General features: G+C 71.0%; 121 protein-coding genes, 2 tRNA genes and 1 pseudogene (1 of these 124 running past the window's edge). 78 read left to right on the top strand and 46 right to left on the bottom strand.

The features are described 5' to 3' along the window. Together IO39_RS19600 and IO39_RS19595 are read left to right on the top strand one after the other, a co-directional pair. A protein-coding gene (locus IO39_RS19600) for a type 1 glutamine amidotransferase (protein WP_043624951.1) crosses the window boundary here: on the top strand, positions 1-408 show its 3' portion. It extends 306 nt beyond the left edge of the window; the window shows 408 of its 714 coding nt (coding positions 307-714); the start codon falls outside the window, past its left edge; its stop codon occupies positions 406-408. Between the two features lie 191 nt (positions 409-599). Continuing rightward, on the top strand, positions 600-1400 hold the full coding sequence (locus tag IO39_RS19595; RefSeq protein WP_043624948.1) for an ArsR/SmtB family transcription factor: 801 nt from the start codon (positions 600-602) through the stop codon (positions 1398-1400). A gap of 44 nt (positions 1401-1444) precedes the next feature. On the opposite strand, the gene IO39_RS19590 is transcribed toward IO39_RS19595, so the two are convergent. Further along, positions 1445-1807: a DsrE family protein gene (locus IO39_RS19590; RefSeq protein WP_043624945.1), complete on the bottom strand. Its 363-nt coding sequence runs from the start codon at positions 1805-1807 to the stop codon at positions 1445-1447. Positions 1808-1892: 85 nt separating this feature from the next. Between IO39_RS19590 and IO39_RS19585 the strand changes: the two genes are divergently transcribed. The 4 genes from IO39_RS19585 to ygfZ all read left to right on the top strand — a co-directional run bounded on the left by IO39_RS19585 (position 1893) and on the right by ygfZ (position 4602). Next, positions 1893-2381, top strand: coding sequence for a heme-binding beta-barrel domain-containing protein (locus tag IO39_RS19585; protein WP_043624942.1), 489 nt, complete (start codon positions 1893-1895; stop codon positions 2379-2381). After that, positions 2381-2677 (top strand): DUF2470 domain-containing protein, encoded by a 297-nt coding sequence (locus tag IO39_RS19580; RefSeq protein ID WP_043624939.1) that lies wholly within the window; start codon positions 2381-2383, stop codon positions 2675-2677. Before IO39_RS19585 ends, IO39_RS19580 begins: the two co-directional genes overlap by 1 nt. A gap of 484 nt (positions 2678-3161) precedes the next feature. Continuing rightward, positions 3162-3575 carry a Fur family transcriptional regulator gene (locus IO39_RS19575; RefSeq protein WP_043624937.1) on the top strand — a complete coding sequence of 138 codons (414 nt, stop codon included), beginning with the start codon at positions 3162-3164 and terminating at the stop codon, positions 3573-3575. An 88-nt stretch (positions 3576-3663) separates the two neighbouring features. Further along, positions 3664-4602, top strand: coding sequence for a CAF17-like 4Fe-4S cluster assembly/insertion protein YgfZ (gene ygfZ, locus IO39_RS19570; RefSeq protein WP_043624934.1), 939 nt, complete (start codon positions 3664-3666; stop codon positions 4600-4602). Between the two features lie 69 nt (positions 4603-4671). On the opposite strand, the gene dtd is transcribed toward ygfZ, so the two are convergent. Then, entirely contained in the window at positions 4672-5097 is a 426-nt protein-coding gene (gene dtd / locus IO39_RS19565; RefSeq protein ID WP_043624930.1) for a D-aminoacyl-tRNA deacylase, read from the bottom strand. Between the two features lie 39 nt (positions 5098-5136). Here dtd and IO39_RS19560 point away from each other — a divergent pair, with 39 nt between their 5' ends. After that, positions 5137-6045, top strand: coding sequence for an asparaginase (locus tag IO39_RS19560; protein WP_043624927.1), 909 nt, complete (start codon positions 5137-5139; stop codon positions 6043-6045). A 43-nt stretch (positions 6046-6088) separates the two neighbouring features. Here the strand turns inward: IO39_RS19560 and IO39_RS19555 are convergent, their stop codons facing one another. Both IO39_RS19555 and IO39_RS19550 read right to left on the bottom strand, forming a co-directional pair. Next, positions 6089-7705 carry a DUF2207 domain-containing protein gene (locus IO39_RS19555; RefSeq protein WP_245642064.1) on the bottom strand — a complete coding sequence of 539 codons (1617 nt, stop codon included), beginning with the start codon at positions 7703-7705 and terminating at the stop codon, positions 6089-6091. A 28-nt stretch (positions 7706-7733) separates the two neighbouring features. After that, positions 7734-8813, bottom strand: coding sequence for an FAD-dependent monooxygenase (locus IO39_RS19550; protein WP_043624924.1), 1080 nt, complete (start codon positions 8811-8813; stop codon positions 7734-7736). A gap of 107 nt (positions 8814-8920) precedes the next feature. Between IO39_RS19550 and IO39_RS19545 the strand changes: the two genes are divergently transcribed. After that, the gene (locus IO39_RS19545) at positions 8921-9820 is read left to right on the top strand and encodes a TetR/AcrR family transcriptional regulator C-terminal domain-containing protein (protein WP_043624923.1); all 900 of its coding nucleotides are present in this window, start codon (positions 8921-8923) and stop codon (positions 9818-9820) included. Here the strand turns inward: IO39_RS19545 and IO39_RS19540 are convergent. Next, complete coding sequence (locus tag IO39_RS19540; RefSeq protein WP_043624922.1) at positions 9817-10551, bottom strand: alanyl-tRNA editing protein; 735 nt, start codon at positions 10549-10551, stop codon at positions 9817-9819. The genes IO39_RS19545 and IO39_RS19540 overlap by 4 nt on opposite strands. Before the next feature lie 28 nt (positions 10552-10579). Here IO39_RS19540 and IO39_RS19535 point away from each other — a divergent pair, with 28 nt between their 5' ends. Further along, on the top strand, positions 10580-11254 hold the full coding sequence (locus IO39_RS19535; protein WP_157548615.1) for an SGNH/GDSL hydrolase family protein: 675 nt from the start codon (positions 10580-10582) through the stop codon (positions 11252-11254). A 7-nt stretch (positions 11255-11261) separates the two neighbouring features. On the opposite strand, the gene IO39_RS19530 is transcribed toward IO39_RS19535, so the two are convergent. From IO39_RS19530 to IO39_RS19510, 5 genes are all read right to left on the bottom strand, one after another. After that, complete coding sequence (locus IO39_RS19530) at positions 11262-11630, bottom strand: DUF2516 family protein (protein WP_043624921.1); 369 nt, start codon at positions 11628-11630, stop codon at positions 11262-11264. A 124-nt stretch (positions 11631-11754) separates the two neighbouring features. After that, positions 11755-12171 carry a hypothetical protein gene (locus IO39_RS19525; RefSeq protein ID WP_043624919.1) on the bottom strand — a complete coding sequence of 139 codons (417 nt, stop codon included), beginning with the start codon at positions 12169-12171 and terminating at the stop codon, positions 11755-11757. A 3-nt stretch (positions 12172-12174) separates the two neighbouring features. Further along, complete coding sequence (locus IO39_RS19520; RefSeq protein WP_043624918.1) at positions 12175-12666, bottom strand: helix-turn-helix domain-containing protein; 492 nt, start codon at positions 12664-12666, stop codon at positions 12175-12177. 60 nt (positions 12667-12726) lie between these two features. Next, positions 12727-13632: a M56 family metallopeptidase gene (locus IO39_RS19515; RefSeq protein WP_043624916.1), complete on the bottom strand. Its 906-nt coding sequence runs from the start codon at positions 13630-13632 to the stop codon at positions 12727-12729. Next, entirely contained in the window at positions 13629-13985 is a 357-nt protein-coding gene (locus tag IO39_RS19510) for a BlaI/MecI/CopY family transcriptional regulator (protein WP_084773123.1), read from the bottom strand. Before IO39_RS19510 ends, IO39_RS19515 begins: the two co-directional genes overlap by 4 nt. A gap of 3052 nt (positions 13986-17037) precedes the next feature. Between IO39_RS19510 and IO39_RS57800 the strand changes: the two genes are divergently transcribed. Both IO39_RS57800 and IO39_RS19485 read left to right on the top strand, forming a co-directional pair. Further along, complete coding sequence (locus IO39_RS57800; protein WP_245642085.1) at positions 17038-17277, top strand: hypothetical protein; 240 nt, start codon at positions 17038-17040, stop codon at positions 17275-17277. A 146-nt stretch (positions 17278-17423) separates the two neighbouring features. Beyond that, positions 17424-17927 (top strand): O-acetyl-ADP-ribose deacetylase, encoded by a 504-nt coding sequence (locus IO39_RS19485; RefSeq protein WP_043624914.1) that lies wholly within the window; start codon positions 17424-17426, stop codon positions 17925-17927. Between the two features lie 70 nt (positions 17928-17997). Here IO39_RS19485 and IO39_RS19480 read toward each other — a convergent pair whose 3' ends face one another. From IO39_RS19480 to IO39_RS19470, 3 genes are all read right to left on the bottom strand, one after another. Further along, entirely contained in the window at positions 17998-20742 is a 2745-nt protein-coding gene (locus tag IO39_RS19480) for a glycoside hydrolase family 2 (protein WP_043624911.1), read from the bottom strand. A gap of 118 nt (positions 20743-20860) precedes the next feature. After that, positions 20861-21652: a class I SAM-dependent methyltransferase gene (locus tag IO39_RS19475; protein ID WP_084773115.1), complete on the bottom strand. Its 792-nt coding sequence runs from the start codon at positions 21650-21652 to the stop codon at positions 20861-20863. Positions 21653-21726: 74 nt separating this feature from the next. Further along, on the bottom strand, positions 21727-22470 hold the full coding sequence (locus tag IO39_RS19470) for an SDR family NAD(P)-dependent oxidoreductase (RefSeq protein WP_043624908.1): 744 nt from the start codon (positions 22468-22470) through the stop codon (positions 21727-21729). Positions 22471-22572: 102 nt separating this feature from the next. Between IO39_RS19470 and mshA the strand changes: the two genes are divergently transcribed. Genes mshA through IO39_RS19455 form a run of 3 tightly spaced genes read left to right on the top strand, consistent with a single transcriptional unit; the run spans position 22573 to position 25154 of the window. Then, a complete protein-coding gene (mshA, locus tag IO39_RS19465; RefSeq protein ID WP_043624906.1) occupies positions 22573-23853 on the top strand; it encodes a D-inositol-3-phosphate glycosyltransferase in 1281 nt (426 codons plus the stop codon). 39 nt (positions 23854-23892) lie between these two features. Further along, entirely contained in the window at positions 23893-24375 is a 483-nt protein-coding gene (locus IO39_RS19460; RefSeq protein WP_043624904.1) for a type III secretion system chaperone family protein, read from the top strand. A gap of 35 nt (positions 24376-24410) precedes the next feature. Beyond that, positions 24411-25154: a phosphoglyceromutase gene (locus tag IO39_RS19455; protein WP_043624901.1), complete on the top strand. Its 744-nt coding sequence runs from the start codon at positions 24411-24413 to the stop codon at positions 25152-25154. A 76-nt stretch (positions 25155-25230) separates the two neighbouring features. Here the strand turns inward: IO39_RS19455 and IO39_RS19450 are convergent, their stop codons facing one another. Together IO39_RS19450 and phoU are read right to left on the bottom strand one after the other, a co-directional pair. Further along, the gene (locus IO39_RS19450) at positions 25231-25512 is read right to left on the bottom strand and encodes a hypothetical protein (RefSeq protein WP_043624899.1); all 282 of its coding nucleotides are present in this window, start codon (positions 25510-25512) and stop codon (positions 25231-25233) included. Positions 25513-25791: 279 nt separating this feature from the next. Beyond that, positions 25792-26436: a phosphate signaling complex protein PhoU gene (gene phoU / locus IO39_RS19445; RefSeq protein ID WP_043624898.1), complete on the bottom strand. Its 645-nt coding sequence runs from the start codon at positions 26434-26436 to the stop codon at positions 25792-25794. A 133-nt stretch (positions 26437-26569) separates the two neighbouring features. Between phoU and IO39_RS19440 the strand changes: the two genes are divergently transcribed. Together IO39_RS19440 and IO39_RS19435 are read left to right on the top strand one after the other, a co-directional pair. Continuing rightward, positions 26570-27742 (top strand): sensor histidine kinase, encoded by a 1173-nt coding sequence (locus IO39_RS19440; protein ID WP_043624896.1) that lies wholly within the window; start codon positions 26570-26572, stop codon positions 27740-27742. Beyond that, entirely contained in the window at positions 27739-28431 is a 693-nt protein-coding gene (locus tag IO39_RS19435) for a response regulator (protein WP_043624894.1), read from the top strand. Before IO39_RS19440 ends, IO39_RS19435 begins: the two co-directional genes overlap by 4 nt. Positions 28432-28594: 163 nt before the next feature. Here IO39_RS19435 and IO39_RS19430 read toward each other — a convergent pair whose 3' ends face one another. Next, on the bottom strand, positions 28595-29176 hold the full coding sequence (locus IO39_RS19430) for a copper chaperone PCu(A)C domain-containing protein (RefSeq protein WP_245642062.1): 582 nt from the start codon (positions 29174-29176) through the stop codon (positions 28595-28597). 251 nt (positions 29177-29427) lie between these two features. On the opposite strand from IO39_RS19430, the gene IO39_RS19425 reads away from it, so the two are divergent. The 4 genes from IO39_RS19425 (at position 29428) to IO39_RS19410 (ending at position 31236) form a co-directional block, all read left to right on the top strand. After that, positions 29428-29910 (top strand): CarD family transcriptional regulator, encoded by a 483-nt coding sequence (locus IO39_RS19425; RefSeq protein WP_043624891.1) that lies wholly within the window; start codon positions 29428-29430, stop codon positions 29908-29910. Between the two features lie 17 nt (positions 29911-29927). Then, the gene (ispF, locus tag IO39_RS19420) at positions 29928-30401 is read left to right on the top strand and encodes a 2-C-methyl-D-erythritol 2,4-cyclodiphosphate synthase (RefSeq protein ID WP_043624889.1); all 474 of its coding nucleotides are present in this window, start codon (positions 29928-29930) and stop codon (positions 30399-30401) included. 178 nt (positions 30402-30579) lie between these two features. Continuing rightward, complete coding sequence (locus IO39_RS19415) at positions 30580-30870, top strand: GlsB/YeaQ/YmgE family stress response membrane protein (protein ID WP_043624887.1); 291 nt, start codon at positions 30580-30582, stop codon at positions 30868-30870. Positions 30871-30966: 96 nt separating this feature from the next. Beyond that, positions 30967-31236: a GlsB/YeaQ/YmgE family stress response membrane protein gene (locus IO39_RS19410; RefSeq protein ID WP_043624885.1), complete on the top strand. Its 270-nt coding sequence runs from the start codon at positions 30967-30969 to the stop codon at positions 31234-31236. A gap of 171 nt (positions 31237-31407) precedes the next feature. On the opposite strand, the gene IO39_RS19405 is transcribed toward IO39_RS19410, so the two are convergent. Continuing rightward, complete coding sequence (locus IO39_RS19405) at positions 31408-32697, bottom strand: DUF2637 domain-containing protein (protein WP_043624883.1); 1290 nt, start codon at positions 32695-32697, stop codon at positions 31408-31410. 55 nt (positions 32698-32752) lie between these two features. Between IO39_RS19405 and IO39_RS19400 the strand changes: the two genes are divergently transcribed. Continuing rightward, a complete protein-coding gene (locus IO39_RS19400; protein WP_043624880.1) occupies positions 32753-33139 on the top strand; it encodes a PPOX class F420-dependent oxidoreductase in 387 nt (128 codons plus the stop codon). Positions 33140-33182: 43 nt separating this feature from the next. Beyond that, a complete protein-coding gene (gene cysS, locus IO39_RS19395; protein WP_043624877.1) occupies positions 33183-34574 on the top strand; it encodes a cysteine--tRNA ligase in 1392 nt (463 codons plus the stop codon). A 103-nt stretch (positions 34575-34677) separates the two neighbouring features. Here cysS and IO39_RS19390 read toward each other — a convergent pair whose 3' ends face one another. After that, complete coding sequence (locus IO39_RS19390; protein WP_043624875.1) at positions 34678-34869, bottom strand: hypothetical protein; 192 nt, start codon at positions 34867-34869, stop codon at positions 34678-34680. A gap of 199 nt (positions 34870-35068) precedes the next feature. On the opposite strand from IO39_RS19390, the gene rlmB reads away from it, so the two are divergent. The 4 genes from rlmB (at position 35069) to IO39_RS54545 (ending at position 37179) form a co-directional block, all read left to right on the top strand. Further along, positions 35069-36034, top strand: coding sequence for a 23S rRNA (guanosine(2251)-2'-O)-methyltransferase RlmB (gene rlmB, locus IO39_RS19385; RefSeq protein ID WP_043624872.1), 966 nt, complete (start codon positions 35069-35071; stop codon positions 36032-36034). A 20-nt stretch (positions 36035-36054) separates the two neighbouring features. Further along, positions 36055-36127, top strand: a tRNA-Thr gene (locus IO39_RS19380). Positions 36128-36482: 355 nt separating this feature from the next. Beyond that, positions 36483-36869, top strand: coding sequence for a hypothetical protein (locus tag IO39_RS54550; RefSeq protein ID WP_157548608.1), 387 nt, complete (start codon positions 36483-36485; stop codon positions 36867-36869). Positions 36870-36984: 115 nt separating this feature from the next. Continuing rightward, positions 36985-37179 (top strand): DUF2283 domain-containing protein, encoded by a 195-nt coding sequence (locus IO39_RS54545; protein ID WP_157548605.1) that lies wholly within the window; start codon positions 36985-36987, stop codon positions 37177-37179. Positions 37180-37366: 187 nt separating this feature from the next. Here IO39_RS54545 and IO39_RS19365 read toward each other — a convergent pair whose 3' ends face one another. The 3 genes from IO39_RS19365 to IO39_RS19355 form a co-directional block, all read right to left on the bottom strand. After that, positions 37367-37960, bottom strand: coding sequence for a hypothetical protein (locus tag IO39_RS19365; RefSeq protein WP_043625323.1), 594 nt, complete (start codon positions 37958-37960; stop codon positions 37367-37369). 194 nt (positions 37961-38154) lie between these two features. Next, positions 38155-38883 carry a Type 1 glutamine amidotransferase-like domain-containing protein gene (locus IO39_RS19360; RefSeq protein ID WP_084773107.1) on the bottom strand — a complete coding sequence of 243 codons (729 nt, stop codon included), beginning with the start codon at positions 38881-38883 and terminating at the stop codon, positions 38155-38157. A 69-nt stretch (positions 38884-38952) separates the two neighbouring features. Beyond that, a complete protein-coding gene (locus IO39_RS19355; protein WP_043624867.1) occupies positions 38953-39321 on the bottom strand; it encodes a nuclear transport factor 2 family protein in 369 nt (122 codons plus the stop codon). Positions 39322-39416: 95 nt separating this feature from the next. Here IO39_RS19355 and IO39_RS19350 point away from each other — a divergent pair, with 95 nt between their 5' ends. Then, positions 39417-40079: a maltokinase N-terminal cap-like domain-containing protein gene (locus IO39_RS19350; protein WP_043624865.1), complete on the top strand. Its 663-nt coding sequence runs from the start codon at positions 39417-39419 to the stop codon at positions 40077-40079. A gap of 94 nt (positions 40080-40173) precedes the next feature. On the opposite strand, the gene IO39_RS19345 is transcribed toward IO39_RS19350, so the two are convergent. Then, the gene (locus IO39_RS19345) at positions 40174-41091 is read right to left on the bottom strand and encodes an SDR family oxidoreductase (RefSeq protein WP_043624862.1); all 918 of its coding nucleotides are present in this window, start codon (positions 41089-41091) and stop codon (positions 40174-40176) included. A 106-nt stretch (positions 41092-41197) separates the two neighbouring features. Here IO39_RS19345 and IO39_RS19340 point away from each other — a divergent pair, with 106 nt between their 5' ends. Further along, positions 41198-42412, top strand: coding sequence for a cytochrome P450 (locus tag IO39_RS19340; RefSeq protein WP_043624860.1), 1215 nt, complete (start codon positions 41198-41200; stop codon positions 42410-42412). A 52-nt stretch (positions 42413-42464) separates the two neighbouring features. On the opposite strand, the gene IO39_RS19335 is transcribed toward IO39_RS19340, so the two are convergent. Next, positions 42465-42929 carry a flavodoxin family protein gene (locus tag IO39_RS19335; RefSeq protein ID WP_043624857.1) on the bottom strand — a complete coding sequence of 155 codons (465 nt, stop codon included), beginning with the start codon at positions 42927-42929 and terminating at the stop codon, positions 42465-42467. Between the two features lie 148 nt (positions 42930-43077). Further along, on the bottom strand, positions 43078-43446 hold the full coding sequence (locus IO39_RS19330; RefSeq protein ID WP_043624855.1) for a winged helix-turn-helix transcriptional regulator: 369 nt from the start codon (positions 43444-43446) through the stop codon (positions 43078-43080). 138 nt (positions 43447-43584) lie between these two features. Between IO39_RS19330 and IO39_RS19325 the strand changes: the two genes are divergently transcribed. After that, the gene (locus IO39_RS19325; RefSeq protein ID WP_043624852.1) at positions 43585-44547 is read left to right on the top strand and encodes an NADP-dependent oxidoreductase; all 963 of its coding nucleotides are present in this window, start codon (positions 43585-43587) and stop codon (positions 44545-44547) included. A gap of 233 nt (positions 44548-44780) precedes the next feature. Here IO39_RS19325 and IO39_RS19320 read toward each other — a convergent pair whose 3' ends face one another. The 3 genes from IO39_RS19320 to IO39_RS19310 all read right to left on the bottom strand — a co-directional run bounded on the left by IO39_RS19320 (position 44781) and on the right by IO39_RS19310 (position 46598). Then, positions 44781-45059, bottom strand: a complete 279-nt coding sequence (locus IO39_RS19320) for a hypothetical protein (protein ID WP_043624849.1) — start codon at positions 45057-45059, stop codon at positions 44781-44783. A 60-nt stretch (positions 45060-45119) separates the two neighbouring features. Then, the gene (locus tag IO39_RS19315) at positions 45120-45599 is read right to left on the bottom strand and encodes a hypothetical protein (protein WP_043624846.1); all 480 of its coding nucleotides are present in this window, start codon (positions 45597-45599) and stop codon (positions 45120-45122) included. A gap of 243 nt (positions 45600-45842) precedes the next feature. Beyond that, on the bottom strand, positions 45843-46598 hold the full coding sequence (locus IO39_RS19310) for a class I SAM-dependent methyltransferase (RefSeq protein ID WP_043624843.1): 756 nt from the start codon (positions 46596-46598) through the stop codon (positions 45843-45845). A gap of 73 nt (positions 46599-46671) precedes the next feature. Here IO39_RS19310 and IO39_RS19305 point away from each other — a divergent pair, with 73 nt between their 5' ends. Then, positions 46672-47244, top strand: a complete 573-nt coding sequence (locus IO39_RS19305; protein WP_043624840.1) for a CGNR zinc finger domain-containing protein — start codon at positions 46672-46674, stop codon at positions 47242-47244. 333 nt (positions 47245-47577) lie between these two features. Here IO39_RS19305 and IO39_RS59880 read toward each other — a convergent pair whose 3' ends face one another. Both IO39_RS59880 and IO39_RS19295 read right to left on the bottom strand, forming a co-directional pair. Then, positions 47578-47943, bottom strand: a complete 366-nt coding sequence (locus IO39_RS59880; RefSeq protein ID WP_043624838.1) for a ClpX C4-type zinc finger protein — start codon at positions 47941-47943, stop codon at positions 47578-47580. Positions 47944-47960: 17 nt separating this feature from the next. Further along, entirely contained in the window at positions 47961-48320 is a 360-nt protein-coding gene (locus IO39_RS19295) for a hypothetical protein (RefSeq protein ID WP_043624835.1), read from the bottom strand. 293 nt (positions 48321-48613) lie between these two features. On the opposite strand from IO39_RS19295, the gene IO39_RS50770 reads away from it, so the two are divergent. The 8 genes from IO39_RS50770 (at position 48614) to IO39_RS19255 (ending at position 56115) form a co-directional block, all read left to right on the top strand. Continuing rightward, complete coding sequence (locus IO39_RS50770; protein ID WP_084773105.1) at positions 48614-50455, top strand: glycosyltransferase family 2 protein; 1842 nt, start codon at positions 48614-48616, stop codon at positions 50453-50455. A 76-nt stretch (positions 50456-50531) separates the two neighbouring features. Then, positions 50532-51743: an energy-coupling factor ABC transporter permease gene (locus IO39_RS19285; protein ID WP_084773103.1), complete on the top strand. Its 1212-nt coding sequence runs from the start codon at positions 50532-50534 to the stop codon at positions 51741-51743. 3 nt (positions 51744-51746) lie between these two features. Then, entirely contained in the window at positions 51747-52502 is a 756-nt protein-coding gene (gene cbiQ, locus IO39_RS19280; protein ID WP_043624833.1) for a cobalt ECF transporter T component CbiQ, read from the top strand. Further along, positions 52496-53233, top strand: coding sequence for an energy-coupling factor ABC transporter ATP-binding protein (locus tag IO39_RS19275; RefSeq protein ID WP_439331478.1), 738 nt, complete (start codon positions 52496-52498; stop codon positions 53231-53233). Before cbiQ ends, IO39_RS19275 begins: the two co-directional genes overlap by 7 nt. A gap of 186 nt (positions 53234-53419) precedes the next feature. Beyond that, positions 53420-53758: an STAS domain-containing protein gene (locus IO39_RS19270; protein ID WP_043624827.1), complete on the top strand. Its 339-nt coding sequence runs from the start codon at positions 53420-53422 to the stop codon at positions 53756-53758. Positions 53759-53806: 48 nt separating this feature from the next. Beyond that, complete coding sequence (locus IO39_RS19265) at positions 53807-54580, top strand: SDR family NAD(P)-dependent oxidoreductase (RefSeq protein WP_043624824.1); 774 nt, start codon at positions 53807-53809, stop codon at positions 54578-54580. A 6-nt stretch (positions 54581-54586) separates the two neighbouring features. Next, positions 54587-55351: a crotonase/enoyl-CoA hydratase family protein gene (locus IO39_RS19260; RefSeq protein ID WP_043624821.1), complete on the top strand. Its 765-nt coding sequence runs from the start codon at positions 54587-54589 to the stop codon at positions 55349-55351. A gap of 125 nt (positions 55352-55476) precedes the next feature. Then, the gene (locus tag IO39_RS19255) at positions 55477-56115 is read left to right on the top strand and encodes a rhomboid family intramembrane serine protease (protein WP_052423075.1); all 639 of its coding nucleotides are present in this window, start codon (positions 55477-55479) and stop codon (positions 56113-56115) included. A gap of 103 nt (positions 56116-56218) precedes the next feature. On the opposite strand, the gene serC is transcribed toward IO39_RS19255, so the two are convergent. Both serC and IO39_RS19245 read right to left on the bottom strand, forming a co-directional pair. Next, complete coding sequence (serC, locus tag IO39_RS19250) at positions 56219-57328, bottom strand: phosphoserine transaminase (RefSeq protein WP_043624818.1); 1110 nt, start codon at positions 57326-57328, stop codon at positions 56219-56221. Between the two features lie 219 nt (positions 57329-57547). After that, on the bottom strand, positions 57548-58654 hold the full coding sequence (locus IO39_RS19245; protein ID WP_043624816.1) for a citrate synthase 2: 1107 nt from the start codon (positions 58652-58654) through the stop codon (positions 57548-57550). 259 nt (positions 58655-58913) lie between these two features. Here IO39_RS19245 and pdxH point away from each other — a divergent pair, with 259 nt between their 5' ends. Together pdxH and IO39_RS19235 are read left to right on the top strand one after the other, a co-directional pair. Further along, positions 58914-59567: a pyridoxamine 5'-phosphate oxidase gene (gene pdxH, locus IO39_RS19240; RefSeq protein WP_084773101.1), complete on the top strand. Its 654-nt coding sequence runs from the start codon at positions 58914-58916 to the stop codon at positions 59565-59567. 10 nt (positions 59568-59577) lie between these two features. After that, positions 59578-60813: an MFS transporter gene (locus IO39_RS19235; RefSeq protein ID WP_043624814.1), complete on the top strand. Its 1236-nt coding sequence runs from the start codon at positions 59578-59580 to the stop codon at positions 60811-60813. Between the two features lie 46 nt (positions 60814-60859). Here the strand turns inward: IO39_RS19235 and IO39_RS19230 are convergent, their stop codons facing one another. After that, complete coding sequence (locus IO39_RS19230) at positions 60860-61477, bottom strand: UdgX family uracil-DNA binding protein (protein ID WP_043624811.1); 618 nt, start codon at positions 61475-61477, stop codon at positions 60860-60862. Between the two features lie 100 nt (positions 61478-61577). Here IO39_RS19230 and IO39_RS19225 point away from each other — a divergent pair, with 100 nt between their 5' ends. From IO39_RS19225 to IO39_RS19210, 4 genes are all read left to right on the top strand, one after another. Further along, positions 61578-62282, top strand: coding sequence for an iron-dependent transcriptional repressor DtxR (locus IO39_RS19225; protein ID WP_043624808.1), 705 nt, complete (start codon positions 61578-61580; stop codon positions 62280-62282). A gap of 123 nt (positions 62283-62405) precedes the next feature. Then, complete coding sequence (locus tag IO39_RS19220; RefSeq protein WP_043624805.1) at positions 62406-64622, top strand: ATP-binding SpoIIE family protein phosphatase; 2217 nt, start codon at positions 62406-62408, stop codon at positions 64620-64622. A 16-nt stretch (positions 64623-64638) separates the two neighbouring features. Next, the gene (locus IO39_RS19215) at positions 64639-65409 is read left to right on the top strand and encodes an alpha/beta fold hydrolase (protein WP_043624802.1); all 771 of its coding nucleotides are present in this window, start codon (positions 64639-64641) and stop codon (positions 65407-65409) included. A gap of 51 nt (positions 65410-65460) precedes the next feature. Continuing rightward, positions 65461-66210, top strand: a complete 750-nt coding sequence (locus IO39_RS19210) for a GNAT family N-acetyltransferase (protein WP_157548602.1) — start codon at positions 65461-65463, stop codon at positions 66208-66210. Positions 66211-66354: 144 nt separating this feature from the next. On the opposite strand, the gene IO39_RS19205 is transcribed toward IO39_RS19210, so the two are convergent. The 6 genes and pseudogenes from IO39_RS19205 to IO39_RS52725 all read right to left on the bottom strand — a co-directional run bounded on the left by IO39_RS19205 (position 66355) and on the right by IO39_RS52725 (position 70359). Continuing rightward, positions 66355-66822 carry an NUDIX domain-containing protein gene (locus IO39_RS19205; protein WP_043624799.1) on the bottom strand — a complete coding sequence of 156 codons (468 nt, stop codon included), beginning with the start codon at positions 66820-66822 and terminating at the stop codon, positions 66355-66357. A 212-nt stretch (positions 66823-67034) separates the two neighbouring features. After that, positions 67035-67244 (bottom strand): annotated as a pseudogene (locus IO39_RS59645) (SdpI family protein); the annotation flags it as partial. 63 nt (positions 67245-67307) lie between these two features. Further along, complete coding sequence (locus tag IO39_RS19200) at positions 67308-68195, bottom strand: hypothetical protein (protein ID WP_157548599.1); 888 nt, start codon at positions 68193-68195, stop codon at positions 67308-67310. Positions 68196-68331: 136 nt separating this feature from the next. Further along, a complete protein-coding gene (locus tag IO39_RS19195) occupies positions 68332-68841 on the bottom strand; it encodes a hypothetical protein (protein ID WP_157548596.1) in 510 nt (169 codons plus the stop codon). Further along, positions 68793-69119 carry a hypothetical protein gene (locus IO39_RS19190; protein WP_157548593.1) on the bottom strand — a complete coding sequence of 109 codons (327 nt, stop codon included), beginning with the start codon at positions 69117-69119 and terminating at the stop codon, positions 68793-68795. Before IO39_RS19190 ends, IO39_RS19195 begins: the two co-directional genes overlap by 49 nt. A 136-nt stretch (positions 69120-69255) precedes the next feature. Next, positions 69256-70359: a helix-turn-helix domain-containing protein gene (locus IO39_RS52725; RefSeq protein ID WP_157548590.1), complete on the bottom strand. Its 1104-nt coding sequence runs from the start codon at positions 70357-70359 to the stop codon at positions 69256-69258. Positions 70360-70639: 280 nt separating this feature from the next. On the opposite strand from IO39_RS52725, the gene IO39_RS19180 reads away from it, so the two are divergent. Beyond that, on the top strand, positions 70640-70942 hold the full coding sequence (locus tag IO39_RS19180) for a hypothetical protein (protein ID WP_157548587.1): 303 nt from the start codon (positions 70640-70642) through the stop codon (positions 70940-70942). After that, on the top strand, positions 70939-71145 hold the full coding sequence (locus IO39_RS19175) for a hypothetical protein (RefSeq protein ID WP_043624786.1): 207 nt from the start codon (positions 70939-70941) through the stop codon (positions 71143-71145). The genes IO39_RS19180 and IO39_RS19175 overlap by 4 nt, the downstream gene beginning before the upstream one ends. A gap of 7 nt (positions 71146-71152) precedes the next feature. Here IO39_RS19175 and IO39_RS56060 read toward each other — a convergent pair whose 3' ends face one another. Both IO39_RS56060 and IO39_RS19170 read right to left on the bottom strand, forming a co-directional pair. Then, complete coding sequence (locus tag IO39_RS56060; protein ID WP_169789082.1) at positions 71153-71314, bottom strand: hypothetical protein; 162 nt, start codon at positions 71312-71314, stop codon at positions 71153-71155. A gap of 48 nt (positions 71315-71362) precedes the next feature. Continuing rightward, positions 71363-72508 carry an acyl-CoA dehydrogenase family protein gene (locus tag IO39_RS19170; RefSeq protein ID WP_043624783.1) on the bottom strand — a complete coding sequence of 382 codons (1146 nt, stop codon included), beginning with the start codon at positions 72506-72508 and terminating at the stop codon, positions 71363-71365. Positions 72509-72718: 210 nt separating this feature from the next. Between IO39_RS19170 and IO39_RS19165 the strand changes: the two genes are divergently transcribed. From IO39_RS19165 to IO39_RS19135, 7 genes are all read left to right on the top strand, one after another. Continuing rightward, complete coding sequence (locus tag IO39_RS19165) at positions 72719-74059, top strand: hypothetical protein (protein ID WP_157548584.1); 1341 nt, start codon at positions 72719-72721, stop codon at positions 74057-74059. Continuing rightward, positions 74059-74841 (top strand): class F sortase, encoded by a 783-nt coding sequence (locus IO39_RS19160; protein WP_052423073.1) that lies wholly within the window; start codon positions 74059-74061, stop codon positions 74839-74841. Before IO39_RS19165 ends, IO39_RS19160 begins: the two co-directional genes overlap by 1 nt. 142 nt (positions 74842-74983) lie before the next feature. Further along, a complete protein-coding gene (locus IO39_RS54540; RefSeq protein WP_157548581.1) occupies positions 74984-76330 on the top strand; it encodes a hypothetical protein in 1347 nt (448 codons plus the stop codon). 5 nt (positions 76331-76335) lie between these two features. Then, a complete protein-coding gene (locus IO39_RS19150) occupies positions 76336-77103 on the top strand; it encodes a class F sortase (RefSeq protein ID WP_043624774.1) in 768 nt (255 codons plus the stop codon). A gap of 24 nt (positions 77104-77127) precedes the next feature. Beyond that, entirely contained in the window at positions 77128-77844 is a 717-nt protein-coding gene (locus tag IO39_RS19145; RefSeq protein ID WP_157548578.1) for a hypothetical protein, read from the top strand. A 57-nt stretch (positions 77845-77901) separates the two neighbouring features. Beyond that, positions 77902-79047 carry an acetyl-CoA C-acetyltransferase gene (locus tag IO39_RS19140; protein ID WP_043624768.1) on the top strand — a complete coding sequence of 382 codons (1146 nt, stop codon included), beginning with the start codon at positions 77902-77904 and terminating at the stop codon, positions 79045-79047. Between the two features lie 450 nt (positions 79048-79497). Continuing rightward, complete coding sequence (locus IO39_RS19135) at positions 79498-79929, top strand: type II toxin-antitoxin system HicB family antitoxin (protein WP_245642061.1); 432 nt, start codon at positions 79498-79500, stop codon at positions 79927-79929. A 418-nt stretch (positions 79930-80347) separates the two neighbouring features. Here IO39_RS19135 and IO39_RS19130 read toward each other — a convergent pair whose 3' ends face one another. After that, positions 80348-80713, bottom strand: a complete 366-nt coding sequence (locus IO39_RS19130) for a MerR family transcriptional regulator (RefSeq protein WP_043624765.1) — start codon at positions 80711-80713, stop codon at positions 80348-80350. A 53-nt stretch (positions 80714-80766) separates the two neighbouring features. On the opposite strand from IO39_RS19130, the gene IO39_RS19125 reads away from it, so the two are divergent. Then, positions 80767-81924 (top strand): MFS transporter, encoded by a 1158-nt coding sequence (locus IO39_RS19125; RefSeq protein ID WP_043624763.1) that lies wholly within the window; start codon positions 80767-80769, stop codon positions 81922-81924. Here the strand turns inward: IO39_RS19125 and IO39_RS19120 are convergent. Together IO39_RS19120 and IO39_RS19115 are read right to left on the bottom strand one after the other, a co-directional pair. Beyond that, positions 81878-83353 (bottom strand): serine hydrolase domain-containing protein, encoded by a 1476-nt coding sequence (locus IO39_RS19120; RefSeq protein ID WP_245642060.1) that lies wholly within the window; start codon positions 83351-83353, stop codon positions 81878-81880. The two genes, IO39_RS19125 and IO39_RS19120, sit on opposite strands and share 47 nt — an antisense overlap. Before the next feature lie 70 nt (positions 83354-83423). Beyond that, positions 83424-83885 (bottom strand): Lrp/AsnC family transcriptional regulator, encoded by a 462-nt coding sequence (locus tag IO39_RS19115; protein ID WP_043624761.1) that lies wholly within the window; start codon positions 83883-83885, stop codon positions 83424-83426. Between the two features lie 81 nt (positions 83886-83966). On the opposite strand from IO39_RS19115, the gene IO39_RS19110 reads away from it, so the two are divergent. From IO39_RS19110 to IO39_RS19090, 5 genes are all read left to right on the top strand, one after another. After that, positions 83967-85193, top strand: a complete 1227-nt coding sequence (locus IO39_RS19110) for an APC family permease (protein ID WP_157548574.1) — start codon at positions 83967-83969, stop codon at positions 85191-85193. A gap of 68 nt (positions 85194-85261) precedes the next feature. After that, the gene (locus IO39_RS19105) at positions 85262-87163 is read left to right on the top strand and encodes an acyl-CoA dehydrogenase family protein (RefSeq protein ID WP_043624759.1); all 1902 of its coding nucleotides are present in this window, start codon (positions 85262-85264) and stop codon (positions 87161-87163) included. Between the two features lie 246 nt (positions 87164-87409). Continuing rightward, positions 87410-88678, top strand: a complete 1269-nt coding sequence (locus tag IO39_RS19100) for an extracellular solute-binding protein (RefSeq protein ID WP_043624757.1) — start codon at positions 87410-87412, stop codon at positions 88676-88678. A 60-nt stretch (positions 88679-88738) separates the two neighbouring features. Then, positions 88739-89623: a carbohydrate ABC transporter permease gene (locus IO39_RS19095; RefSeq protein ID WP_052423072.1), complete on the top strand. Its 885-nt coding sequence runs from the start codon at positions 88739-88741 to the stop codon at positions 89621-89623. After that, complete coding sequence (locus tag IO39_RS19090) at positions 89623-90519, top strand: carbohydrate ABC transporter permease (RefSeq protein WP_245642059.1); 897 nt, start codon at positions 89623-89625, stop codon at positions 90517-90519. The genes IO39_RS19095 and IO39_RS19090 overlap by 1 nt, the downstream gene beginning before the upstream one ends. Before the next feature lie 132 nt (positions 90520-90651). On the opposite strand, the gene IO39_RS19085 is transcribed toward IO39_RS19090, so the two are convergent. Beyond that, on the bottom strand, positions 90652-91392 hold the full coding sequence (locus IO39_RS19085; protein WP_043624752.1) for a class I SAM-dependent methyltransferase: 741 nt from the start codon (positions 91390-91392) through the stop codon (positions 90652-90654). Between the two features lie 125 nt (positions 91393-91517). Between IO39_RS19085 and IO39_RS19080 the strand changes: the two genes are divergently transcribed. Continuing rightward, complete coding sequence (locus IO39_RS19080; RefSeq protein ID WP_043624749.1) at positions 91518-92057, top strand: RNA polymerase sigma factor; 540 nt, start codon at positions 91518-91520, stop codon at positions 92055-92057. Then, positions 92044-92862: a hypothetical protein gene (locus tag IO39_RS19075; RefSeq protein ID WP_052423071.1), complete on the top strand. Its 819-nt coding sequence runs from the start codon at positions 92044-92046 to the stop codon at positions 92860-92862. The genes IO39_RS19080 and IO39_RS19075 overlap by 14 nt, the downstream gene beginning before the upstream one ends. 36 nt (positions 92863-92898) lie before the next feature. On the opposite strand, the gene IO39_RS19070 is transcribed toward IO39_RS19075, so the two are convergent. Next, the gene (locus IO39_RS19070; RefSeq protein WP_043625292.1) at positions 92899-93921 is read right to left on the bottom strand and encodes an adenosine deaminase; all 1023 of its coding nucleotides are present in this window, start codon (positions 93919-93921) and stop codon (positions 92899-92901) included. Between the two features lie 103 nt (positions 93922-94024). Between IO39_RS19070 and IO39_RS19065 the strand changes: the two genes are divergently transcribed. Further along, on the top strand, positions 94025-94675 hold the full coding sequence (locus tag IO39_RS19065; RefSeq protein ID WP_157548571.1) for a hypothetical protein: 651 nt from the start codon (positions 94025-94027) through the stop codon (positions 94673-94675). 31 nt (positions 94676-94706) lie between these two features. Continuing rightward, positions 94707-95252 (top strand): hypothetical protein, encoded by a 546-nt coding sequence (locus IO39_RS19060; RefSeq protein WP_043624743.1) that lies wholly within the window; start codon positions 94707-94709, stop codon positions 95250-95252. Between the two features lie 169 nt (positions 95253-95421). Here the strand turns inward: IO39_RS19060 and IO39_RS19055 are convergent, their stop codons facing one another. Then, positions 95422-96630: a pyridoxal phosphate-dependent aminotransferase gene (locus tag IO39_RS19055; protein ID WP_043624740.1), complete on the bottom strand. Its 1209-nt coding sequence runs from the start codon at positions 96628-96630 to the stop codon at positions 95422-95424. Positions 96631-96799: 169 nt separating this feature from the next. Between IO39_RS19055 and IO39_RS19050 the strand changes: the two genes are divergently transcribed. The 15 genes from IO39_RS19050 to IO39_RS52710 all read left to right on the top strand — a co-directional run. Beyond that, positions 96800-96872: transfer RNA gene (locus tag IO39_RS19050), tRNA-Trp, on the top strand. A 77-nt stretch (positions 96873-96949) separates the two neighbouring features. Beyond that, a complete protein-coding gene (gene secE, locus IO39_RS19045) occupies positions 96950-97195 on the top strand; it encodes a preprotein translocase subunit SecE (protein ID WP_043624737.1) in 246 nt (81 codons plus the stop codon). Positions 97196-97263: 68 nt separating this feature from the next. Next, a complete protein-coding gene (gene nusG / locus IO39_RS19040; RefSeq protein ID WP_043624734.1) occupies positions 97264-98028 on the top strand; it encodes a transcription termination/antitermination protein NusG in 765 nt (254 codons plus the stop codon). A gap of 121 nt (positions 98029-98149) precedes the next feature. After that, entirely contained in the window at positions 98150-98578 is a 429-nt protein-coding gene (rplK, locus tag IO39_RS19035) for a 50S ribosomal protein L11 (RefSeq protein WP_043624731.1), read from the top strand. A 66-nt stretch (positions 98579-98644) separates the two neighbouring features. Beyond that, the gene (gene rplA, locus IO39_RS19030) at positions 98645-99364 is read left to right on the top strand and encodes a 50S ribosomal protein L1 (RefSeq protein ID WP_043624728.1); all 720 of its coding nucleotides are present in this window, start codon (positions 98645-98647) and stop codon (positions 99362-99364) included. A gap of 151 nt (positions 99365-99515) precedes the next feature. Next, positions 99516-100529: an NADP-dependent oxidoreductase gene (locus IO39_RS19025; protein WP_043624725.1), complete on the top strand. Its 1014-nt coding sequence runs from the start codon at positions 99516-99518 to the stop codon at positions 100527-100529. A gap of 13 nt (positions 100530-100542) precedes the next feature. After that, positions 100543-100974, top strand: coding sequence for a pyridoxamine 5'-phosphate oxidase family protein (locus IO39_RS19020; RefSeq protein ID WP_245642058.1), 432 nt, complete (start codon positions 100543-100545; stop codon positions 100972-100974). 10 nt (positions 100975-100984) lie between these two features. Further along, a complete protein-coding gene (locus IO39_RS19015) occupies positions 100985-104077 on the top strand; it encodes an AfsR/SARP family transcriptional regulator (protein WP_043624718.1) in 3093 nt (1030 codons plus the stop codon). A 146-nt stretch (positions 104078-104223) separates the two neighbouring features. Beyond that, positions 104224-105024: an SCO4651 family lipoprotein gene (locus tag IO39_RS19010; RefSeq protein ID WP_245642057.1), complete on the top strand. Its 801-nt coding sequence runs from the start codon at positions 104224-104226 to the stop codon at positions 105022-105024. Between the two features lie 238 nt (positions 105025-105262). Further along, positions 105263-105787, top strand: a complete 525-nt coding sequence (rplJ, locus tag IO39_RS19005; RefSeq protein WP_043624716.1) for a 50S ribosomal protein L10 — start codon at positions 105263-105265, stop codon at positions 105785-105787. 71 nt (positions 105788-105858) lie between these two features. Then, entirely contained in the window at positions 105859-106251 is a 393-nt protein-coding gene (gene rplL / locus IO39_RS19000; RefSeq protein ID WP_043624713.1) for a 50S ribosomal protein L7/L12, read from the top strand. Positions 106252-106497: 246 nt separating this feature from the next. Continuing rightward, positions 106498-107436, top strand: coding sequence for an ABC transporter ATP-binding protein (locus tag IO39_RS18995; protein WP_043624710.1), 939 nt, complete (start codon positions 106498-106500; stop codon positions 107434-107436). Positions 107437-107786: 350 nt separating this feature from the next. Beyond that, complete coding sequence (locus IO39_RS54535) at positions 107787-108287, top strand: Rv1363c family protein (RefSeq protein ID WP_043624707.1); 501 nt, start codon at positions 107787-107789, stop codon at positions 108285-108287. Continuing rightward, a complete protein-coding gene (locus IO39_RS54530) occupies positions 108284-108781 on the top strand; it encodes a hypothetical protein (protein ID WP_245642056.1) in 498 nt (165 codons plus the stop codon). The genes IO39_RS54535 and IO39_RS54530 overlap by 4 nt, the downstream gene beginning before the upstream one ends. A 445-nt stretch (positions 108782-109226) precedes the next feature. Continuing rightward, positions 109227-109436, top strand: a 210-nt coding sequence (locus IO39_RS52710) for a hypothetical protein (protein WP_157548568.1), incomplete at its 3' end; no start/stop codon positions are given.

The raw sequence follows: 109436 nt of genomic DNA, 5'->3' as shown, positions 1-109436 counted from the left end.
AGCACGTTCGGCGGCGAGGAGGGGCAGCCGGTCGACGGCATCGGGCTGCTCGACATCTCCAGCTCGCGCGGGCCCGCGCGAGCGGTGGGCGAGCTGGTCGCCGAGGTGGACGCCGCGCTCAACCTGCCCGCGCTGACCGGCTTCGAGAACCACATGGGCGTCACCCACCTCGGCCCCGGCGTCCGGCCGCTGTCCAAGACGATCAAGGGCGTGGGCAACGGCGACGGCTTCGAGGGCTGCTACGCCGGCCACGTCGTGGGCACCTACCTGCACGGCCCCGCGCTGGCCCGCAACCCCGCGCTGGCGGACCTGCTGCTGTCGTGGCGGGTGGGGCAGCTCGCGCCGCTCGACGACTCCCGCTACGAGGCCCTGCGCAAGGAGCGCCTGGCGACGGTCCTCCAGGGCTGACGGCCTCCCAGCGCTGACGGTCCTCCAGGGCTGACGGCCTTCCAGGGCTGATCCCGCCTCATCCCGTACGGCCCCTCGCCCGGCAACCGGGTCCGGGGCCGTTCGTGTGCGTGCCGAAGTTTGACAGGCAGCCGGTGGGCTGCATATCTTGCAAAAGGCAGCCGGACGGCTGCATGTTGGGATGGCGACAGATGGACGAGGTGTTCAAGGCGCTGGCCGACCCCAGCCGCCGCAGGCTGCTCGACAGCCTCAACGCGCGCAACGGCCAGACCCTGCGCGAGCTGTGCGCCGGGCTCGACATGGCCAGGCAGTCGGTCAGCAAGCACCTGGCCGTGCTGGAGGCGGCCGGCCTGGTCACCACCGTGCGGCGCGGCAGGGAGAAGCTGCACTACCTCAACGCGGTGCCGATCAACGCCATCGCCGAGCGCTGGATCAACCGCTACGACCGCCATCGCGCCAACGCCCTGGCGGACCTCAAGACGGCATTGGAGAGCACGACCATGGAGCAGGACCCGGACTTCGTCTACACCACCTACATCCGCACCACGCCCGAGCGCCTCTGGCAGGCGCTCACCGACCCGGCCTGGACCAGGCGCTACTGGGGGGTCGAGCTCACCTCCGACTGGACCGAGGGCGCGCCGGTGACCTGGGAGTTCGGGGGCGTCACGATGAAGGACGCCGAGCAGGTCGTGCTCGCGAGCGAGCCGTACAGGCGGCTGGCCTACACCTGGCACACGTTCACGCCGGAGTTCGCGGAGCTCGTCGGCCTGGACGCCGCGGGGCTGGCCGAGATGAGCGCGGAGCCGAGATCCACGGTGAGCTTCGAGATCGAGCGGCTCGACCACTTGGTCAAGCTGACCGTCACGCACGGCGGCTTCGGGCCGGACAGCGCCGTGCGCAAGGGGATCAGCGGCGGCTGGCCGGAGATCCTGTCCAGCCTCAAGACGCTGCTGGAGACCGGCGCGCCCCTGGCCGAAGAGGGCGGTCAGTAGCCCGGGGCCCGCACGCCGCGATCGTCACCGAACCGGCCCGGCGGTCAGTAGACCAGGGCCTGGACGCCCTCCGCGGTCACCTCTTCGACGAACGACGGCGCGCCCGCGATGCGGACGCCCTCGATGAGGTCGTCCACGGTGATGTTCCTGCGGGCGGCGCACTGCGTGCAGAGCGTCACGCGCCCGGCGGCCAGCACGACGTCGAGCAGGTCGGCCAGCGGCGTGGCGTGCGGCAGGGTGAAGTCCTTGGCCCGGCCGGGCAGCGCGAACCACGAGGACTCGCCGGTCAGCCACAGGGAGACGGATACGCCGCTCGCGAGCGCGGCTGCCGCGACCGTGAACGCCTGGTTGCAGCGCTCGGGGGCGTCGGCCCCCGCGGTCACCTTGATCACCAGTGAACGTGCCATATCCGTCACCCTAGCCCGGTGCGGCCGGGATGGGGGCGCACCGGCGATGCCGTACGCTCGCGGCGCGCCACTACGCTTGGGGAGCATGGAAGAACCTGAGGTGCACCCCGACCTGGAGCCGATCGCGTTCCTGCTGGGGAGGTGGGAAGGCGCCGGCGTGGGCGGCTACCCCACGATCGAGAGCTTCAACTTCGGCCAGGAGATCGAGTTCGGGCACAACGGCAAGCCGTTCCTCACCTACGTGAGCCGCACATGGCTGCTCGACGACGCCGGCAACCGCGTCAAGCCGCTGGCGACCGAGTCGGGCTACTGGCGGACACAACCGGACCGGCAGATCGAGGTCCTGCTCTCCCACCCGACCGGGATCGTCGAGATCTACATCGGTGAGGTCGTCTTCCACAAGATCGAGCTGCGCACCGACGTGGTGGCACGCACCGCCTCGGCGAAGGAATACACCGCCGGCCACCGGCTCTACGGCCTGGTCAACGGCAACCTGATGTGGGCCTACGAGATGGCCGCGGTCGGCCACCCGCTCACGGACCACATGTCGGCAGAGCTGAAGAAGGTCGCCTGATGAGCAATCCGTTCACCGCCGACGCCATCGAGGCGATCAAGCGTCACATGAACGACGACCACGCCGAGGACGGGCTGATCATCGTGCGCGGCCTCGGCGGGCGGCCCGAGGCGCAGACCGCGCTGACGAGCGACGTCGACGCGGAGGCAATCACGTTCACCATCGACGGCGGGGAGCGGGTGCGCGTGCCGTGGGGAGAGACGCTGACCGAGCGGCCCCAGGTGCGCAAGGCCGTGGTGCGGCTCTACCGGGAGGCTTGCGAGAAGCTCGGCATCCCCGCCCGCGGCGAACACTGATCTCGCGGCGAGCGAACGGTGATCTCGGCGGGCGAACACTGACTCGCGGCGGTCACCGTGCTCGCGGGGAGCCGCTCTCGCGGGGAAATGAAGAAGGGCCCCGGGCAACACTCCGCCTGCCATGGTGCAGGCGGGCCGGATGGACCATGGTCGGGAGCCGTGTCCCGCCCTCCGGCTGCCAGGGGCCCCGGTGGTTGCCTCGTATTCGCTGTGCCGTCACGAGACAACAGTCCGCGAGGTCAGCGGACAACCACCTCGCTAGCCCGACTATGACTATCCATTATTCGGACCACCTCCTTTCCGCGTACCCAAGAAGCTATGCGCTTCTCCGCGAAAGGGGCAAGTGAATATCCTCACGCCCCTCACGAGGGGCTCTGAGCACCTCCCGCAGTGGTGCACCGCAGGCAGCGATTCTCAGCGCCTACGGTGGGCCGCGTTCAGCGGTGCACCGCAGGCAGCGATTCTCAGCGCCTAGACTCGGGGCATGACCGAGACGCAGTGGCATGAGGAACTTCGCGCGAAGGGCTACCGGGTCACCCCGCAGCGTCAGCTCGTACTCGAAGCGGTCAAGGAGCTGGAGCACGCCACCCCCGAGGAGATCTGCGTCAAGGTCCGTGAGACGGCCCGCGGCGTGAACATCTCGACCGTCTACCGCACGCTGGAACTGCTCGAAGAGCTCGGCCTGGTCACCCACACGCACCTCACCCACGGCGCGCCGACCTACCACCTGGCCAGCGAGGCCGACCACGTGCACCTGGTGTGCCGGGGCTGCGACGAGGTGTTCGAGGTGCGGCCGGAGCTGGCCGAGGGGCTGGTCAGGGGGCTGGACGAGGAGATGGGCTTCGTCGCGGACGTGCACCACCTGACCGTCTTCGGCCGCTGCCGCAACTGCCGCTGAGCCGCCACCGAACCACGGCCGAACCACCGCGCCACGCCGCCGCCGGGTCGGTGAAATGCGCGGCCGGGGCGGAGATAGCCTGGATGGCATGCGTAGCCCTCTGCTCGACCTCCCCGGCGCCGTCGCGGCGGACGCCCCGGACTCCGACGTAGCCGCGCACTACGGCGACCTGTTCGCCGAGCAGCGCGCGCTGTCCAAGGGAGAGGCGGTCGTCGACCGCAGCAACCGCGAGGTGGTCCGCATCGCGGGCGCGGACCGGCTGAAATGGCTCAACGACCTGACCTCGCAGAAGCTCGACACGCTGCGGCCGGGCGAGTGGACCCAGACGCTCGACCTCGACCTCCAGGGCCACGTCCTGCACCACCTCACGCTGGTCGACGACGGCGAGAGCATGCTGGCCCACGTCGAGCCGGGCACCGCGCAGAGCCTGGTCGACTACCTCGACCGCATGCGGTTCATGCTGCGCGTGGAGGTCTCGCGGGCCGACGACCTGGCCGTGCTGTCCACGGCCGATGAGGACTTCCTGGTGCCGCGGGCCGAGCTGGCCGACCACCTGGGCCGGCCGCTGGCGGGGTTGTGGGCGTACGAAGCGCTGCGGATCGAGGCGCACCGGCCGCGGCTGGGCTTCGAGACCGACCACAAGACGATCCCCCACGAGGTGGGCTGGATCGGCACGGCCGTGCACCTCAGCAAGGGCTGCTACCGGGGCCAGGAGACGGTGGCCCGGGTGCACAACCTGGGGCATCCGCCGCGCCGCCTGGTCTTCCTGCACCTCGACGGCAGCGTCGACACGCTGCCCCCGCACGGCGCGCCGGTGATCTTCGAGAGCCAGGAGGTCGGCGTGGTCGGCTCGGCCGCCCGGCACCACGAGCTGGGCCCGATCGCGCTGGCGGTGATCAAGCGTACGGTGCCGGTGGACGCGCCGCTGCTGGCCGGCGGGGTGGCCGCCGCCCAGGAGATCGTCGTGCCGCCGGACGCGGGCCGCAACGTCACCATCGACCCGTCGCTCCGCCGCCGCATCCGCTAGCCTCCACCGGCCCCGAGGAAGAGCCGCCCGGTCACTCGTCCGGGCGGCGCGCTCATCGGTCGGGGCGGGTCAGGTCTCCAGGACGAGGGTGATGGGGCCGTCGTTGACCAGCGACACCTTCATGTCGGCCCCGAAGACGCCCGTCTCGACGTGCGCGCCCAGCGCCCTCAGCTCGGCCACCACGGCCTCGACCAGCGGCTCTGCGACCGGGCCAGGGGCGGCGGCCTGCCAGGTGGGCCGGCGGCCCTTGCGCGCGTCGCCGTACAGGGTGAACTGGCTGATCACCAGCAGCGGCGCGGACACGTCGGAGCAGGACTTCTCGCCGTGCAGGATGCGCAGGCCCCACAGCTTCGCGGCGAGCTTGGCGGCCTCGGCGGCCGTGTCGGTGTGGGTGACGCCGACCAGGACGAGCAGGCCGGGCTCGCTGATCGCCCCGACCGTGCGCCCCTCGACCTCGACGGAGGCCGAACTGACTCTCTGTACGACTGCTCGCATGGGACCCCATTCTGGACCAGGAGAAAAGGAGGAAGTGAAATGTCGGTGATTGTGGAAGTCGTCCGGTCCGGGTTCGTGGAGTCCACGCATCACGCGCGCATGCTGACCGTGGACGCCGAAGGACGCCCGGTCGAGACCAGGGGCGCGGTGCACGTGCCGGCCTCGCCACGGTCGTCGATGAAGCCGCTGCAGGCCCTCGGCATGCTCCGCAGCGGCCTGCGGCTGGAGGGTGAGCTGCTCGCGCTGGCCTGCGCCTCGCACTCGGGCGAGCCCTTCCACGTGGACGGCGTCAGGAAGATCCTGGCGGGCGCGGGGCTGGAGGAGTCGGCGCTGCTGTGCCCGGAGGACTATCCGGCCGACCGGGCGGTGACGGAGCGCGGGCGGGTGTTCATGAACTGCTCGGGCAAGCACGCCGCGATGCTGGCCACCTGCGTGGCCAACGACTGGCCGCTGACGACGTACCTGGAGCCGGCGCACCCGCTCCAGCGGGCGATCCGCGAGACGGTGGAGGAGCTGACCGGGGAGCGGGTGGCGGCCTCGGGCGTGGACGGGTGTGGCGCGCCGCTGTTCTTCGTCTCGATGCTCGGGGTGACCAAGGCGTTCCGGGCGTTCCCGCTGTCGTCGGAGGACTCGTACGAACGCAAGATCTTCGACGCCATGCGCGCCCACCCCGAGTGGACGTCGGGCACCGACCGGCCCGAGGCCAAGCTCATGCGGGCGCTGCCGGGGCTGATGGTGAAGGCGGGGGCGGAGGCGTTCGACGCGTTCGTGTTCGAGGACGGGCGCGCCGGCACCGTCAAGATCGAGGACGGCTTCCAGCGCGCCCGCGTGCCCGTCACCGTCGCGGCGCTGCGCTCACTCGGCCTGGACGCGCCCGAGCTGGCCGAGCTGGGCGCCCCCGCGGTGCTGGGCGGCGGCCGGCCCGTCGGCGAGCTGCGGGTGCGCTGAGCCCTCCGGCGGGAGCCCCGGGCCCCACTGTGAAAGGGGCGCGTCAGAGGGAGCGGAACTGACGGGTGGCCGAGATGGCGCCCGAGGTCGTCGTGGTGAACGTGCGCATCGACCCGGCGAACTTGGACAGGTCCCACTCCGCCGGCCCGTGATACCAGTACAGGTTGTCGGCCTGGTGGCCGTTGCCCGTGACCGAGGCCACCACCCGCGACCAGTGCTCCACCCCGTCGAAGATCACCGCGTACGGCAGGTAGCGGGAGAACAGCTCCACCCGCTGCCGCTCGGGCACGTCGCCCAGCTCGCCCGAGAGCAGGTACTGCCGGAAGCCCATCGTGTGCGCCAGCGCCGCCGAGCCCCTGGCGGTCTTGGCCGGCATGTACTGCCCGCCGACGGCCAGCGCGCCGCCCGCGATGACGACGGCCAGGCCGAGCAGCCCGTACGTGGTGAACCAGGCCAGCGCCACCGTGGCCAGCAGCCCCACGCCGATGAGGACGACGCCGATCGTGGTCCACCGGGTGCGCTCGGTGTCGGGCCGGCGGGCGAACCAGCCCTGCCTGACCACGTCGGCGTAGAGCGCGTCGCGCACCTTGCCCAGGTGGGCGGCGAAGGAGCCGGACAGATGTGACAGCAGCACCGCGTCCCGCCCCTCGAAGATGGCGTCGTAGAGCGCCCGCTCGTACGGCAGCAGCGCCTCGACGGGCGCGGCCGGCAGCTTGACCAGCATCCAGTCGGGCGCGTCGTAGGTCTGGCGGGGCTGCTCGTCGATGCGCAGGTAGCCGCGGACCGCGAGGTCCACGATGGTGGCGGTCACGTCCACGACGTCGGCCTGCTCGTCCACGAGCGTGCCGATCTGGCCGGGCCGCACCCCGTCGGGCGGGGAGAAGTGACCGTTGCGCACCGCGTCGACCGGGCCGGACTCGTGGCCGGCGACCCGGGCGTCGCGGCCGCGCGTCCAGTAGAGCAGGGCCACGCCGCCGAGCATCAGCACCAGCAGGCCGGCCAGGGCGCCGCCGGTGACGGCGTCGAGGGTGAACGCGGCCGCCAGCGAGAAGCGCCGGTCCAGGATCGGCGTGCCGGCGCTCGAGCCCTTCGGGTATCCGACGACGACGGTGAGGGCCTGGCCGGGGGCGATGTTCTCCTGCTCGAAGCCGGCCTCGGTGGCGGCGTGGTCCATGGTGGCCGAGGTGCAGCCGATGGCGGAGGTGAGCTCGCCGGCGAAGCAGGACAGGTTCTGCACCTGGCCGGGGCCGGTCACCTTGACCGTGGCCTTGGCCACCTGCTGGTTCCAGCCGTTGACGGCGAACCAGCGCAGCTCCTCGACGCCGCCCGTGGACATGACCGCGCCCTGCACGTCGTACTCGACGGTCTGGCCGGTCACGGTGAGCACGTCACCGGAGAGGGTGCCGCCCTTGACGTTCGAGACGCGGTAGAGCCGGTCGTGGCCGTCGTCGTGCCGCGTCCGGGTGATGAAGGTGCGCTTGAGCTCTCCCGACGCGCCGCTGATCTTCTCGACCACGTGCAGCGTGCCGTCCTTGCCGAGGGTCATCGTCACCTCGTTCGTCGTCCCGGCCTCCGCCGCGAGGGCGGCGGGGGCGGCGGGGGCGGCGGTCAACGCCACAGCGGTGGCCCCCAGGGCGGCCATCGTGGATCTGATACCCATGGCGGAAAATCGTATCGGTTCGTCCCGGTCAGTCCAGTGTGATGGCGGTGGCCGCCCGCTGGACGCTCTCCGGCGAGGCGCCCTGTCCGGGGTTCTCGAAGGCGAGCGCCTGGTTGGCGGCGACGAAGGGGCGCATGCGCCGCTCGTACCGCTCGAAGGGGTCGTCGCCGCCCGCGCCGAGCTCCTCGGCCAGCACGTACGCCCCCACGATCGCCAGGCTCGTGCCCTGCCCGGACAGCGGCGACGCGCAGTAACCCGCGTCGCCCACGAGCGCCACCCGCCCCTTCGACCAGCGCTCCATCCTCACCTGCGCCATGGAGTCGAAGGAGAAGTCGTCGGCCTGCCACATCGCCTCCAGCAGCCTGGGCGCCTCCCAGACGCCGCCGCAACGCTCCTCGACGAGCCGCCGCTGCCGGCCGAGGTCGCGATGGTCGTAGTCGATCACCTCTGACCTGAAGCCGAGGTTGACCCGCATCACGCTGGTGTCGCGGTCGCTGAAGACCGCGCCGCCGGCCTCGCCCTCGTTGAACCAGGTCTGCCAGTGGTCCAGGCCGGCGAAGTTGGGGGCGGTGAAGATGGACACGTAGGTGCCGAGGTGGTGCAGGAACTGCCGCTCGGGCCCGAAGACCAGGCGGCGCACGTTGGAGTGCAGGCCGTCGGCGCCGATGACGTAGTCGTAGCGGCCGTGCCGGCCGCTCTCGAACGTCACCTCGCCGTCCGCGCCGATGGTCGCGATGGAGTCGTCGTAGACGTACTCGGCCTCGCTAGCCGCGATGAGCACGGCGTTGAGGTCGTCGCGCATGATCTCCACGTCCGGGCTGTCGAACCGGCCGCCGCTGAGCGTGGCCTCCTCGTCGCGCATCAGCTCGTTGCCGGCGCTGTCCACCATCGACATGCCGCGCATGGTCGTGCGCAGCTCCCTGATCCGGTCCAGCACGCCCATCCGGGCGGCCACGGTCAGCGCCGCGCCCCTGATGTCGATGGCCTGCCCGCCCTTGCGCGGCGCGGGCGCCCGCTCGACCACCGTGACCTCGAACCCGTGCCGCCGCAGCCAGTGGGCCAGGACCGGGCCGCCGACACTGGCGCCGGAGACGAGAACCTTCTTCATGACATGCTCCCTGTGTGTTGACGTCGTACGCATAACTGAATGTATGGCGTACATACAGCAGGTGGCAACGGTATAGTGGGAGGATCTGTACTAGTACAGGAGGTTTGATGACCGCCCCGCCGCACGCCCGCATCGCCGCCGACATCAAGCGGCGCATCGCCGAGGGCAGGCTCCGCCCGGGAGAGCGGGTGCCCTCCACCAGGCAACTGGCCAGAGACTGGAACGTCGCCCTGGCCACCGCCGCCAAGGCGCTGACGCTGCTGGCCCATGAGGGCGTCGTGGTCGCGGAGCCGCGCGTCGGCACCGTCGTGGCCCAGGGCCGCGCCGCGCGGCGGCCGGGGCCGGCCGGGCCGGGCCACGACCTGGCGCGCGAGCGCATCGTGCGGGCGGCCATCGAGATCGCCGACGCCGAAGGGCTGTCCGAGCTGACCATGCGCGCGGTCGCCGACCGGCTCGGCGTGGCCACCATGTCCCTCTACCGCCACGTGGAGAGCAAGGACAACCTGGTCATGCTCATGGTCGACGCCGCCATCGCCGAGTTCCCGCTGCCCGAGGAGGCGCCACCGGGCTGGCGGGCCAGGCTGGAGACCTCGGCGCGGCTGCAGTGGGCCGCCTACCGCGCCCACCCCTGGATGGCCGGCGTCACCCCGCTGACCCGGCCGCTGCCGTCGGCCGGGCTGCTCGCGCACACCGCGCTCGTCATGGAGGCGCTGCAGGAGACCGGCCTCGACGCCCCGACCAGGATGTACGTCCAGATCCTCGTCTACGCCTACGTGCAGGGCATCGCCGCCCACATCGAGCTGGAGCGGCGGGCCAGGGGCGCCACCGGGGTCACCGACGAGGAGTGGATGGGCCGGCAGGAGGAGCTCTTGCGCGCCGTCACGACCTCCACCCCCGCCCTCGCCGGGCACTTCGCGGAGCTGGGCGAGTTCGACCTGGACCTCGACCGGCTCTTCGAGTTCGGGCTCGGCCCGCTGCTCGACGGCCTGGCCAAGGTGATCGGCTAGTCGGAGATCTGGATGCGCAGGCGGCGGAAGCCGCGCCCCTTGCTCTCGATCTTGGCGACCCTGATGTGGCCGATCTGCTTGGTCGAGGCCACGTGGGTGCCGCCGTCGGCCTGCGTGTCCAGGCCCACGATGTCGACGATGCGCACGTCCTCGACGGTCTCGGGCACCAGGTTCGTGGCCGTGCGCACGATGTCGGGGATCGCGAACGCCTCCGCGCGCGGCAGCACCCGCACGTCGATGCGCCGGTCGGCGGCGATCTCGGCGTTGCACGCGTCTTCCACGGCCTCCTTGAAGCCGGGCGGCACCTCGGGCAGGTTGAAGTCCATGCGGGCGCTGAGCTCGTCCATGTTGCCGCCGGTCACCAGGCAGCCGTAGTCCCTGAACACCACCCCGCACAACACGTGCAGGCCCGAGTGGGTGCGCATGAGGGCCGAGCGCCGCGCGTCGGCCACCGCGCCCCTGACCACCGTGCCCACCGGCGGGATCGGGTCGCCCTCGGCCGGGATCAGGTAGAGGTCGTCACCCTTGCGCACCCCGGCGATGCGGGTCTCCACGCCCTGCCAGATAAGAACTCCGTGATCCGCCGGCTGGCCGCCTCCGCCCGGATAGAATGCCGACCTGCTCAGCACGATCCCCTCGGGGGTGGCGTCCAGGACGACCGCCTCGAAGTCGCGTAGCGTCTGGTCGGACAATTCCAGTCGTTGGGTGCGCCCGTGGAGATCCGTGCTCATATCGGCAGCCTAGTGCTCTGAGGTGGTCATGCGCGGCCTGACGCAGCTGATCGTGCCGGCCGTCGCGCTGCTGGCGCTGCCGGCCTGCGCGGCGCCGCAGAAGACGCCGGAGCAGGCGCCGCCCGCGCGGCCGGCGGCGCCGGTGATGATGTTCGTGGGCGACAGCTTCACGGTCGGGTCGGGGCCGGTGCCGCGCCGGCGGACCTACGCCGCGCAGGCCGCCCGGCTGCTCGGCCGGCAGCCGGTCATCGCCGGCGCGGGCGGCACCGGCTTCTGCAACGAGGGCCGCGCGGGCCGCACGTTCCGGCGCTCGTTCGAGAGGGAGCTGGCCTGGCGGCCGGCCCCCGAGCTGCTGGTCATCTCGGGCGGGCACAACGACCGGCGCTGGAGCGCGCCGCGCGTGCGCCGGGCCGCGGCGCGGCTGCTGGCGCAGGTGCGCGCGCACTGGCCGCGCACCCGGACCGTCATGGTCGGCCCCATCTGGCTGGGCGAGCCGCCCAGGAAGGCGTACGTCGTGCGCGACGCCCTCGCCGCGGCGGCCAGGGCGGGCGAGGTGGCGTTTCTGGACCCGCTACGCGAGAGGTGGCCGGCCGGGACGACCCTGCCCGACGGCGTGCACCCCACGCTCGCCGGGCACGAGAGCATCGCCGCCTGGCTGGCGGAAGAGCTGGATCGCCGCCTGGCCGGCGGAAGAGTCGCCTGAGCCGCGATCACCAGGGGCCGTAGGGGCCGCTGCTGCCCCGGCCGCCGCCCATGCCCTTCACCGCCGGCTTGACGTCGACGATGTAGATCGTGGCCGCGATGACCGCCGCGATCGAGAACAGCCCGAGCCCGATGCCGATGAAGCGGTCGCCGCCGAACACCATGAAAGCCTGGAAGTAGCTCAACGCGCCGGCGGCCGAGAAGAGCGTGGCCAGCCCGAGGATCAGCAGCCACAGGTTCTTCTTCAGCTTGCCCGCCGAGATGAACGCGTTGGGGTGCACCCGCAGCGCGTGCACGAACGCGTAGATCGACATGCCGAGGATGGCGACGGCGACCACCAGGAAGAGGAGGTTGAAAACCCCGTTGATCATGCTCATGTTGTCGTCTCCGCACGATGCCGCGATGCAAACGGCTTCAGCCTAATAGGCGCCCCCGACACGCGGGCACCCCGTGAAAGGGAAAAGGCCCGCCTCCCGCTGGGAGACGGGCCCCGGGTGAGGATCAGGCCTGGGCCTTGGCGGAGCGGGTCTTCTTGACCGGCTCCACGGGCTCGGCGACGGCCGGCTCGGCGGCCTCCGAGACCTCTTCGAGCTCCAGGGCGGCCGTGCCGCTGGCCTTGCTCACGACCTTGCGGCCACGGGTGGCGAAGTCCTCGTAGACCTCGGTGGCCTTGTGGGTGAGCTGGTCGGCGTACTCGCGAGCCTTGTCGGGGAACTCCCTGGCGATGCCCTCGGCCTTGTCGGCGTATTCGCGGGCCTTGGCGGGCAGGTCCTTGGCCAGCTCGTAGCGGCGCGACTGCAGCTTCTGCAGCTGCTCGGGCAGCTCGCGCAGCTTCTCGACGGCGAAGTCGCCGACGCCGGCGACGGCGTAGAACGGCTTGGACTCGGTGAGCTTCTTGACTTCGGTGGCGAGCGTCATGGGTTAACCTTCCTTGGTTTCCTGGGTGACGTTGCCGTTGCCGGAGGACGCCGCATAGGGCTCAAGAGCGGCGAGAAACTCCTCGGGCAGCGGCTCGTCGTCCGAACCGGAGTCATGCCGGGGGCGAGCATTCTGGGAGGTCTGCTCGTCTTCGGCGTGCTTCTCCTTGCGGAACGACTCATAAATGTCGATCAGAACCTGGCGTTGCCGTTCGCTGAGGGCGTCGTCGGCTCTGATCGCGGTGATCACATCGCTCGGCGGCTCGCGGTCCTCGATGAGGCCCGCCTGCACGTAAAGCGCCTGCGAGGAGATGCGCAGACCCTTGGCGATCTGGTTGAGAATCTCCGCGCTGGGCTTGCGCAACCCGCGCTCGATCTGGCTCAGGTAGGGGTTGGAGACCCCCGCCGCCGCGGCGAGCTGGCGCAGCGAGATCTTCGCCTGCTGCCGCTGCTCACGGATGTATTCACCGATCGAGCCGACCTTGGGTAGTGCCATACCCACAGTCTGCCGCGCGTTGCTTGCAATTGCAAACGCGACGGTTAACACCAGCAAGCGTTAGAGCTGGACAACCCACAGGATCGGGGCGCTGGTGAGCAAAGTCACAGAAAGCGCGACGAAGCCATAACGCACGGTGGCGGCCAGCTCGGGGGCCGGCTTGATCAGGCGATCGACCCTGGCCATGACGTTGTGGGCGCCCAGGCCCATCATGCCGTGCGGGGCCGGCATGGCCCCGGCCGTGCCGAACCGCAGCAGCGCCGTGGCCAGCCTGCGCGGCGAGCAGTAGCGGCGGGCCCGGTCGTCGGCGGCCATCTCGATCAGCAGCTCGACCTGCGCCTGCGCGTCGGCCACCACCTTGGACCAGGGCAGCGCCCTGCGCAGCGCGGCGAACGGCAGCAGCACCAGGTCGTGGCGCTCGCGTACGTGGGCGGCCTCGTGCGCCAGCACGGCGTCCAGCTCGCCCTCCGACAGCAGCTTGAGCGCGCCCTCGCTGACCACGACCTGCGAGCGCAGCCCCGGCACGCAGTAGGCGGCGGCGCTGGGATGGGCCAGCACCCGCACGCCCGGCACGCCGGGATCGTCGTGGGAGATCAGCGCCAGCAGCATGCGGTGCCTGCGGCGGGCCCGCAGCGCCTGCACGCCCGCGGTGAGCAGCACCGCGATCAGCACGGCCAGCGCGGTGAGTCCCGCGATCAGGGCCAGGACGTGCAGCGGGTCCCACGCCTGCGCGGGCGTCTCCCCGCGCGCGAACGCGATCAGCCCGTGCAGCACGCCGGAGCCGTAGGGCTGCACGGCGTAGGCGAGCATCGCGCCCGTGGTGGCCAGCCCCCAGGACACGCCGAGGGACTGCCAGAGAATGATGGCCAGCCGGGGGGCGCGTGAGGTCCAGCCGGCTCTAGTGAAACGCCAGGAGCCGACCGCGCACGCCGTGGCGAGCGTTGCCAGCGCCGCTGCCGTGATCACTCTTCCTCCAGCTCCGTAAGGGCTCTGCGCAGGATCTCCGCCTCGGTGCCCGACACGGCCTGGGCGAAACGGGTCAGGGCGGCCGAGCGGTCGCCCGTCAGATCCAAGGCTTCCAGCATAAGCTCCGCGATGTACGCGTCGCGGCTTTCCGCCGGTTCGTACCGCCAGGCGCGCCCGTCACGGGTGCGCTCCAGGAAGCCCTTGCGGGTGAGGCGGTCGAGAACGGTCATGACCGTGGTGGGGGCCAGGTCGCGGTCGGCTATCAACTTGCCGACCTCGCGGGCGGTCAGTGCGGTGTTCTCCGCCCAGAGGATGTCCATGATGCTGCGTTCAAGCTCGCCGAGACCCTTCACGTCCTTCAGGGTAGCTCTACAGAGCGTCGAGCTGGCAAACGGGTGGCGCCACTCCTGACCGTCGCCAGGCCGTCACGGTCCGATTTGTCGATTTCCATGGTTTCTGTGGGTGTTTGCCGGGGCGAGGTAAAGGGGCGATGCGCTCGGCCTTGGTTTAGTGCCGGATTTTCGAGTCTTTCTTGAGTACTTCTTGAAGATGTACGTGGATCTTGTGGGTTGTCCTGCTATTGACCGTTTGTGAACATGGCGGACGTGGAATTCAATGCGCTGACGCGCTTTCTTGTCCTTTCGGCAGGGCTTACGGGCTTTCATTCGACATTGGCGGTCATCACCCCAGAGGCGGCGGCGGCGAGAGCGTCGCGGGCGGCGTCGTTGGGGCGGATATCCGAGGTCTTCCTTGAGGCGTCCGCCGGACGGGTCGTACCGGCCGGGCAGGACGCCGTGGTGCGCCGCCGGCTCTACGACGATCGCCCGGCCTCGGCGAGCCTGGCCGGCTCGGCGGCGGTCGTCGCCGACCCCGCCCCGGCACAACCCGGCAGACCGGGGCCGCAGGGCCCACGGGGACCCGCCGGACCACCGGGGAAGACGGGCCCACGAGGTCCGGCGGGACCGCAGGGCCCGAGAGGCCCGCAAGGCGTACCCGGCCGCGACGGAGCCCAGGGCGAGAGGGGCCCGGCGGGTGCCAGGGGTCCGGCGGGCCCGCGAGGAGAACGGGGCCCCATCGGCCCACGAGGACAGACCGGTGCGACGGGCCCTCGGGGCGCGACCGGTCCCCGGGGCGCGACCGGCCCCAGAGGCGAACGGGGTCTCACCGGCCCCCAGGGCGTCACAGGCCCGCGCGGCGCGACCGGCCCTCGGGGCGCGGCGGGCCCCAGGGGTGAACGAGGCCCGGCGGGTCCCCAGGGAGCGGCGGGTCCGCGCGGTGCGACCGGCCCGCGAGGAGAAAGGGGCCTGACAGGTCCGCAGGGCGTCGCCGGTCCGAGGGGCGCGACGGGCGCCCGGGGAGCGACCGGTCCCCGGGGGGAACGGGGTCTGCCGGGTCCGCAGGGTGTCGCCGGCCCGGCGGGCGCCCGCGGTGCGACCGGTTCCCGGGGTGCGGTGGCGAGGCCGGTCCTGCCGGTCCACGTGGAGAGACCGGGCCGGCGGGTCCGCGTGGAGAGATCGGGCCGGCGGGGCCGCGCGGGGCGACGGGGCCGGCGGGGGCCGGGGGGGGCCCGGGGGGGGGGAAGGTCCCGGGGGAGAGCGGGGTCGGGGGGGCCCGGGTGGGGGGGCGGGTCCCGCCGGTCCGCGTGGAGAGATCGGGCCGGCGGGCCCCCGCGGGGACACCGGTCCCGCGGGTCCGCGCGGTGCGACGGGGCCGGCAGGTCCCGCGGGCCCCACCGGCCGGACCGGTCCCAGGGGAGAGCGTGGTGCGGCGGGTCCTCGTGGCGAGGGCGGCCCTGCCGGTCCGCCTGGAGAGGCCGGTCCTGCCGGTCCCCGTGGCGAGGTGGGGCCGGCTGGTCCCCGTGGCGAGACGGGTCCGGCGGGTGCCCGGGGGGCGACCGGTCCCAGGGGAGAGCGCGGTGCGGCGGGTCCGCGTGGCGAGGCCGGTCCTGCCGGTCCGCGTGGAGAGGCCGGTCCGGCGGGTCCTCGTGGCGAGACGGGCGCGGCGGGTCCCCGTGGCGAGGCGGGGCCCGCGGGCCCGGTGGGCGCCACCGGCCCGGCGGGTCCCCGTGGTGAAGCGGGTCCGGCGGGTCCCCGTGGTGAAGCGGGTCCGGCGGGACCGCGCGGTGAGGCGGGTTCCCGTGGTGAGGTCGGCCCGGCGGGTCCTCGTGGTGAGGCGGGTCCTGCGGGTCCGGTGGGCGCCACCGGTCCGGCGGGGCCGAGAGGCGAGCGGGGCGAGGCGGGGCAGCGTGGTGAGCCGGGTCCTGCGGGTCCGGTGGGCGCCACCGGTCCGGCGGGGTCCCGGGGTGAGAGGGGCGAGGCTGGTCCTCGTGGTGAGGCGGGTCCTGCGGGCCCGATCGGCGCCACCGGTCCGGCGGGGCCGAGAGGCGAGCGGGGCGAGGCGGGGCAGCGTGGTGAGCCGGGTCCTGCGGGCCCGATGGGCGCCACCGGCCCGGCGGGACCCCGTGGTGAGGCCGGCCCGGCGGGTGCCCCGGGTCCGGCGGGCCCGATCGGCGCCACCGGCCCGGCGGGGCCGAGAGGCGAGCGGGGCGAGGCGGGACAGCGTGGTGAGGTCGGCCCGGCGGGTCCGATGGGCGCCACCGGTCCGGCGGGACCCCGGGGTGAGGCCGGCCCCGCGGGCGCCCGGGGGCCGGCGGGTCCCAGGGGCGAGGCCGGCCCGGCGGGACCGATCGGCCCGGCCGGTCAACGGGGCGAGACCGGCCCTGTGGGCCCGCAGGGAGATCCCGGTGCCACGGGTCCGACGGGTGCCACAGGCCCGGCGGGTCCCCGGGGTGAGCGGGGGCCCGCGGGTGCCACCGGTCAACCGGGAGCGCGCGGAGAACGGGGTCCGGCGGGCGCGACCGGTCCGACCGGCCCCCGGGGTGAGACGGGCGCTGCCGGCCCGGCAGGCCCTCGCGGCGAGACCGGGCCGGCGGGCCCCCAAGGGGCAACCGGCCCTCGGGGAGAGCGAGGCCCCGCGGGAGCCACCGGTCCGGCAGGCCCCCGGGGCGACACCGGTCCCGCCGGCGCCACCGGTCCCGCCGGCCCTCGAGGAGAGCGAGGCGCCACAGGCCCCGCCGGACCCCGGGGCCAGACGGGCCGTGCCGGCGCCACCGGTCCGGCGGGCCCCCGAGGCGAGACAGGTCCTGAGGGTCCGGCCGGTCCTCCCGGTGAGACCGGTCCGGCGGGTGCCCGGGGAGCGACGGGTCCTCGGGGTGAGCGGGGTCCTGCGGGTCCTCCCGGCCCTCGGGGTGTCGCCGGGCCGGCCGGGGCTCGGGGTGCCACCGGTCCGAGAGGTGCCACCGGTCCGATGGGGCCCGCAGGGCCACAGGGCAGGCCGGGACCGCAGGGCGCCCAGGGCGATCGGGGGCCGGCAGGCCCGCCGGGACCCGCGGCGACACTGCGGCTCATGCAGATGCGGGGAGCCGCGACGCTGGTTCCCGCCAACGCCTCCGTGCGGGTGACCGGTGGAGCCTGCCCGGCGGGCAGCGTCCCGACCAGCGGCGGTCACGACTGGGTGGGGACGTACGTCAACGCCTCCGTCGTCGAGAGCCAGGCCGTCGGAAGATCCTGGCAGATGGTGTTCCGCAACAACAGCGGCAGGAGCGACAGGGTCAGCGTCATCACCCATTGCGTGACCGGCGGATGATCCTGATGGGCGGTCCCGGCACTTGCGGGGACCGCCCATCGCCGATACTCCAGCTCATCGCCGGCACTCCGGTTCGTCGCTGTCCCCCCGCGCGTCGATCCCCGCGCGTCGCTGAAAGTCCGGCGCGACGCTGACAATCTGGGGGGATGAAGCTCACCCTGGTCCGAGGCGACATCACCGGGCAGCACGCGGACGCCATCGTGAACGCCGCCAACTCCTCCCTGATGGGCGGCGGTGGCGTCGACGGCGCGATCCACCGCAGGGGCGGCCCCGAGATCCTGGAGGAGTGCAGGAAGCTGCGCGCCGGCCACTACGGCAAGGGGTTGCCGACCGGCCAGGCGGTGGCCACCACGGCGGGGCGGCTGCCCGCCAAGTGGGTCATCCACACGGTCGGCCCCGTCTACTCCGCCTCCGAGGACCGCTCGGAGCTGCTGGCCTCCTGCTACCGGGAGTCGTTGCGGGTGGCCGACTCGCTGGGCGCCGCCTCGGTGGCCTTCCCCGCCATCTCGACCGGCATCTACGGCTGGCCGATGGACGACGCCGCCGGCATCGCCCTGGAGACGGTCCGGCAGGCGGACACCGCCGTGGAGGAGGTGCGGTTCGTGCTGTTCGACGCGGCCGCGTACGCCGTCTTCGAGGCCCGGCTCTGACCTGCGTGAGCGCGCACGAGGCGCGCCGTCACAAGCCTCGGGAGCCTGTGAGGCGCGCCTCCGGGTCAGGTCAGGGCGCCCACGGTGGCCCGACCGCCCAGGTGACGTCCTGGTCGTAGCTCACCGGCGAGTCGAAGGCGTGCGACCCGCCCGGCACCGCGATGTGCACCTCCTCGGCGTAGTGCCTGACGGCGTGCCCGGCGATGTTGTACGAGGCCAGCGTCACCCCCGTCCCCCCGGCCCGCGCCGGCTGGGCGCAGAACGTGGCGTCCCGGTCGAACAGGGCGGACCCGTCGCGCGCGTCCTTGCGCACCCGGAAGTCCGCGTGCCGCAGGTAGTGCCCGGGGAAGTTGCGCGACTCGAAGGAGTAACAGCTCCCCTCGGCCAGCCCCCGCCGCACGTAGAACGTGGCGTCCTGCTTGAGCGGCGCCGAGCCGGCGGCGGTGACCACGTCGGTGCGGGCCAGCCCGTCCTGGTGGCGCAGGTACCGGTCGGTGAACCCCGGCGTGGTGACGCGCAGCGACTGGGCCGCTCCCACGGTCAGGTCGGCGCCGCTGCGCCACCACGGCGTGTCCGGCAGCCAGGTGACGTCGGCGGCGAACGACGCGGCGGTGTCCCAGGCGTTGGGGCCGCCGCTGCGGGCGACGTAGACGGCCTCGGCGAAGTGGCGCAGGTAGTGGCCGGGCAGGTTCAGCGACTCCAGCGACACGCCGGTGCCCGCCTGCGGCGGCCGGGCGCAGAAGGTCGCGTCCCGGTCGAATGGGGCCGAGCCGTCGCGGGCGTCGTGGCGTACGCGGAAGCCGGAGTGCCGCAGGTAGTGGCCGGGGAAGTTGCGCGACTCGAAGGAGAAGCAGGCGGGGTCGGCCAGGCCGGGCCGCGCCCGGAAGGTGGCGTCCAGCTTGAGGCCGTCGGCTGCGCCGGCGGTGACCACGTCGGTGCGGGCCGGCCCGTCCCGGTGGCGCAGGAAGCGGTCGGTGAACCCCGGCGTGGTGACGCGCAGCGAGACGAGGCCGTCCGCCGTCAGGCCGGTGGCGGACTGGATCACCGAGCGGTTGACGGCCCGCACCCGCGCGGCGTCCACCTTGAGCACCCGCCGGTCGTACGTCCACAGGCCGTTGACCTCGTTCTCGACGTCGGTGGGCTGGGTGTAGATGGAGGCGGACAGGCCGTTGTCCACGATGAGCGGCTTGAGCTGCTCGTTGACCGAGACGTAGCGGCCGGTCAGCGCCGCCGCGCTCGCGGTCATCTCGTACGCGAAGCCGGTGCCCGGCCACTGGTGACCGGGGCTGAACAGGCCGAGCCCGCCGAACTCGCCCAGCACGGCCACCCTGCTCGCGCTGGGCCGCTGCGGCGTGCCGGGGCCGACATAGATGTGGTCGTCGATGACGTCGCCGTTGCCGCCGTCGAAGCCGCAGCAGTTGGAGCCGGAGTTGTTGTTCACCAGGCGGCTGGGGTCCCAGCTCTTGACCAGGTCGGCGATGCGGGCCGGGTCGTACTCGCCCCAGCCCTCGTTGAACGGCACCCACTGCACGATCGAGGTGATCCCGCGCAGGTGGTCGACCATGCGGCGCAGCTCGCTCTCGAAGTTGGCCCGGTCGGCGGCCGACGGGCTGACGCCGGTGCGCATCGACGGCATGTCCTGCCAGACCATCAGGCCGAGCCGGTCGGCCCAGTAGTACCAGCGGGCGGGCTCGACCTTGACGTGCTTGCGCACGGTGTTGAAGCCGAGCGCCTTCTGCTGCTCCAGGTCGAAGCGGAGGGCGGCGTCGGTGGGGGCGGTGGAGATGCCGTCGGGCCAGTAGCCCTGGTCGAGGGTGCCGAGCTGGTAGACGAACCGGCCGTTCAGCGTCGGGCGGAGCACGCCGCCGACCATGGCCTTGCCCACCGACCTCATCCCGAAGTATCCGGTCACGACGTCGCCCCCGCCGGCGCCGGTGAGCGTGACCCTGAGGTCGTACAGGAAGGGGTCGTCCGGCGTCCACAGCCGGGCGTTCGGCACCGGGACGCGCAGGTGCGCGCCGATCGCGCCGGTCGCGGTGCCGACCACGGTCCCGCCGGTCATGACCTCGGCCCTCACCTGCTGTCCCGAGGCCCCGGCCGCGTGCACGACCAGGTCGAGCTGCCCGGCGGCGACGTCCGGCACGGTGTCCAGGCGGGTGACGCTCGCCGCGTTGACCGGCTCCATCCACACGGTCTGCCAGATGCCGGAGTGCGCGGTGTAGAAGATGCCGCCGGGCGAGCGGCGCTGCTTGCCGATGGGCGCTCCGGTGGCGTCGACCGGGGCGTACACGCCGACGATCAGCTCGTTCTGGCCGGCGCGCAGCGCGCCGGTGACGTCGAAGGAGAAGGGGTCGTAGGCGCCGGTGTGGGCGCCGACCAGGACGCCGTTCACCCAGACGCGGGCCTCCCAGCTCACCGCGCCGAAGTTGAGCCGCACGCGCCGCCCCGACCAGGCGTCCGGGACGGTGAAGGTCCTGCGGTACCACATGCGGTCCTCGTGCCGCTGGACGCGCGACAGTCCCGACTCGATCGGGTACGGCACGAGCACCTGCCCGGCCAGGTCCTGCCCGGTGGGCGGCGTGGTGATGGAGCCGGTCGCGGCGAACTGCCACAGGCCGTTGAGGTTCTGCCACTCGGGACGTACGAGCTGGGGCCGCGGATACTCCGGCAACGCGTTGCCCGGGGTCACCTCGGCGGTCCATGGGGTGGTGAGCGGGGGCGCGGCGAGCGCCTCCTGCACGGGTAAGGCGACGACGGCTCCTGAGAGGACCGCCACCGCGACGAGGCGGCGGGCCCAGCCTGAGAATCTCTTCATCCCGGCTCTCCTTGACGAGGATCGTGCCTGACTTCCCCCGACAGGTTGCGACCGAACTTGAACGAGTTGGACCGCACCGCGACCATATACCGGAGATCTCGTGTGCGAAATAGACCATTTACCGGGGATCGACGGCCTGCCACGGCAGCGTCAGCTCGCCGAGCCGCCACCGGGCCGGACCCCCCAGCGGCGGACGCGCCGGGACCGGCCAGGACGCGGAGAGCACCCGGATCGCGGCCAGCCACCGCTGCCGCCGCCCGTGCGCCCCGTACGGCGCGCTGACCGCCCAGGCCCGGTCGAAGTCGCTCAGGAACGCATGGATCCGCTCACCCGGCACGTTCCGGTGGATGAGCGTCTTGGGAAGCCGGTCGGCCAGGTCGGAAGGCCGTTCGAAGGCGTCGAACCGGGCCGAGAACGTGATCGTCTCCGGCCCCTCCGGCGACAGCCCCACCCAGACCGCCCGCCGCCCGGTCTCCGAGCAGGTGCCCTCGACCAGCACGCCGCCCGGGGCCAGCCGCTCCCTGAGCGCGTCCCAGTACCGCCACGCCTCGTCCTCGCCGTACTGGCGCAGCACGTTGAAGGCCCGCACCAGCGCCGGCGGGCGCGGGACGGGCAGCTCGAAGCCGCCCAGCCGGAAGCTCAGCCCCTCCCGCTCGTACGGCTTCGCCACCGCCACCCTGGCCGGATCGATCTCGATCCCCACCACCTCGACCTCGGGGACCACCCGGCGCAGCCGCGTGAACAGCTCCAGCGTCGTGGTGTGCGAGGCCCCGTAGCCGAGGTCCACGACCAGCGGGCGCGCCGCCGAGCGCAGCAGCGGCCCGTGCACCGCCGCCACCCAGCGGTCGCAGCGCCGCAACCGGTTGTGACCGGTCGTGCCCCGGGTGATCGTCCCGACCGGCCTAGCCACGGCCCGCCCCCCGGCCGGTCGCCGGGGCCGGCGCGTCCACGGGCCGGCCTCCAGAGCCTCCCGGCGCACCGGGCTCAGTCACTGACGCGGTGCACCTTGTGCTGGGCGGCCTGGGCACGGGGGCGGATGACCAGGCGGTCGATGTTCACGTGGGCCGGGCGGGTCACCGACCAGGCGATCGCGTCGGCCACGTCGTCGGAGGTCAGCGGGTCGGGCACGCCCGCGTACACGCGGGCCGCGGCCTCCTCGTCGCCGCCGAACCGGGTGAGCGCGAACCCCTCGGAGCGCACCATGCCGGGCGCGATCTCGACGATCCGCACCGGCTGCCCGACCAGCTCCAGGCGCAGGGTCTCGGCCATGGTCCGCTGGGCGTGCTTGGCCGCGACGTAGCCGCCCCCGCCCTCGTACGCGCCGTGCCCGGCCGTGGAGGTGAGCATCACCAGCACGCCGTCCCCGGAGGCGACGAGTTTGGGGATCAGCGCCTGGGTCATGCGTAGGGAGCCGAGCACGTTCACGTCGTACATGCGCTGCCAGTCATCCAACCGCGCGTCGGCCACCGGATCCAGGCCGAACGCCCCGCCGGCGTTGTTGACCAGCACGTCACAGCGCTCCAGCGAGGCGGCCAGCGCGTCCACCGACTCCTGCGAGGTCACATCGAGCGTCACCGGCCTGATCGAGGGCGACTCCGCGGCCAGCTTGTCCAGCCGGTCGCGGCGCCGGGCCCCCGCCACCACGTCGTATCCCTCGGCGGCGAGCCGCCGCGCGGTCGCCTCTCCGATCCCGCTGCTCGCACCGGTCACCACAGCCGTCTTCCGCATGCTCCCCATCCTAGAGAGCCGACTTGTACTCCTAGTTGTGACCGTCTGTCGGGAATGTCGAAAAATACGGGACGGTTGTACTCCGTCTGGAGGTGGTGTCGAGTGAGGCGACGACGGGTCAGCCGGGTCGCGACCATCAGCATGCACACATCGCCGCTGGACCAGCCCGGGACGGGCGACGCCGGCGGCATGAACGTGTACATCGTCGAGTCGGCCAAGCGGCTGGCGCAGCTCGGCGTGGAGGTGGAGATCTTCACCCGGGCCACCGCCCGCGACCTGCCGCCCGTGGCCGAACTCGCGCCGGGCGTGCTCGTCCGGCACCTCACGGCGGGCCCGTACGAGGAGATGGACCGCGCCGACCTGCCCGCCCAGCTCTGCGCCTTCCTGTCGGAGGTCCTGCGCACCGAGGCCATGTACGACCCCGGCCGCTACGACCTCATCCACTCTCACTACTGGCTGTCCGGCCAGGTCGGCTGGCTGGCCAAGGAACGCTGGGGCGTGCCCCTCGTTCACACCATGCACACCATGGCCAAGGTCAAGAACCTCCTGCTCGCCGCGGGCGACAAGCCCGAGCCCCAGGCCCGCGTGGTCGGCGAGCAGCAGGTCGTCGGCATCGCCGACCGCCTGGTGGCCAACACCGCCGACGAGGCCCGCGAGCTGATCGACCTGTACGGCGCCGCCGAGCAGCGCGTCGCCGTCGTGAACCCCGGCGTCAACCTCACCGTCTTCCAGCCCGCCTCGCAGGGCGCCGCCCGCCGCCGCCTCGGCCTGCCCCAGGACGCCCACGTCCTGCTCTTCGTCGGCCGCATCCAGCCGCTCAAGGCCCCCGACGTGCTGCTCCGCGCCGCCTCCAGGATGCTCATCGACGACCCCTCGCTCCGCTCCCGCCTGGTGGTCGCCTGCGTGGGCGGCCCCTCGGGCAACGGCCTGGCCCGCCCCTCCTTCCTCACCGACCTCGCCACGGAGCTGGGCATCTCCGACGTCGTCCGCCTCGTCCCCCCGGCCGCCCAGGCGGAGCTGGCCGACTGGTACCGCGCCGCCTCGGTCACCGTCGTGCCCTCCTACAGCGAGTCGTTCGGCCTGGTGGCGCTGGAGTCGCAGGCGTGCGCCACGCCCGTGGCCGCCGCCGCCGTCGGGGGCCTGCGCACGGCCGTCCGCGACGGCGCCTCCGGCGTGCTCGTCGACGGCCACGACCCGGCCGACTGGGCGCGGGCGCTGCGCCGCTTCGTCACCGAGCCCGCCTGGCGCGACCAGCTCTCCCGGGGCGCCCGCGCGCACGCGGCCGCCTTCGGCTGGCAGGCCACGGCCGCCCGGCTCATGGACGTCTACGCCGCCGCCCTGGCGAACCTGCACAAGGTCCCGGTGGCCGTCTCGTCCTTCTGACCCGTACTTTGTTCTGGCGGCGGGCCTATCCTGGTCGGCATGCGCGATGTCGTCGAAGCCGCGCTCAAGGCCGCGGACGTCACTTACGACGAGCCGCGGCCCGGGGCGTTCCTGGTGAAACTGCCCGGCCAGCACAAGCTCGCCACCATGACCTGGCTCATCGTGGGCGAGCGGGTGCTGCACGTCGAGGCGTTCTTCTGCCGCCGGCCGGACGAGAACCACACGGAGTTCCACCGCTGGCTGCTCGGTAAGAACGGCAGCATGTACGGCGTGCACTTCTCCCTCGACCCCGTCGGCGACGTCTACCTGGTCGGCCGCCTGCCCCTCGCCGCCGTGACGGAGGAGGAGATCGACCGCCTGCTCGGCTGCGTGCTGACGTACTCCGACGAGTGGTTCGACCGGGCGCTGGAGCTGGGCTTCGCCTCCTCGATCAGGCGGGAGTGGGAGTGGCGCGCCAAGCGCGGCGAATCCCTGGCCAACCTGCGGGCCTTCGCCCGTTTCGCCGACCCCGACCGTGCCTGAACCGGCGGTGATGCCCGGCCCATAGGATTGGCCGCATGGCGACTTTGGTGCTGCTTAGGCACGGCGAGAGTGACTGGAACGCGAAGGGCCTGTTCACCGGCTGGGTGGACGTGAGCCTTTCTGCCAAGGGCGAGGAAGAGGCCCGCCGCGGCGGCAGGCTGCTCCAGGAGGCCGGGCTGCGCCCGGACGTCGTCCACACCAGCCTGCTGACCAGGGCCATCCAGACGGCCCAGCTCGCGCTGGCGGAGGCCGACCTGCTCTGGCTGCCGGTCAAACGGAGCTGGCGGCTCAACGAGCGCCACTACGGCGCGCTCCAGGGCAAGAACAAGGCCCAGACGCGGGAGGAGTTCGGCGAGGAGCAGTTCATGCTGTGGCGCCGCTCCTACGACGTGCCCCCGCCCCCCATCGCCGACGGCGACGAATACTCCCAGGCCGGCGACGCCCGCTACGCGCTGCTGCCGCCGGAGCTGATGCCCCGCACGGAGTGTCTGAAGGACGTGGTGGAGCGCATGCTCCCCTACTGGTACGACGAGATCGTCCCCGACCTCGCGGCCGGCCGCACGGTCCTGGTGGCCGCCCACGGCAACTCCCTGCGCGCCCTGGTCAAGCACCTCGACGGCATCGGCGACGAGGAGATCGCCGGGCTCAACATCCCGACGGGCATCCCGCTGCTGTACGAGCTCGACGCCGACTACCGGCCGACCGTCCGCGGCGGCCGCTACCTCGACCCGGAGACCGCCAAGGCCGCCATCGAGGCCGTGGCCAACCAGGGTCGCTGACCGGCGGCCGACCCGATCGCCGATCGCCGATCAGCGGTCGGCGGTCGGCCGAAAAGGCTTCAGAGTGGTGCCCCGGTCAGTCGCCGGCGGGCGGCCAGCTCTCCCAGCGGGGTGGCGGGGGGTTGTGCGTCTCCCAGAGCCGCCTGGTCCTGTCGACGCACTCGGGACAGATGGGCTCGTCCGCGGAGCGTCCCACCGCTTCCGGGCCGGCCGGACGAAGCGTGCCCAGGACGGAGAAACCCGGCGGAAGCCTGGTCTCCGGGTCTATGAGCACCGTCTCCACCTGTTTCGGGTCGAAGGTGAAGGTGCGTTTGCAGACATAGCACCGGCCGGTGGTCAGGTCCTGCCCGTCGGACATCGGTCCTCCTCCGCCGCCGGCGCCGCGCGCGGCCGTCCGCGCCGCTCCCGACCGACGATACGCCGCGCCCGCCCGCGATCGCGCGGAACGAGAGCCGGTCCTGCAACGGGGGCCGGTCCTGCAACGAGGCCGGTCCTGGAACGGGGGCCGGTCCTGGAACGGGGGCCGGCTCCGATCGTGCGGAACGGGTTCCCGGCCGGACCCATCGCCGGGAACCCCGCACCCGCGGCTTCGCCGCCTGTTAGCTTGGGCGGTCCACGTCAGCTCGGGCGGTCCGAGTCAGCTCGGGCGGGTGCCCGTGACCAGGTAGACGACGTCCTGGGCGACCCGTACCGCGTGATCCGCGTACCGCTCGTAATACCGCCCCACCAAGGTGATGTCGATAGCCGGCTCCACTCCGTGCTGCCAGTCCTTGTGCAGGATGCTCCGGAAGAGCTTCCGGTGCAGTCGGTCCATCGCGTCGTCGTCCTGCTCCAGCTCCATCGCCGACTCCACGTCCCGCGAGGCCACGCAGCTCCCGGCCTTGGTGACCAGGTTCTCCGCGATCTGGCCCATCTCCAGGATCGTGCCGCGCAGCTGGGGCGGGATCGCCGAGTCGGGGTGCCGCAGGCGGGCGACCTTGGCCACGTGCACGGCCAGGTCTCCCATCCGCTCAAGATCGGTGCCCATGCGCAGCGCCGTGATGACCATCCTCAGGTCCACCGCGACCGGCTGCTGCCTGGCCATCAGCTCGAAGATCGACGTCTCGATGTCGGCGAACGTCGCGTTCACTTCCTCGTCCCGGGAAATGACACTCTCGGCGAGCTGCAGGTCGGCGTCGAGGAGGGCCGTGGTGGCACGGGAAATGGCCGAGCGGACCAGACGGGTCATTTCGACCAGCTTGTCGGTCAGCGAATCAAGTTCTTCATGGTACGCGTCGCGCATGTCGTCACCGTACGTGCCGGTCGATGAACGAACCCCTACAGCGAGATGAACTTTCCAGGAAAGGGTCGTTCATCCCCTGATGAGGGGGTCTGTCCCTGCGAAAACGCCACCTACCATCGGAGGCATGAGTGAGATGGCCATGAGCTTCGCGGCCCTGGCCGGGTTCGTGGTGGGCGCGCTGGCGGTCCTGTTCTACCGAAACCAGATCGAGGCCCCCAACCGCGCCGCCGCGACGGACGGAGTGGAGACCGGCGCCGCGCTGCCCCAGGGCGTCGCGTCCGTGCTGGCCGTGCTGCCCTCGTCCGCGGTGGTCCTGGACGCCCACGACCGCGTCCTGCGCGCCAGCTCGGCCGCGCGGGCGTTCGGGCTGGTCAAGGGCGACCGCCTGATGGCCGCGGAGCTGCTCGCGCTGGCGCGGCAGGTGCGCCGCGACGGCGAGATCCGCGAGAGCGAGATCGACGTCGCCGGGCACAAGTTCGGTCAGGAGACCACCAACTTCGCCGTGCGCGTGGCGCCGCTCGGCTCCTACGGCCAGGTGCTGGTGCTGGCGGAGGACCAGACCGAGCGGCGGCGGGTCGAGGCCGTGCGCCGCGACTTCGTCGCCAACGTCAGCCACGAGCTGAAGACCCCGGTGGGCGCCATGAGCCTGCTGGCCGAGACCATCCAGGACGCCGCCGACGACCCCGAGGCGGTCAGCCGCTTCGCCGGGCGCATGCAGCTCGAGGCCGCCCGGCTCAACTACCTCATCCAGGACCTGATCACGCTCAGCCGGATCCAGGGCGCCGAGCCCATCCCGACGCCCGGTCAGGTCTCCATCGACGAAGCCGTCCAAGACGCCATCGACCACTGCAACACCAGGGCCTCCGCCAAGGACATCACGCTCGTCACCGGAGGAACCGAGGGCCTGCGCATCTGGGGTGACGACGAGCTGCTCGTCACCGCCCTGCGCAATCTGATCGACAACGCCGTCGCCTACAGTCCCGAGCACACGAGGGTCGTCGTCAGCGTGCGGCCCGCGGGCGACTCCGTCGAGATCAGCGTCAGTGACCAGGGCATCGGCATCCCGGAGGAGGCGCTGGAGCGCATCTTCGAGCGCTTCTTCCGCGTCGACGCCGCCCGCTCGCGCGCCACCGGCGGCACCGGGCTGGGCCTGGCCATCGTCAAGCACGTCGCCGCCGCGCACGCCGGCGAGGTGTCCGTGTGGAGCAAGGAAGGGTCCGGCTCCACGTTCACCCTCCGCCTGCCCGCCTTCGGCGGGACGGCGGTGGCAGTACCACCCTCGATTCCCCTGGAGGCAGCCAAATGACTCGTGTTCTCGTCGTCGAGGACGAGGAGTCCTTCTCCGACGCCCTGTCCTACATGCTGCGCAAGGAGGGCTTCGAGGTGTCGGTCGCGGCGACCGGGCCCGAGGCGCTGGAGACCTTCGACCGCAACGGCGCCGACCTGGTGCTGCTCGATTTGATGCTGCCCGGCCTGCCGGGCACGGAGGTGTGCCGCTCGCTCAGGCAGCGCTCCAAGGTGCCGGTCATCATGCTGACGGCCAAGGACAGCGAGATCGACAAGGTCGTGGGCCTGGAGCTGGGGGCCGACGACTACGTCACCAAGCCGTTCTCCTCGCGCGAGCTGGTCGCCCGCATCCGCGCGGTCCTGCGCCGCCAGGGCGACGTCGTGGAGGAGCTGGAGACGGCCGTGCTGGCCGTCGGGCCGGTGCGCATGGACGTCGACCGCCACGTCGTCGCCGTGCGGGGCGAGCCGGTGCAGCTGCCGCTGAAGGAGTTCGAGCTGCTGGAGGTGCTGCTGCGCAACGCCGGGCGGGTGCTGACCCGGGGGCAGCTCATCGACCGCGTCTGGGGCGCCGACTACGTGGGCGACACCAAGACGCTCGACGTGCACGTCAAGCGCCTGCGGGCCAAGATCGAGTCGGACCCGTCGAACCCGCGCTGCATCCTGACCGTGCGCGGCCTGGGCTACAAGTTCGACGCCGTCGAGGAGTGACGGTCCCGGAACGCGCGAAACCCCGGTGCCACGTGGCACCGGGGTTTCGTCATGGGTCTCGGTTCGCCGGCCTCACAGGCCCCTTGACGAGGCTTTTCGGGCGGCTCGGGCCCCGGGAGAGGCCGGTCGGGCTCCCGGGGGCCGTACGGGCGTCTCAGGGCCCTCAGTGGGCCTCTTCCGCGGTGGCGGAGGGCGTCGGGCTGGGCGTGGGGGCCGCGGTGGCGCCCGGAGCCGGCGGGTAGTCCTTGTACTCGCGGCTGCGGGTGACCACGGGCACGTTCATCGAGATCTGGCCGGCGTTGGCGAACTGGAGGTCCAGCTTGATGGTCTCGCCGCCCCTGAGGCTCTTGGGGATCGCCTCGATCATGATCTGCGGGCTGGGCTTGCCGGTGTTCACCAGCTGGTTGCTGGGGAGCTGGATCGGGGCCGTGATCTTCACGGTGCCCATGTCGCCGGCCGAGACCGCGGTGAGCGTGTCGGGGGCGGCGGCGGTGTTGAGGATGTTCAGGTAGACGGGGGCCGAGCCACGCCAGGGGAGCTGGGCGCCGGAGTCGGGGCCCAGGATGAACGCCTGCGGGATGTGAATGCCGCTCTGGTGGCCGTACTGACCCTTGGCGATCAGGACTTGCCCCTCGGCGGGCGCGTACGGCTTGTTGGTGGTGGCGTCGAATCCAGCCGCGCAGCCGGCGAGCACGGGGGCTGCCAAGAACGCGGCGGCTACGACATTCCAGCGACGGCTGGTCACGGGCGGGTTCTCCTTGGTTCTGCGCAGGTGTCGCGCGTGCGTGATGTGCAGCGCCCACCATATCCACCCCAATGCATGGTCATATCCGCACCCCTGCAGGTCATTCGCTATGTCCGGAAATGCGATTCATAGAGTTGAGCGCTTGTCAAGCCCCAATATGCGGCTTTGACCTGCAGTTATGAGGATTTCACTGTTCCGGGAGGCTGTGGATGCGTGGTACCCTGGAGTACAGCGGAAGGGGTACTTGTCACATGACTTTCCAGGTCGGCGACACTGTCGTCTACCCCCACCATGGGGCTGCTCGGATCGAAGCAATCACGAAGCGATCCATCAAGGGTGAGGAAAAGACCTACCTGGTGCTCAAGGTCGACAAGGGCGACCTTACCGTCCAGGTGCCAGCCGAAAACGCAGAACTCGTCGGCGTGCGCGATGTTGTCGGTCAGGAAGGCCTTGAGCGGGTTTTCGATGTCCTTCGGATGCCGCACACCGAGGAGCCGACCAACTGGTCTCGTCGCTACAAGGCCAATCTCGAGAAGCTCGCCTCCGGCGACGTGAACAAGGTCGCCGAGGTGGTTCGGGACCTGTGGCGGAGGGACCGCGAGCGCGGCCTGTCCGCAGGCGAGAAGCGCATGCTCGCCAAGGCGCGCCAGATCCTGGTCAGCGAGCTGGCCCTGGCCGAGAAGACCAATGAGGACAAGGCTGAGGCCCTGCTCGACGAGGTTCTCAACTCCTGAACACGAATCTTCCGCGGGTGGGCGTCGGCGTCGACGTCCACCCGTTCGCATCGAGCGACTCGGGGCGCGAGCTCAACCTCGCCGGGCTGCACTGGCCGGGTGAGGTCGGCCTCGAAGGCCACTCCGACGGCGACGCGGCCGCCCACGCGGCCTGCGACGCGTTGCTGTCGGCGGCCGGCCTGGGCGACCTGGGCCGGCTGTTCGGCACCTCCGACCCCCGCTGGGCGGGGGCCACGGGTGCCGCCCTGCTCGAAGAGACGGCGCGCCAGGTGCGCGCCGCGGGCTACGAGATCGGCAACGTGGCCGTCCAGGTGGTCGGCAACCGGCCCAAGCTGGCGCCGCGCCGCGAGGAGGCCGAGAAGGCGCTCAGCGCGGCCGTGGGCGCGCCGGTGAGCGTCTCCGCCACCACCACCGACGGCCTGGGCCTGACCGGGCGCGGAGAGGGCGTCGCGGCCATCGCCACGGCGCTGGTCGTCAACCTTTCCCGGTGAGACGGCGTCTTACGTAGGGACGCGCGAGCGTGTCCCGGCGTGGCGTCGACCGCCCGCCGAGTTCGGAGGCGGCGGTTCGTCACTGGCGCGGTACGGACCGCCGCCTTCTTATGCGTGATTTGCCTGTTCAGAGGGTAGGTGTCCCCTTGACATGTGAACGTCTCGGGGGGAGCTGCACATGATCGGCGCGATTGTTAGCGCAGTAGTCATCGGCGCCATCGTCGGTGCGCTGGCCCGGTTGCTGGTGCCCGGCAGGCAGAACATGTCCATCGGTTTGACCCTCATCGTCGGCATCGTGGCCGCCTTGATCGGCACACTGATCGCGCACGCGTTCGGCTGGGCCGACACGAGAGGCATCGACTGGATCGAGCACATACTCCAGCTCGCGCTGGCCGTCCTCGGCGTGCTGCTCGTGACCCGCATGGGCATGGGACGCGGCGGGGGCCGTACCGGACGAACTACGACGTGACCTGCGCCTTCGTCAAATCGGCGCATAATCGCCGTAGATCGGGTAGCCACCTCTCGTGAGGATGAACCGCTCACCCTCACGGGGAGGTTTCATACCATGACCATCGAATCCATCCTTGGCGCCATCGTGATTGGCGCCGTCATTGGCGCAATCGGTCGCCTGCTGCTGCCCGGTAGGCAGGCCATCGGGTGGATCCTCACGATCGTCGTCGGCATCGTGGCCGCCCTTCTGGGCACGCTGCTCGCGCAGGTGCTGGGCGTCCAGACGACGCCCGGCATCGACTGGATCGAGCTGGTGATGCAGGTGGTGCTCGCGATCGTCGGTGTCGGCCTGGTGGCCGGCCTGCGACGCGGCACCAGAGTCTGACGCTGACCGGGCCACGGCACGTCACCGGCTGGTGACGCAGCCACGGCACGGCACCCGCGTCCGGCCGGCGACCGCCGGCGCACGGATACACGGAAGGCCCGCCCGGGGCATCGCCCCTGGGCGGGCCTTCCGCGCGTTCCAGACGGCGGGTTCCGCCCGGGTGGGCTCTCCTCAGCCCTCCGGCGGGCGTGGGGTGCTGCGGAGGCGTCCTGAGGGGGCCGGGGTGTCGTCGTGGATCACCGGGTGCGGGGCGGTGTCCTCCATCTCGTCGCCGGACCCGCGCGGCCGGCGGCCCTCGCCGTCGTCGGCGGCCTCGGGGCCGTGGCCGGGGTCCGGGGTGTCGTCCTCGACGATCGGGTGCGGCTGGGTGTCGGCGTCCTTGTCGTGGCCCTCGTCACCGGGGCGGGGGTGGACCAGGACGTCGGCCGGCTTGACCCGATCCCCCCAGCGGACGGGCCGCTTCAACGGCCCGGGCTCGGGCTCGGGCTGGGGCTCGGGCTCGTACCGCGGTTCGGGCTCGGGCTCCGGATCGGGCTGCGGGTAGGGCTCTGGTTCGCGGTCGAGGCTCCGTGCGGGTTCGGGGCGTGGCTCCGGCTCGGGGGCGAGGGCCGCCACGGGCTCGGGTTCGTGCCGTGGCGCGGGCTCGGGGTCGAGTGGCCGTTCCGGCTCGGGAACGCGCTCGGCGTCCGGGCCCTGATTCTCGTCCCGTGCCGGCGTGTCGTCCCGTGTCGGCGTGTCGTCTCGGGCCGGTGTGTCGTCCCGGGCGGGAGTGTCGTCCCGTACCGGAGTCTCGTGTCGGGCCGGTGTGTCGTCCCGGGCCGGCGTCTCGTCCTGTACCGGCCACTCGGCGACGCGCGCCGACACCGGCGGGGTCTCGGGGGCGGCGGTGGGGCCGACCACCGGCGTGGGCTCCAGCACGGGCTCGGGCGCCCGCGTGTCCAGCGGAGGCGGCGTCTCGGAGCGCGGGTGGGGACGGTGGAAGGGCACGATGTCCGGCGCGCCCGTACGTTCGTCCCGGTCGTCGAAGGCGGCTCCGGCGCGCCGCGCCTGTACGTGCTTGAGCAGCAGCAGCCACAACCACAGCGCCAGGGCCAGCATGACCCAGGGCGCCAGCGCCACGCCGATGGCCGTCTGCCGCACGTCGAACACGATGCGCAGCGCCGTCGCCACGTTGACCGCCGCGGCCGCCACGATGAGCAGGACCAGCACGAGCGCCGCCTGCACGCGCACCAGCGGCCTGGCCGGGCGCAGCAGCAGCACGGCGATCATCGCGACCACCAGTAACGCGTCGAAGGCCGCCGGGTAGAGGAAGGCCAGGTCGGGCCTGGCCTCACCGGTGAGGGCCAGCGCGCGCAGGTCGTCGAACGACAGCGCGCAGGCCGCCCCGGTCAGGGCGGCGACCGCGAGCCCGGCCAGAGCGAGGCCGAGGCGTCGGAGCGCAGAGGGGGGAGTCACGTCCATGGCGGTTTCGAGCCTACAGAAGAATGGGGGACAGGACCGATCAAGGAGGCCCAGCATGGCAGAGCTGTCGGAAGATGTCCGGAAACTCCTGGACGCGCCGAATTTCGCAACCGTGACGAGTCTCAACGCCGACGGCGGGCCCCAGTCGTCGGTGGTGTGGATCCGTACGGACGGCGACGACGTCGTGTTCTCCACCGTGAAGGGGCGCGTGAAGCCGCGCAACTACGAGCGCGACCCGCGCGCCAGCCTGCTGGTGATGGACCCGGACAATCCGTACCGCTACGTGGAGATCCGCGGGCGGGTGACCATGACGCCCGACCCGGAGGGCGCGCTCATCGAGGAGCTGTCGCAGAAGTACCAGGGGCGCTCGTGGCAGGACAAACCGGGCGCCGAGCGGCTCATTGTACGGATCTCTCCGGACAGGGTCTTCCTGCGGGGCTGATTTATCGACCTGATTGCGCCGTCGAGGCGTTAGCCTTGCCTTCGTGAGCCTGCACATCTACGACACCAGCACGCGCGCCATCCGTGAATTCGTTCCGGTCGAAGCCGGCCGGGCGTCGATTTACCTGTGTGGGGCGACCGTGCAGGCTCCTCCCCACATCGGGCACATCCGCTCGGGCGTCAACTTCGACGTGCTCAGGCGCTGGCTGTCGCGTTCCGGCTACGACGTGACGTTCTGCCGCAACGTCACCGACATCGACGACAAGATCATCAGGGTGTCGGCCGAGGAGAGCGTGCCCTGGTTCGTGGTGGCCGAGCGCAACCAGCGGGCCTTCACCTGGGCCTACGACACGCTGGGCTGCCTGCCGCCGACCGTCGAGCCGCGCGCCACCGGCCACGTGCCCGAGATGATCACGCTCATGGAGCGGCTGATCGAGCGCGGCCACGCCTACGCCTCCGGCGGCGACGTCTACTTCAGCGTCCAGTCCTACGCCGAGCGCTACGGCTCGCTGTCCAACCAGCGGGTGGAGAACATGCGGCCCGCGGCCGACACCGACGACGAGTCCTGCAAGCGCGACCCGCGCGACTTCGCGCTGTGGAAGGGCGAGAAGCCGGGCGAGCCGACGTGGCCCACGCCCTGGGGCCCGGGGCGTCCCGGCTGGCACCTGGAGTGCTCGGCCATGGCGACGAAATACCTCGGCTCGACGTTCGACATCCACGGCGGCGGCATCGACCTGATCTTCCCGCACCACGAGAACGAGATCGCGCAGTCGCAGGCGGCGGGCGACGGGTTCGCCCACTACTGGATGCACAACGGGATGCTCAAGATCGGCGCCGAGAAGATGAGCAAGTCGCTCGGCAACTCGCTGCTGATCCCCGAGATGGTGCAGAAGGTGCGGCCCGTGGAGCTGCGCTACTACCTGGCCGCCCCGCACTACCGCTCCTCGATCGAATACTCGGAGGAGGCGCTGCTGGAGGCCGCGGCGGCATACCAGCGGATCGAGGGCTTCGTGACGCGGGCGGCGGAGGTCATCCACGACGTCGACGCCGACGCGCCGCTGCCGCAGGCGTTCGCCGACGCGCTCGACGACGACCTCGGCACGCCCCAGGCGCTGGCGGTCGTGCACGAGGTGGTGCGCGAGGGCAATGTCGCGCTGTCGCGCGGCGACAAGGAGGCCGTGGCGCGGCTGCTGGCCGAGACCCAGAACATGCTCGACGTGCTGGGCCTCGACCCGCGCTCGCCGCAGTGGCGCGGCGCCGGCTCCGACCTGGCTCCGGTGGTCGACGCGCTGGTGGCGGTGGCGCTGGAGCAGCGCAAGGCCGCCAGGGAGCGCAAGGACTACGCCGCCGCCGACGCGATCAGAAACCAGCTCGCCGCCGCCGGCATCACCGTCGAGGACACCCCGCACGGCGCCCGCTGGGAGCTGAGCCGCTGACACACCTGAAGACGCACGGCTCGGCGCTTGAGCCGCTGACGCACCTTGAAGGCGTGCGGCTCGGCGCTTGAGCCGCACGCCCTGGGCGTGCCGGGAGCCGGGGTCAGTTCACCCGCGCCAGGTCGATGATCACGTACTGGCCCTTGATCTCGTAGGCCACCAGCCGGTCGTTGCCCGGGCGGACGCTGATCATCTGCCCCTTGGCGTCGGGCCGCAGGCCCAGGTCGCCCGACCGGCCCGTGGCCAGGTCGAGCAGGGCCTGGCCCGTGGAGCGTCCACGCAGGTCGATGGCCATGAAGCGGCCCTGGCCCAGCCCCGACGGCCCGCTCCGCGACGAACTCCGTGAAGCGGGGGTCGTCTTTCACGTGTCATCGCCTTTCCATGCTTTGTCACCCCCAGACGGACTTGCCGTGATTTTTGTTGAATCCCGGAACCCGGTGGAGGTTGTTCCGGCATGGGCCGAGCCGGGTCACGGCCCGAGTACCCTTGATGACATGGCAGCAGGCGGTAGGGCTTCGGGCAGGCCCGCGAAGAAGAAGGGCCCGTCCAAAGGCACCGGGGGGCAGGGCCGCCGGTCGCTGGAGGGCAGAGGCGCGACCCCGCCCGCCGAGATGCGGCACTGGTACAAAGACAAGGCCCGGACCGAGCGCATCGCGCGCGAGGAGCGCGGCGGCGCCCGCCGCGCCGCGCCCGCCAAGGGGCAGCGGCGCTCGGAAGACGCCCCCGAATACATCGGCGGCCGCAACCCGGTGCTGGAGGCGCTCCAGGCCGGGGTGCCGGCCGGCGCCCTCTACGTGGCGCAGCGCATCGACAACGACGACCGCGTACGCGACTCCATCAAGATCGCGGCCGAGCGCGGCATCGCCCTGCTCGAGACCACCCGCGACAAGCTCGACCGCCTGACGGAAGGCGCCGTCCACCAGGGCATCGCCCTCCAGATCCCGGCCTACGACTACGCGCACCCGTCGGAGCTGGTGGAGCTGGCCCACGAAGCCGCAGAGGCGCCCCTCATCGTCGCCCTCGACTCGGTCACCGACCCCCGCAACCTGGGCGCCATCGCCCGCTCCGCCACCGCCTTCGGCGCCCACGGCCTGCTCATCCCGTCCCGCCGCTCCGCCGGCGTCACGGGTGGCGCCTGGAAGACCTCCGCCGGCACCCTCGCCACCCTGCGCGTGGCTCGCGCCGCCAACCTGACGGCGGCCCTGCGCGAATACCGCGAGGCCGGCCTCTTCGTGATCGGCCTCGACGGCGCCGGCGAAACCGACATCGGCGACGTCGACCTGCTGACCGAGCCCCTGGTGGTCGTCGTGGGCTCGGAGGGCAAGGGGCTGTCACGGCTGGTGCGCGAGCACTGCGACGTGGTGACCCGCATCCCGATGCACGCGGCCGCGGAGTCACTCAACGCGGGAGTGGCGGCCGGGGTGGCACTGTATGAGGTCGCTCGTCACAGGCGCCTCTAGCGTCTACACTGGTAGGCCGTGCCGACGTAGCTCAATCGGCAGAGCATCTGTCTTGTAAACAGAAGGTCAGGGGTTCGATTCCCCTCGTCGGCTCTGCAACCAGAAGGCCCCTGAACGGGCGATTCGCCGTCAGGGGCCTTCTGCTTCCAAAGCTTCACCCGGTGTCTTCGGCGGCTGTGGGAGCCACCTTGGGAGCCGCCGTGGCGAAGCTCGTGTGGGTGCCAGTGGCCGAGTCCCGCCCTGCGGGAAACCGTGGCGAAGGCTACGGAAATGGGGCCTTGCAGAGCCATGACGCTGGTTCCTCTCTTGGGTGTCATGCACTCGGCCCAGCAAGTAGTCAGACCGTAACCTTGCGTTTCTTGCCAGGTTTAGTGACTGTGGAATTCGGCACGGGATCGTGAATCTCCCGTGCTGTCTTCCGGGCGAACGGGGGCGAATGATGCTCCTTATGGAGCCGGAACACGGTCTTTCCCGGGGCAGCGCAGCGCTCATTGTGCTTGTCATCGTGTGGTTCTTCGGCACGCTGTCTCTGGGGTACGCGGCCCTCTACTACGGCCTGGTCATCGGAACAGGCCCATCGAGAGACGGCGATCTCGCCCACACGCTGATCTACGCGGCGATCACGCTCGGGATCGGCGCACCCGTCGTCGGCCTGGCGATCGCCATTCGGCTGCACCACAAGGCCGGCACCTGGGTCTATGGACTCATCGTGCTCGGCCTGGTGGTCCTCGGCATCTCCGCCCTGTCCGGGCAACGCGACAACCACGTCTACAAGGAAGACCCGGCGATCTGTACCGCGCCCCCGGAGCTGGCGCTCGAAGTGCCCGGATGCTAGGAGGCGAGGTAGGCGTCCTCTAGACCATGGCGAGCGAGGCCATCCGGCGTTATCGGTTCAGGGGCTTCGTGCTTGTCGTGACAATGTCGCTATCTCTGGCAGAGACTCTGTGACCATGGAAGAGCATCCCGGCACGTGGACCTACGATCCCGAGGCGGAGGCCGCGTACGTCTACCTGCGGGGTCCGATCGCGCTCGGGGGCGTGGCGCGGACGGTCACGGTGGACAGTCCCATGGTGAATTTCGACTTGGACGAGAGTGGCCGGGTGATCGGTATCGAGATCCTCGCCGCCTGGCCGGGAAAACAGTAAAGGCCCTACCGAGCGGGGATGGCGCCTTTCGCCTGGCCTGGATCCACTCGCTCCGGCATCGGCGCCCGGCTGCGACCACGTACCCGGTTCACCAGACGTATGAGGAGTTCGTCCGAGTCGTCCACGTGTGGGCCGACGAGAATGAGCTTCCTTCGCCGAGGGCTCCTTCCCCCGCGCATCACCCTCATCAAGAGATCTTGAAGTACTGGTCGAGGGCCGGGACGAGCCGGTCTGCCAGAGCCGGGATAGTGGTCGCCGCCCATCGTCCGGCGAGGCCGAGGAAGCCGGCGAGGTCCTGTTGAGCTGTGGTGAGCAGGCTGGCGAGCTCGCCGGGAGCGAGCTCGATGAACGCCGGGTCCTCTTCGTGCTGCCGGAGCCGGATGACGTGACCCGCATGGGTGACGTGCGGAGTGGGGTCGTGGCCGAGCCAGGTCTCCTGCCCGCGTACCACGTCCCACCAGTCCCGCCAGTTCTCCAGGCCGAAGCAGCAGCCGGGCGAGATGCTGACGCCCGTGCCGGTGTCGCGGAAGCGCAGCCCGCCTGGGGCGATCAGGCCTTCCGCTTCGGCGAGGTGCCGTTCCAGCCGGGCCTCGGTCAGGTCGGTGGCGTGGGTGACGGAGATGCCGTTGTAGCTGAAGAGGACGGCCATGGCCGTGCCGACGTCGGCGGGAGGCATGCGGCCGGAGAGGGTGAGAAGGCGGTCGCCCGATGGCTCGGTGATCGGCCAGGCCGTGAAGTCCACCGCGTCGTAGGTCTCCAGGACGACTTCAACGGTGATCATGGTCATCAGTATCCAGGCGTCGCAGCGTTGGAGATGGCGTCTTCGGGGGCTTCGGCTGATGATCCTGGGATGGGGAACGCGCTCCACGGACCAGGCGGGCATCCCGCCGATCGTGGATGCGCTTGTCGCCGTTGAGGAGCGGTCCCCGTCCTGGAGTGTGCTTGATCAGGTCGTGAATGGGGTGGGGTGGCCTGTCAGGGGACCCAGTAGCGGGCCGGGAGGGGCTTCTCGTCGTGGCCGCCGGTGCCGTCGGGCGCGACGGACCAGGCGTTGCGGTCGGGGAGGACGCTCACGGCCTCGTGCAGCTCGGTGCCCACATAGTGGAGGGCGACGCCGTCCTCGGTGGCGTGGCCCGCCGGCAGGGCGCCGCTCGCCACGAACTCGCGGAAGCGGGTACGGCGGGGCTGGTCGGCCAGGTCGTCGTGGACGCCGTTGCTGTACGGCAGGAATCCCAGGCCGTCGTTCAGGGCGTCGAGGCTGTCACCGAAGGAGTCGGTCACCCCGCCTTCGTGCCAGCACAGGCTGCCCGCGCTCTGGCCGGCCAGCACCACGCCCTTCTCCCAGCACTCCCGCAGGATCTCGTCGAGGCGGTGCGCGCGCCAGACCGCCAGCAGGTTCACCACGCTGCCCCCGGACACGAAGATCACGTCCTGGGCGAGGAGGTGCGCCCGTACGTCGGGCACGTTCGGCTGCGTGAACAGCTGGAGATGGGACACGTCCACGTCACCGAACGACGCGGCGATGGCGCGCCAGCCGTCGATGTACTCCCGGGAGTCGCCCACCGCCGTCGGGATCAGGCACACGCGCGGCCTGCGCGCCCCGGCCAGTCGCATCGCCTGCCAGATCTGGACGCCGACGTGCCGGAACCCCTCGGGCGGGTACAACACTCCGGAGCAGGCCAGGATCTGCGGTTCTCTGATCATGAACCCGCATCCTCCCCCTGGAAGGGGCCGCGCGCAACGCGCCCTTCGCCCCCTCTCCTCCACCTCGGATCAGTCTGTGCTCGGGGTTCCCTGGTGGAAGTACAGGCGCCAGCCCGCCTCCGTACGCACCCAGATCGAGCTGCGGCGAGCGCGCCGGCCGCCGCTGTCGGAGACGTAGGTCAGGTGCACCACGTCGGGCGTGAGGAGGAGGCCCGCCAGGTCGCTCGCGCCGATGGGCTCGTCCGACGGCCGGGAGGACTCGACGAGGTCGGCGATGATCTCCGAACGGCTCCAGAGCCGGCCCGAGGCGCCGATCTCCCTGAACTCCGGATGCAGGAGCCCGGCCATGAGCTCCGCCGACGACCTCACCTCCGGGTCGAGCAGCCGGAGCTCTCCGGCCACGGCTGCTGCCACAGGGTCTGTTCGCTGGTCGGCCATGCCAGGAGCCTATGGGCAGGGCGACCGGAGAGGGGCGGGCGGGCGGGTGGGAGGATGCGGAGGTCGTACTTCGCGTAACGGAAGAGAACGCTGGCATGGCCGTCATCCACAACACTGTCGTCAAGCCGACCAAACTCGAGCTGCTCACCTCCTGGCTGCCCTCCCGGCCGTGGTACTCCGGTGGTCCGGACGGGCCGGAGCTGGTCAAGGGCGGGGGTTTCCGGCTGGACGATCCGGAAGGGGAGGTCGGGATCGAGTTCATGGTGGTCGGCGACACCTCCGCCGATCAGCCGGTCACCTACCTGGTGCCGCTCACCTATCGCGGCGCACCGCTGGACGGGGCGGAGCACGCTCTCGTCGGCACCATGGAGCACGGGGTGCTGGGGCCGCGCTGGATCTACGACGGCTGCCACGACCCGGTGCTGGTCGCACAGCTGGCGGGCCTGGTCGAGGGGCGGGTTCAGGCTCAGCACCAGAGCCTCAGCGACACCCCCGACCGGGAGATCACGCGGTCCTGCGCCGCTGACGGCCTCGCCGGTACGGAGTTCACCGCCGCCACGGACGACCACGAGGGCACCGAGCTGACCGCCCCGCAGGGCGCTACCCTGCGCGTGCGGCGGGTGCTGCGCCCCGTCGCGGACGGCGAGCCCCTCCAGCCGGCGGACGCGGCCGGGCACGTCGCCGGCGCCTGGCAACTGCCGGACGGGACCCGGGTGCGAGGGCTGTTCGTGACCCTCCACACCGGCTCTCGCGCCTGAGAGTCGCCCGGGGCGCTGGGCGCCCCATGGCTGGGCGCCCCATGGCTGGGCGCCCCATGGCTGGGCGTCCCATGGCTGGGCGCGCCCGGGTGGGTCAGCGGTAGCCGGTGGCGTCGGCGGGCTTGCCCGGGTCCTGGACCTCGACGACGTAGCGCCAGCAGTCCGGCTGGGAGCCGTCCACGTCGGTGAAGCCGTACTCGCGGGCCAGTTGCCCGCTCGACAGCGACTGCCCGCTCCACCGCATCACCTCCGGGTCGGCGGCCAGGGCGGCGACCGCGCGGCCGACGTAGCGCGGTGACTCGGAGATGACGAAGTGCGGCTCGCGGGCGGTGGCGTCGCGCCAGTTGTCCTCCTTCACCTCGAACAGGTCGAGCATCAGCTCCGACCTGAGCCAGCCGGGGGTCAGCGTCACCGCCGCGCAGCCGTGCGCCCGCAGCTCGTGCGCCTGGGCGAAGCCGAGCCTGATCACGGCGCTCTTGGCCTGGTCGTAGAAGAACGAGACGCGGTAGTTGTGGTCGTTGTACTCCTTGGTGCCGTCGGTCATCTCCACGACCAGGCCGCCGGGGCGTTCGATCAGCAGGGGCAGCGCGTAGTGGCTGGTGATGACGTGCGTGTCGATCGCCAGCCGGAGCAGGCGCAGCCCGCGGTCGAGGTCGTGCCGCCACAGCGGGGTGTCCCACTCGGCCAGGTGCTCGCCGCCCCAGATGTCGTTGACCAGCACGTCCAGGCGGCCGTGGTCCTGCCTGATCCGGTCGACGAGGGCCTTGACCTGCTCGCGTTCCAGGTGGTCGACCCGGACGGGGACGCCTTCGCCGCCGGCGGCGGTCACCAGCTCGGCGGTCTCCTCGATGGTCTCGGGACGGTCGTACTCCGACCGGCTCTCGCGGGTGGTGCGGCCGGTCACGTACACGGTCGCGCCGGCCGCGCCCAGCTCCACCGCCACGCCGCGCCCCGCGCCGCGGGTGCCCCCGGCGACCAGCGCGACCTTGCCCTTCAGTGACTTGTTGCTCATGGCTCATGACCGTAGGGGTGATACCCGACAACCTCTGTCATCTTTTCGCGGGTTCCCGCCTTGACCGCCGGCGACGCGTTCCGTACGTTCCAGCGAGGAGGCCGTTATGACAGAACAGTCCGGCACCACCTCGGCCTGGCCCGACCTTCCCCCGGGCCCGTACGGCACCCCCTCACCCGAGCTGGCCCGCAGGCTGGCCGAGGCTCCGATGGAGCCGGCCACCATGCCCAGCGGCGACCGCGTCCCCCTGATCGTCCGGTACGCCGACGTCCGCGGCCTGCTCGCCTCTCCCGCCGCCAGCCGCAACCTGCGCGAGCCCGGCCTGCCCAGGATGGTCAGCGGCAGGGCGCTGGACGACGACCCGGCGGCGCTGAACAACCAGGACCCGCCCGAGCACACCCGTTACCGCCGCATCCTGCACGGCACGTTCACCCCCAGGCAGGTCGAACGCTGGCGCCCGCGCGTCGCCGCCATCGCCCACGAGCTGCTCGACGCGGCCGGCCCGGAGTTCGACCTGGCCGCGGCGTACGCGATGCCGCTGCCCGCGCGGGTGATGTGCGAGCTGCTCGGCGTGCCGATGGACGGATACGACCAGTTCAGCAGGTGGACCGGGATGTTCCTGTCCACCTCCGACGCCAGCGCGGAGGCCAGGGCCGAGGCGTACACCGCCTTCATGGCCTACGCCGCCGAGCTGATCGCCCGGCACCGCGCCGAGCCGGGCGAGGACCTGATCGACCTGCTCATCGAGGCGCGCGACGAGGGCGGCGGGCTCAGCGAGGACGAGCTGACGAACATGGTCTTCACCCTGATCCTCGCCGGGATCGAGACCACCGCCACGCAGATCATCCGGGGCACGTTCCGGCTGCTGTGCCACCCCGGCCAGTACGCGGAGATCGTCGCGCGCCCGGAGCTGGTGGAGCCGGCGGTGGAGGAGCTCCTGAGGTACGAGGGGCCGGGGGCGCAGGGCATGTTGCGCCGGATCACCGAGGAGGTCGAGGTGTCCGGCGGCACGATCCCGGCGGGCACGGTCGTGCTGCCCAGCCTCACGGCCGCCAACCACGACCCGGCGGTGTTCGAGGAGCCGATGCGCTTCGACGTGCACCGGTTCGCCGGTGACCCGCCCGTCTCGCACCTGACCTTCGGGCACGGCCCGCACTACTGCCTGGGCGCGAACCTGGCCCGGGTGGAGCTGCAGGAGGCGTTCCGCGCGCTGGTGACCCGGTTGCCGGGGCTGCGGGCGCAGGAGGACCTGGCGACGGTGTGGTGGAACGACGACGCCTTCGCCTACCGCCCCCTGCGGCTGCTCGTCAAAGCCGGTTGACGGCTCGGGCTCGGCTGGTTCGGCGGGGCTCCGTGGTCAAAGCCGGGTTTCACTAAGGGCTGAGCGTGGCGGCGAGGGTCGCGCCGAGTTCCCAGCAGGCATCCAGGTCCTCCTTGCGCGGCGCGCCCGTCACCGTCACCGGCCGCTGGACGCGCTCCCACTCCAGGGCGCCCGCGATCGACTCCACCGCGCGCACGGCTCCGGTGGTGTCGTTGTTGCCGTGCACGTACAGCCCGTACGGCAGGCGCCGGGTCTCCTCCAGGCACGGGTAGTAGACGGTGTCGAAGAAGTGCTTGAGCGCCCCGCTCATGTAGCCGATGTTGGCCGGGGTGCCCAGGATGACGCCGTCGGCCTCGAACACGTCGGTGACGGTGGCGCGCAGCGCGGCGCGGGTGACCACCTCCACGCCCTCGACCTCGTCGGTGGCCGCGCCCCGGCGCACCGCCTCGAAGAGCTCCCGCAGCGTCGGGGAGGCGGTGTGGTGCACGATGAGCAGGCGTCGGACGTCTTGCGGCACGCCGCCGATCCTCTCACGGCCGGCGCCGGCCGGGGCGTCGATCAGCCGCGAACGGGGCCGGGCACGCGAGGTGGGACCGGGCGCGCGAGGAGAGGCCGGGCGCGCGAGGAGAGGTCAGGCGCGAGGAGAGGCCGGGCGCGAGGAGAGGTCAGGCGCGGGCGGAGTGGATCTGGTCGAGGTGCTCCTCCACCCAGGAGCGCAGGGCCGACAGCGGGCCGGCGACGCCGCGGCCCAGCTCGGTGAGCGAGTATTCGACGTGCAGCGGAACCGCCGGATAGATCGTACGGTCGACGAACCCGTGCTCCTCCAGGCGGCGCAGCGTCTGCGTGAGCACCTTGGGGCTCACGCCCTCCAGCCGCCGCTGCAGCGCGCCGAACCGTTGCGGCCCCTCCTCCAGCGCGCCCACGGCCAGCGCCGACCACTTGTTGGCCAGCAGGTCGAGGACGTCTCTGCACGGGCACTGCGCGGCATAGACGTCGTGCCGGTCGTGCAGGCCGGAACGGCAGGTGGTCGCCATGGCCTGCGTCCTTCCCCAAGTGGATATTACTTTCCAAAAGATAGCAGTCTCCCTTGCAAGTTACTACACCCCGTTGGGTAGCTTCGGCTGCGGCCGGGTGGAGACGGCCCGGCGTACCCGACGAGCCAAGGAAGACCCATGTCAGACACCATGCGCGCGATCACCCAGGACTCCTTCGGCGGCCCGGAGGTGCTGCACCTGACCGACGTGCCGCGACCGGTCCCGCTGCCCACCGAGATCCTGGTGCGGGTGCACGCCGCCGGCGTGAACCCCGTGGACTGGAAGACCCGCCAGGGCTCCGGCATGGCCCACGTGCTCGGCGCGCCGCCGTTCGTGCTCGGCTGGGACGTCTCCGGCGTGGTCGAGGAGGTCGGGTTCGGCGTGACGACGGTCGAGCCCGGTGACGAGGTGTACGGCATGCCGTGGTTCCCGCGTCAGGCGGGCGCGTACGCGGAGTACGTCACCGCCCCCTCCCGGCAGTTCGCCCGCAAGCCGCGCACGATCGGCCACGAAGCGGCGGCGGGCGTGCCGCTGGCCGCGCTGACCGCCTGGCAGGCCCTGGTCGACACCGCCCGGATCGAGAGAGGGCAGCGGGTGCTCATCCACGCGGCGGCGGGCGGCGTCGGACATCTGGCGGTGGGGATCGCGCGGCACGCGGGCGCGTACGTGATCGGCACCGCCCGCGCGGCCAAGCACGACTGGTTGCGCTCGCTCGGCGCCGACGAGGTGATCGACTACACCACCACCCGCTTCGAGGACGCGGTGCGGGACGTGGACGTGGTGATCGACCTGGTCGGCGACGGGCACGACCGGACGAGCACCCGGTCGCTGCGCGTGCTGCGCCCCGGCGGGCTGCTGGTGGCGATGCCGTCCGGCGTGGCGCCCGAGCTGCTCGGCCAGGCCCGCGAGCAGGGGGTACGGGCCACCGGCATCCTGGTCGAGCCCGACGGCGCGGCGCTGGCCCGGATCGGCGCGCTGATCGACGAGGGGGAGCTGACCGTCGAGGTCGAGGAGGTCTTCCCGCTCGCCGGCGCGGCCGAGGCGCACCGCCGCGGCGAGCAGGGCCGTACGCGCGGCAAGATCGTCCTCGGCGTCGCCTGACGGAACGCCCGGCCGGCGGCGGCCAACGGCCGGGCCCGGGACGGTGCGGTGCGCAGCGTGCGGGGCGGGCTCCAGGGCTCGCCCAGCTCGCCGATGCGGGGCGGGGCGGGCTCCAGGGCTCGCCCAGCTCGCCGATGCGGGGCGGGGCGGGCTCCAGGGCTCGCCCAGCTCGCCGATGGGGGCGGGGCGGGCTCCAGGGCTCGCCCAGCTCGCCGATGGGGGCGGGGCGGGCTCTAGAGTTCGCCCAGTTCGCCGAGGGGCTTCGTCCAGTAGTCGCGGTCGAACGGGCGGCCCTCGTCGATGGCGTCGGTGTCGGACAGGGAGCGCTGGGGGCTGGCGGCGATGTGCATGATGTCGTTGAAAGTCCGGAACGCCTTCTCGTCCCCGGGCCGCATCTCACAGTTGTGGATGCGGTGATACCAGTACTTCTGCTCCTCCTCGATCCGGGGGAGGAGCTCGGTCCGGGTGAGGGCTCTGGCTTCCTCTATCGTGAGCCGCTTGAAGCTCGGCATGACCCTATTGTCCCGCCGCCCGCCGGTGACGTGAAGGGCGGGGCCATGAGGTGCGGGGTCTCACTCCTGGGGTCCGCCGGGCTCGGGGGCCGAGGTGCGGCGGGCCGGGAGCCGCCAGCCCTGGTCATCCACAATCGGATGAACGGTGTCCTTGGTGTCTTTTCTCCCTATTCGCGTGGCGACCAGGATTTTATCCTCCATATCGTACGCAGTGCGGATAGTGGAGATCGACAGCCCCGCCGCCCTGGCGAGAGCCCGCAGCCGGTACGGCTCCGGCCGTACGAATTCACGCGCATAAGTCGTGATAAGTCGCACCTGCCGTTGTATTTCCTTCCGCTGCGCCGCCAGCTCCTCCAGCCGCGCCAGCACCGGATCCTCCGTCGGCGACGCCTGTGCCGCCATCGTCAGCTCCCCGATCAGCGCCATGCGCGCCTCGCGTGCCTTTTTGGCCCGTTCCGCGTAGTCGTGAGTGTCCTCGCCGGGCTCCTTGGCCGGCTCGGGGATGAGCACCCGCGCCAGCTCCTCGATGATTTCCTTCATGCGCTGCATCGTGCGGCGAGGAGTGCGGAAAACGCAAGAAAGTGCGGGAGGGCGCGGTATCGCTGCCCTGCGATGACGTGATACAGCTCATTGTCTCGGTGTAAGAAAACCCTACCCGGAGAATCGAAGTACTCCCTGGGCGGGTAATCTTGTGTCATCCTCGATCGGCGTACAAACGCCATATACCGAGCGGCCCTTCTGCACGCACAGAAGGGCCGCTCTGACGTCATCGAACAAGCGGGCTCAGCCGCGCACGGCGCACAGCAGCCGGTTGTTCCCGCGCTGCCACAGCGTGCCGATCTCGGTGAAGCCGGCCTCCCGCAGGGCTCCGACGTGGTGCGACAGCAGGTGCGACTCCGAGCCGCGGTGGTCGGCGCCGGCGGTCGAGCGGGCGGTGTTCAGCTCGGCGAGGTCGGGGTCGGCCGCGATCGCGTCCCACCAGGTCTGCCAGTCCTCCGGCCGGTTCCCGGCGAAGACCCGCTCGGTCTCCAGCCGGTGCACCTCGTGCTCCAGCCGCGAGAGCGTGGGCGTGACGTCGTCGACGTCCATGTGGTCGCCGTTGAGCAGCAGGCCGCCGGGCCGCAGCACGGTCGCCAGTTCCGCGTAGATGGCCTTCAGGTCGGGCTCGGAGATCCAGTGCAGCGCCGTCGTGCTGACCGCCGCGTCGGCCGGCCGGTCCAGGCCGAGCAGTTCCGTCCACCCGCTCGTACGCAGATCCGCCGACACGAACCTGAGCTGCGGGTACGCCGCCCGCCCGAGCCCGATCAGCAGCGGGTCGGCGTCGACGCAGACCACCGTGGCCTCGGGCAGCCGCTCCAGCAGCCGGACCGACAACGACCCGGGGCCGGCGCCCAGGTCGATCACCACGGGGTCGGGCCGCCCCAGCGCCTCCACGGCGTCGATCAAGGCGGTGAACCGGGTCTCGCGGTCGGGCAGGTAACCCTCCTGCTGCCGGTCCCAGCGCGCCATCCATCGCAGTGCGGCATCGTGAGTGAGCACGATCGTCTCCCCTGTGACTGTCATTTAAGCTTTGGTCAGTCACAAACTACGACATGAAGGTGTAACCGGTCAATTGAACTTCAACAGTCACACGGACGCGGTGGTCAGGGTGACGGTGTCCCTCGTCAACGAGCTGACCCCGGGCGAGCGGCGCGGGCGGGCCTTCTCCGTGCCGCGGGACCTCGGCGCCGCCGCCACCGAGGCCGTGCGCGCCGTCTACTCCGCCAACCGGGAGATCACCGAGGCGGAGGGCGCCGAGCTGGCCGAGGTCGCCGCCCGGTTGCGCACGGTCTTCACCGCGCTCGCCGGCAACGACATCGACAGCGCGGCCATCCAGGTCAATGCGCTGCTGGAGGAGACGCGCGCCAGGCCGATGCTGGAACGCCACGACGGCGAGCCCTGGCACCTGCACTTCCACGGCAAGGGCGGCACCGTGGCGGGGGAGTGGGCGGCGAGCTGCGCGACGGGGCTGGCGATCGTGCTGGGCAGCGAGTTCAGCGACCGGCTCGGCGTCTGCACGGCGCCGCACTGCGACCGCGTCTACGTGGACGTCTCCCGCAACGGCACCCGCAGGTTCTGCTCCACCGCCTGCCAGAACCGCGTCAAGACGGCCGCCTTCAGGGCCAGAAGCAGATCGGCCGACTGATCGCCGGCCGGAGAGGACGCGCACGCAGGAGAGGACGCGCACGCAGGGGAGGACGCGCACGCAGGGGAGGCCTGGGTGACGCAGGGGAGGCCGGGGGATCGATCGCGCGCCGGAGCCCCCTGCTCCAGCTCCCCGGATGCGCCCGGGGAGCTGGAGCCCGTTCACTCTGCGGTCAGCCGCTCCGCCTTGTCGTGCGGAGTCAGGACCAGGGCCGGCTCCAGCCGTGGCCGGTCGAGGTCGGGCGCCGCGAGACCGTCCATGACGTGCATCTTGGGTCTCCACAGGGTAGGACGCCCCAAAAGCGGCGAAGGTTCACACAGAATCCCGGACGTTTCAGGTTTCGCTTCTGAAACGCTCCCATGCGGACTGTCGCGTCATGCCGAGCGAGGCGCCGATGCGTTCCCAGCTCACGTCCCGGGTGCGGAGGTGCCCCACCCAGTCGCGCAGGTTGTCGTCCACCTGTGCCTGCACGGCGGCGATTTTCGGCAGATGGTCGAGTATTTGTTCCACCGACATCGACTCCCACGCGGGGAGCCGGGGCGCGGTGGAGGCGGCCTGCCGTTCTTGGTCGAGAATTTCGGTGCACAGTCCGACGCATTCGTCGCAAATGTGCACGCCCGGCCCGGCAATGAGCTTTTGCACGTCCGAACTCTTCTTGTGACAGAAGGAGCAGCGGAGCTTTTCCGTCCAGTCAGGCATCGCCTGACGGTACCCCGTCAGGCGACGCCTGACAACCCCGCCGTGCGGTCCCGTTCCATCTGGGCCCGCAGGATCTCCTGCCGCTCCTCGTTGATCCTGCGGCAGATCGTCAGGTACGCGCCGAGCACCTGGCAGTACTTGCCGCGCGCCTGTTCGAGGTGGTCGCGCAGGGTGAGGGCGCGTTCGGCGTCGCCGCGCCGCTCCGCCTCGGCCAGCAGCGCGCGCGCCTCGTCCACGATCTCTTCGGCCCGCGTCCTCGTGCGGCGCAGCAGCGCGGAGCAGTCGTACAGCTCCGCGAGGCGCGCCGACGAGACGATGAACTCGGCAGTCTGCACGGCCGGTTCGTCGGCCGTGCCGCTGTGAAGATCCGCTGTCATTTCCCGCCACCTTCCGGGTCAAGGTCGCCTAACTGTAGACGCGCAACCGTGTCAGCGGGATGACGCGCGGCGCGCGGTGGTGTTCAACTGATCCCGGCGGAGATATTTCTGTACCCCGGTGGGAAAACCTCTTCCCTGAAACTTCTTCACCTCAATCCTCATGAGCTGTTTGGCGAGATCATGCGGCCATATCAGTGGAATGCCGCGATTTCCCGTTGTCAGCAAAAAGACAGGGGGCGAAGAGATCTGATCGGCCCCCATGGACACCCGCGTTCGTCACATACTGAAACGGGATGACCGCGCAACGTGACTCTGGAGTGATGGCCATGCAGGGCGCAGGGTGCGATGACGACGCGGTCGACGTCAGCGTCGTCATCCCCGTCCACAACTGCCGGGCCTACCTCGACCGATGCCTCACCGCCGCGCTCGTGCAGCGGGTGAAGAAGGAGATCGTGGTCGTGGACGACGGCTCCACCGACGGCAGCGGCGAGCTGCTCGACCTCTACGCCTCCTATCACCCCGACATCGTCAAGGTGGTGCACGTCGAGGCGAGCGGCGGCGCCGGCCGCCCGCGCAACATCGGCATCGAGCACGCCACCGGCCGGTACGTCTTCTTCTGCGACGCCGACGACTACCTCGGCCCCGAGGCGCTCGAACGCATGGTGGCCATGGCCGACGGCAACGACTCCGACATCGTGCTCGGCAAGATCGTGGGCCACGGCCGGCGGGCCCCGGTGTCGATGTTCGCGCGCAGCGCCGAGCGGGTGGGCCTGGGCGACAGCGCCGTCTACAACAGCCTGTGCTGCTTCAAGCTGTTCCGGCGGGAGCTGATCGAGCGCCATCACATCAGGTTCGGCGAGGGCATGCTGGTGGGGGAGGACATCCTGTTCACCGTCCACGCCTACTGCCACGCCCGCGCGATCTCCGTGGTGGCCGACCACGACTGCTACCACCTCGTCTCCAGGCCCGACGGCAGCAGCATCATGCAGCGTCCCGACAGCCGCGACCCGCTGGCCTGGCTGGCCATGATCAAGGAGCCGATCCGGCTCATGGCCCGGCACGTCCCGCCGGGGCCGCTGCGCGACCACCTGCTGCGCAGGCACTTCAGGCTCGACGTGTTCACCCAGCTCGGGCCCGTCTTCCTCGACAGCGACGACGTGCGGCGCAAGGACATCGCGCGGGAGGTCGCGGCGATCTGCGACGAGTGGTACACGCCGGGCGTGCACGAGCGGCTCAACACCATCGACAGGCAGCGGGCGGGCGCGCTGGACGACATCGACCGCCTGGTGCGCCTGGCCCGCATCGAGAGCGCCACCGTGCGGCGCCGGCTCACCGGGCTGCGCTGGGAGGGCGACCGCCTGGTGGTGACGGGCGCGGCCCGGCTCCACGGCATCACCAGGGACGACGGCCTGGCCGTGGTGCTGCGGGCCCGCCACGACCCGGCCAGGGAGCTGGTCGTGCCGGCCGAGCGCAAGGGCGGCGAGTTCGTCGCGCGGCTGGACCTGGCCGCCCTCGACTCCGGCGTCTGGGACCTGCGGGTGGCGGTCGAGATCGAGGGCGTGATCAGGCTCGGCAGGCTCGGGGCCGACCGCGACGGCGGCGTCACCCGCCCGCAGCCCCGGCTGATCGGCGGCATGGTGGCCCTGCCCTACTTCACCAGGGACAACGGCAACCTCAGCATCGACATGGGCGGGCACGTGGTCGCGGTGCCCGGCGCCGTCCGGCTGATCAGGATGCGGTGGGGGCTCGGGCACCGGCTGCTGGTCGACGGCGAGATCTCCGTGGTCGGCACCACGCCGGCGAGCTCGGCGGTCAGGCGGATCGTGTGGCGGGAGCGGCGCACCGGATGCGAGCGCGCCGACCGGGTGGTGGCGCTGCCCGGGGGCGGCTTCGCGGCCAGGCCGGCGGTGGGGCGGCTGACGCCGGGCACCTGGGACGCGTACCTGGAGCTGGATCTGGGCGGGCCGCCCGCGCGGTTCAGGATCGAGACCGACACGGTCGCGGGGCCGCGCAGGTGGTGGGGGAGGGCGCTGCTCAGGAGCGTGCGCCCGTACGCGACCTCGGGCAAGGGGCGGCTGAGCGCGGTGGTGCGGCGGCTGACGGCGCGGTCCGTCATCGAGAGGATCCGGCGGTAACTGCAAGCCATATGCAGGTGCAAGTCCATGTCCTAAAGTGGGGCTGTTTTGCCAGACCTCTTCAGGGAGGCATGCCGTGCACGTTCCCGATGGCTTCTTCAACGCGGTGACATCCATCTCGGCCGGCGTGGTGGCGGCCGCCGGCGTCGCGGTCTGCCTGCGCGGGGCGCGGCGCGAGCTCGACGACCGGACCGCGCCGATGGCCGGGCTGGTCGCGGCCTTCATCTTCGCCGTGCAGATGCTCAACTTCCCCGTCGCCGCCGGCACCAGCGGCCACCTGATGGGCGGCGCGCTGGCCGCGATACTCGTCGGGCCCTACACAGGGGTGCTCTGCATGGCCGTGGTCCTGCTGGTGCAGAGCGTCTTCTTCGCCGACGGCGGGCTGACCGCGCTCGGCGTCAACATCACGATCATGGGCATCGTCACGGTGCTCGCCGGCTGGGGCGTCTTCCGGCTGGTGACCCGGGTGGCCGGGGGCAAGGTCGCGGTGGCCGCGTTCCTGGCGGCGCTGGTGTCGGTGCCGGCCGCCGCGCTCGTCTTCACGCTGCTGTTCTGGATCGGCGGGACCGCGCCGATCGAGGTCGGCACGGTGGCCGCGGCGATGGGCGGGGTGCACCTGCTCATCGGCGTCGGCGAGGGCCTGATCACGGCCGTGACCGTCGGCGCGGTGCTGGCCGTGCGGCCCGACCTCGTGTACGGCGCCCGCGGCCTGACCAGGCCGCTCCTCCTGCGCGACGCGGAGGGCACGACCACGACCACGACCGCGACCGCGGGCACGACCGCGACGGCGGGCACGACCGCGACCACGGACACGACCGCGACCGCGGGCGCGGCCGCTTCCGCGATCGAGGGCGCCGGGAAGCCGGTCGGCGGGCGTGGCCCGCTGAGGCCGTTCCTGCTCGGCGGGGCCGGCGTGACGCTGGTGCTGGCCGGGCTCGTCTCCTTCGTCGCCTCCTCCTCGCCCGACGGCCTGGAGGCGGTCGCCGAGAACGAGGGCTTCATCGACCGGGCGACCGGCCACCTGTTCGGGGAGTGGGCGCTGGCCGATTACGGCGAGGTGGGCGGGATCCCCGTCGGGGTGGCCGGGATCATCGGCGTGGGCCTGGTGCTGCTCGTCGCCGGAGCCGTGGCCCACGCCGCACGAAGCCGTGACACGAGCCGTGACACGAGCCGTGACACGAGCCGTGACACGAGCCGTGACACGAGCCGTGACGCGACCCTCGACCAGCCGCGCGACCAGGTCCGCGACGACACCCAGGGCAGGGCCCACGGCGAGACCAGGGCGTGATCCGTGGGCGCCGGGCACCACCACCAGCTCCACCTGCCGGGCGACTCGGTCGTGCACCGGCTGCCGCCCCAGTGCAAGCTCCTGGCCGTCTTCGCCTTCGCGCTCGTGGTGGTCGCCACCCCGCGCGAGCGGTTGTGGGCCTTCGCCTGCTACGCGCTGCTGCTGGCGGGCGTCGCGGCGGCGGCGAGGGTGCCGCCGGGGCGCCTGCTGCGGCGCATGGTGATCGAGGTGCCCTTCGTGCTGTTCGCCGTGTTCATCCCGATCGTCGGCCTGGGGGAGCGGATCTCGGTGCTGGGGCTCTCGCTGAGCCTGCCGGGCCTCTGGGCGGCCTGGAACATCCTGGCCAAGGCCACGCTCGGGGTGGCCGCCTCCGTCCTGCTGACGGCGACCACGGAGCCGCGCGCGATCCTGCTCGGGGCGCAGCGGCTGCGGCTGCCGAGCCTGCTGGTGCAGATCGCCATGTTCATGCTGAGATATCTGGACGTGATCGTGGGGGAGATGCGGCGGATGCGGGTGGCCAGGGAGTCGCGCGGCTTCGAGGCGCGCGACCTGCGGCACGCGCCCGTGCTGGCCCGGTCCGCGGGCGCGCTGTTCATCCGCTCGTACGAACGGGGCGAGCGGGTGCACCTGGCGATGCTGAGCCGGGGCTACACCGGCCGGATGCCGGTGGTCGACGACCTGGCCGCCTCCGCCCGCCAATGGGGCCTCGCGCTCGCCCTGCCCGCCCTCGCCCTGGCCGTGTGGGGTCTGACGTGGTGAACTCCCTCGAAGTCCGGCGGCTCGCCTACGCCTATCCCGACGGCACGCAGGCGTTGTTCGGCGTGGACCTGTCGATCCGGCGCGGCGAGCGGGTGGCGCTGCTCGGCCCCAACGGCGCGGGCAAGACCACGCTCGTCCTGCATCTCAACGGCATCCTCACCGCCGGGCACGGGACTGTCACCGTCGCCGGCACCCCGGTGCGCAAGGACACCCTCAAAGAGGTCAGGCAGCGCGTCGGCCTGGTCTTCCAGGACCCCGACGACCAGCTCTTCATGCCGACGGTGCGCGACGACGTGGCCTTCGGCCCGGCCAACGCCGGCCTGCGCGGCGCGGAGCTGGACCGGGTGGTCGAGGACGCGCTCGCGCGGGTGGGCATGCTGGAGCTCGCCGACCGGCCGCCGCACCACCTGTCGTTCGGCCAGCGCCGCCGGGTGGCGGTGGCGACGGTGCTGGCCATGGCCCCGGAGATCCTGGTGCTCGACGAGCCCTCCTCCAACCTCGACCCGGCCGCCCGCAGGGAGCTGGCGGAGATCCTGCGCTCCCTGGACGTGACGGTGCTCATGGTCACGCACGACCTGCCGTACGCGCTGGAGCTATGCGAGCGGGCGCTGATCCTCTCCGGCGGCGTGATCGCCGCCGACGGGCCCACGCGCAAGCTGCTGGCCGACGCCGACCTGCTGGCGAGACACCGCCTGGAGCTCCCGTACGGCTTCGCGATCCCCGACGCGTGAGGCAACCCGGTCCTCCAGGCTGGGGCAGCGGCAGCGAGATGGGTAGAAATCCGGAGCATGGTTCTTGATGGGGTGTTTGGCGCGCGTTTAGGCCATCCTTGTCCTCCTGCATCCGACTTTTCGTAGTTTGTGCATGCCCGCTATCCGGGGATGTCGAAGTACAGTGGCTCATCGAGGAGGGGCCCAATGAAGCTGCGGCTTGCGCGACACGCCCTGGGTGACGCCGTGGTGGTGGCCGTCGAGGGAGAGCTGGACCTGTTCACCGCGCCGTTCCTGCGCGACGAGGTGCGCGACGCCATCAAGCAGGACGGCGCCCGGCTCGTGCTCGACCTGCAGCAGCTGTCGTTCATGGACTCCAGCGGCCTGTCGGTGCTGATCGAGGCCTGGCGGCTGGCGACGGGAGAGGGCGGCGGCGTGTCCCTGGCGGCGCCCCAGGCGCCCGTGGCGCGCATCCTCCGCACCACCGGGCTCGACCGGCGGATCAAGGTGTACTCCGACGTGGACACCGCCGTGGGTGAGATTTAACCCGCCCCGAGTAGAACTTCATTCGGTTTGCGGGTTAGGGTCCGGTACATGGACGTGAACGGATCTGCAGCAATCATCTCCGGCGGCGCCAGCGGCCTCGGCGAGGCCACGGCCCGCGAGCTGGCCCGCGCCGGCGCGACCGTGGTGGTCGCCGACCTCAACGAGGAGCGCGGCAAGGCCGTCGCCGACGAGATCGGCGGCGTCTTCGCCAAGACGGACGTCTCCGACGACGAGCAGGTGCAGGCGGCCGTGGACGCCGCCGTGGCCACCGGCAAGCCGCTGCGCGTGGTGGTCAACAGCGCCGGCATCGGCTGGGCCGAGCGCACCGTCAACCGTGACGGCAACCCGCACAACCCGGCCTCCTACCGCAAGGTCATCGAGGTCAACCTGATCGGCACGTTCAACCTCATGCGCATCGCGGCCGCGGCCATCGCCAAGACCGAGCCGGCCGACGCCGACGGGCAGCGCGGCGTGGTCGTCAACACGGCCTCCGTGGCGGCGCTGGAGGGGCAGACGGGCCAGCTCGCCTACTCGGCCTCCAAGGGCGGCATCGTGGGCATGACGGTGCCCGCGGCGCGCGACCTGGCCGCGATCGGCGTACGGGTGAACACGATCTGCCCCGGCATCATCGACACCCCCATCTACGGCTTCTCCGGCAACGCCGAGGAGTTCAAGGCCAAGCTGGTGGCGCCGGTGGTCTTCCCCAAGCGCATGGGACGGGCCGACGAGTTCGCGCACCTGGTCAGGTCGCTGATCGAGAACGACTACATGAACGCCGAGGTCATCCGCTTCGACGGCGGTATCCGCTTCCAGCCCAAGTGAGGTCCCGTGTCTGACGAAGTGCTCGTCGAAGAGTCCGGCAACGTCGCCATCATCACGGTCAACCGGCCCCAGGCGCGCAACGCCATCAACGGGGCGGTGGCCAGGGGCATGGCCGAGGCGCTGGACACCCTGGACGCACGTCCAGATATCTCCGCCTACGTCCTGACGGGCGCCGGCGGCACCTTCTCGGCGGGGATGGACCTCAAGGGCTTCCTGTCGGGTGACTTCCCCGTGGTCGAGGGGCGCGGCTTCGGCGGGCTCACCGAGCAGCCGCCGAAGAAGCCGCTGGTGGCCGCCGTCGAGGGGTACGCGCTGGCGGGCGGCTTCGAGCTGGCCCTGGCCTGCGACCTCATCGTGGCCTCCGCGGAGTCCAAGTTCGGCCTGCCGGAGCCCAAGCGGGGCCTGGTGGCGGGGGCGGGCGGCATCATGCGGCTGCCGCGCCGGATCCCGTACCACGTGGCCATGGAGATCGCCCTGACGGGCGAGCACTACCCGGCCGCCCGCCTGTACGAGCTCGGCCTGGTCAACCGCATCACCGAGCCCGGCGCGGCCCTGGAGGGCGCGCTGGAGCTGGCCCGCACGATCGCCGCCAACGCCCCGCTGGCGCTGGCCGCGACCAAGAAGGTCATCATCGAGTCGCAGGACTGGTCGCTGGAGGAGATGTTCAAGAAGCAGGGCGCGATCATCAACCCGGTCTTCGGCTCGAAGGACGCCATGGAGGGCGCCGCCGCCTTCGCGGAGAAGCGCGCGCCCCGGTGGAAGGGCGAGTGACCGCTCCCTAGAGAGGGCGATCCCCCTCCCGTGACTCACAGGAAACGGGAGGGGTCTGTCATGGCGCGCGCAAGCCTCTGCCTGGTTACGGTAAAGGGAGGGAAGGCGACCTACCAGGAGAGCGCATGAGCGACCATTGGGGTTCCAGGGGGTTCGATTCGGCCAGGCGCGGCGCGGGAGCCCTGCTCTCCGGCGCGCTCAGCGCGCTGCTCATCGTGCTCGCCATGCTCGCCGTGATGTGGGTCGTCGAGGGCGTCGACTTCTTCCTGGGCGGCACGCTCGACCGGCAGTTCGGCATCGTCGGCTGGACGCGCGACGGCCTGGTCGGCATCATCTTCGCGCCGTTCCTGCACGGCGGCTTCGGCCACCTCATGGCCAACTCGCTGCCCCTGCTGGTGCTGGGGTTCCTGGCCGGGCTGCGCGACGTGCGCAAGTTCGTCTGGGCCAGCGTGCTGATCGTCTTCATCGGCGGGCTGGGCACCTGGGCGACCAGCCCGAGGGCCTACACGGTGGGCGCCAGCGGGCTGGTGTTCGGCTACTTCGGCTACATCCTGGCCCGCGGCCTGTTCGACCGCAGCCTGCTCGACATCGTGATCGGCATCGGCGTGGGCATCGCCTACTGGGGCATCCTGGCGGGCCTGTTGCCCAACCAGGATGGCATCTCCTGGCAGGGGCACCTGTTCGGCCTGCTGGGCGGCGTGGTGGCCGCCTGGGTGCTGCGGCGCCGGCGCGAGGTGACGCCCGCCAACCCGTACACGTTCTAGCGGCGCCGGCGGCCGGCACCGACCGGGCCGGCCCGGCTCGTCGAGGAAGCCGACGCGCACGCGCTCCTCGACGAGCCACGGGACGAGCCGCGGGGTGGACTGACTAGAGGCGCTCGACCACGTAGTCGACGCAGGTCGTCAGGGCCTCGATGTCGGCCGGGTCGATGGCCGGGAACATCGCGATGCGCAGCTGGTTGCGGCCCAGCTTGCGGTAGGGCTCGGTGTCGACGATGCCGTTGGCGCGCAGCACCTTGGCCACGGCCGCGGCGTCGACCTCGTCGGAGAAGTCGATCGTGCCGACCACCTGCGAGCGGAACTCGGGGGCGGCGAACGGCGTGGCGTAGGACGACTTCTCGGCCCAGGTGTAGAGGCGCTGGCTGGAGTCGGCCGTGCGGGCGGTGGTCCAGGCCAGGCCGCCGTTGCCGTTCATCCAGTCGAGCTGGTCGGCCAGCAGGAACAGCGTCGCCACGGCCGGGGTGTTGTAGGTCTGGTCCTTGGCGGAGTTGTCGATCGCGACCGGCAGGCTGAAGAACTCGGGCACGAACCGGCCGCTCGCGGCGATCTCCTCGACCCTGGCCAGGGCGCGCGGCGACATGATCGCGATCCACAGGCCGCCGTCGGAGGCGAAGCTCTTCTGCGGCGCGAAGTAGTAGACGTCGGTCTCGGCCAGGTCGACGGGCAGGCCGCCGGCGCCGGAGGTGGCGTCGACGAGCACCAGCGCGTCGTCACCGCCCACGCGCTTGATCGGCATGGCCACGCCGGTCGAGGTCTCGTTGTGGGTGAGCGCGTAGGCGTCGACGCCGGCCTCGGCGACGGCCTCGGGGTAGGTGCCCACCTCGGACTTGATGACGCTCGGCTCGCCCAGCCAGGGCGCCTTCTTGGTGACCGTGGCGAACTTCGAGGAGAACTCGCCGAACGCCAGGTGCTGGGACTTCTCGCGGATCAGCCCGAAGGCGGCGATGTCCCAGAACGCGGTGGTGCCGCCGTTGCCCAGCACCACCTGGTAGCCCTCCGGCAGCGAGAACAGGTCGGCGAGGCCGGAGCGCACGCGGCCGACCAGGTTCTTGACCGGCTTCTGGCGGTGCGAGGTGCCCATGAGGCTCGCGCCGGAGGCGGCGAGCGCGGCCAGTTGCTCGGTGCGAACCTTCGAGGGCCCACAGCCGAACCGGCCGTCGGCGGGCTTGATGTCAGCGGGAATCACGATGTCAGCCACGTAACGGAGCCTACCGAGGGACAGGGAATGGCCTGAACCCGGTCCGGACTCTGAGACCGGTGAAAGTTTCGCAACGCCCGGTCCAGAACGGGGGATCTCCCCGCAAAGCGGAACGGCTACCGCGAGACCGTCAGGGGCCGCGCGGTAGCCGCGGGTGTGCATCAGTACGTGCCGACCGCGAATCAGGCCGACCGCGAATCAGTACGTGCCGACTGTGAGTCAGTACTTGCCGACGACCTCGTCGGCGCCCGCCAGCTCGCTCAGGGGACGCGAGGTGGGGCCGGTGTAGTTGGCGCTCGGGCGGACCAGCCTGCCCGTACGCTTCTGCTCCAGGATGTGCGCGGCCCAGCCGGCGGTGCGCGCGCAGGTGAACATCGAGGTGAACATGTGCGAGGGCACCTCGGCGAAGTCGAGCACCACGGCCGCCCAGTACTCCACGTTGGTGGCCAGCACCCGGTCGGGCTTGCGGGCGTGCAGCTCCTCCAGCGCGGCCTGCTCCAGCGCCGCCGCGACCTCGTAGCGGGGCGCGTCGAGCTCCTTGGCGGTGCGCCGCAGCACGCGGGCGCGCGGGTCCTCGGCGCGGTAGACGCGGTGGCCGAAGCCCATGAGCCGGTTGCCCTTGTCGAGCTCGCTCTGCACGTACTTCTTGGCGTCGCCGAGCTGCTCGACGCCCTCGATCATGTGCAGGACGCGGGCCGGGGCGCCGCCGTGCAGCGGGCCGGACATGGCGCCGACGGCGCCGGACAGCGCGGCGGACACGTCGGCGCCGGTGGAGGCGATGACGCGGGCCGTGAACGTCGAGGCGTTCATGCCGTGCTCGGCCGCGGAGGTCCAGTAGGCGTCGATGGCCTTGACGTGCTTGGGATCAGGCTCACCGCGCCAGCGGATCATGAAGCGTTCGACGATGGTCTTGGCCTCGTCCACCCGGCTCTCCGGCACCATCGGCAGGCCGAGTCCGCGCGCGGACTGCGCGACGAAGGAGAGTGCCATGACGGAGGCGCGGGCGAGCTGGTCGCGGGCCTCCTCGTCACTGATGTCGAGCAGCGGCTTGAAGCCGTAGGCCGGGGCCAGCATGGCCAGGGCGCTCTGCACGTCTACACGGATGTCACCGGAGTGGACAGGAATGGGGAACGGCTCCGCCGGGGGCAGGCCCGGCTGGAACGTGTTGTCGACCAGCAGGCCCCAAACGTGCCCGAACGGGACACGGCCGACCAGCTCTTCGATGTCGACGCCCCGGTATCGAAGGGCGCCCCCTTCTTTGTCCGGTTCCGCGATCTCGGTCTCGAAAGCTACGACGCCTTCGAGCCCGGGTTTGAAGTCGGACATACTCGGCCGCCTCCCTTTCTTGCCATGTTTCGGCAACGTGATGCTGTGCCTGTGCGCGGCCACTCCGGGGGTCGGTGGCGATGGTGCACTCGCTCTCCTCCCCCGAGCTCCTCCGCGCTATGTTGATGTCGAGATACCGGCGGGTCAATTTAACCGCCTCCCAGCTCATGCTCGGTCTCGGGACCCGCCGTTAGCCCAAACCCGCTGGTCGGCGGGGGTGCATGGGATCTACCACACGAGCGCGCAAGAATACCGTCTCGTGGATGCCACCCCGCGCCCGCCCTTGCTGGCGGGGCTTCGCCGTACGTACGAGGGCGAGCCTCTGCTCGAATCAGACCTCGCGTCCGACCCGATCGCGCAATTCACCTCCTGGTTCCAGGACGCGCTCGACGCCGGCCTGCCCGAACCCAACGCCATGATCCTGGCCACCGCCTCCGCGGGCGGACGCCCGAGCGCCAGGACGGTCCTGCTGAAGGGCTATGACGAACGCGGCTTCGTCTTCTACACCAACTACGAGTCCCGCAAGGGCCGCGACCTGGCGGAGAACCCGCGCGCGTCCCTGCTGTTCCCCTGGCACCCGCTGCGCCGGCAGGTGCGCGTCGAGGGCACCGTGACGCGGATCACCCACGAGGAGTCGGCCGAGTACTTCAGCTCGCGCCCCTACGGCTCGCGCATCGGCGCGTGGGCCTCGCGGCAGTCGGCGGTCGTGCGCTCCAGGGAGGAGCTGGACGCCCGCTACGACGAGCTGGCCGCGCGCTGGCCCGAGGACCCGCCGGTGCCCGACTTCTGGGGCGGTTACCGGGTCGCCCCCGTCGAGCTGGAGTTCTGGCAGGGGCAGCTCGACCGGATGCACGACCGGCTCCGCTACCGGCGGATCCGACCCGGATGGGTTCTGGAGAGACTTGCCCCTTAATGTTCCATAAGTGGCATTCGGGGATCTGGTCAAACGTCATCTGGTAGACACCCGGCCGCTGGGCGTCGCCGCGTACCGGCGGATCTGGCTGGGGCAGGCCGTGTCGCACATCGGCGTCGGCGTGACCGTGGTGGCGGTGCAGAAGCAGGTCTTCGATCTCACCCAGTCCTCGTTCTACGTGGGCCTGATCGGCATGGCCAACCTCATCCCGCTGATCGTCTTCGGGCTGTGGGGCGGGGCCATCGCCGACGCCGTCGACCGGCGCAAGCTGCTCGTCGCCGGGTCGCTCATCGCCTGGGCCGGCGCGCTGTTCATCCTGGCCCAGGCGCTGCTCGGCCTGTCCAACGTCTATCTGATCTTCCTGGCCGTGGCGCTGAACTCCACCGGCTTCGCCATCACCGGCCCCACCAGGGGCGCGATCATCCCCAGGATCATGGACGCCGAGCTGGTGCCCGCGGCCAACGCGCTCAACTCGCTCGTCTACAGCATCGGCGCGGTCCTGGGGCCGATGCTGGGCGCGGTGGTGCTGACCGGCGGCGGGTACGCGGCGGCGTACTCGGTGGACGTCCTGCTGTTCACCGCGAGCCTCTACGCGGCGCTCAGGCTGCCCTCACTGCCCCCGCTGGGCGAGGTGACCCGTCCGGGCGCCCGGGCCGTGCTGGACGGGCTCAGCTTCATCGTCAGGAGCCCGGTGCTGCTGATGTCGTTCGTCGTGGACATCATCGCCATGGTCTTCGCCATGCCGCGGGCGCTCTTCCCCGAGCTGGCCGCCGAGCGCTACGGCGGCGACATGCTGGCCCTGGGGTGGATGAACTCCGCCATGGCCATCGGCTCCGTGGCCGGCGCGCTGTTCTCCGGCTGGGTGGGGCGGGTCAGGCGGCAGGGCGTGGCGCTGTCGGTCGTCATCGCCCTGTGGGGCCTGGCCGTGGCCGCCGCCGGGCTGGTGCAGAACCTGTGGCTGCTGGTGTTCTTCATGGCCCTCGGCGGGGTGGCGGACGTGATCTCCTCGGTGTGGCGGCAGTCGATCCTGCAGCTCTACGCGCCCGACGAGATGCGCGGGCGGCTGCAGGGGGCGTTCATGGTGGTCGTGGCGGGCGGGCCGCGCCTGGGCGACCTGCGGGCCGGGGCCACGGCCACGGCGCTCGGGGTCACCGGGGCGTGGGTGGGCGGCGGCATCGCGTGCGCCGTCACCGTGCTGGCCGTCGGGCTGTCGGTGGCCAGGTTCCGCGACTACCGGGCCCGGTGACGGCCTCCCGGTCTCCTGGTCTCCTGGTCTCCTGGTCTCCCGGTCTCTAGGCGACCCTGGTGGCGGCCTGGAGATCGGCCAGGAAGCCCGCGTACGCGGCGTCCCGGTCCGGCGCGCGCAGCACCGCCGACGGATGCACGGTCGCCACCGCCAGCGCGTCGCCGAGCGGCACCGGCTCGCCCCGGTGGCGCGTCACCCGGAACTCGCGCCCCAGCAGCGACCTGGCGGCCGTCGCGCCGAGCACCACGACCACCCGGGGCCGCACCACGGCCAGCTCCGCGTCCAGCCACGGCCGGCAGGCGTCGATCTCGGCGGCCGTCGGCTTCTGGTGGATGCGCCGCTTGCCGCGCGGCGTGAAGGAGAAGTGCTTGACGGCGTTGGTCAGATAGACGTCGTCACGCGCGATGCCCGCCTCCTCCAGCCCCCTGTCCAGGACGCGCCCGGCCGGCCCCACGAACGGATGGCCCCTGCGGTCCTCCTGGTCGCCCGGCTGCTCGCCCACGAGCATGTACCTGGCCTGCCGCGGCCCCTCGCCGAACACGGTCTGCGTGGCGTCGCGATAGAGGCCGCACCCCTCGCAACGCGCCGCGGCGGTACGCAGATGATCGAGATCGAGGCGGTCGGGAAGGAACTCGGCCGCCCCGTTGTTGCCGTCCTTAACCATCGCCGGTCGTTCTCCCCATAGGGTTCCGAGAGATTCCTGTGCCCGCAGCGGACGGGCTCAGTCCCCGGCACGACCGCGTACCATTCAGTTGGGAGGAGCCTTGACCGCACACGGCCTGATCGACACGACGGAGATGTATCTCCGGACCATCTACGAGCTCGAGGAAGAGGGCATCGTCCCCCTTCGGGCCCGCATCGCCGAGCGCCTCCAGCAGAGCGGCCCCACCGTCAGCCAGACGGTCGCGCGCATGGAGCGCGACGGGCTCGTCCGCGTCGAAGGTGACCGGCACCTGTCGATGACCGAGCTGGGCCGCACGCTGGCCACGCGCGTGATGCGCAAGCACCGCCTCGCCGAGTGCCTGCTCACGCAGGTCATCGGCCTTCCGTGGGAAGAGGTGCACATCGAGGCGTGCCGCTGGGAGCACGTCATGTCGGAGTCCGTCGAGTCGCGCCTGGTGACGCTGCTCGACAACCCCACCGTCTGTCCCCACGGCAACCCGATCCCCGGCCTGGCGGAGCTGGGCGCCAAGGAGGCGGTCGAGAGCGGCACCGACGGGCTGACGACGATGTGCGACCTCGCCGGCACACGCGACACTCCCGTCGTCGTGCGTCGAATTAGCGAACAAGTGCAAAGCGATCCCGCTGTGATGCTTAAACTCAAGCAAGTTGGGATACAACCCGGACGCGAGGTGACGCTCGCGGCGAGCGACGATGGTGTACGGGTGACAGGTGACAGTGACGCGAAGGACACTCCCGCGGAGCTACCGCGCGACGTCGCCGCGCACGTTTTTGTGTCCAAGCGCTGACGCGCGCCCCACTACTTGGTTGAATCCCTCCTGGGAGGCCCTCCACTCTCCCCTGGCCAAGACTGTTGCAGGAGCGCCCGTGGTCCGCTTTGCAGACACGCCACCCCGAGGAGTGGTCTCCGGATGAAGCGATGGGGGGATCTGTCACAAGAAGCGGCTGATCACCTTGCGGCCGGGTCCGTGCTCGACCACGCCGAGATGGCCGTGGTCGTCACCGACCGTTTCAGCAATCTCCTCTATTGGAATCCCTTCGCCGAGAGACTCTTCGGCCGCAAGTCGCCTTCACGTGACGCGTCCGTCCTGTCCCTCGGGATCATGGAGAAGGACCACCCACTGGCGATCGAGCTGGCCAAGCACGTGCTCAAGGGCGGGGTGTGGGAGGGCACGTTCGACGTCAGGCGCGGCGACGGCACCATCGTCTACGTCCGCGCCCAGGCCGTGCCGCTGCGCCACACGTCGGGCGCGGTGACGGGGATCGTCATCACCGCCCGCGAGGCGCTGCGCAGCAACGAGCGGGAGAAAGACCGCTTCGGGCTGCTGGAGCGGATCGGCGAGCGGCTCGCGGGCTCCCTCTACGTCGAGGAGACGCTCAAGCGGGTCGCGGAGATGCTCGTGCCGCAGTTCGCCGACCACTGCTTCATCGAGTTGATGGAGGGCGACCGGCTCGTCCGCAGGGTCTCTCAGCACGTACAGGGGTGGACGCCGCCGTCGGGAACATGGAAGCCGGTGGGCGCGGAGATCCGCTACCCCGCCGGCCACTACGCTGACACCGCGCTCCGCCGCCAGGAGACGATCCTGGTGGAAGACTTCTCCGGCACCCGCTACCCGGCCCCCCACGAGAACAGCGCCCGCCTGTGCGGCGAGATCGGCATGACCTCCGCCATCGTCGCCCCGCTGCTGGTGCGCGGCGAGACGCTGGGGCTGATGTACCTCGGGCTGTCCAACCTCACCGACCGCCGCAGCCCCCACTACGACGCCTTCGACCGCGACTTCGTGGGGGCCATCGCCACCCGGGTCGCGCTCGCGATCGACAACGCGCTGCTGTTCGAGGAGGAGCGCCACACGGCGGAGTCGTTCCAGAAATACCTGCTGCCGCGCGCGCTGCCGCAGCTCGACGGGTTGCAGATCGCGGTGCGCTACTACCCGGCGGCCCCGCTGGCCTCCCACGGGCAGGGCATCCAGACCCAGGTCGGCGGCGACTGGTACGACGTCATCCCGCTGTCCGCCGGCCGCGTCGGCATCGTGATCGGCGACGTCGAGGGCAGGGGCGCCAAGGCGGCGGCCATCATGGGCCAGCTCCGCGCGGCCCTGCGGGCCTTCGCCCAGGACGACAAGTCCCCGGCCGACATCCTGGCCAGGCTCGACGAGTGGACCCGCATCATCGCCACCCCCGAGCAGGACGACAGCGGCGCCGACGTCAGCATCCCGCCCATCGTGACCTGCCAGTACCTCGTCTACGACGCCTGGTCCCGCCAGCTCTCCTTCGCCAACGCCGGGCACGCCCCGCCGCTGCTGCTGGTCGACGGGCAGTGCGTCGAGCTGGACATCGAGGAGGTCGGCCAGCCGCTCGGGGTGCGCGCCAAGGGCCTGCACGCCGACCTGGTCTACAAGGAGGAGACGCGCACGCTCCCGCCCGGCGCGGCGCTGCTGCTCTACACCGACGGCCTGATCGACCGCCGCCCCGGCCGTGACGGCCGGATCCCGACCGAGGCCGAGACGCTCGGGGTGCTGTGCGACAAGCTCGCCAAGATGTCCGACGCCGAGGTCGAGCGCATCGCCGACACCGCCACCGTGGCGGTGGCCGGCGAGATCGACGACGACATGGCCATCCTCGTGGTCCGCTCCAGCGACATCGACCTCGACGTGGAGGCCCGCACGTTCCCCGCCCAGCCGATCATGGTCGGCGAGGCGCGCCGCATGGCCGCGGAGGCCTTCGCGAGCTGGAACGTGCCGGAGGAGCGCGCCGAGCTGGCCTGCCTGCTCGTCTCCGAGGTCGTGACCAACGTGGTGCTGCACGCCGCCGCCGCCGGGGTGCCGCGCAGGGAGCTGGTCGTGGAAGGGCCGCCGCTGCCGTTCGAGGAGTCCTGGGACATGCCGGGCTTCGAGGACGAAGTGGTCGGCGACAAGGAGTTCACGCTCCGGCTGCGCAGGGGCGAGGAGGCCGTCTGGGTCGAGGTGTTCGACCAGGACCTGCGCCTGCCGCGCATCCGCAGCGCGGGGGAGAACGACGAGGGCGGGCGCGGGCTCTACCTCGTCGACCAGCTCGCCAGGCGCTGGGGCTCGCGTCCCACCAGGGAAGGCAAAGCCGTCTGGTTCGAGATTCCCACGCGCGGCAGGTGAGTGCTTCACTGGCCCCATGGACCTGGCCTTCGAACGACGGGGTTCCGGCCCTGCCCTGATCCTCATCCACGGCATCGGGCACCACTGGCAGGCCTGGCTCCCGGTCATCGACCGGCTGGCCGCCGCCCGTACGGTGATCGCGGTCGACCTGCCCGGTTTCGGGCTCTCGCCCGAGCTGCCCCACCGCGTGCCCTACACCGCGGAGTCGCTGGCCGACGCGATCGAGTCCTTCTGCGCGCGGCTCGGCATCCGCGACCCGGCCGTGGCGGGCAACTCCCTGGGCGGCTACATCGCGCTGGAGCTGGCCTCGCGCGGTGTCGTACGCACGGCCGTCGCCCTGTCGCCCGTCGGCTTCTGGAACCGTTCCGAGCTGCTCTACTGCCAGACCGTGCTGCGCGCCCTGCGCGCCTCGGCCCGCTCCCTGCCCTTCCACCGGCTCGTCATGACGGCCGACAACCGCCACCTGCGCGCCCTCTCCACCGCCCTCCTGGTCGCCCGCCCCTCCCGTCTCGACCCGACCGCCCTGATCGCGGCCACGGAGGCGCTGAGCCGGGCGCCGGGCTTCGACCAGACGCTGGAGTCGTTCGCCGGCCTGATGCCGCCCGCGCCGCCGAAGTCCCCGATCACGCTCGCGTGGGGCGAACACGACCGCCTCCTGCTCCGCCGCCAGGCCATCCGCGCGGCGCGGTGGTCGGGACAGCGCGTCAAACTGCTCAAGGGCTGCGGCCACGTCCCGATGAGCGACGACCCGGAACTGGTGTCCCGTGTCATCCTGCAGTCGTCGTGAGCGCGCGAGCCTTTACCATGGCGGGATCATCTGTTCTCCGAGAGGATTCGCTTGATCGGCGCTCGTGTGCACGCCTACCTCCGATCGCTGGCCGGCAGCTCGGCCCGCAGGTCAGGGCCATTCCTGCTCAAGCTCGACGACCATGACGACGCGCCCCCGTTCAACTACGCCATCCCCGACGACGACGCCGCGCCCACCGCTGACGACATCGCCGCTCTCGTCGCGGCCTTCCGCGAGCGGGCCAGGATGCCCCGGTTGGAGTACGTCCCGCAGTGCGCGCCGGAGGTGGAGGCCGCGCTGCTGGAGGCCGGATTCACGGCGGAAGGGCGCTACCCGCTGCTGGTGTGCCCGCCCCGCGAGGCCGTGGACGCGCCCGCCGATCCCGCCGTCCGCATCGGGCTCGTGACGGAGGAGCCCGTGCTCTGGGAGGTCGCCCGGGTGATGAACGCGGCCTTCGGGGCGCCGGAGGCCAAGGAGCACGACGTGGCGCGGCTGCGGCGGATCCTGGACGGCGGCGGACTCGTGGCCGCCGCCAGCACGACCACCGGTGAGGTGGTCGGCGCCGGCCAGCTCGGCATCCCGCACGAAGGGGTCGCCGAGGTCGCCGGCATCGCCGTACGCGACTCCCACCGGCGGCGCGGCATCGGAGGAGCGGTCACCCACCTGCTGACCAGGGCGGGAGCGGACGCGGGGATCAGCACCCCGTTCCTCACCCCCGGCGACGACGCCGCGGGCCGCGTCTACGCCCGCGTCGGATACCGCAAGGTCGGCGAGGTCCTGCACATCTCCCTGCCCCGGTGATGGCTCACAGCTCTTGCCGGGACGACGGACGCGCGTAGGCTCGGCCGGTGATCTACGCCTTCGATGTCGGAGGGACCATCCTCCGGATGATCGATCACCTGACGGAGCTGGCCGGCCTCGCCGCCTGATCGCCGTGGCACGGCGTCAGTCGACGCGGGGGTGCTTGCGCTCCAGGTAGTCGTTGAGCTGCCGCCACTGGGTGGGGTGGATGTCGAGAGTGGGCAGTTCCGCGGGCTCGACCCACCGTACGTCGCTGGCCTCGTCGTTCGCCTCGGGTCGGCCGCTGACCGGGCGGGCGATCAGCATGACCTCGTACTCCTGACGGACCTCGCCGTCGCTGTAGGCGACGATGTGGCCGGGGTCGGAGTAGATCCCGAGGATGCCCACCGGCTCGACGAGGACGCCGGTCTCTTCCTCGGTCTCCCGCACGGCGCACTGCGAGGGTGTCTCGCCGATCTCCATCTTGCCCATCGGCAAGGCCCACTGGCCGGTGTCGCGCCGGCGCTGCATGAGGATGCGCCCGGCGCCGTCCACGGCGAGCGTCCCGCAGGCCGGCACCAGGCTGTTCGCCTTCGGGGCGTCCGGGTCGTTCCAGTACTCCACTCGTCCCATGCCGGGCCCTTCAGATGTCCGCGCCGGACCGAGGACCGCATCAGGCCGCCGTCCACGGCACGTTCGACTGTTGATCCGTACGCTAGTCGGTCACGTCTTTCGCGGCTCGTACGCCGAGCGCGCCGCCCACGCACACCAGGGTCAGCGCGCTCACCACGGCCGGCGAGAACCAGGGTGAGCCGGCCCTCGCCGGCCGGCAGGAGCCACAGCGCCACTGCTCCCGCCAGCATGACGACGCCGGCGGCCATCGTGGGGACGCCCGCCGCCCTGTCGGCCGCGCGGAAGGCCGCGTCGCTGCGCATCGTGCTCCGGGTACGCACCCCGGCGACGCCGTTGCGGGGCAGCCGTTCGATCCGGCCGAAGAATCCCAGGGCGATCAGGACGAGAGCCGCTGCGGTGAGTAGGACGGCGACACCTTCCACCTCCTGATCGTAAGCAGGCACGTCGCCCGGGGTACAGAGCCGGTGGCCGAGGCACTCGCGCGGTCACGCCCCGGTGGTCAGCAGCGTCCGGAGTTCGACCACCGACGGGCGGGCCCGCTGCTCGGGAGGGACCGCGCGCAGCACGATCCGTGCGGTCTCCTTGATGTGGGCGCTACGGTGCTGGACCGGAAGCGCGGCCACCACCTCGGCCGCGCGCCGCATGCCCTCGTCCACGCCGCCGAGCCGCACCACGCACAGCGTCTCGTGCAGGCTCACGTTCGCGCGGTACTGGTAGTCCCCGGCCAGACGCAACACCTGGTCGCGGGCGTCGGCGGCAAGTTCCGTCCTTCCTGCTGCCGCGTGCACCCAGCTCGCGGCGAAGTGGATCTGGTCCTCTTTCCAGAAGCCCCACCGGTCGGCTTGTGAGGTCTCCGTGAGGTCTGTGAGCAGGTTGAGCTTCGCCGTCGCCTCCTGGTGCCGGCCGAGTAGGGAGAGCGCCTTCACCTCAGTCGTCAGGAAGTCGAGGTCCGCCTGCTGCCCGGTGGGCAACCGCCGCGCGGTCTCGATCATGGTCAGTACGGTTTCCGGTGGGCGTTGGCCGTACAGTCCATGTCCTGCTTCCTCGGCGCGGACGAGGAGTTGCAGGTCGAGGTCCTTGGAGGCGTCGGCGGTGTGGCGGGCGGTGCGCCACCAGCGGATCGCCGCGCCGTGGTCGGCCAGGCGGGTCAGGGCGTTGGCCTGGATGCAGGACAGCAGGGCGGCCGTCCTGTACAGGTCGGGCAGGTCGGCGGGCGCCGCCTGCTGCAGGTGCAGAGCGAGATCATGCAGGTCGATGGCCAGATCCGCGGCCACCTGCGCGGGCGGGCGCGTACGCAGGGCGTGAAGGTGATCGGCCTGGGCCGTGTTCCACTCTTCGACGCTGCGGTACGCCGGCGTGACGACGTCGATCATCCGCCGCACCGACTCGTTACAGCCGAACCCGAGGCCGACACCCGCGGCGAGGCTCAGCAAACGTCTGCGGTCCGTGTCCGCCCCCCTTCATCCGCTGAGGCTTCCGACTCAGCGTCACCGGCTGCCAGAACGGCGGTCACGCCCCGGTGGTCAGCAGTTTCCGGAGTTCGACCACCGATGGGAGAGCCCGTTGCTCGGGAGGGACCGCGCGCAGCACGATCCGTGCGGTCTCCAGGATGTGGTTGGTCCGGAGCTGGGCCGGGAGCGTGTGCAGTGTCTCGGTGGTGTGGCGGATGCCTTCGTCCACGCCGCCCTTCCGCACGACGCAAAGGTTGTGGTGCAGCAGGACGTTCGTCCGCATCTGGAATGAGTACTCGGGCGCCAGGCGAAGGACCTCCTCCCTGGCCGTGGCGGTGGCCTTCTCGTCGCCTGCGCAGCCGTGTACCCAGCTGCGGGCGAAGGGAATGGCGTCCTCCTTCCAGAAACCCACGTCGTCCCCCTTGAGGCCGCGTTCCGTGAGATCCACCAGGGAGCGCAGCGTCGCCGCGGCCTCCTGATGGCGGCCGAGCATGGCCAGCGCCTCAGCCTCCGCCGTCATCATGCGTGGCCAGGGCCGCGCGCTGATGCGCCGTGCTGCCTCGACCATGGCGAGCACGGTTTCCGGGGGCGGATGGCGGCGCCGTGGTCGGCCAGGCGGGTCAGGGCGTTGGCCTGGATGCAGGACAGCAGGGCGGCCGTCCTGTACAGGTCGGGCAGGTCGGCGGGTGCGGCTTGTTTCAGGTGCAGGGCGAGGTCGTGCAGGTCGATGGCCAGGTCGGCGACGACCTGCGCGGGCGGGCGGGTGCGCAGCGCGTGGAGGTGGTCGTCCTTGATCGTGTCCCACTCTTCGACGCTGCGGTACGCCGGCGTGACCACGTCGATCATCCGCCGCACCGACTCGTTACAGCCGAACCCGAGACCGACACCGGCGGCGAGGCTCAGCAAACGTCTGCGGTCCGTGTCCGCCCCCCTTCATCCGTTGAGGCTTCCGGCTCAGCGTCACCGGCTCCCAGAACGGCGGTTATGCCCCAGTGGCCAGGAGTGTCCGGAGTTCGACGACCGATGGGCGGGCTCGCTGCTCGGGAGGGACCGCGCGCAGCACGATCCGTGCGGTCTCCTTGATGTGGGCGCTACGGTGCTGGACCGGAAGCGCGGCCACCACCTCCGTCGCGCGCCGCATGCCCTCGTCCACGCCGCCGAGCCGCACCACGCACAGCGTCTCGTGCAGTTTCACGTTCGCGCGGTACTGGTAGTCCCCGGCCAGGCGCAACACCTGGTCGCGGGCGTCGCCGGCGAGTTCCGTCCTTCCTGCGGCGGCGTGCACCCAGCTCGCCGCGAAGTAGATCTGATCTTCTTTCCAGAAGCCCCAGCGGTCGGCCTCCGAGGTCTCCGTGAGATCTGTGAGCAGCTTGAGCTTCTCGGCCGCCTCCTGGTGGCGGCCGAGCATGCTGAGTGCCTTCGCTTCGACCGTCAGGAAGTTGAGGTGCGGCTGCTTGCCGGCGCGGATGGCGGCGCCGTGGTCGGCCAGGCGGGTCAGGGCGTTGGCCTGGATGCAGGACAGCAGGGCGGCCGTCCTGTACAGGTCGGGCAGGTCGGCGGGCGCCGCCTGTTGCAGGTGCAGGGCGAGGTCGTGCAGGTCGATGGCCAGATCCGCGGCCACCTGCGCGGGCGGGCGCGTACGCAGGGCATGAAGGTGATCGGCCTGGGCCGTGTTCCACTCTTCGACGCTGCGGTACGCCGGCGTGACCACGTCGATCATCCGCCGCACCGACTCGTTACAGCCGAACCCGAGACCGACACCCGCGGCGAGGCTCAGCAAACGTCTGCGGTCCGTGTCTTCCTCCCCCGTTTGCCGCAGGGTTTTCACCTCTGCGGGACGTGGACAGGTCTGATCATCACCATCGGGACGAAATTCCCTCTGATTCTTGTACCCGGCTATAAGACGGCCATCCGCACGCAGCACTTCGTCAAGTTTCGCGGCGACGGAGCGTGAAGGCGACCTTCTGCCGTTCTCCAGGTCGTGCAGGTGGCCCTTGCTGATATTCGCCAGATGACCTATGGCGCTCAGCGACCGCTCGCCACGCAGGCGACGGAGCAACTGCCCGAAGGTCACGTCGTCACCCATGGCTACCTCCCGTAGGACCGCGTCCTGGCGGACGTCCGCACACGTCAGCACACGAAGCGAACTGGATCTCACGCTTCGTGTTCGCCAGGCTACTCCTGGGCGGAGAAAAGGGCTTCCTCAAATCAGCGGCAACACGCCGCAAAAACAAGTCACACCCGGAAGCCACACCTGCCTGTCCGCGGGTTTTCGCGCTTGACAAAGGAGGACGCTCATGACGGAGCCGGTGGCAATACCGCAATTCCCGGGGTCCCGCGCTGACGCGTCATCTGACCGGGCCCGAATGGTGACCTCGCTTGGCGCGGCCGAGCAGTTGCGACGTGAATTGGCTCGGCTCGGCATTCCCGGCGACGTTCACGACGGTTACGGGCTCGCCCTGGTGTCGGTGTGGGCCGGTCTGGTCGTGTGGTGCGACTGCGAGCGCTTCTGGTGGCGTACGGGCTGGGACGCGGGCCGGAAGCGGGTCGTCTATGCCTGGCATCCCGTCGTCGAGCCCGGGAGGGCCGCCGCGAGGATCGCCCGCCAGTACGCGCAGGTGCGCACACTCTCATCCGTGACAGCGGGCACCGCCGGAGCTTCGTCGTGACCGTCAGCGTGGGGCAGGTGCTCAGCGCTTTCCCCGAGTGGGAGATCTACGAACTGGCCGGTGGCTGGGCGGCTGTCCGGCGGAGCCTGCTTCCCAAGGGCAGCCGGCGCTCCAACGTGCGTTGCGGGGAGACGCTGGAAGAGCTCGTCAGGCACCTTGAGGCCGAGAGCAGGTTTCCGGCGGCCGGCCAAGGTGCGGCGTGACGGGCGGCTACAGCTTGGTCTGGCCCCAGAGCATCAGCATGACGAGGACGAACACGATCACCACGCCGACGTAGCCGATGGGGCCCAGCCGGAAGGCCCGGCGTACGCGGTTGAGGCCCCAGGCGAAGAGTAAGGCCAGAAATGCCAGGAGGATCAGGCCGCCGTCCATGGTGTCCAGTATGCGGCCCGAGCCCGTCTGACGCGCGGGACCGAACGGTCAGAAACCGAAGGACCTGCCGATGATCTCCTTCATGATCTCGGTGGTGCCGCCATAAATGGTCTGGACGCGGCTGTCGAGCCAAGCCCTGGCCACCGGGTACTCCAGCATGTAGCCGTACCCGCCGTGCAACTGGACGCAGCGGTCGATCACCTTGGTCTGCAGCTCCGTCGTCCACCACTTGGCCTTGGCGGCGTCCACGGCGGTCAGCTCGCCGGCGTTGAGGGCGCGGATGCACTTGTCGACGTAGTGGCGGGCGATCTCCGTCTCGGTGGCCAGCTCCGCCAGCACGAACCGGGTGTTCTGGAACGAGCCGATGTTGCGGCCGAACGCCTGGCGGGTCTTGCAGTACTCGATCGTCTGCTCCAGCACGGTCTCCGCCGCGGCCACCGCCGCCACGGCGATCGACAGGCGTTCCTGGGGCAGGTTGTGCATGAGCTGGAAGAAGCCCTCGCCGTCCTTGGGGCCGAGGCGGTTGGCGGCGGGTACGCGGACGTTGTCGAAGAACAGCTCGGCCGTGTCCTGCGCCTTCATGCCGACCTTCTCCAGGTTGCGGCCCCGGCCGAACCCCTCCATGCCCCGCTCCACCACGATCAGCGTGATGCCCCGGGCCCCCGCGTCGGGGTCGGTCTTGGCCACGACGACGACCAGGTCGGCGTTGATGCCGTTGGTGATGAAGGTCTTCTGGCCGCTGACGACGTAGTGGTCGCCGTCGCGGACGGCGGTGGTCCTGATGCCCTGGAGGTCGCTGCCGGCGCCCGGCTCGCTCATGGCGATCGCGGTGATCAGCTCGCCGCTGACGAAGCCCGGCAGCCAGCGCTGCTTCTGCTCGTCGTTGGTGAGATCCACCACGTACGGGGCCATGACGTCGTTGTGCAGCGAGAAGCCGAGCCCGCTGGCGCCGTTCCTGATGATCTCTTCGACGATCACCGCGTTGTAGCGGAAGTCCTTGATGCCGGCCCCGCCGTACTCCTCGAGCACCGAGAAGCCGAACATGCCCAGCTCGCCGGCCTTCTTCCAGACCTCGCGCGGGACGATCCCGTCCTTCTCCCACTGGGGGTGGTGCGGGACGACCTCGCGGGCCATGAATTCGCGCACGGTGTCCCGGAAGAGCAGGTGCTCGTCGTCGAAGAGGTCTCGCTGCATCGGTCGCCTCCGGCTTGCAGAATTCCATTCTGTTACCGACAGGTATACCCGTTGGGGCAGGGCGTGGACACGGGTTCATCACAAGTGCTGGAAGATGCGGAGTTCGGCATGTGTTGCGGGTGGTTTGGACTCTAAGATCTACCCTCGGTCTATTTGTGGGTGATCGGAGTCTCCGTGAGTCGGTGGCGCAAGGCGTTCATCGCCGCATCCGTGAGCATGGCGGCCAGTTCCGCCTTCATCGCGACATCGTCGCTCCCTGGCCAGGCCGCCGAAACCTCATTGGTGGCGGAGTACCGCTGCACGGGGGGTATCGCCGGTGGCGGTGTGGATCTGAAGGCTCGTATGACTCCACAAATCACGTCCGGCACCCTGAACATCCGGTGGGACATGTCCTACGAGGGGCTTGCTCGGTTCGGCTCTCCCGGCCGCTTCGCCGCAGGCTCCCGGCTCGACCTTGACGGAGCAGTGAACATCAAGGGCGCTTGGGGCAACCAGCTCCAAGTCGTGGGCGGCAAGGACCAGGCAGCGCTGCAACCGGGCACCCCTCTGGAACTCCCGGAGGGGCTCTCCCACGGTGCCAGCATTCGTGAGCCGGGCAAAGTCGAGCTCAGGCCCGGCGCGCTGACCATCAGATTCACACCGGCCGTCGGCGAGTGGGTGGTCAACAACGACAGCGATGCCATCACCTATGACGGTGGTTGGACGGAAGAATCCACCGGTGAGGAGTTCGGAGACCACCTCAACGACGTGCATAAGACCAGCACGAAGGGCGCGATCGCCAAACTGACCTTCAAAGGCACCAAGGTGTCCTACATCGCCCGCCGAGGGCCTGGGCTGGGTCCGGTACGCGTGCTCATTGACGGCGAGCCGGTCACCCCGCAGCAGATCGAACCGGGGAAGAGCCCCGAACCACCTGGCCTGCCTCTGACGGGAACCAAGGCGCAGGAGGTCCTCTGGGAGAGCCCTGCCGGTAGCCTCGAATACGGTCCCCACGTGCTTGAGGTCATCAACGACACAGACGCTCCCGCCTACGTGGACGCGTTCAAGGTGGCCATCGGGAAGCTCGAAGAGCCGCCGGTTCACGACGAGACGAAGTGTGAGCTGACGAAGGACCCGGGGGTCATCGAGGTCACTCTTCCCAATGTTTCCCCGAGTCCGACCGACGAGCCCACGGACACGAATTCACCCGACCCCAGTCCCACGGATTCGACCGACGACCCCGACCCGAACAATCCGAACCCGGACCCCAACGACGACGACCCCACCTCTCAGGCCACGGTCGGTGGGGAGCACGTCAGGGTGGTTCCGCAGGCCACGAGCTCGACCACGCCGTCCTCCACGCCCACGAGCACCGGCCCCACCGCGACCAAGTACTACCGCGCCCAGGTGGCCAGGACCCCTAGCGGTGGTGTGGACACCGGGGTCGCGCCGGACGAGGACGAGCATCCGTACGGGCTGATGGCCGGCGGCATGGCGGTGGTCATCGGAAGCGCGGGCAGCGGGCTGCTGTTGCGGCGGCGGCGCGCCGAGCACGCGGGAGGAGCGCACTGATGACCGAGCAGAAGACCCCGATGCAGAAGGCGCTGCCCGGACTGCTCATCGCCGGCTCGCTCGGCGGCGTCGGCCTGGTGATGGTGAGCCTGCTGTCGCTGGCGCCGCCGGTGGACGACGGCTCCACGCCGCTCGCCGCGCCCCAGGCCGCGCCGAGCACCGTGGAGATGGCGAACGCGGGCGCGTTCAACCTCTCGCCCACCGTGGGCCCCGGCGGCAAGAACGCGCCCCTGACCCCGGCCCGCCTGGACGCGCCGCCCCCACTGGCGGCGCTGCCGATCGTGCCGGCGATCCCCGAGCCCAAGACCAAGGCCGCCAAGGCCACGACCAAGCCGACCCGCATCAAGATCCCCAAGATCAAGGTGAACTCGGTGCTCGGCACGGTCACCATGGACAAGAAGAACAACCTGACCACGCCCCCGCTGAGCAAGCCCAACCGGACGGGCTGGTACAAGTACTCGCCCGTGCCCGGTGAGGTCGGCCCGGCGATCATCAACGGGCACGTGAGCACCCGCTCGGGCCCCGCCGTCTTCGACCGCCTCCGGGAGCTGGCGAAGGGGGACCACATCTACGTCTACCGGTCGGACGGCAAGGTCACCCGGTTCACGGTCAGCGGGATCGAGCAGGTCAGCAAGAACTCGTTCCCGACGAAGCGGGTGTACGACAACACCACCGGCTCCGAGCTTCGGCTCATCACGTGCGGCGGGGTCTACAACAAGAAGACCCATCACTACACGGACAACATCATCGTGTACGCCACGTTGTCGAAGAAGAAGGGTTGAGGGTGAAAGTTGTGGCGGATTTGGCCGTTTACGGGAAGTTGACAGGGACAGTTCGTAGGATCTCTACCTAACCGTGACCAACGGCTGGAATTCTGGCACGACTGTTGACACTGTCTTGTGAAACGGAGAAGGACCCGTGCTTATGTCCCAGGTGGGGCGCCGCCTCGCCCGTAAGACGTCCGCGTTGGGGCTCGCCAGTACGCTGGTCCTCTTTGTGTGCTCGGTCCTCACGCTGTCATCCCCGGCCCAGGCCGCCGCGGTGGTGGACAAGACGATGGAGGTCACCTACACCTGCGCTGCGGGTGGTCCTTTCGCGGCTGCCGACGTGAAGGTTACGATTTCGGCGCCTGAGACGGTGACGCCCAGTGGCACGGCTCCCATTAAGTGGACGTTGCCCGCGTTTACCGTGTCGTCATCATCGCCGCTCACCCAGGGCACTCAGGTGGTGATCGAAGGCAACGTTGTAGTCGGGGGCGGCGGCACGCCTACAGCTTTCCAGGCGAAGCACACCGGTACAGTTCAAGCCGGTGGTAACACCTACACACCGTCCCCTACCACCATGCAGGCCAATGTGACGGCACCGGCGACGGGTGGTCCGATCACGGTCACGCCCGGCACTGCGGCCAGCACTCCCAAGGGCCTGAGGCTCACCGCGACGCCGAGTGGCGGCCCGGCCACGACCACCGAATGCACCTTCAAGTCGGCCACGCCTTCGACGGGCCTGTCGATCGCAGTCCAAGCTGGTGGCGGTAACAACACCGGTGACGACGTGGTCATGTATGAGTGCACGCTCGCCAACAGCGCCACCGACACGAACTACCCGGCCGACGTGGACATCAAGGTCGCCATGACGACCCCCACGAACGCCACGGCCAACGCCGACGCGTCGATCACCTGGACCGGCACCTTCGAGACCACCGGCGACCCGCTGATGATCCCCACGGGCTTCCCCACCACCAGCCCCAAGCTCTTCGCCACGATCAAGGCGAGCGGCGCGGGTGTCCCGCAGACGGCGACCGGTGAGGCGGCGCTCCCGAACGTCACGGTGAACCAGGAGCTCACGACCCTCCCCAGCGTCACTATCAAGATCAAGCCCACCACGACCGGCACGGTGACGCTGACCGCGGGTGACCTGGCTTTCGGCGCCTCGGCGACCTCGCCCTTCATCAAGTGCACGGCCGCCACCGGCACGAATCCCAAGCAGTTCACCTTCACGGTGACCGCCGGTTCGACCAGCCCGAGCGCGAGCCCCAGCCCCACCCCCACGACCACCACCCCCCGCCCCACCACCACCCGCACCTCCACGGTGACGGTCACCCCCAGCAGCAGTCCCACGCGGAAGTCCCAGACTCCCAAGGCCGGGGCGGACACCGGGGCCGGTGGGATGATGGGGCCTGATGGGCGGCTGTTCATCCTGACCGGCGCGGGTCTGATCGCCGCTGCCGCGGTGGGCGGGCTGCTCATGCGTCGTCGTTCGATCAAGGGCTGACCGCCGTGTCGGGCTACTATCCGTACGGCGGCGCCCCCGCCCCCGTCCCCCCGCAGCCGCCCGAGGACCGGGGCAGCACCGCGCTGCGCACCGTCCTGATCGTGGCGGCCATCGCGGGTGTGGTGACGGTGGTGGCGGGCCTGCTGATCGTCTTCAGGTCGCCCCAGGAGTACGGCCTGCAGAGCAGCAGGGACACCCTGAACCTGCAGGCTCAGCCGAAGCAGACGACGCAGCCCGAGCAGGCGTGGTTCCAGGCGCCGGCCAACGTGCCGCCGCCGCTGCCGCAGATCACCCCGGCGCCCCCGATGCTGCCCTCCACCCCGATCAGGATCGTGATCAAGCGGCTGGGGATCAACGCGCCGATCAAGTCCGTCGGGCTGCGGCGGGACGGCACGATCGAAGTGCCCCCGTCGAACAACGCCAACCTGGTCGGCTGGTACCGCAACATGTCCACCCCGGGCGAGGTGGGCCCGGCCGTGCTGCTCGGGCACAAGGACACCAGCACGCGGCCGGCCGTGTTCGCCCGCCTGCCGGAGATCAAGAACGGCGACATCATCGAGGTCAAGCGCCAGGACAAGACGACGGCGGTGTTCACCGTCGGCGGCGTGGAGCAGGCGAGCAAGAAGACGTTCCCGACCCAGCGCGTGTACGGGGAGCAGCAGAACGCCCAGCTGCACCTCATCACGTGCGGCGGCGACTACGATCGCACCACCGGGCACTACACCGACAACGTCATCGTGTACGCGACGATGACGAGCTCCTATCGAAGCTGACGCGCGGAGGCGGGCATGGGCTGGATGGCGAAGCGGAGACTGCGTACTGGCCCCACGGCCGCGCTGCCGGCCAGGCCGGACCCCGGGGAGCTGCTGCGCATCGTCCAGCTCGCCGACCCGGGCGCCAGGCGCGACGGCGACGAGATCGTGGCGGTGGACGTGCGCGTGTGCGCGCCCGTGGAGGCCGGCGCCGACCTGACGGGCGGGGAGCTGGAGACGGCGTGGGCGGTGCGGGTGGCCGCCGAGGGGCCGCTGCCGCTGGACTTCTTCGACCGCTACCTGGCCGAGGGGCTGGCCTTCCGGCTCGGCGGCCTGGCGGTGTGCCGGGGCGAGGTGAGCGATCCGGCCGACGACGGCGGCGAGAGCGGCCCGGCCGTGATCCTGCCGGTGCGGCCCACGGCCGAGGAGCTGGCGCCGCTGCTGGAGCAGCAGGAGGAGGAGTTCGCGTTCGCGGCGGGCGACATCAGGGCCGTGCTGGTGCCGCAGAAGGGGCAGCCGCCGGCCGTGCAGGAGCTGCTGCCCTTCGCGACCGAGCTGACGGCGATCGAGCTACGCGGCGGCGAGCCGGTCAAGCTGGGCGCGCTCGCCCTTGAGCTGGCCGAGGCGCTGAACGGCATCGCCGTGGACCGCTGGCGCTTCCGGATCGACGCGGCGGAGGACCTGGTGGCCCCGGGGCAGCCTGATGCTGAGGAGGACGCGGTGGAGGAGGGCGTACCCCCGGCGGAGCCTGCGGCCGAATGACATTCTGTTGTACTCTGCCCCTAGTAACCGAATAATGCTCGGTTTCCAGGAGGCACTGTGGCAGAGGCGTACATCGTCGGGGCGGTCCGCACCCCGGTCGGCAAGAAGAAGGGCGGCCTTTCCGCCGTCCACCCCACTGACCTGGCCGCTCACACGCTGAAGGCGCTGATCGACCGCACCGGCGTCGACCCCGCGGCGGTCGAGGACGTCATCATGGGGTGCGTCATGCAGTTCGGCCCCCAGAGCATGGACATCGCGCGGAACGCCTGGTTGTCGGCCGGTCTGCCCGAGACCACCGCCGGCGTCACGATCGACCGGCAGTGCGGCTCCTCCCAGCAGTCGATCCACTTCGCGGCCCAGGGCGTCATGTCCGGCACGCAGGACCTGGTCGTGGCGGCCGGCGTCGAGTCGATGAGCATCGTGCCCATGGGCTCCTCGATCACGGCCGCCCTGGAGAAGGGCATGCCGTTCCCGTTCGGCGAGAAGTGGGTCGAGCGCTACGGCAAGCAGGAGATCTCGCAGTTCCGCGGCGCGGAGCTGATGTGCGAGAAGTGGGGCTACACGCGGGACGTGCTGGAGCAGTACGCGATGGAGTCCCACCAGCGGGCCGCCAAGGCCATCGCGAACGGTTACTTCAAGGACCAGATCGCGCCCATCAACGGCGTCGAGGACGACGAGGGCCCGCGCGCCGACACGACGCTGGAGAAGATGGCCGGGCTGAAGACGCTGAAGGAGGGCGGGCAGATCACCGCCGCCACCTCCTCGCAGATCTCCGACGGCTCCGGGGCCGTGCTCATCGCCTCCGAGCAGGCCGTACGCGACCACGGGCTGACCCCGCGCGCCCGCATCCACCAGCTCGCGCTCATGGGCGACGACCCGGTCTACATGCTGACGGCGCCGATCCCGGCGACGCAGAGGGCGCTGAAGAAGGCCGGCATGTCGATCGGCGACATCGACGTGGTCGAGATCAACGAGGCGTTCGCGCCGGTGCCGCTGGCCTGGATGCACGAGCTCGACGCCGACCCGGCCAAGGTCAACCCCAACGGCGGCGCCATCGCGCTGGGCCACCCGCTGGGCGGCACGGGCGCGATCCTGATGACCAAGCTCCTGCACGAGCTGGAGCGCACCGGCGGCCGGTACGGGCTGCAGACGATGTGCGAGGGCGGCGGCCAGGCCAACGTCACCATCATCGAACGGCTGTAGCCAGGGCGCGAGCGCCGCCCCGGGCGTAACGAGGGGGCGGCGCTCGCCTGACTACCATCCCGGTAGTTGCTTCATCTGCCCTTGGAGGGGATGCGGCGCGGCGGCGCGATGGGCCGCTGCGGCATCTTGGGCATCGGCCGCACGACCGGCAGACCGGGGCGGCTCTTCTTGTTGCTTGCACGGACGAACATACGAAGCTCCTCTACGTAATTCGGGGACGCGGCTCCCTCACGGGAAGGCCGCTCTGCGAGCTCAGCCGCGTGCCGCGTCACATGACCGGACGGGGGACAGGGCTTGCGTGCGAATTACAGGTAAAGGCGCATGCCCAAGAGGCTAGGGGGACGCCGGGCACCCCTGCAACCGATTAAGCGGGGTATCGGCCCTTCGTCACGTCAAGTACGTCGTGTACTTGACGTACTTGCTGGTGAGTGGCAGCCTGAAGGTGAGCCGATGGAGGTGCGGTCGCAGATGGCTGTTCATTTCGATAGCTACACCGATGCCCGCGCGCATCTGAAGGTGCTCTTGGACGCGGCCGAGCGAGGTCGGGTGGCAACGGTGCGGCGTGACGATGCTTGCGCTGCGATCGTCGATGTCGAGCGCCTGCGTCACTTCCTGGCGGCGGTCACTCCCTCGCGTGCGCAGGTGGTGCCCGAGGACGGCGGCTGGTCCATCATGATTCCCGGATTGCCGATCGCGGCGGACGGCCGGACCTTCAACGAAGCCGTCACCGAGATGATGGCAGCGCTGCGCGAATACGCCGAGGATTGGCAGGACCATTTGCTCGACGCGCCGAACCACCGGGAAAACTGGGGGCTGGTGCAGCTGATCAGTCTTAGCGACGACGGCCAACTACGTGAGTGGCTGGTGGGGAAGGCCCGGTGACCTGGCCCCAGCCCACTCGTGCGGATCATGATCGGTTCTGTCGGCTTGAGGGCTGGCGTCCCGTGCGGAACGCTCGTGGGGGAACAGGCACCCATCACGTCACCTATGAGCTGGATCTTCCCGATGGGCGGATCCTGAGGACCCGGGTATCACACCCGCCTGATCGAAGCACCTATGGCAAGAGCATGTGGGGCCACATTCTTCGGGATCAGTTGCAGGTGGACGAGGCAACGTTCTGGGCTTGCGCCAAGGATGGTGCCGTACCTGATCGCGGAACGCCTAAGCCGCCTGTGAACGCTCTGCCCGCTGATCTTGTTCATCTGCTGATCTCGAGGGTGGGCCTGAAGGAAGCTCAAGTCGCGGAGATGGACAAAGAAGAGGCTCTTGCCAGGTTGCGACAGTATTGGACAGAGGACGTCTAAGGCCATACAGACGGCCCGGCGGCCGCGATCACCTGGTTCAGGGCCCGGCGGGACTCGTTCAGGGCGTGCATCGCCTGGTCGATGCGGTCGCGTTCGGCGCGGAGGCGGCCCAGAGCCTCGGGGCAGGTGGGCGCCAGGCGCCCGGCGCGGGCCTCCACGCAGGGCAGCAGGATGGCGATGGTCGAGGTGCTGAGGCCGGCCGCGAGCAGGCAGCGGATGCGGTGCACGGCCTCCACGTGGGCCTCGTCATAGTCCCGGTAGCCGCTGGGCAGGCGCGCCGGGTGGAGCAGGCCCTGCTCCTCGTAGTACCGCAGGAGCCGCTCGCTCACGCCCGTGCGCCGGACGAGCTCGCCGATCCGCATCCCCACCTCCACGGCTTGACTCTCACATACATGTGAGACTTTAGCGTGCCCGCATGAAGAAGAGTCTGCTGGTGCCGGCCGTGCTCATGGTGAGCGTGTTCGTGGTCGGCACGTCCGAGTACCTGATCGCGGGGCTGCTGCCCCAGGTGGCCGCCGACCTGGGGGTCTCCGTGTCCACGGCGGGGCAGGCCGTGACGGCGTACGCGCTGGGTGTGGTGGTCGGCGGGCCGCTGGTGACGGTCGCGACGGTGCGGCTGCCGCGCAAGGGGCTCGCGCTGGGGTTGCTGCTGCTGTTCGCCGCCGGGAACGCGGTGTGCGCGGCGGCCGGGTCGTACGAGGTGCTGATCGCCGGGCGGGTGCTCGCCTCGCTGAGCCACGCGGCCTTCCTGACCCTGGCGCTGATGGTGACGACGCGGGTGGTCGAGCCGGGCCGGGTCGGGACGGCCATCGCCGCCGTCGGGTCGGGCTTCTCCGTGGCGACGCTGCTGGGCGTGCCCCTCGGGGTGCTGCTGGGGGAGGACGCGGGGTGGCGGACGCCGTTCGCCGTCTTGACGGCGCTGGCGCTGGCCGCGACCGCGCTGCTGGCCGCCGTGCTGCCCCGGCAGAGCGCCCCGGCCACCGGCGTGCGGGACGAGATCGCCACCGTGCTGGGACGGCGGGTGCTGGTCGTGATCGCCACGACGGCCGTCGGGCTGGCCGCGACCTCGACCGTGTTCACCTACCTGGCGCCGGCCCTGACGGAGATCACCGGGTTCGGGGCGACGGCGGTCTCGACGCTGCTGCTCGTCTACGGGGCCGGCAGCCTGGTCGGCGGGCTGGTGGCGGGGCGCCTCGCCGACCGGTCGCTGCCCGCCACCCTGCGCGGCACGTTCGCCGGGCTCAGCGTGGTGATGGCCGTCCTCCCGTTCGCCGTGCCGTGGGCCGGGCCCGCCGTCGCGGCGGTGCTGGCGCTGGGGCTGCTGACCTCGGCCACCACGCCGGTGCTGCAGAGCCTGGTGCTGCGGCACGCCGGCCGGGCGCCCACGCTGGCGGTGTCGGTGAACGTGTGCGCCTTCAACATCGGCATCGCGGCCGGGTCGGCGCTCGGCGGCGGGCTGGTGGCGGCGGGCGGGCTGCGCTGGCTCGGGCTGGCCGCCGCCGCGCTGAGCCTGGCCGCCCTGGCCATCAGCTACGCCGCCGTCCCGCGCCGCGAGCCCGTCCCCGCGAGCTGACCGGCCCGCCGTGGGCCGGGGCGCGGAGGGCGCGGAGGGCGCGGAGGGCACGGAGGGCGCGGAGGGCGCGGAGGCGGGCGGCCGCCACGCCCAGGCCCGCGAGCGCCGCGACCAGCACCGTGACCGACAGGGGCGCGGGAAAGTACGTGAGCTGCGCCCACGTGACCGTCCGCCCGTTCACCAGGATCGACGTCAGGTCCGGATAGGCGGCCAGCACCGCGACGGGAACGAGCGCGGGCACCAGCCGCGGCGCGATCCGCCACCACGGCCGCCCCGACCGCCGGGCCGCCCAGCGCCGGGCCCGCACGCCGCCCAGGACGCCCAGCCCGGCCGCGAGCAGCGCGAGCGCGGCCAGCACCGCCTCGAAGAGCTGCCGGTCCGCCCCCGGCCCCTCCGGCGTCCTGCCCTCGGTGAGCGCGGTCAGGCCGAGCATGACGTCGTAGGTGGGGTCGTACAGGGACGCGCTGTTGGTCATGACCGCGATGCCGTAGCCGGTCTTGGGGGACAGGGCCTGCACGGCGTTGTACGTGAACAGGTTCCCCGAGTGCACGAGCTGCCCCGACTCCTCGATGCCCCAGCCCATCCCGTACGGGCGCAGCTCCGACGGCCGGCGCATCTCCTCCAGGCTCTCCCGCTTGACCAGCGGCCGCCCGTCGCCCGCCTGCGCCGTCAGCCACTTGCCCAGGTCGGCGGCCGTGGTGATGACCCCGCCCGAGCCGCCGCCGTTGAGGAACCCGTCGAGCTCCGGCCGGGGCAGCCAGGCCCCGAAGAGCGAGTTGTAGCCGTGGGCGGGCCTGATCTCCCGGTCGGAGACCGCGCTGGCCGTCATGCCGAGCGGCCCGAACACCCGGTCGCGCAGATAGTCGCCGAACGACCGGCCGCTCGCCACCTCCACCAGCCGGGCGGCCAGGTCGTAGTTGACGTTGCAGTACTCGTAGCGGGCGCCGGGGTCGGCGGCGAGCCGGGAACCCGCCAGGCGGGCGGTGTAGTCGGCCGGCGAGGTGGCCTCCTCGGTGGCGGCGATGTCGACCGTGCGGTCCGACAGGCCGGAGGTCTGGTTGAGCAGCTGCCGTACGGTGATCCGCGCCGCCCGCGGGTCGGCCATCCGGAACCCGGGGAGCTGCGCGGCCACCGGCTCGTCCAGCTTGATCCTGCCCCGCTCCACGAGCGTCATGACCGCCATGGCGGTGAACGACTTGCTCACCGAGGCCACCCGCATCGGGGTGTCGGCGGTCACGGGCCGCCCGTCGGCGTCGTGCCCGTACCCGGCCGCGTGCACGACCTCGTCGCCGCGCGTCACGACCACGGACATGCCCGGCACCCCGGTCGACTCCATCGCCTGCCGGAGGTAGGCGTCGATGGCGGCGGGGGTCGGCTCGGGAGCCGGGGCCGGGGTGAGGGTCAGGGCGAGGGCGAGAAGGAGTTTCACGGGGAAGAACCTAGGAATCGGGGCCCTGTCCCCGTATCCGCCATCCGTACAGAGTCGACCCTGACGAAAGTCAGGGTGATTCCAGCCGGGCCGGCACCGCCTTGTGCACCTGCTGGAACACCACCGACGTGCGGAAGCCGACGATCTCCTTGCGCTTGCTCAGCCGGTCCAGCAGGAACGCGTGCAGGTGGTCGAGGTCCTGCACGCCCACGTGCAGCAGGAAGTCGTCGCCGCCGGCCAGCACGAAGACGCTCAGCACCTCCGGCATCGCCGCCGCCGACTCCTTGAACGTGTTGATCACCGCCCGGCTCAGCGGCCGCACCTGGACCGAGACCATGGCCTGCACGCCGCGGTTGAGCGCGGCCGGGTCGATGTCGGCGTGGTAGCCGCGGATCACGCCCCGCCGGGTGAGCGACCTGACCCGTTCCAGGCAGGTCGAGGGCGCGATGCCGAGCTGCCTGGCCAGCTCCCTGTTGGACTGCCGCGCATCTGTTTGGAGGAGGCGCACGATCGCCGAATCAAGTTCGTCCATGCGGCCAGCTTCACACACCGTTCCGGCCGGATGTTCGGTATGAACCCAGTGGCACCGAACAGCCTGGCTACGTTCATCCACATGAGTGGACAAATGGGAGCCGCACAGGGTGCGGCGCTGCTCGTCGGCGCGGTGCTGGGGCCGGGCATGCTGGTGCTGCCGCACCTGGCCGCCGACGCGGCCGGGCCCGCCTCGGTGCTGGCCTGGGCGGGCATGCTCGCGCTGAGCCTGCCGGTCGCGCTGACCTTCGCCGCGCTCGGCGCGCGCTACCCCGGCGGCGGGGGCGTGGCCGCCGTCGTCGGCCTCGCCTTCGGCCGGCACGCCGCGGCCGTGGCCGGCTGGTGGTTCTACGGGGCGGTGCCCCTCGGCACCGTGGCGGGCGCGCTGATCGGCGGGCAGTACGTCGAGGCGTGCCTGGGCGTGGACGCCACCGTGGCCGCCTGCCTGATCCTGGCCGCCGCGTTCGCCGCCAACGCGGCCGGACTGCGCACCTCGGGGCGGCTGCAGCTCGGCTTCGTGGTGCTGCTCGTCGCGCTGCTGGCCACGGCCGTGGTCACCGCCGCGCCGCACGCCGACGCGGCCAGCTTCACCCCCTTCGCCCCGCACGGCGCGGCGGGGGTGGCGAGCGCGGCCGGGGTGCTCATGTTCGCCTTCGTCGGGTGGGAGGCGGCCAGCCACCTGTCGGCCGAGTTCGCCGGCGGCGGGCGCGCCCTGCTGCGGGCCACCGTGATCACCCTCGTCGTGATCGGCCTGCTGTACGCGGGGGTCTCCGTCACCTCCGTCGCCGTGCTCGGCCCGGACATGACCGGCGTGCCGCTGACCGCGATGCTGGAGACCGGGCTCGGCGCGGCGGCCCGGCCGGTGACCGGGGTGGTGGCGGTGCTGCTGACGTTCGGGGCGGTCAACACCTACATCGCGGGGGCGGCCAGGCTGGGGGCGGCCCTGGCGCGGGACGGGGCGCTGCCGGTCCTGTTCGCCCGGGGCGGCGGGCCGGGGGAGACGCCGTACCGCAGCCTGGGGCTGGTGCTCGTGCTCAGCGTGCCGGTGCTGGTCCTCGCGGAGGACCTCGACCTGCTCATGCGGGCCACCTCGGCCTGCCTGGCGGCGGTCACCGCGGCCGGCGTGGCGGCGGCGGTGCGGATGCTGCCGGCCGGCCGCCACCGGAACACGGCCGTGGTGGGGACCGCGATGTCGCTGGCCGGGCTGGCGTTCTGCGGGGCGTACCTGCTGGTGCCCGCGGTGCTGGCGCTGGTGGCGCCGGTGATGCTGCGCATCAGTGCTCGCCGTTCCTACAAAATCGGGCTATAAACGGCGACAGGGCGCCGTCAGGCGGGCAGTACTCATGAGCACAGGACGGCGCAACGTCGGGAGGTGCCATGACCGAGCACGCCAGGACCGAGCACACCGGGACCGAGCACACCAAGTACGCGGAGTCCAGGCAGGTGGGCGAGCAGGCGCGGGAGAAGGAGTGGACGCGCCCGAGCTTCGCCAAGCAGCTCTTCCTCGGGGACTTCCGGCCCGACCTGGTGCACCCGGCGCCCGCCGTGCCCGACGAGGAGGCCAAGAGGGGCGAGGAGTTCGTCCGGGCGCTGCGCCGCTACCTCGACGCGCACGTCGATCCCGCCGCCGTCGAGCGCACCGCCCAGGTGCCTGACGAGGTGGTCAAGGGGCTGGCGGGGCTCGGCGCGTTCGGCATCACGATCAGCCGCGAGTACGGCGGGCTCGGCCTGCCCTATCTGTACTATTGCCGCGCCCTCATGCTCGTCGGCTCCTACTGCCCGGCCCTGGCCACGCTGCTGTCGGCGCACCAGTCGATCGGGGTGCCGCAACCGCTGAAGCTGTTCGGCACCGAGGAGCAGAAGCGCGAATACCTCCCCAGATGCGCCGCCGGCGAGATCTCGGCGTTCCTGCTGACCGAGCCCGACGTCGGCTCCGACCCCGCCCGGCTGGCCACCACCGCCGTGCGCGACGGCGACGACTACGTGCTCGACGGCGTCAAGCTGTGGACCACGAACGGCGTCATCGCCGACCTGCTGGTGGTCATGGCCAGGACCGGCAAGAAGATCAGCGCGTTCGTGGTCGAGGCCGACACCCCCGGCATCACGGTCAAGCGGCGCAACGCGTTCATGGGCCTGCGCGGCATCGAGAACGGCGTCACCGAGTTCTCCCAGGTCAGGGTGCCCGCCAGGAACCTCGTCGGCAAGGAGGGCGAAGGGCTCAAGATCGCGCTCACCACGCTCAACACCGGCCGCCTGTCGCTGCCGGCCACCTGCGCGGGCAACGCCAAGTGGGCGGTCAAGATCGCCCGCGAGTGGGGCAACGCGCGCGTGCAGTGGGGGCGCAAGGTCGGCAGGCACGAGGCCGTGGCCACGAAGATCGCCTTCATCGCCGCCACCGCGTACGCGATCGAGGCCGTCTGCGAGCTGACCGCGCGCCTGGCCGACGACCGGCGCAACGACATCAGGATCGAGGCGGCGCTGGCCAAGCTGTTCGCCTCCGAGCTGTCGTACCGGGTGCTGGACGAGCTGGTCCAGATCCGCGGCGGGCGCGGCTACGAGACCGCCGAGTCGCTGGCCGCCAGGGGCGAGCGCGGCGTGCCCGCCGAGCAGATGTTGCGCGACTCCCGCATCAACCGCATCTTCGAGGGCTCCTCCGAGATCATGCGCCTGGCCATCACCAGGGAGGCGGTGGACGCCCACCTGTCGGTCGCGGGCGAGCTGGTCGACCCCGAGGCCGGCCGCCAGGAGCGCGCCCAGGCGCTGGGCCGGGCCGGGCGCTTCTACGCCCGGTGGCTGCCCACGCTGGTGGCCGGCGCCGGCAACCTGCCCACCGCGTACGCCGGCTTCGGCCCGGTCGCCGCGCACCTGCGCTTCGTGGAGCGGACGAGCAGGAAGCTGGCCAGGTCCACCTTCTACGGCATGTCCCGCTGGCAGGGCGGGCTGGAGCACAAGCAGTCCTTCCTGGGCAGGATCGTGGACATCGGGGCCGAGCTGTTCGCCATGACGGCCGTCTGCCTGAAGGCCGAGGAGGACGCCAAGGACCTGGGGCGGCGGCCGTACGAGCTGGCCGACACCTTCTGCCGGCAGTCGCGGCGCCGGGTGGACGCCCTGTTCTCCCGGCTGTGGGACAACAGCGACGCCGAGGACGTGCGGCTGGCCGGCTACGTGCTGGACGGCCGCTACACGTTCGTGGAGGAGGGCATCCTCGACCCGTCGATCGAGGGCCCGTGGATCGGCACGCCGGAGGGCGGGGAGAACGTGCGGCGGAAGATCCTCTGACGTCTGGTCTAGACCGGTCGTGCTGTGAGGGTTGCCTGAGTGTTGCCAAACCGAGACAGGCCGGTATAGACCGGCTGCTTAACTCCGGCTTACGCTGGCGCAAACGCACGCAACCCCGGCGAGTGCCACCCGTGGCGCCGCCGACGCCTCCACGGCTCGCGTGCCACATTCCCCTGGGCGGGGCTGCGCTGAACTGGTACGGACCAGCGGAGCCCGTCCGACGAGAAGGCGGTATCTCCAGTGAACATGAAGCTTGTGGGCGGCGCCGCTCTCGGCCTTGCCACGATGCTGGTCCTGTCCAGTTGCGGCTCCGGCGGCGCGGGCGGCGGCGGTGGCGACACCCAGGCGGAGAGCGGCGGCCAGGTCACGCTGAAGATGGTCGCGGCCGACTACGGCGACGGCCCCGGCAAGCCCAACTCCGGCGCGACGTTCTGGAAGGGCGTCACCGACGAGTTCACCAAGGCCAACCCGAACATCAAGGTCGACGTCCAGGTCATCAACTGGAACGACATCGACAAGCAGGTCGCCACCATGGTGCAGAACGGCCAGGTGCCGGACATCCTGCAGACCGGCGACTACTCCGGCTTCGTCAAGGACGGCCTGCTCTACAAGACCGACGAGGTCCTGTCGCCGAACGTCTCCGGCGACCTGCTGCAGAAGTTCGCCGAGTTCGGCAAGGTGGACGGCGCCGCGTACGGCATCCCGTTCGTCTCCTCCGCCCGCGCCCTGTTCTACAACAAGGACCTGTTCGAGCAGGCCGGCATCGCCGAGCCGCCGAAGACGTGGGACGAGCTCAAGGCCGCCGCCGAGAAGCTGAAGGCCAAGGGCGTCACCCAGCCGTTCGGCCTGCCCCTCGGCCAGGAGGAGGCCCAGGGCGAGTCGTTCCTGTGGATGCTGGGCAACGGCGGCGGCTACAAGGACGCCTCGGGCAAGTGGGCGATCAACTCGCCGCAGAACATCGAGACGTTCACGTACATGAAGGGCCTGGTCGACGCCGGCCTGACCACCCCGAACCCGGGCACCAAGGACCGCAAGACGGTCTGGGAGGACTTCGGCGCCGGCAAGGTCGGCATGGTCAACGGCGGCCCCATGTCCATCCCGATCTTCGACGCCGCCGGGCTGAAGAACTACGGCGTCGCGCCCATCCCCGGCAAGACCGGCCCGCTCGACACCACGCTCGGCGTCATGGACTGGATCATGGCCTTCAACAAGAACGGCCACGCCGCCGAGATCAAGAAGTTCTTCGACTTCTTCTACACGGGCGACGCCGCCCAGAAGATCTCCGACACCTACAAGCTGCTGCCCGTCACCAACAGTGGCATCCAGAAGCTGTCCGGCGACGAGAAGCTCAAGCCCTTCCTCGACGCGCTGCCCAACGCCAGCTTCTACCCCTTCCAGGACCCCAAGTGGGCCGAGGTGAACCCGGCGATCAAGCAGACCATCGGCGGGGCCGTCAAGGACGACCCGGCCAAGGTCCTCGGTGAGCTGCAGAAGACCGCCGAAGCGGCCGGCTGATCCATCAGGACCTCGGTACGGCCGGCGCCCGCCGGCCGTACTGTCCTGGAAAGGTGTTCCATGAGAAGGTTGCGCGCCCTCGAACCCCTCGCCTGGGTCGGGCCCGCCATCGTGCTGATCGCGCTGGTCGTGCTCTGGCCCGTGGTCGAGATGATCAGGTCCTCGTTCCTGGAGATCAGCCGGCTGGGCGTGGTACGCGGATACAACGGCTTCGCCAACTACGAGAAGCTCTTCGCCGAGAAGGACTTCGGCGACGTCATGGTCCGCAGCGTGATCTGGGTGATCGCGGTCGTCGTGCTCACCGTGCTGATCTCGCTGGCCCTGGCCCAGCTGTTCAACCAGCGGTTCCCGCTGCGCAAGCTCGCCCGGTGGGCGCTGATCGCGCCGTGGGCCGCGTCCGTGCTGATGACCGCGATCATCTTCAAGTGGATGCTCGACCCCGAGGTCGGCGTGATCAACCAGATCCGGGTGAAACTCGGGCTGATCGACGCGATGGGCGGGGCCGCGGCCGACCAGCTCGGTGACGCCGCCACGGCCATGCCGTGGCTGGTGTTCGTCGCGGTGTTCGTGTCGGTGCCGTTCACCACGTACGCGCTGCTCGCCGGGCTCGCCACGATCCCGTCCGACGTGTACGAGGCCGCGAAGATGGACGGAGCCGGCCGGCTGCGGACGTACTGGTCGATCACGCTGCCGCTGCTGCGCCCCGCGCTCACCGTGGCGGCCCTGATCAACGTCATGAACGTCTTCAACAGCTTCCCCATCATCTGGGCCATGACCCACGGCCAGCCCGGCTACTCCACCGCCACCTCCACGATCCTCATGTACATCCTCAAGGGCTCCGACATCGGCGAGTCGGCCGCCATGTCCGTCGTCAACTTCGCCATGGTGATCGTGCTCACCGTCATCTTCCTCAGGGTGTCGCGGTGGAACAAGGAGGTGGCGTGATGGCCGTCGAGACCGCTCCGGCCCAGGCCAAGTCCCCCCGCCGCCACGTCCGCGCGGGCAGGGGCGGCGCTCCCTCGCGCGCCATGCCCAGGCTCAAGACCGTCCTCGTCGCGGCCACCGCGTACGTCGTGGCGTTCCTGTTCCTGTTCCCCTACATCGTGATGCTGCTGACCTCGCTGAGGTCCCAGGACTCGCTGCGCGACGTGACGTTCTGGCCCGAGGAGTGGGTGTGGTCGAACCTCACCGACTTCTGGGGCAGCGGCCTGGCGGGGAACCTCTGGGTGACGATCAAGGTGGCGGCCGGCTCGACCGTGCTGGTGCTGCTCGTGGCGCTGCCCGCGGCGTACTATTCGGCCCGGCACCAGTTCCGCGGCCGCACCGCGTTCCTGATCCTCGTGCTGATCACCCAGATGTTCCAGCCCACGGCCATGGTCGTCGGCATCTACCGCGAGTTCTTCACCTTCGGGCTGGTGGACTCGATCTGGGCGCTGATCCTCGTCAACGGCGGGTTCAACCTGGCCTTCGCCGTGTGGATCCTGAACGCCTACTTCTCCTCCATCCCGCGCGAGCTGGAGGAGGCGGCCTTCATCGACGGCAACGGGCGCTTCGGCGCGCTGTTCCGGATCACGCTGCCGCTGGCCATGCCCGGCGTCATCACCGCGCTGATCTTCACGTTCATCGCCGCGTGGAACGAGTTCGTGGTCGCGCTGACCCTGACCACGACGACGGAGAACCAGCCGCTTCCCGTGGCGCTCAACTCGTTCATCGGGCAGTACCAGGTGGACTGGCAGAACCTGTTCGCCGGCTCGGTGATCGCCACCATCCCGGTGATCATCCTGTTCGCCCTGATCGAGCGGAAGGTGGTCGGCGGCCTGACCGCCGGCTCCATCAAGTAGGCGGCGTACGGGCAAGTAGGCGGCGTACGGGCCGCGCGCCCGCCCGCCGTCAACACGACGCGCCCGGTCGTCCCACCACCCACGGGACCGGCCGGGCGCGTTTCGTCTCTGTATGGGGTCGTCTGTGTGTGGTTACTTCTGCCGGGGCACCCGGGCGACGCAGAACACCGTCTGGCCGAACGGCGGCCGGACGAACCGCTCGATGAAGCGCGTCATCGGCACCACCGTGCGGTCGTAGATCTTGACCAGCCGCGGGTCGGGATAGCCCACCCCGCCCCGCCGCACGGCCGCCCACCAGGCGATGCCGCCCAGGAAGTTGATCGGCTTGAGCACCTCGATGTCGAGCCCCGCCCTGGCGACCGTGGCGCTCAGCGTCTTGGGCGTGTAGCGCTGGACGTGACCGACCTTGCGGTCGAAGTCTCCATAAAGCTGCATGTAGCCGGGCACCCAGATGATGATCCGGCCGCCCGGCAGCGTCACGCGCGCCAGCGAGCGCAGCGCCTCGGCGTCGTCCTCGATGTGCTCCAGCACGTTCATCATGACGACGGTGTCGACCTTGTCGTGCAGCGGGATGTCCGTGGGCAGCCCGAACTGCAGGACGCTGATGTCGTCGCGGCCCGCGAAGCGCTTCTCCAACTGCTCGACGCAGTAGGGGTCGAAGTCGCTCACCACGAGCCGGTCGAGGCGCGGCAGGAACTGCTCGGCGAAGTGGCCGAGCCCCGAGCCGATCTCCAGCATCGAGCGGCCGACATGCGGGGCGACCATGTCGAACTCGTACTGCCGATAGTTCTTGGCCTCGTCCCCACCCAGGTGGTTCTCCAGGGCCTCGTCACCGGCCGCCGGTTGCACTACACGGTCATACCCAGAAGACATAATCCCGTTCCTTCGAGGGGCTCATGGATTGCCCGAGTCTAATGCCCGCGCCGGTCACCAGGATGACACGATGCGCGAAACGCCCTTCCCCGCCTGACCCCCGATGCGGTGGAATCTGAGTCGCGATGGACGACGACGAGGCGATCGCCCGCTCGCTCGAAGGCGACCTGGCGGCCTATGAGGTGCTGGTCGCCCGCTACAGCGCGCTCGCCCACCGTACCGCGTACCTGCTCGGGGCCGGGGACGAGGCCGAGGACGTGGTGCAGGAGGCGTTCGTCAAGGCGTACCGGCACCTGCCCGGCTTCCGCAGGCAGGCGCCCTTCCGCCCGTGGCTGCTGCGCATCGTGGCCAACGAGACCCACAACCTCACACGCTCGCGCGGTCGCCGGTCCGACCTCGTCCTGCGGCTCGGCACGACCGCCGACGCCCGCGTGCCCGACGACCCCTCCGACGTGGCGGTGGCCGGCGACCGCCGCACCCGCCTGCTCGCCGCGGTACGCGCCCTGCCCGAACGGGAACGCCAGGCCGTCGTGTGCCGGTACTTCTTGCAACTGACGGAAGCGGAGACCGCGCAGGTGCTCGACTGGCCCGTCGGCACCGTCAAGTCCAGCACCCATCGCGGGCTGGCCCGGCTGAGGGAGGAGGTGGGCGGTGAACTCGCCTGAGCCCTTCGACGACCTGGAGGCCGAGCTCCTGGCCCTCGGCGACCTCCTCGATCTCCCGGCCCCACCCCCGGCCACGGTCGCCGCCACCGTCCGCACCCGCCTCGAACACCCCACCCCCGACCCCGACCCCACCACCCCGGACCCCGCCGGGTCGGATCCCGCGGTCCCCGGTTCTGCGCCGGGTCGGCGGGACGGTGGTCGGCGGGGGCCGGTGCGGCGGGGACGGCGGAGGAGGTGGGCGGTCGTGGTGGCCGTGATCGTCGCCGTGGTCGCCGTCACGGCCGCCACCCCTCAGGGGCGGGCCGCCGTCATGGCGGTGCTGCGCTTCGCCGGGATCGAGCTCCAGATGGGCCGGAGCACGCCACCGCCCGTCACGGCCACGGCGACGCTGCCCGGCGAGACCCCCGTCTCCATGGCGGAGCTTCCCGCCCGGGCCGGGTTCCCGGTCAGGACCCTGGCCGCGCTGGACCCGCCGCACCGCGTCACGGTGTCGGAAGGCGGCAGGGTGGTGTCGATGTTCTGGCCGGACGGTCTGAGGTTCGACCAGTTCGACGGCGCGGTGGAGCCGTACTTCTTCAAGCAGGTCGGCCCGCCCTTCCCCGACTTCACCCGGCTGAACGGCCGCGAAGCCCTGTGGATGAGCGGCGAGCACCCCGTCGGCTACATCCGCCGGGAGGACGGCACCAGGGTGCCCCTGCGCCAGGCCGCCCCCACACTCATCTGGTGGCAGGACGACCTCAACTTCCGCCTGGAAGGCGCGCGCACGATGGAGGAGGCCGTCCGCGTCGCCTCCTCACTCCAGTGAGCCGGTCGGCCGGTCGGCCGGTCGTTCACGCCCTTCTCACTCCAGTGAGCCGGCCAGCCAGTCGTCCACGCCCTTGAGCAGCTCCTTGCGCACCGACTCGGGGGCGGTGGACGACCGTACGGACTGGCGGGCCAGCTCGGCCACCTCCGCGTCGCTGAAGCCGTACACCTCCCTGGCCAGCTCGTACTGGCGCAGCAGGCGCGTGCCGAACAGCAGCGGGTCGTCGGAGCCCAGCGCGATGGGCACCCCCGCGTCGAACAGCCGGCGCACCGGCACGCCGGCCGGCTCCTCGGCCACGCCCAGGCCGACGTTGGAGGTGGGGCAGACCTCGCAGCAGATCTGCCGGTCGGCCAGCCGCTGCATGAGCCGCTCGTCCTCGGCCGCGCGCACGCCGTGCCCCACCCGGTCGGCCCCCAGGTCGTCCACGCACTGCGCGACGCTGCGCGGGCCCAGCAGCTCGCCCCCGTGGGGCACGGACAGCAGCCCGCCCCGCTTGGCGATCCGGAACGCCCGCTCGAAGTCCCTGGCCTGGCCTCGCCGCTCGTCGTTGGACAGGCCGAAGCCGACCACGCCCTTGCCGGCGTACTGGGTGGCGAGCCGGGCCAGCGTGTTGGCGTCGAGCGGGTGGCGGGTCCGGTTGGCCGCCACGATCACCGCCATGCCGACGCCGGCGTGCCGGGCCGCCTGGTCCACCGCGTCCAGCATCAGCTCCAGCGTGGCCGTGAGGCCGCCGAAGCGCTGGGCGTAGCCCGACGGGTCCACCTGGATCTCCAGCCAGCGCGACCCGGCCGCCGCCTCGTCCTCGGCGGCCTCGCGCATGAGCCGGTAGACGTATTCCGGGCGAGTCAGGACGGACCTGGCGATGTCGTACAGCCGCTGGAACCTGAACCAGCCCCGCTCGTCGGTCGCCCGCAGCTTCGGCGGCCAGTCCTGCTCCAGCGCGTCGGGCAGGTGCAGCCCTTGCTCCCTGGCCAGCTCGATCAGGGTCGAATGCCGCATCGAGCCGGTGAAGTGCAGGTGGAGATGGGCCTTGGGAAGCGAGTGCAGGGGCCGCAGCATCTGCATATCTTGCCATCCGGCGTCAGCGCCGGTACGCGTGCCCCGGACAGAGACCGGACGGACCCACGGTACGGACGAGGCGCGCCGGGGGATCATTGACCGCATGATTCCCCAGGGGCGTGACATGGGCGAAGGCCCGCGCGCGGCGCTCGCGGCGCTGGCGCTCGTGACGACGGCCCTCGTCATCTACGCCATCTTCTCCTCGGGTTTCGGACGCCCCCCGCGCGCCGCCCTGCCGTCCCCGGCCCCCGCCCCCGCACCGGTGCCCGTGCCGCCCGGCCCTCCGACGCCCGGCCCCTCCGACGCCGGTACGGGAGCCGGCGGCGCGGCCGGGGGGCCGCGTCCCGAGCCGCTCTTCCGCCCGGTGCTCGCCGTGGTCGCCGACGACCTCTGGCTCACCTACCTGCCCCCGGGGCTCGAACGCCGCGGCGGGGGCGCCGTCGCGGCCGGGCCGGGCGTCGACGGCGGCGCGTCGGCCCGGTACGCCTCGCCGGACGGATTTGTCGAAGCCCAGGTGGAACGCGGTACGGTGGCCGCCGACTGGGACGGCTACCGCAAGCGCCTCGGCGTGCGGGAGGCCCGCGCCGTCACCGTGCGCGGCAGGCCGGCCGTGGTCGGCAGGCATCCGGGCGGCGGCCGGGTCATCGCCTGGCTCGAACGCGCGGGCACGGCCGCGTGGATCCGGGTGAGCGATGCGCTCGGCGCGGAACTGGCCGCAATCGCCGCCTCGGCCAGAACTCGTGTAGGAGACTAGGCGGTCATCCGGACAACGTCATGGGGGGTCGATGCGGCGGCTGGCAGCGGTGCTCCTCCTGTGCACGCTCACGGCGTGCGGCAGCGGCGGCGGCGGTGGTGACGGCGGTGCCGGTGGCGGCGGCGCGGCCGGGAGCGGCGAGGAGCCGGACATCCTGGCCACCCTTCCGCCGCCGAAACCCGCCGTCACCCGTTCGGGCACGCCGCCGCTGTCCTGCGGCGGCACCGAGGTCCGGGTGCCCGCCGCGCCCGCCGGCCTCACCCGCGAGGGCGGCTTCTCCCGCCTCGACTCGCTCAGGCGTCCGCTCAAGGTCAAGGGCCGCATCTGGAGCGACGACGACGAGCGCCTCTACGTCGGCGTGGTGTGCGGGGTGCGCACCGCCGAGCGGTTCGCCACGCTGGTCGGCAAGGCCACGCTGACGGCCTACCACGGCAAGCCGGCGCTGCGCTGGACCACGCGTACGGGCGTGCGCAGCTTCATGTGGCTGGAAGAGCCGGGCACCGCCGTCTACATCGGCGCGACGCCCGGCCTCACCAGCGAGATCAAACCGCTCGCCACCGACATCACCGCCGGCTGACCCACCGCCGGCTGACCCACCGCCGGCTGACCCACCGCCGGCTGACCCACCGCCGGCTGACCCACCGCCGGCTGACCCACCGCCGGCGGTCGGCTGTCGTCGGCGCGGGTGGCCGGCGCGGCGCCGCGCCGGCGGGTCGTCAGCGGGCGGGTCGTCAGCGCGCGGGTCGTCAGCGCGCCTCGGACAGCAGCTTGCCCAGCCGGCTGACGCCCTCGACCAGGTCGTTGTCACCCAGCGCGTAGGACAGGCGGAAGTAGCCGGGCGTGCCGAACGCCTCACCGGGCACCACGGCCACCTCGGCCTCCTCCAGGATCAGCTCCGCCAGCTCGCCCGACGACAGCGGCCGCCGACCGCGCAGCTCCTTGCCGACCAGCTCCTTGACCGATGGGTACGCGTAGAACGCCCCCCTCGGCTCGGGGCAGAACACGCCCGGGATCTCGTTGAGCATCCGGACCATCGTCTGACGCCGCCGGTCGAACGCGGCCCGCATCTCCGCCACCGCCGACAGATCGCCCGACACCGCCGCCAGCGCCGCCATCTGGGCCACGTTGGAGACGTTGGAGGTGGCGTGCGACTGCAGGTTGGTGGCGGCCTTGACCACGTCGGACGGGCCGATCAGCCAGCCCACCCGCCACCCGGTCATCGCGTACGTCTTGGCCACGCCGTTGAGGATCACGACCTGGTCGCCCAGCTCGGGCACGGCCGTGGCGATGCTGGTGAACTCGGCGTCGCCGTACACGAGGTGCTCGTAGATCTCGTCGGTGACGACCCACAGGCCGTGCTCGGCCGCCCACCGGCCGATCTCCACCGTCTGCTCGCGCGAGTAGACGGCCCCCGTCGGGTTGGACGGCGAGACGAACAGCAGCGCCTTCGTCCGCCCCGTGCGCGCCGCCTCCAGTTGCGCCACGCTCGCCAGGTAGCCGGTGGACTCGTCGGTCACCACGTCCACCTGCACGCCCCCGGCCAGCTTGATCGCCTCGGGGTAGGTCGTCCAGTAGGGCGCGACGACCAGGACCTCGTCGCCGGGGTCGAGCAGCGTCGCGAACGCTTCGTACACCGCCTGCTTGCCACCGTTGGTGACCAGCACCTGCGAGGGCTCGACCGCGTAGCCGGAGTCGCGCGCGGTCTTGTCGGCGATCGCCTTCTTCAGCTCGGGCAGACCACCGGCGGGGGTGTACTTGTGGAAGCGCGGGTCGCGGGCCGCCTCGATCGCCGCCTCGACGATGTAGCCGGGCGTCGGGAAGTCGGGCTCGCCGGCGCCGAAGCCGATGACGGGGCGCCCGGCCGCCTTCATCGCCTTCGCCTTGGCGTCCACGGCCAGGGTGGCGGACTCGGATATCGCGGAAATTCTCGCGGAGACGCGGGGTCGGGTGGACATGCGTCCATGCTCCCACGCACGCTCCTCCGCGCGCGTGACCTGGGCGATCACGTTCTGGTTCGACGAACGGGGCAAGTACCCGTATGCTTTCGCCTGGTCCTTCCGCCGCATGTCGGCGAGCGGTTCGGTCCAGGCAGTGAGTCGATCAGGGTAGTCTGGTCTACGACATAGGGCACTGGCGCAATTGGTAGCGCACCGGTCTCCAAAACCGGCGGTTGGGGGTTCGAGTCCCTCGTGCCCTGCGAGTGCGGTCCGCGCAACAATAGGCGTGTAAGCGCGCCGCAAAACTGCGTTGGATACGACGGATCAGGTGAGGACTGTGGCGATCGACACGCGCGGCGAGACCGCAGACAAGCCTAGTGGCGAGAAGAAGACCCGCACGTCTCCTGCCCTCTTCTATCGGCAGATCGTCAACGAGCTGCGTAAGGTCATCTGGCCGACACGCAAGGATCTCATCACCTACACCACGGTCGTTCTGATATTCGTTCTGATCATGGTTGCGATCGTGTACGGGCTCGACAGCGCCCTGGGATGGGCGGTCCTCCGCATCTTCGGCGGATCCTGACCGAGACGCCGCGGGTGGGTCGCCTGACGGAGTCGCCATTCGAAAACCACGAAAGAGGAAGAGTCACCGTGTCCGAGTCTTCAGTTCCGGCGGACGAGTCCCGCGACGAGTGGGGCGACGAGCTGGAAGAGGCCGCTGAGGAGTCCGCCGAGGCGGCTCTCGAAGAGGCCGAGGTCGAGGAGAGCGACGAGGAGGCCGAGGAAGAGGCCGACGCCGTCGAGGACGCTGCGGATCTTCCCGATGTCGACCCCGTCGAGGAGTTCAAGAGCTCGCTGCGCGGGCTGCCCGGCGAGTGGTATGTCATTCACTCCTACGCCGGTTACGAGAACCGCGTGAAGTCCAACATCGAGAGCCGCAACGTGTCGCTCAACATGGAGGACTACATCTACCAGGTCGAGGTGCCGACGCACACCGTCCAGGAGTTCAAGAGCGGCAAGAAGGTGCCGGTCAAGGAGCGCGTGCTGCCCGGCTATGTCCTGGTGCGCATGGAGCTGACCGACGAGTCCTGGGCCGCGGTGCGCAACACGCCCGGCGTGACCGGGTTCGTGGGCCTGTCCAACAAGCCGAGCCCGCTCAGCCTCGACGAGGTCGCCAAGCTGCTGGCGCCGGAGCCGACGGAAGAGGCCAAGAAGACCACGACCAAGGCGGCCTCGGGCCCCACGGTCGAGTTCGAGATCGGCGAGTCCGTCACCGTCATGGACGGCCCGTTCGCCACGCTGCCGGCCTCGGTCAGCGAGATCAGCCCCGAGTCGCAGAAGCTCAAGGTGCTCGTTTCGATCTTCGGCCGTGAGACGCCGGTGGAGCTCTCGTTCAACCAGGTCTCGAAGATCTGAGACGATCACTTACACTTAGACGTTCGGTCGGCCGCCTTATCGCGAGGGCGGCCTCCGACATGTCCGGGCCCGCAATCCTTCGGGCCGGACGGCATCGCAATCAGGACCCGGAGAAGGACAAATGCCTCCGAAGAAGAAAATCGCCGCACTCGTCAAGGTGCAGCTTCCGGCCGGCCAGGCCACCCCGGCGCCGCCCGTGGGTACCGCCCTCGGTCCCCACGGCGTCAACATCATGGACTTCGTCAAGCAGTACAACGCTGCGACGGAGGCTCAGCGGGGCAACATCATCCCCGTTGAGATCACCATTTTCGAAGACCGCAGCTTCACCTTCGTCACGAAGACGCCTCCGGCGCCTGAGCTGATCAAGAAGGCCCTGGGTCTCGACAAGGGCAGCGCGGTCCCGCACCGCGACAAGGTGGGCAAGCTCAGCCGTGAGCAGCTGCGCAGCATCGCCGAGACGAAGATGCCCGACCTCAACGCCAACGACATCGAGGCGGCCGAGAAGATCATCGCCGGCACCGCCCGGTCCATGGGCATCACGGTCGAGTAGTCACCTTCCCAGACATCGTGGGAGGGCCGTCGTCATGGCAGGCCCGGACACCACTAGGAGTATGAAATGCAGCGCAGCAAGGCGCACAAAGACGCGGCCGCCAAGGTAGACCGCGACAAGCTCTACACGCCCGTCGAGGCCGCGAAGCTGGCCAAGGAGACGTCGACCACCAAGTTCGACGCCACCGTGGAGGTCGCGCTCCGGCTCGGCGTCGACCCTCGCAAGGCCGACCAGATCGTGCGTGGCACGGTCAACCTCCCGCACGGCACCGGCAAGACCGCCCGGGTCCTGGTCTTCGCGACCGGTGACCGTGCCGAGGCGGCCCGCGAGGCGGGCGCCGACATCGTCGGCGCCGACGAGCTGATCGACGAGATCGCCAAGGGCAACCGGCTCAACGAGTTCGACGCCGTGGTCGCCACCCCCGACCTCATGGGCAAGGTCGGCCGCCTGGGCCGCGTGCTCGGCCCGCGTGGCCTCATGCCCAACCCGAAGACCGGCACCGTGACGCCCGACGTCGCCAAGGCCGTGACGGAGATCAAGGGCGGCAAGATCGAGTTCCGCACCGACCGGCAGGCCAACCTGCACTTCATCATCGGCAAGACGTCGTTCGACGAGCGTCAGCTCATCGAGAACTACGCCGCCGCCCTCGACGAGGTGCTGCGTCTCAAGCCGTCGGCGGCCAAGGGCCGTTACCTGAAGAAGGTCACCTTCTCCACGACGATGGGCCCGGGTGTCCCGGTCGACCCCAACCTCACGCGCGGCCTCACGGCCGAGCTGGAGGCCTGAGCCCTCAGCGTTCCACGGACGCCCCCGCCCGATCGATCGGGCGGGGGCGTTCCGCGTTCCCGGGCCCGTACGGCCGCGACCCGCGCCTGCCGTGCGGGCGCCGAAGGGAACCCAAAGGGAACCCAAAGCGGTGGGCGGCATCGTAAGGGGCATGAGAGACGAACTGATCAGCCGTGAGATCCGACTGGCCGCCCGCCCGGTGGGCGAGCCCGTCCCCGCAGACTTCGAGCTCGCGCAGACCCGCGTCCCCCAGCCCGGCGAGGGGCAGATCGTGGTCCGCAACACGTGGATGTCGGTGGACCCGTACATGCGGGAGTGGATGAACGAAGACGTCTCGTACGCCCGGCCGTACGAGCTGGGCGCGCCGCTGCTGGGCAGCGCCGTCGGCGAGGTGGTCGCCTCCCGGGCCGAGACCGTCCCGGTGGGCAGCGTGGTGACGCATTTCCTGGGCTGGCGGGAGTACGCCGTGCTGGACGCGGCCGAGGCCACCGTGGTGGACACCAGCGTGGCGCCCGCCGAGGCGTATCTCGGGCCGCTGGGCACGACCGGGCTGACGGCGTACGCGACGCTGACCCGGGTCTCCCCGGTCCAGCAGGGTGACGTGGTGTGGATCTCGGCCGCCGCCGGCGCGGTGGGCAGCATCGCCGGGCAGATCGCCAGGAAGCTGGGCGCGGCGAAGGTCATCGGCTCGGCGGGCGGGCCGGACAAGGCGAAGCGGCTCGTCACGGAGTTCGGCTTCGACGAGGGGCTGGACTACAGGGCCGCGCCGATCGCCGCGCAACTGGCCGAGGCGGCCCCCGACGGGATCGACGTCTACCTGGACAACGTCGGCGGCGACCACCTCCACGCCGCCATCGCGGCGCTGCGCGACAACGGCCGGATCGGGATGGTCGGCGCGATCTCGGGCTACAACGCCACCGAGCCGGTGCCGGGGCCGGACAACCTGTTCCGGCTCGCCGCCAGGAACGCCACGCTGCGCGGCATGCTGATCAACTTCCACTTCGACCTGTTCCCCGAGTGGATCGAGCGGGGTTCGGCGTGGATCGCCGACGGTTCCCTGCGCTACGAGCAGACTGTCGAGGAGGGCATCGAACGGGCCCCGGCGGCCCTGCTCGGCGTGCTGAGCGGCGCCAACACCGGCAAGATGCTCGTCCGGCTGGGCTGAGGGGAGAGATCACGTGTCCACCAGAATGAGCGTCAAGGAACGCGAGGAGTTCCTGGCCGGCACGCACATCGGCGTGCTCAGCGTGCCCGACGGGCCCGCGCCGCTGCTGGTCCCCATCTGGTACGGCTACGCCCCCGGCGGCGACATCCGGATCAGCACGGCCGCGGGCACCCGCAAGCACGACCTGATCCGCGGGGCCGCCTCCGTCGGGTTCGCCGTGCAGCAGGAGGCGATGCCGTACAAGTACGTCTCCGTGGACGGCCCCGTGGCCGGTTACGAGCCGACCGACCCTGGCGAGTACCGCGACTGGTCGATCCGCTACCTCGGCCCCGAGCAGGGCGAACGCTTCTTCACCACCATCCGGGACGGGCTGGGCGACTGGGTGACCTTCCGGATTCGCCCGGAACGGTGGCGGACGTTCGATTTCGGGAAGGAGTTCGCCTAACGTGTGACGGGTGCGTTTCGGGGTGCTGGGGCCGCTCGCGGTCTGGACGGAAGAGGGCGAGCCGCTCCGCATCCCCGAGGCGAAGGTCCGCGCGCTGCTGGCCGACCTGCTGGTCCAGGAGGGCCGCCCCGTCTCGGCCGACCGGCTCATCGACGACCTGTGGGAAGAGGACCTGCCGCGCAACCCCGGCAACGCGCTGCAGCAGAAGGTCTCCCAGCTACGCCGGGCGCTGAACGACGCCGAGCCGGGCGCCCGCGACCTCGTCGGCCACGGCCCGGCCGGCTACCGGCTCACGGTCGAGGCCGACGCGGTGGACCAGGGGCAGTTCGCGGTGCTGGTGTCCCGGGCGTACGCGGCGGCGGATGCCCGTACGAAGTCGGCGCTGCTCGCCGACGCGCTCGCCCTGTGGCGGGGGCCGGCGCTGGCGGACTTCGCCGACGCCGCCTTCGCCGCCCCCGCGATCGCGCGGCTGGAGGCGGCGCGCCTGGACGCGCTGGAGGAGCGCGCGGAGGCGCGCCTGGAGCTCGGCGAGCACGGGACGCTGGCCGGCGAGCTGGCCGCCCTCGCCGCGCGCCACCCGCTGCGCGAGCGCCTTCAGGCGGCCTACCTCACGGCCCTGTACGCCGCCGGCCGCCAGGCGGAGGCCCTGGAGGCGTACGAGCGGGTCCGCCGCCTGCTGGCCGACGAGCTCGGCGCCGACCCCGGGCCGCGCCTGACCACGCTGCACGCGGCGATGTTGCGCCAGGACCCCGCCCTGACCCCTCCCGCGGCCGGCCCGGCCCGTCCCGCCCTGCCGGTGCCCGTCACCCGGCTCGTCGGGCGGGACGAGGAGACCCGCCGGATCCGCGCCGCCCTCGACCAGTCGCGGCTGGTCACGCTGACTGGGCCGGGCGGCGTCGGCAAGACGCGACTCGCCCTGGAGGTGGCCGGCTCGTGGTTCGACGGTAAGCCGGCCGGGGGCGGTGGCGTGCAGTTGGTGGAGCTCGCCGAGCTGGGGCGGTTCGGGGAGGACGTCGTCCTGGAGGCGCTGGGCGTGCGCGACGACGGCCGCCCGCGCCCGCTGCACGAGGCGCTGAACGGCCGCCGCCTGCTCCTGGTCCTGGACAACTGCGAGCACCTGCTCGACCAGGTCGCCGCCGTCGTGGGGCCGCTGCTGCGCGGCGTGCCCGGCCTGCGGGTGCTGGCCACCAGCCGCGAGCCGCTCCGCCTGTCCGGCGAGACGGTGGTCGCGGTGCCGCCGCTGGCGCCGGCCGACGCCGCGCACCTGTTCGCCGAGCGGGCCGCCGCCTCGGGCGCGGAGGTGGACGACGACGCGGCGGTGGCGGAGATCTGCCGCAGGCTCGGCGGGATCCCGCTGGCCGTGGAGCTGGCCGCCTCGCGGGTGCGCGGGCTGGGCGTGCGCGAGCTGGCCGACCGGCTGAGCCTGCGGCTGCTCGGCGACGGCCCCCGGGACTCCCCGGCCCGCCAGCGCACGCTCACCGCCGTGATCGACTGGAGCTGGGAGCTGCTCAGCCCGCCGGAGCGCACGCTGCTGGCCCGGCTCGCGGTGCACGCCGGCGGCTGCACGATCGAGGCGGCCGAACGCACGTGCGCGGGCGGCGGCGTGGACGTCTCCGACGTGATGGGCCTGCTGGCCAGGCTCGTCGACCGGTCGGTGGTCGTGCGGAGCGACGGCCGCTACCGGCTGCTGGAGCCGATCGCCGAGTACTGCGTGACACGGCTGGCGGAGGCCGGCGAGCTGGAGGCCATGCGCGGGCGGCACCGCGACTACTACGCCGCGCTCGCCGTACGCGCCGAGCCGCTGCTGCGCGGCCCCGAGCAGGACGTCTGGCTGCCCCGGCTGCGGGCGGAGGCGGCCAACCTGCGGGCCGCGCTCGACCACGCGGTCGGCCAGGGCGCCGCGGACTGCGCGCTGAGCCTGGTCAACGCGCAGTCCTGGTACTGGTTCATGACCGGCAGGCTGAGCGAGGCCCGCCAGGCGCTCTCCCGGGCGCTGGCGCTGCCCGGCGAGACGTCGCCGCAGGAGCAGGCGCGGGCGCAGGAGCGGGCGCAGGAGCAGACGCGGGCGCAGGCGCAGGAGCAGGCGCAGGCGCAGGCGCTGGCCTGGGCGGCGGGCATCGGCATCCGCGCGGGCCAGGCCGTGGACGCCGAGGCGGCGCTGGAGGGCGTCGCCGATCCGGTGACGCGGGCGCGGCTGCGGTGGTTCGTTGGGTTCGCGCTGATCGGCGTGGGGGAGCAGGCCGACGGGGTCGGCCATCTCGACGCGGCGCTGCGCGCGTTCGAGGCGGCCGGCGATCGCTGGGGCGTGGCGGCGGCGCTGGCCGGCCTGGTCAGGTACGCCGCGCTCCGGGGCGACTTCGCCGCCGCCCGCAGGGACGGCGAACGGGCGGCCGCGCTCTTCGGCGAGCTGGGGGACCAGTGGGGGCTGCTGCAGACCGTCGAGCCGCTGGGCGTGATGGCCGAGGTCGCCGGGGCGTACGCAGAGGCCACCCGGCACTTCGAGACCGGGCTGCGGATGGCCGAGCGGCTGGGGCTGTGGTCGGAGGTGTCGCTGCTGACCTCGCGCCTGGGCCGGATCGCGCTGCTCACCGGCGACCTCGAACGCGCCGACGACCTGCACGAACGCGCCCGCAGGCAGGCCGTCGAGCACGCCGACAAGTCGATGGAGGAGTTCGCCAGGATCGGTCTGGGCCTGGCCGCCCGGCGGCGGGGTGACCTGGACGCGGCGGAGGGCTACTTCCGTACCGGGCTGGAGTGGCTGCGCAGGATCGGCGGGGGCGGCGGGCCCGTGGCGCTGCTGCTGGCCGAGCTGGGTTTCATCGCCGAACGGCGCGGCGACGTCCGTACCGCGGCCGAGCTGCACACCAGGAGCCTGGAGGCGGCCCGCGCGGACGGCGACCCCCGGGCCGAGGCCCTCGCCCTGGAGGGCCTGGCCGGGGCCCGGCTCCTCCAGGGCGACCCCGAGGAGGCGGCCGGACTGCTGCGGACGGCGCAGGAGCTGCGCGAACGCGCGGACGCGCCGCTGCCCGCGGCCGAGCGCTTCGACGTGGACCGGATCAGCGCGGCGATCTGCGAGCGCCTCGGCGACGAACCCCCGCGCTGAACGGCCTGGCCGTGATCGGCGAATGTGCGGGGATCGTGCAGAGGCTGTGGGGGACAACCCTGGGTTTTCCCCGATTTGTGTGGGGAAGACGCCATGACCCCGGAACTTAAAAGTAAGGTCAAAACATGCTGAAGCGCACGATAAGTATGACCGCGGCCAGTGCCGCGCTCGTCGTGGCGGCGGTCGCCGGTTGTGGATCGAACGCCCAGCCCATCCAGGTCAACCTGGCCGCCTCGGAAGTGCTCGCGCAGGCCGCGCAGAAGACCGCCGAGGTCACCAGCTACACCGTCGACGCCGTGGTGAACGTGACGGAGCCCCAGGCGGGCAGCGGCAAGGTGCAGGGTCGCATGCTCTACCAGAGCAAGCCCCAGCTCGCCGCCGACCTCACCCTGGACACCGTCGACATGGGAGGCCGCAGCCTGCAAGGCGGCGTGCGCGCGGTGCTGCAGGGCGACACGGTCTACGTGAAGGTCCAGCAGCTCAACGAGTTCCTGGGCAACACGAAGCCGTGGATCAAGGTCCCCCTGAACGAGACGGGGAACGCCGGCGAGGTGAACCGGTACCTCGGCCAGATCCAGCAGTTCGATCTCGGCAACATGACCAAGCTCGTCACGGCCTCGCAGGACGTGAAGGCGGCCGGCACCGAGAGCGTCAACGGCGAGGACACCACTCACTACAGCGGCACGTTCCCCGTGGACGTGGCCGTGCAGCAGCTTCCCGCCGACGAGCAGGCACAGGCCAGGAAGGGCCTGGCCGAGCTGAAGGACGTCAAGTTCGACCTCTGGGTGGCGGCCGACGGCCTGCCGCGCAAGCTCGCGCTGAACGGCGCCAAGGAGGGCGCCACGCTCGACGCCACGCTGTTCTTCAAGGGCTTCAACGAGGCCGTCAGCATCCAGGCGCCGCCCGCCGACCAGGTCGGTGAGCTGCCCAAGAACACCACCAACTGAGAACGATTTGGAAACTCGGCGACCGGCGCGTACGCTGGTCGATGCCGAAGACCGCCGGTCGTCGTCGGGTGCTCACAACCCGGCGACCGAAGGATCCACGTCACGTGGACGGCCTGCGCAGGTGTGATGCGAGTTTCCCACATGGTCGTTTCCGTGTGCGTGAGCCCCGTGCGCCCCTGCGCCGGGGCTGTTCTCATGTCCAGGGGCCTTCACCGGCGGCACATCTGGAAGGAGGCCCATGGCGAGGGCGGATAAGGCGACAGCGGTTGCCGAGCTCAAGCGTGAGTTCGAAGGCAGCGCCGCCGCCGTTCTGACCGAGTACCGCGGTCTCACCGTTGCTCAGCTCAAGGAGCTGCGCACTTCTCTCGGTGGGAATGCGAAGTTCGCCGTGGCGAAGAACACCCTGACCAAGATCGCGGCTGACGAGGCCGGCCTGTCGGGCCTCGACAGCCTCCTCGCCGGTCCGACCGCGATCGCCTTCGTCAACGGCGACGTTGTCGAGGCGGCCAAGGGTCTGCGTGACTTCGCCAAGGCCAATCCCCTTCTGGTGATCAAGGGCGGCGTCCTCGACGGCAAGACGCTCGACGCCACCGAGATCACCAAGCTCGCCGACCTCGAGTCCCGCGAGGTTCTCCTCGCGAAGCTCGCCGGTGCCATGAAGGCCAAGCAGAGCGCCGCTGCCGCGATGTTCGCCGCTCTGCCCACGCAGATGGCCCAGCTGGCCGACGCCCTTCGCGCCAAGCGCGACGAGGCTGGCGAGTAACACGGGGGTTGCCGCAGACACCGCGGTCCCGTTCCTAGTTTTCAGCAAGTCCTAAACGTAAGGAAACGATCATGGCGAAGCTCAGCACCGACGAGCTGCTCGACGCGTTCAAGGAGATGACCCTCCTCGAGCTGTCCGAGTTCGTGAAGCTGTTCGAGGAGACCTTCGACGTCAAGGCCGCCGCCCCCGTCGCGGTTGCCGCCGCCCCGGCCGCCGCCGGTGGTGGCGAGGCCGCCGCCGTCGAGGAGCAGGACGAGTTCGACGTCATCCTCGAGGCTGCCGGCGACAAGAAGATCCAGGTCATCAAGGAGATCCGCGCCCTCACGTCCCTGGGCCTCAAGGAGGCCAAGGACCTGGTCGACGGCGCTCCGAAGCCGGTCTTCGACGGCAAGGTCAACAAGGAGCAGGCGGAGAAGGCCAAGGCTGCCCTCGAGGGTGCCGGCGCCACCGTCACCGTGAAGTAACGCACTTCACACCTGAGCTCTACGCAAAAGAGGCGGACACACCCTGGTGCCGGGTGTGCCGCCTCTTTCGCATTTCAGGGAGGCGGGCAGGGTGGCCGCCGATGGCAGTGACGCCGCTTACTGGACTGGATGTCTCATAACCGCCCGGTAACAAGCCCGGGCGACCCGTTCCGGCGGCCGCCTCCCCCCAGTAAAGTCTGCGGCACGTTGTCCCCCGCGTACTCTCCGCGACCGGGAAGGTGACCAGTGGGCGTCGAAGTCGTGGTCGACGGTCTGACCAAATCGTTCGGCAAGCAGGTCATCTGGGAGGACGTCTCGCTCACGCTGCCCTCGGGCGAGATCTCGGTGCTGCTCGGCCCCTCCGGCACCGGCAAGTCGGTCTTCCTCAAGACCCTGGTCGGCCTGCTGCGGCCGGACCGGGGGCACATCTGGATCGACGGCCACGACCTGGCCCACTGCCCCGAGGCCAAGCTGTACGAGCTGCGCCGGCTGTTCGGCGTGCTGTTCCAGGACGGCGCCCTGTTCGGCTCGCTCAACCTCTACGACAACATCGCCTTCCCGCTGCGCGAGCACACCAAGAAGAGCGAGGCCCAGGTCCGGCAGATCGTCATGGAGAAGGTCGACCTGGTCGGCCTGCTGGGCTCGGAGACCAAGCTGCCCGGCGAGATCTCCGGCGGCATGCGCAAACGGGCGGGGCTGGCCAGGGCGCTGGTGCTGGACCCCGAGATCATCCTGTTCGACGAGCCCGACTCGGGGCTCGACCCGGTCAGGACCGCGATACTCAACCAGCTCATCGTGGACATCAACGCGGAGATCGAGGCGACGTTCCTGATCGTGACCCACGACATCAACACCGCCCGTACGGTGCCCGACAACATCGGGCTGATGTTCCGGCGCGAGCTGGTGATGTTCGGCCCGCGCGAGATGCTGCTGTCGAGCGACGAGCCGGTGGTGCGGCAGTTCCTGAACGCCAGGAGGCACGGCCCCATCGGCATGTCCGAGGAGAAGGACCTGTCCGAGCTGGAGGCCGAGGCGCAGCTGGGTCACGACCCCGGCCCGCTGCCGCCGATCCCGCCGCAGCTCATGCCGTCGGGCGCCAGGATCCGCCGCACCCAGCGGGCGCCGGGGGCCTGGCTGGCGGCCAACGGGGTGATCCGGCACCGCCTGAGCCGCGGCACCGCCTGAGCCGCGGCACCGCCTGAGCCGCGGCACCGCCTGAGCCGCGGCACCGCCTGAGCCGGCGAGCATCCAGGATCGGGTGAGCCGCGGCGAGCCCCGGGTGAGGGCGGCGAGCCGGGCCGTACCGCCGTTTCGCGGCCCGCACGGGCCGGGAGAGGCCCTTGGAGGGGCGAGGCGTAGGAAGAGGCCCTGGGGGATGCTCAGCGGGCCTCTGAGGGCCCTCTGGGGGCATTTGCGGAGATTCGGCGAGGTTCGGGGCGCGCCCGCTGCCAGACCGCCTGCGTTGATTCGGGGGCTTCATGAGCGGGTGTCGCGTTATGATCCGGCAGCGACGGGCCGGGAAGGGGTGAGCAGACGTGGCAGGACTCGCCGGTCGGCCCGCGCGCCTCCTGATCGCGGCGCTCAGCGGGGTGCTGGCGGTGCTCGTGGGCACCGGCGTGTGGATCGCGGCCCAGGCGCGCGACGAACAGGGCAGGGCAGGCGACAAGCAGGCCGCGCTCCTGGCCGCGGGGACCCACGCGAAGAACCTCGTCTCGCTCGACCACAAGAGCGTGGACGCCGACCTGCGGCGCATCCTCGACTCCTCGACCGGCGCGGCCAGGGCCGAGTACGAGGCCAACGCCGGCAAGCTCAAGTCCACCACCGTCGAGAACAAGGTCGTCCAGCAGGGCGTGCTGCGCGCCACGGGGCTGGTCTCGATGACCGGCACGACGGCGAGGGTGCTGGTGGTGGCCGACGTGGAGATCCGCTGGGAGGGGTCGAAGAGCCCGCCGCAGGAGCGGTACTACCGGTGGCAGATGGACCTGAGCAAGGTCGGCGGCCTGTGGCTGGTCTCGAAGGTGGTGCAGGTCGCGTGAGGATCTTCATGATCGTGCTGCTGAGCGTCCTCGTGGTCGTCGCGGGGGTGCTGGTGCCGACCATGTGGTTCAACCTCCAGGACCTGCGCGACGCGGACGCGGCGGGGGCGCAGGCGGTGGCGGCGGCCAGGAAGGTCGCCCCCGAGCTGCTCTCGTACGACTATCGGACGGTGGAGGAGGATCTGGCGCGGGCCGGGACGTTCACCACGGGCGAGCTGACCGCGCACTACAAGGAGCTGAGCAAGACCCTGGTGGCCAAGGCGAGGGCGCAGAAGATCACGCAGACCGTCGACGTGGCGGGCGCAGGGGTGGAGCGGGCCGAGCCCGACCGGGTCGAGGTTCTGCTCTTCGTGAACACTGATACGGTCAAGGAGATCCCCGGTAAAGAAGGACTCACGCAAGAGTTCACCCAGAACCGGGCCAGGTTCGTCATGGTGCGGCAAGATTCGCGCTGGCTGGTGGCGGGCCTGTCCACGTTGCTGGGCACCGCCTGAGGCCGCGGAGATCGTCGGCGTGCCGCTACCTTCAATTGTTACCAAAAATCAGGTTTAGCGCAGCCTTTGATAGGGGTAACCCAGTCACAGCAACACCGGTTGTCGGCATGGGTTCGGCCCCCGGTGTGACGGAGCGTTAACCGCCCCCGTTCGCGGGTATCGTCTTGGGCCTGGCGGTAGGCGATCAGTCACACAGGGGAGAAAACCCAGCGTCCGGGCCCTGAGGCGGCTAAAAGTCGGGCTTGTGGGCTTGACGTTTCCGCCTGAACGGGCGATGCTGCGACCAACGTGGAGCATGCAGCGAGGGTGAAGTGGACAGGCGTGTGCCGTTCGGCTACACTGCCCCTTTGCGCTGCCCTTTGACGACCCGTGATGCTTGCTCACGTTGCGAGGTTGTCTGGCGTGCGTGTAGTCAGTCCGCCGCGAGCCCTCGGAAGGACATCTGTTGGCAGCCTCGCGCAACGCCTCCGCCGTACCCGCTGGTCCCCGTCGCGTCTCTTTTGCGCGCATCCAGGAGCCTCTCGAAGTTCCTGACCTTCTTGCCCTGCAGACCGAGTCGTTCGACTGGCTGCTCGGAAACGAGAAGTGGAAGGCCCGGGTCGAGGCGGCTCGCCAGGCCGGGCGCAAGGACGTCCCGACCCAGTCGGGCCTCGAA

The sequence above is a fragment of the Nonomuraea candida genome (genome assembly GCF_000725485.1).
In the GTDB taxonomy this organism is placed as follows: domain Bacteria; phylum Actinomycetota; class Actinomycetes; order Streptosporangiales; family Streptosporangiaceae; genus Nonomuraea; species Nonomuraea candida.
This window is presented reverse-complemented; position numbering and strand designations above follow the sequence as displayed.

Excerpts from the sequence above, each read along its gene's own strand:
- IO39_RS19595 (WP_043624948.1), top strand. The coding sequence starts at position 600 with ATGGACGAGGTGTTCAAGGCGCTGGCCGACCCCAGCCGCCGCAGGCTG.
- IO39_RS19590 (WP_043624945.1), bottom strand. The coding sequence starts at position 1,807 with ATGGCACGTTCACTGGTGATCAAGGTGACCGCGGGGGCCGACGCCCCC.
- IO39_RS19585 (WP_043624942.1), top strand. The coding sequence starts at position 1,893 with ATGGAAGAACCTGAGGTGCACCCCGACCTGGAGCCGATCGCGTTCCTG.
- IO39_RS19580 (WP_043624939.1), top strand. The coding sequence starts at position 2,381 with ATGAGCAATCCGTTCACCGCCGACGCCATCGAGGCGATCAAGCGTCAC.
- IO39_RS19575 (WP_043624937.1), top strand. The coding sequence starts at position 3,162 with ATGACCGAGACGCAGTGGCATGAGGAACTTCGCGCGAAGGGCTACCGG.
- ygfZ (WP_043624934.1), top strand. The coding sequence starts at position 3,664 with ATGCGTAGCCCTCTGCTCGACCTCCCCGGCGCCGTCGCGGCGGACGCC.
- dtd (WP_043624930.1), bottom strand. The coding sequence starts at position 5,097 with ATGCGAGCAGTCGTACAGAGAGTCAGTTCGGCCTCCGTCGAGGTCGAG.
- IO39_RS19560 (WP_043624927.1), top strand. The coding sequence starts at position 5,137 with ATGTCGGTGATTGTGGAAGTCGTCCGGTCCGGGTTCGTGGAGTCCACG.
- IO39_RS19555 (WP_245642064.1), bottom strand. The coding sequence starts at position 7,705 with ATGGGTATCAGATCCACGATGGCCGCCCTGGGGGCCACCGCTGTGGCG.
- IO39_RS19550 (WP_043624924.1), bottom strand. The coding sequence starts at position 8,813 with ATGAAGAAGGTTCTCGTCTCCGGCGCCAGTGTCGGCGGCCCGGTCCTG.
- IO39_RS19545 (WP_043624923.1), top strand. The coding sequence starts at position 8,921 with ATGACCGCCCCGCCGCACGCCCGCATCGCCGCCGACATCAAGCGGCGC.
- IO39_RS19540 (WP_043624922.1), bottom strand. The coding sequence starts at position 10,551 with ATGAGCACGGATCTCCACGGGCGCACCCAACGACTGGAATTGTCCGAC.
- IO39_RS19535 (WP_157548615.1), top strand. The coding sequence starts at position 10,580 with ATGCGCGGCCTGACGCAGCTGATCGTGCCGGCCGTCGCGCTGCTGGCG.
- IO39_RS19530 (WP_043624921.1), bottom strand. The coding sequence starts at position 11,630 with ATGAGCATGATCAACGGGGTTTTCAACCTCCTCTTCCTGGTGGTCGCC.
- IO39_RS19525 (WP_043624919.1), bottom strand. The coding sequence starts at position 12,171 with ATGACGCTCGCCACCGAAGTCAAGAAGCTCACCGAGTCCAAGCCGTTC.
- IO39_RS19520 (WP_043624918.1), bottom strand. The coding sequence starts at position 12,666 with ATGGCACTACCCAAGGTCGGCTCGATCGGTGAATACATCCGTGAGCAG.
- IO39_RS57800 (WP_245642085.1), top strand. The coding sequence starts at position 17,038 with ATGCAGATGCGGGGAGCCGCGACGCTGGTTCCCGCCAACGCCTCCGTG.
- IO39_RS19485 (WP_043624914.1), top strand. The coding sequence starts at position 17,424 with ATGAAGCTCACCCTGGTCCGAGGCGACATCACCGGGCAGCACGCGGAC.
- IO39_RS19480 (WP_043624911.1), bottom strand. The coding sequence starts at position 20,742 with ATGAAGAGATTCTCAGGCTGGGCCCGCCGCCTCGTCGCGGTGGCGGTC.
- IO39_RS19470 (WP_043624908.1), bottom strand. The coding sequence starts at position 22,470 with ATGCGGAAGACGGCTGTGGTGACCGGTGCGAGCAGCGGGATCGGAGAG.
- IO39_RS19460 (WP_043624904.1), top strand. The coding sequence starts at position 23,893 with ATGCGCGATGTCGTCGAAGCCGCGCTCAAGGCCGCGGACGTCACTTAC.
- IO39_RS19455 (WP_043624901.1), top strand. The coding sequence starts at position 24,411 with ATGGCGACTTTGGTGCTGCTTAGGCACGGCGAGAGTGACTGGAACGCG.
- IO39_RS19450 (WP_043624899.1), bottom strand. The coding sequence starts at position 25,512 with ATGTCCGACGGGCAGGACCTGACCACCGGCCGGTGCTATGTCTGCAAA.
- phoU (WP_043624898.1), bottom strand. The coding sequence starts at position 26,436 with ATGCGCGACGCGTACCATGAAGAACTTGATTCGCTGACCGACAAGCTG.
- IO39_RS19440 (WP_043624896.1), top strand. The coding sequence starts at position 26,570 with ATGGCCATGAGCTTCGCGGCCCTGGCCGGGTTCGTGGTGGGCGCGCTG.
- IO39_RS19435 (WP_043624894.1), top strand. The coding sequence starts at position 27,739 with ATGACTCGTGTTCTCGTCGTCGAGGACGAGGAGTCCTTCTCCGACGCC.
- IO39_RS19425 (WP_043624891.1), top strand. The coding sequence starts at position 29,428 with ATGACTTTCCAGGTCGGCGACACTGTCGTCTACCCCCACCATGGGGCT.
- IO39_RS19415 (WP_043624887.1), top strand. The coding sequence starts at position 30,580 with ATGATCGGCGCGATTGTTAGCGCAGTAGTCATCGGCGCCATCGTCGGT.
- IO39_RS19410 (WP_043624885.1), top strand. The coding sequence starts at position 30,967 with ATGACCATCGAATCCATCCTTGGCGCCATCGTGATTGGCGCCGTCATT.
- IO39_RS19405 (WP_043624883.1), bottom strand. The coding sequence starts at position 32,697 with ATGGACGTGACTCCCCCCTCTGCGCTCCGACGCCTCGGCCTCGCTCTG.
- IO39_RS19400 (WP_043624880.1), top strand. The coding sequence starts at position 32,753 with ATGGCAGAGCTGTCGGAAGATGTCCGGAAACTCCTGGACGCGCCGAAT.
- IO39_RS19390 (WP_043624875.1), bottom strand. The coding sequence starts at position 34,869 with ATGGCCATCGACCTGCGTGGACGCTCCACGGGCCAGGCCCTGCTCGAC.
- rlmB (WP_043624872.1), top strand. The coding sequence starts at position 35,069 with ATGGCAGCAGGCGGTAGGGCTTCGGGCAGGCCCGCGAAGAAGAAGGGC.
- IO39_RS54550 (WP_157548608.1), top strand. The coding sequence starts at position 36,483 with ATGGAGCCGGAACACGGTCTTTCCCGGGGCAGCGCAGCGCTCATTGTG.
- IO39_RS54545 (WP_157548605.1), top strand. The coding sequence starts at position 36,985 with ATGGAAGAGCATCCCGGCACGTGGACCTACGATCCCGAGGCGGAGGCC.
- IO39_RS19365 (WP_043625323.1), bottom strand. The coding sequence starts at position 37,960 with ATGATCACCGTTGAAGTCGTCCTGGAGACCTACGACGCGGTGGACTTC.
- IO39_RS19360 (WP_084773107.1), bottom strand. The coding sequence starts at position 38,883 with ATGATCAGAGAACCGCAGATCCTGGCCTGCTCCGGAGTGTTGTACCCG.
- IO39_RS19355 (WP_043624867.1), bottom strand. The coding sequence starts at position 39,321 with ATGGCCGACCAGCGAACAGACCCTGTGGCAGCAGCCGTGGCCGGAGAG.
- IO39_RS19350 (WP_043624865.1), top strand. The coding sequence starts at position 39,417 with ATGGCCGTCATCCACAACACTGTCGTCAAGCCGACCAAACTCGAGCTG.
- IO39_RS19345 (WP_043624862.1), bottom strand. The coding sequence starts at position 41,091 with ATGAGCAACAAGTCACTGAAGGGCAAGGTCGCGCTGGTCGCCGGGGGC.
- IO39_RS19340 (WP_043624860.1), top strand. The coding sequence starts at position 41,198 with ATGACAGAACAGTCCGGCACCACCTCGGCCTGGCCCGACCTTCCCCCG.
- IO39_RS19330 (WP_043624855.1), bottom strand. The coding sequence starts at position 43,446 with ATGGCGACCACCTGCCGTTCCGGCCTGCACGACCGGCACGACGTCTAT.
- IO39_RS19325 (WP_043624852.1), top strand. The coding sequence starts at position 43,585 with ATGTCAGACACCATGCGCGCGATCACCCAGGACTCCTTCGGCGGCCCG.
- IO39_RS19320 (WP_043624849.1), bottom strand. The coding sequence starts at position 45,059 with ATGCCGAGCTTCAAGCGGCTCACGATAGAGGAAGCCAGAGCCCTCACC.
- IO39_RS19315 (WP_043624846.1), bottom strand. The coding sequence starts at position 45,599 with ATGAAGGAAATCATCGAGGAGCTGGCGCGGGTGCTCATCCCCGAGCCG.
- IO39_RS59880 (WP_043624838.1), bottom strand. The coding sequence starts at position 47,943 with ATGCCTGACTGGACGGAAAAGCTCCGCTGCTCCTTCTGTCACAAGAAG.
- IO39_RS19295 (WP_043624835.1), bottom strand. The coding sequence starts at position 48,320 with ATGACAGCGGATCTTCACAGCGGCACGGCCGACGAACCGGCCGTGCAG.
- IO39_RS50770 (WP_084773105.1), top strand. The coding sequence starts at position 48,614 with ATGACCGCGCAACGTGACTCTGGAGTGATGGCCATGCAGGGCGCAGGG.
- IO39_RS19270 (WP_043624827.1), top strand. The coding sequence starts at position 53,420 with ATGAAGCTGCGGCTTGCGCGACACGCCCTGGGTGACGCCGTGGTGGTG.
- IO39_RS19265 (WP_043624824.1), top strand. The coding sequence starts at position 53,807 with ATGGACGTGAACGGATCTGCAGCAATCATCTCCGGCGGCGCCAGCGGC.
- IO39_RS19255 (WP_052423075.1), top strand. The coding sequence starts at position 55,477 with ATGAGCGACCATTGGGGTTCCAGGGGGTTCGATTCGGCCAGGCGCGGC.
- IO39_RS19245 (WP_043624816.1), bottom strand. The coding sequence starts at position 58,654 with ATGTCCGACTTCAAACCCGGGCTCGAAGGCGTCGTAGCTTTCGAGACC.
- IO39_RS19230 (WP_043624811.1), bottom strand. The coding sequence starts at position 61,477 with ATGGTTAAGGACGGCAACAACGGGGCGGCCGAGTTCCTTCCCGACCGC.
- IO39_RS19220 (WP_043624805.1), top strand. The coding sequence starts at position 62,406 with ATGAAGCGATGGGGGGATCTGTCACAAGAAGCGGCTGATCACCTTGCG.
- IO39_RS19215 (WP_043624802.1), top strand. The coding sequence starts at position 64,639 with ATGGACCTGGCCTTCGAACGACGGGGTTCCGGCCCTGCCCTGATCCTC.
- IO39_RS19205 (WP_043624799.1), bottom strand. The coding sequence starts at position 66,822 with ATGGGACGAGTGGAGTACTGGAACGACCCGGACGCCCCGAAGGCGAAC.
- IO39_RS19200 (WP_157548599.1), bottom strand. The coding sequence starts at position 68,195 with ATGATCGACGTCGTCACGCCGGCGTACCGCAGCGTCGAAGAGTGGAAC.
- IO39_RS19195 (WP_157548596.1), bottom strand. The coding sequence starts at position 68,841 with ATGGTCGAGGCAGCACGGCGCATCAGCGCGCGGCCCTGGCCACGCATG.
- IO39_RS19190 (WP_157548593.1), bottom strand. The coding sequence starts at position 69,119 with ATGATCGACGTGGTCACGCCGGCGTACCGCAGCGTCGAAGAGTGGGAC.
- IO39_RS52725 (WP_157548590.1), bottom strand. The coding sequence starts at position 70,359 with ATGGGTGACGACGTGACCTTCGGGCAGTTGCTCCGTCGCCTGCGTGGC.
- IO39_RS19180 (WP_157548587.1), top strand. The coding sequence starts at position 70,640 with ATGGTGACCTCGCTTGGCGCGGCCGAGCAGTTGCGACGTGAATTGGCT.
- IO39_RS56060 (WP_169789082.1), bottom strand. The coding sequence starts at position 71,314 with ATGGACGGCGGCCTGATCCTCCTGGCATTTCTGGCCTTACTCTTCGCC.
- IO39_RS19170 (WP_043624783.1), bottom strand. The coding sequence starts at position 72,508 with ATGCAGCGAGACCTCTTCGACGACGAGCACCTGCTCTTCCGGGACACC.
- IO39_RS19160 (WP_052423073.1), top strand. The coding sequence starts at position 74,059 with ATGACCGAGCAGAAGACCCCGATGCAGAAGGCGCTGCCCGGACTGCTC.
- IO39_RS54540 (WP_157548581.1), top strand. The coding sequence starts at position 74,984 with ATGTCCCAGGTGGGGCGCCGCCTCGCCCGTAAGACGTCCGCGTTGGGG.
- IO39_RS19145 (WP_157548578.1), top strand. The coding sequence starts at position 77,128 with ATGGCGAAGCGGAGACTGCGTACTGGCCCCACGGCCGCGCTGCCGGCC.
- IO39_RS19135 (WP_245642061.1), top strand. The coding sequence starts at position 79,498 with ATGGAGGTGCGGTCGCAGATGGCTGTTCATTTCGATAGCTACACCGAT.
- IO39_RS19130 (WP_043624765.1), bottom strand. The coding sequence starts at position 80,713 with ATGCGGATCGGCGAGCTCGTCCGGCGCACGGGCGTGAGCGAGCGGCTC.
- IO39_RS19125 (WP_043624763.1), top strand. The coding sequence starts at position 80,767 with ATGAAGAAGAGTCTGCTGGTGCCGGCCGTGCTCATGGTGAGCGTGTTC.
- IO39_RS19115 (WP_043624761.1), bottom strand. The coding sequence starts at position 83,885 with ATGGACGAACTTGATTCGGCGATCGTGCGCCTCCTCCAAACAGATGCG.
- IO39_RS19110 (WP_157548574.1), top strand. The coding sequence starts at position 83,967 with ATGAGTGGACAAATGGGAGCCGCACAGGGTGCGGCGCTGCTCGTCGGC.
- IO39_RS19105 (WP_043624759.1), top strand. The coding sequence starts at position 85,262 with ATGACCGAGCACGCCAGGACCGAGCACACCGGGACCGAGCACACCAAG.
- IO39_RS19100 (WP_043624757.1), top strand. The coding sequence starts at position 87,410 with ATGAAGCTTGTGGGCGGCGCCGCTCTCGGCCTTGCCACGATGCTGGTC.
- IO39_RS19095 (WP_052423072.1), top strand. The coding sequence starts at position 88,739 with ATGAGAAGGTTGCGCGCCCTCGAACCCCTCGCCTGGGTCGGGCCCGCC.
- IO39_RS19090 (WP_245642059.1), top strand. The coding sequence starts at position 89,623 with ATGGCCGTCGAGACCGCTCCGGCCCAGGCCAAGTCCCCCCGCCGCCAC.
- IO39_RS19085 (WP_043624752.1), bottom strand. The coding sequence starts at position 91,392 with ATGTCTTCTGGGTATGACCGTGTAGTGCAACCGGCGGCCGGTGACGAG.
- IO39_RS19080 (WP_043624749.1), top strand. The coding sequence starts at position 91,518 with ATGGACGACGACGAGGCGATCGCCCGCTCGCTCGAAGGCGACCTGGCG.
- IO39_RS19070 (WP_043625292.1), bottom strand. The coding sequence starts at position 93,921 with ATGCTGCGGCCCCTGCACTCGCTTCCCAAGGCCCATCTCCACCTGCAC.
- IO39_RS19065 (WP_157548571.1), top strand. The coding sequence starts at position 94,025 with ATGATTCCCCAGGGGCGTGACATGGGCGAAGGCCCGCGCGCGGCGCTC.
- IO39_RS19060 (WP_043624743.1), top strand. The coding sequence starts at position 94,707 with ATGCGGCGGCTGGCAGCGGTGCTCCTCCTGTGCACGCTCACGGCGTGC.
- IO39_RS19055 (WP_043624740.1), bottom strand. The coding sequence starts at position 96,630 with ATGTCCACCCGACCCCGCGTCTCCGCGAGAATTTCCGCGATATCCGAG.
- rplK (WP_043624731.1), top strand. The coding sequence starts at position 98,150 with ATGCCTCCGAAGAAGAAAATCGCCGCACTCGTCAAGGTGCAGCTTCCG.
- rplA (WP_043624728.1), top strand. The coding sequence starts at position 98,645 with ATGCAGCGCAGCAAGGCGCACAAAGACGCGGCCGCCAAGGTAGACCGC.
- IO39_RS19025 (WP_043624725.1), top strand. The coding sequence starts at position 99,516 with ATGAGAGACGAACTGATCAGCCGTGAGATCCGACTGGCCGCCCGCCCG.
- IO39_RS19010 (WP_245642057.1), top strand. The coding sequence starts at position 104,224 with ATGACCGCGGCCAGTGCCGCGCTCGTCGTGGCGGCGGTCGCCGGTTGT.
- rplJ (WP_043624716.1), top strand. The coding sequence starts at position 105,263 with ATGGCGAGGGCGGATAAGGCGACAGCGGTTGCCGAGCTCAAGCGTGAG.
- rplL (WP_043624713.1), top strand. The coding sequence starts at position 105,859 with ATGGCGAAGCTCAGCACCGACGAGCTGCTCGACGCGTTCAAGGAGATG.